Raw genomic sequence first — 115343 nt, forward strand, 5'->3', positions numbered from 1 at the left:
CTTTCGCATCATATAGCTTTCCAGAGAATGGACGAGTTACAGCGATTGCTAGTGCGTTACATAAAAAGAAGAGACTAATATCAGCTATGCCGACTTCTGTAGCAAATAGAGTGATAAAACTTCCGATTCCTCCGTACATTAATGTAATACATAATATTAATAATGAAGGAAGTAAAGCTTTACGCTCAATAAATCCATCGAGAAAAGTACTAGATGATTGTTGTGGAGGCTGTTTCGATTTTTGGATTTGAAGTAGTTTCGTTAATATTAATGAAACAATTGTGCACGATAATGCACATAAAAAAAGAATTGTGAAGTTATATGTTTGCATAAGCCATAGTCCGATAAGTGGACCGAGGGCCATTGCAATTGTTCCAGAAAGGCCAAAATATCCCATGCCTTCTCCGCGGCGAGCTGAGGGAATTAAATCAGAAACGACAGTTCCATATGTAGTCGTTGTAATACCGAAACCAGCTCCGTGTAAAATACGAACAGCAAGCAAGAGAAAGATAGTTGAGGCGAAAAGGTAACTGCCCATAGCGAGTAAACAGATAGCAGTGCCGATCATTAAAATGATTTTTTTATTGAATTTTTGCAAGGCGTTCCCAGTTAGCGGTCTAACAAAAAGTGCCGCAACGGTAAACATGCCGACAACAAATCCGATATTGGAACTTGTGCCACCAATTTCTTTCACATAAACAGGTAAGGTTGGAATTAACATTTGAAACCCTAAAAACATACATAAGTTTGCAAAAATTAAAGCAACAAACTCTTTCGTCCATAACGGTTCTCGTTTTACGAGTATTGCTTCTCCCATATATTCATCCCCTATATAAAATTTTCTCTTTTCTTTCGAGTATATGTATTGGCCAATGCAACAGTCAAGGAAGGTGTCTTGAAAACGGATAACAATTTTTAAGATGAAAAACTGACAAATTTGTGTAAAAGCTACACAACTATGAAAAAAAGATGTAAAGTATAGATGTATAGACTTGTAGGTGTTAAGAATGATAGAAATTGTTTTTTCTTTAAAGAAAGCGGATTTAAAAGAGTAGTGAACAAGAAGGGGATATATACTTTTTCACTACATATATTTGAAAGGGTTTACAATATGATGAAGAAAGAGGCGTGTACATATGAGACGATTAGGTATTTCTATTTATCCAGAACATTCAACAGTAGAGAAAGATAAGGAGTATTTAACATTAGCAAGTAAATATGGATTTACACGTGTGTTCACATGTTTATTATCTGTGGATGGAGAAAAAGAGAAAATTATAGAAGAATTTAAAGAAACGATCTCTCATGCGAATGCATTAGGGTTCCAAGTATTAGTTGATATTAGTCCATCTGTTTTTGAACAATTAGGTATTTCGTATAATGATTTATCATTCTTCCATGAATTAGGTGCGTACGGTATTCGTTTAGATGTTGGTTTCTCAGGATTAGAAGAATCAATTATGACTTATAATCCGTATGGTTTGAAAATTGAGATTAATATGAGTAATGGTACGAAGTATGTAGATAACATTATGAGTCATAGACCAAATCGTGAAAATTTAATTGGTTGTCATAATTTTTATCCGCATCGTTATTCAGGATTATCATACGATCATTTCATTAAATGCTCGAAACAATTTAAAGATTACGGTATGAGAACGGCAGCTTTTATTTCATCATTTGATGCAACATACGGACCTTGGCCAGTAACAGAAGGGTTATGTACATTAGAGCAGCATCGTGAATTACCGATGACAACACAGGCGAAGCATTTATTCGCGACTGAATTAATTGATGATGTTATTATTGCAAACGCATATGCGTCAGAAGAAGAATTACAAGCACTAGGTGCATTAAATAAAGAGAAACAAACATTTGATATAGAAATATATGATACAACGACAGAACTAGAAAGAATTATCGTATTAGACGAACCACATTTTTATCGCGGAGATGTATCTGAATATATGATTCGTTCTACACAAAGTCGTGTGAAATATAAAAAAGAAGAATTTAAACCTCATAATACGCGCGAAATTAAGCGTGGAGATTTATTAATTGATAATGAACAATATGGCCAGTATAAAGGCGAATTACAAATTGCATTAAAAGATATGGTGAATACAGGAAAAACAAATGTAGTTGGTCGAATTGTAGAAGAAGAGATTTTCTTACTAGACTATTTACAAGCATGGGATAAATTCGGATTTACATTAAAGAAATAGAGAGAATATAAAGGGGAAAAACTACTGATTTCAGCAGCTTTTCCCCCTTTATATATAAAGAGCGAGAGGAAGAGCTATGACAAAGGTGCATCAGCGATTAATTTCTATTTTAGAGGAATTTTTAGAAGAGAAATCGATGTTAAATCGAGCTTTTTTAGCGGGCCGTTTACATGTATCAACGAAGACGATTCAAAAGGATATAAAATTATTAAATGATATATTGGAAGAAAACGGAGCGAAAATCGAATCGCAAAGAGGGAATGGGTACGAATTAGAAATTATACAAAAGAAGAAATTTGAAGACTTTTGTGTGAGTCTATTTCAAAAACAGATGGAAAAGATCCCAACTTCTTATGAAGAAAGAATAGCGTACATTCTGCAGCGTGTTTTAATGATAGAGGGATATGTGAAGCTTTCAGAATTAGCGGAAGAGATGTATGTGAGCAAATCAACGGTCAATTTAATTATGAAAGATGTTACAGATATATGTGGTTGCTATGAATTACAAATTGAGAAGAGACCGTATTATGGTATACGTATTGTTGGAGAGGAATTTAATATTCGTTCTTGTTTATCACAATATGGTTTACCGCGTTATGATCATACTCCGTTTCATGAGCAATTTGAGCAGACGGAGACATATTTATCGCTACCTCATATATCACTCATTCGTTCAATTATATTAAAGTATATTGAAGGCGGAACAATATATTTATCTGATATAGAAATTGATAATTTAGTCATTCATATTGCAATCGCATTAAAGCGTTGTCAAAGTCAACATTATATAAAAGGAATGCATGCGGAGCAATCAGAACTTATACTAAAGAAAGAATATACAATTGCGAAGCAGATTTTAGGAGATTTAGAGAAAGAGTTGAAATTTTCATTTCCAGAAGAAGAAGTATTATATGTGACGATGCATTTATTAAGTACTGCTGTTACAACGAGAGATCGCTATGAAAATGTAGAAGAGCTATTAGGAAAAGATATATATGCATTTATGCAACATATTCTTTTTAAAGTAGCGGAAGAACGGAATCTTATTTTTTATTATGATGAAGAATTATTATTTGGATTTGGTATTCATTTAAAAACGTTATTAAATCGTTTGAAGTATAAGTTAAATACGAGAAATCCTCTTTTGGCAGAAGTGAAAAAGAATTATCCGTATGCTTTTGAAATTGCGGTTCTTGTTGGAGATATCATTGGTGAATATACGGGTGAATCGATCCCTGAAAGTGAAATTGGTTATATTGCAATTCACTTCGGCGGAGCGATGAGCCGTTTGCAGGAGCAAAATCAAAAGAAAAGATGCTTATTAGTTTGTGCGACTGGTCAAGGAAGTGCACAACTATTAAAATATAAAATTTTATCACAGTTCCGAGATAAATTAGAGATTGTAGGTATTACAGGCTATTATCAATTGAAAGTAGAAGATCTTTATAAAGAAAAAATAGATTGTATTATTAGTACGATTCATATACCGAGTGGCTTGCCTGTTCCAGTTATAAAAGTGAATTCAATATTTGATGATAAAGAGATTAAATCGATTGGTCAGCGGTTGTTTACGCATGTGAATACTAGTGTGCAGCCTTATATTAAGGAAGATTTAATCTTTTTAAATCATAATGCTTCTACGAAAGAGGATGTTATTCAGTTTTTATGTGAAAAAGCTGCTGAGAAACGCTATGTACCAAAAAACTTTTATGCTTCTGTTATGGAGAGAGAAAATACGTCTCCGACAGCGGTTGGGAATTCAGTTGCAATCCCGCATCCGATGCAGTTATTAAGTGAGGAAACTTTTTTGATGTTTTGCACACTTGAAAAGGCTGTTGATTGGGGAGATAAAAAAGTACAAGTAATTATTTTATTTAGTGTAAAGCGCAATAATAATGAAGATTTGCAAAGGCTTTATGATTTTTTATATGATATTATGTCTAGTCAAACTACGATAGAGAAACTTACTCAGACTGAGGTAATTGAAGATTTTCAAGAAATTTTATTATCATTTTGAAAAAGTATATAAAAACTTCCGTTACATAACGGAAGTTTTTTATGTTTAATTGTATGCGTTTTCATAATAAGATAAAAATATAGAAACATATAGCTTGGGGGAATTTAAAATGGCTGATATGCAAACTCCATTTGCGTTAATTTTACATGGTGGCAATGCGAGAAGCGCGGCGCTTGAAGCAATTGCTTTTGCAAGACAAGGAGATTTCGGGAATGCCGGTGAAAAGATGAAACTTGCTAGTGAGGAAATTTCAGCAGCGCACCGTATTCAAACGGATTTAATTCAAGAAGAGGCAAGAGGAAATCATGCAGAAATTAGTTTACTGTTAGTGCACGCACAAGATCATTTAATGAATGCAATTACAGTGAAAGAACTGGCTGAAGAGTTTATTGCTCTTCATAAACGAGTAGAAGAGAAAGTGACCGTATAAGATGTACATTTTATTATGTTGTGCAGCAGGTATGTCAACGAGTATGGTCGTAAGAAAAATGCAAGAAGAGGCAAAGAAACAGGGGAAGAATTATAAAATTAAGGCGGTTGATTCAGAACTAGTGAAGCTTGAAATTAAGGAAGCCGATGTCGTTTTAATTGGCCCACAGGTGAAATATTTATTTCCAGCTGTAGAGTTTCTTGCAAATTCATACAACATACCAGTTGCGATTATAGACCAACGAGATTATGGTATGTGTGATGGTTTGAAAGTGCTTAAGCAAGCAGAACAATTAGTTTTAGCATAATTATATCTTTTTAAATATAAACATTATAATGTTATAAAGTTTATTTCGTTCTTTTATAGTAGAGAGAAAGAGGAGGGCTATTGATGAATGGGTTTATGAGTTTTATGGAACAAAAGATTATGCCAACAACGCAAAAAATTGCAGGACAACGACATTTATTAGCAATTCGAAACGGAGTTATTTCTACATTACCGTTAACGATCGTCGGATCATTTTTCGTTATCTTTTTAAATTTACCAATTGATGCATATATGGAATGGATTGCACCGTTTCGCCATATTTTAGATATTCCATTTCGATTTACAGTAGGACTAATGGCATTATACGCAGCATTTGGAGTAGGGGCTTCGCTCGCGAACTTTTATCAGCTCAATCAGTTAAGTGCAGGGTTATTATCTGTACTCGCCTTTTTACTAGCATCAGTTGAACCAATTCAAATTACGAAAGCTGTACCAGGTGTTATTGATGCAGGGAGATATATTTCAGTAGGAACATTAAGTGCAACGTCTTTATTCGGCGCAATTGTTACAGCATTAATTGCAGTAGAAATTTATCATTTTATGATTAAGTATAATATCTCGATTAAATTACCAGATAGTGTACCACCAGCAGTTTCAAATTCGTTTGCAGCATTAATTCCAACGTTAGCAGTTATTCTTTTATTCTGGGGCATTCGCTACGGTTTGAAATTCGATGTAAATACAACAATTACATATTTAATCGCACCACTAAAATCAGTATTAGTAGGAAATAATTTATTCGGTGGTTTATTAACAGTATTCTTAATCGTGTTTTTCTGGTCATTCGGTATACATGGACCAGCGATTTTAGGACCAATTATTCGTCCGATGTGGGATTCAGCAATTCTTGAAAATATGGAAGTGTTCACGGCTACAGGAAATGCACATCAGTTACCAAACTTATTTACAGAGCAATTCATTCAATGGTTTGTATGGATTGGCGGATCAGGTTCAACGTTAGCTTTAGTAATTATGTTTATGTTCTCTAAATCTAAGTTCCTAAAAGAGTTAGGTAGATTATCATTCGTACCAGGTTTATTCAATATTAACGAACCAATTATTTTCGGTGCACCAATTGTAATGAACCCAATCTTAATTATTCCGTTCGTTATTACACCGTTAGTGACAACGACGGTATCATATTTCGCAGTTGTTTCAGGTATGATTCCACTTATGATGGCGAAACTGCCATTTACGATGTTAGCACCAATTGCAGCGGTGATTAGTACGGACTGGACAATTATGGCTGGTGTACTTGTACTTGTTAACTTTGTTATCTCGTTCGTTATTTACTATCCATTCTTCAAAATGTATGAGAAACAACAATTAGCAGGAGAGGAGAAAACAGAATGCTCGGAGCAATTATCATCTTAATTACATTCGTGGTCGGACAGTGTATTGCTCATTATTCGAAATGGGTACAAAGTAAATCTTTATTAGTGTTACTATTAGTATCAGTTTTATTTATCGGTTGTTCAATGGGTGCATATGTAATGTTAGGATTGCAATCACCGTACGTAATTATTGTACCGACAATTTTATGTGCAACGTGTTTATCTGCAAAATATAGATTTACGAGCATGGCATTAATACAACGTGTGAAGGAGATGCAAAAGCATGGAGCGTAAATTAGGAATTTCACTTTATCCAGAACATTCAACGAAAGAAAAAGATATGGCTTATATTTCCGCAGCGGCACGACACGGTTTTTCAAGAATATTTACTTGTTTGTTATCTGTGAATCGTCCGAAAGAAGAAATTGTAGCTGAATTTAAAGAGATTATCAATCACGCAAAAGATAACGATATGGAAGTTATTTTAGATGTAGCTCCGGCTGTGTTTGATCAGCTTGGTATTAGTTATAGCGATCTATCATTTTTCGCAGAGTTAGGCGCAGACGGTATTCGTTTAGATGTAGGTTTTGACGGATTGACGGAAGCGAAAATGACGAATAATCCGTACGGTTTAAAAATTGAGTTAAATGTAAGTAACGATATTGCGTACTTAGAAAATATTCTTTCGCATCAAGCGAATAAATCAGCTTTAATTGGTTGCCATAATTTTTATCCGCAAAAATTCACTGGTCTTCCGTACGATTATTTCATTCGCTGTAGTGAACGCTTTAAAAAGCATGGTATTCGCAGTGCAGCTTTTATTACATCACATGCCGCAAACATCGGTCCATGGGATATTAACGACGGATTATGTACGTTAGAAGAGCATCGTAATTTACCAATTGAAGTACAAGCGAAGCATTTATGGGCAACAGGGCTAATCGATGATGTCATTATCGGAAATGCTTATGCGAGTGAGGAAGAGTTAGAGAAACTAGGAAACTTAAATCGCTACATGTTACAGCTAAAGGTACACTTTGTAGACGAAGCGACTGAAGTAGAAAAGAGAGCCACGCTGCAAGAATTACATGTAAGGCGCGGTGACATAACAGAATATATGGTACGTTCTACAGAAGTGCGTAAAAAGTACAAAGACTATGACTTCCCAGTGCGCGAAAGTGTGCTACAGGAAAGAGGGCAAGTTGTAATTGGTAATAACTCATTCGGAAAGTATAAAGGTGAACTGCAAATCATCTTGAAAGAAATGCCGATAGATGAACGGAAAAATATCGTCGGTACAATTGCGGAAGAGGAGTTATTCTTACTAGATTATGTAGGAGCTTGGACGCAGTTTACTTGTGTGGAATAGAGAAGAGAAGGAGAGGATGCTGGGGCATTCTCTTTTTTCTGTTGATATAGTAGTCTATCGTATATAGAATGCAAAGAGATAGACTTAATTTGGACGGGAGAGAATGAGATGGAAGGGTATATAGATAGTTTATTAAGGCGGATGGCTGATGAAGATACAGAGGTTAGGCATCGTGCTTATGATGAAGCAAAAGAGCTAGATGACCTATTAACGTTTCCTTATTTACAGCAGAAGGTAACCAAAGCAAAAAAAATAGCAATGAAGAAAGATATGTATTATGTAATGACGAAACTTGCTATTAATACGAAAGAGATCAGTATTGCTGATTATCTTATAGATTGTTTGGAATGTGAACAAAACCCGACTTTGTTAAGTGAACTGCTTAGTAATATTTATACATTGCCAGAAGTAAGTGATACAAATAAAATTATTCCGTATATTTACCATAAAAACGATAGTGTTCGTTTTTGGGCAGTTTCTTCCTTAAAGTTATGTAAATCATTAGAAGCGGAGAGTGCTTTACTAAAGTTGCTGGATACTCAAGAAAATAAAGATGAGATTACAAATATTTGTTATACCTTGCTTGAGATTGGAACAAATCAATCGATTCTGCCGTTAACAAAGCTTTTATATAGTAATAGTGCCTATGTTCGTTCAACTGTTATTGAGGTGTTAGCAAAAATAGGGGGATCGGACTTGCAAATAGTTTATATTGAAGCTTTACAGGATAGAAATGTGATGGTGAAATATGAAGCTGTTCGAGCTATTTATACGTATGGCGACGAAATGGCAATGAGACCAATTTGCGAACGTGTGAATAAAATTGTTGCTAGAAGACGTAAAAATGAAGTAGAGCCTACGGATGAAGCAGAGATTATCATTGCTCTTCGTTTCTTACATAAGTTTGCTAATCATGAAGAAGTTTTAAAGATATTTGATAAAGTGTACAAAAAACGTGGAAACTTGTTTATGTCGGAGAGGAAGTGGCTTCGAGATAACATTACTTACTTTCAAGAGAAAGAAAGAATGTAAGAATCATAAAAAAGAGCCAGCCTCAAGGATGAGACTGACTCTTTTTTACTAACTAGTTTAATACTTTAACTGTAACTGTTTTACGTCCCCAGCTACTTGATGTACCTTTATCTGGCATTAAAACGTCGATTTTATTACCTTTAATAGCTCCACCAGTATCACCAGCGATTGCTACTCCGTAACCTTCAACCCATACTTTTGAACCTAATGGAATTACACTTGGATCAACTGCAATAAGTTTCATGTTTGGATTAGCTGTTAAGTTATGACCTAAAGCTGATTTTACTTGGTCGCCTGCTTTATAACCATTTTCAAGTGGATCTGCTGTGTAAGCTGTTGCTACAACTTGGAATTCACGAGAAGAAGATTGTGTGTTTTTCTCAGTTTCTTTTGCAACAGGTTGTTGTGTAGCTGGTTTTTGAACTTTATTAGCTGCTTCACGATCAGCTGCCTCTTGAGCCTTAGCTGCTTTACGAGCTTCAGCTGCTGCCTCTTGAGCTTTAGCTGCTTCACGAGCTTCAGCATCTGCCTGAGCTTTAGCTTCTGCTTGAGCCTTAGCTTCTGCTTGAGCTTTAGCCGCTGCTTGAGCTTTAGCCGCTGCTTGAGCTTCAGCTGCTTCCTGAGCTTTAGCTGCTTCACGAGCTTTAGCCGCTTCTTGAGCTTTAGTTTCTGCTTGAGCTTCAGCGTCTGCCTGAGCTTTAGCTTCTGCTTGAGCCTTAGCTGCTTCACGAGCTTTAGCTGCTTCTTGAGCTTTAACTTCTGCTTGAGCTTCAGCTGCTTCGCGAGCTTTAGTTGCTTCTTGAGCTTTAGCTTGAGTTTTAGCTTGAGTTTTAGCTACTTCCTGAGCTTTAGCCGCTTCACGAACTTTAGCTGTATCTTGAACTGTAGTCGTTTTTTCAACTTTAGCTACTGGTTGAACTTTAACTGGTGCTTTACCTGTTAAGTAAGGAACATGAACATAAGCTGTTTTTCCGTTATATTCAAATTGAATCCAATCATTTTGTACTTGGTGTGTTGTTTCAATTACATCATCTTTTTTCAACTTACCAAGAATCTCTGAGTCTGTGTTTGCTCCAGCACGTACGTTTAATACGTTTGCTGTTACGTAGTAAGTGTCTTTTGTATAGTCAGCGCTTATGAAAGCTTCTTTACCGCTATTCAATTGAACTTTTGACCAACCATTTTCTGTATGTAAAACATTTACTTTATATCCATCTAATAATTTTCCTACAACTTTTGATTCAGTAGTTGGGTTTTCTCGTACGTTTAGTACGTCAGTCGTTACGATTGTTTCTGCTTTAGCAGATGTTGTGAAAATCCCAAGACCAAAAACCGCTGCTGTTGCTATACCCATAAATTTTTTCATAATAGCCTCCATTGCATTTGTTTTCGTTGACCTCATTATAGCAACCATTATTTTCTTATTTGCGAAAAACATAAAATTACAAAGCTTTCGTAACGGGGCATTAATATTCTGTAACAATTCCATAAATATCCTGATAGCGCTTCCTTGTTGTTTTTTGGCGTATCAGGGCATATGAAACACAAAATGAGTAGTATTTCAATTACTTTAACGTTTATAATGTTACAGTAATATTTCTGAGTGATATCTATAGCGTTACGAAAGTAGCGTATTTTACTGTTTGAATGGAAATTTAGTTATAAAACGATAATATTTTTAGGCGTGAAGATATATAAATGAGGTGAAATTTAATAAAATATCGATATAATTGTTACAAAATCAGTCGAAGTATGGAAAAAATTACGCCTTGATTTTCGTCTATTACATAGTATTTTTGCAATAATAGAATTAGATAATAGCCTTAGTACCTATAAATAATGAAGAGTATTAGAATGATAGTTGTAACGTGAAACATATATAATAGAAGAAACTCAATTTAGTAGATAAATAAAAAACGTAGGAGTGTAAACTCCTACGTTTTTGTTTATTCATATCGTAAACATTCAATTGGATCCAGTTTGGCAGCTTTGTTAGCTGGTAGTAAACCGAATATAATACCGATTAACATTGAGATACCTACTGCAAGAAGTCCAAGTTCTTTTGAGACAACGAGTGGCCATCCAGCAAAGATTGAGACAATCCAAGCGAAGAAAATACCCAGCATGAATCCGATGAAACCACCAAGTCCTGTTAAAATACAAGATTCGATTAAGAATTGTGTTAATACTTTACCACGTGTTGCACCAAGTGCTTTACGAATACCAATCTCCCGTGTACGTTCTGTTACAGATACGAGCATGATGTTCATTACACCGATACCACCAACAAGTAAGGAGATAGCAGCAATACCACCAAATACCATTTTCATCATACCAATTGATTCGTCTAGTTGTTTCGTAAATTCACCTAAGTCTTGTGCTTCGAATTTGTGCTCAAATTTAGGAGCTTTCATTTCGTTTAAGACAGAAACGGCTTGTTTTTCTACACTTTTACGTTCTGTCGGAGAGGTCATTGTTAATCTTACAGAGTCATACTCATTTACTCCTGAAATGACAGGCGCATTTTCAAGTGATGTATAACCTTCAGGCATAGGCATTCCAAAGTCGTTTTTCGTTTCGTATACACCAACTATTTTATACGGCTTTCCTTTTATATCTGTGTATTGATTTGATTCCCAACCACTACTAAATAATTTGTTGAAAGCTTCTTCATTTAATATAACAGCAGGGATTGCTTGGTTTAGTTCACTGTCATTTAATTCACGACCGTGAACTAATTTTATTTTCGAATCTGTCATAAAGGCGCCTGTTCCACCTTTTAAATCAAGATTTACATCTTTTGAACCAGCAGATGCTTTTACTTTCATACTTACGTCTGGATACACATCTTTAACGCCTGGTACAGTTTGCAGACGGTTTAGCATATCAGGTGTGATTTTGGCACTATCTGTTCCGTAATCAGGATTGTTGTAGTAAATCGTTACTTCGTTATCTTTTCCTTGGCCTAATTCTTTTTTAAACTTTGCATTTGTACCATCACCCATTGAAATGATAGTAATAATGGCACTAATACCGATAATAATACCTAACATCGTTAAAATAGAACGCATTTTATGAGCAAAGATAGAGGAAAGGGCCATGCGTATATTTTCACTCGTATTCAAAATTAACCTCTCCAATCTTGGACGATATTTCCGTCACGAATTACAATTTGACGTGCTGCAGCTTCCCCGATTTCACGGTCATGGGTAATCATAATAATTGTTGAGCCTTGTTTATTTAATTCGTAAAAGAGGTCCATAATTTGTGTGCTTGTTTTTGTATCAAGTGCTCCCGTCGGTTCATCGGCTAAAATGAATTTTGGGTTATTTACGATTGCACGTGCAACAGCGACACGCTGCTTTTGTCCACCTGATAATTCGTTCGGTAAGTGAGTAGCGCGATCAGCTAAACCGACTTTTGTTAAAGCAGCTAATGAGCGCTCGCGTCTTTCTTTTTTATCGACTCCAGCGTAAATAAGAGGTAGTTCTACATTTTGAAGCGCTGTAAGTCTCGGTAATAACATGAAGTTTTGGAATACGAATCCGATCTCTTTATTACGTACGTGTGCAAGTTCTGTTTCAGTCATGTTTGAAATATTTTGACCGGCTAGTTCGTACGTACCTGTCGTCGGTTTATCTAAGCAACCGATAATGTTCATTAATGTTGATTTACCAGAACCAGAAGGTCCCATAATAGAAGTGAATTCTCCTTGGTTCAGTGTTACGTCAATTCCGTGTAATATTTGAACGGATTCTGCACCATTTTGGAAGGATTTCGTGATGCCTTTTAAGTTAATCACTGGGCGACAACCTCCATACCATCTTTTAAGTCTTTTTCAGGTTTAGAGATAATTTCCTCTCCTTTTTTCACTCCAGAAACTTTTGCTTCGCTATCAGTCTCGAATTCAACAGTAACTGCTTGTTCTTTCGCCTTACCGTCTTTTACAACGAAGACAACATTTTTATCACCTTTTTTCACGATACTGCTTTTCGGAACAATTGTACCAGTTGCTTCGCCAGATTTACTTGTTACGTAAACGTGGAAGCCGTTTTGTAATTCGTCACTATTATCTAATGTGACAGTGAATTGATAGTTAGAAACAGTTTTATTTTCATCCATGCTCTTTAATGGTGTAGAACCGATTTCTGTTACTTTTCCTGTCCAAGTCTTACCAGCGACAGTTTTTGATGAAACAGTTACTTCTTGCCCAACTTTCATACTAGCAAGCTCATATTCAGAAAGTTGACCTTTTACTTTAAATTGACCAGCGTGACGAAGAGTAATTCCGCTCATACCTGTTTTTTCGTCAGCAGTTTTTACGATATCATCAATTACGCCATCAGCAGGACTTGTTACAGAAAGAGTGTTTACTTTCTCTTTTGCTGCTTTAATCATTTCATCAGCTTTTTCAACTTCAAACTTTTTCATTTCAAGTTGTGATTCTAATTGCCCAACTTCAGCTTCTGATGCTTTTAATGCTTCAGCGGGAAGGCCTGCATTTTTATCTTTTTGTAATTTTTGTTTCGCCGCATCAATTTGTTTTTGGAACAACGTTACTTCTTTTTGTGCGATTTTCTTTTGCATTTCTGCTTCTGTTACACCTTGTTTAGCAGTCGGATCATTGTATTTAAATAGAAGCTGACCTTTTTTCACTTCATCGCCTTTTTTTACAGCTAATTCATATGTTCCTTTTGTTGGATCGAATGAAATAGTTTCAATTCCATTTGGAATAACTTCGCCACCAAATTTTTGCGCGTTTTGGATTTGTTTTTCAGTTACTTTATATCCGCTATATGCCATTGCTACTTCTGAACCGCCCCCAGCAAATGCAAAGTATGATCCAGCTGCAATTCCGATTGCTACTACACTAGTAATTAACACCTTATTTTTCTTTTTCATCTATTTATCACCTTTTCGTTCGTTTTAGTATCTACATTAAGTATAGAAGAGGTGAAGAATCTGACAAATCGTTTTAGCTTACAATAACCTTACAGTTTTGTAAGGTATGAATATGTAAATGTAAGGTAGAGGTTGTCCTATTGTAAGCAAATGAATTGACTCGTTGTTTCTTTCTTACAATAATATTGTATGAAGGAGAGGAGGAAGGAAGATGGAAGCTTATTTTAGTGCGCATCCATTAAAACCGTTTATTCCATACTCAAGGCAACATGCCATTATATTATTTATTATGTTGGTGGGGATATTTTTTCTGTATCAATACCAAGATTTATTACGTCAAAATGAGTGGAATATAACGGTTCGATATGCGATTGCATTTTTATTTATAGGTAGTGAAATTGGGCTTCATATGTGGGAGTGGAAAGCGGGGATTTTTGAGCTAGCTACTTCATTACCGTTTGAGTTATGTACAATTAGTTTGTTGTTAGCGTCGATTATGATTGTAACGAAAAGTTATCGAATATATGAGATTGTATTTTTTACGGGAATTATTGGTGCATCACAAGCCATTTTAACACCAAATTTGCAATATGCTTTTCCGCATTTTCGTTTCATTGAATATTTTATCGCGCATGTATTGCTCATTTGGGCACCACTCTTTATGACTTGGGTGGAAGGCTATAGACCGACCTTGCAATCTATTAAGCGTACGATGATATTTTTAAACATATTGATTCCGCTTGTTTCGTTTGTGAATTATAAAACAGGTGGTAATTATATGTTTTTAGCTCATAAGCCAGAAACAGCTTCATTACTCGATATGTTAGGACCGCATCCTTACTATATTATTTCATTAGAACTCGCAGCACTTATTGGATGTTTTATTTTATATATGCCGTTTGCGAAAAGAGAAAGGCATGCGCATAAAGAATCACTAGGATCATAACCTAGTGATTTTTTACGTTTAAAATATTTACAATTCAGAAAATTAAGAATAAAATTAGAGAGTAAAATATAAAGAGAGAGAAGGGAAAACGTGGTCAAAAAAGTTTTTCTGAATGGGATGGAAGTGACAATTCAATTTATTATTTCGATTTTGGGGATTATTATGTTAGGGGCTCTGCCGAAATTGTTTTATGGATTTAAGCTGGATGTATCAAAGTACATACAGAGTTTAAAAGAAGTGTTTGTGAACTTAATGGATATTTCCAATTTGCAATATGTGAGAGGTAAATTTTTATTTCCGCAGCTGTTCGTCCATTATAAAGAAACGATTATTATTTTTTTAGCTGCTTTTTTTATTTCATTATTTGTAGCATTTTGTATTGTTTATGTAATTATGAGTAGTTCACCGCGTATACAACATCGAATTAAATCATTTCTCATCTTCCTAGAATCCATTCCAGATATCCTTCTTATTTTAGTATCACAAATTTTAGTTGTATGGTTTTTTAAACAAACAGGTTTTTTACCTTTTCAAATTGCTTCAATTGGAGGCGAGTCGATTAGAGGGTTGCCAATATTGTGCTTGAGCATCCCGACTACGATTATGTTTGTAAAAATGGTCGTGCTTCGTTTTGAAAATGAACTAGAAAAAGATTATGTACTATTTGCTAAGGCGAAAGGGCTGGGGCGCTTTCATATTTTAAATCGTCATATTTTACGAAATGTGTTGCTTAGTACATTATTCTTTGCGAAAACGAATATCTTTTTTATGTTATCTAATTTATATATTATAGAATGGATTTTTAATACGGGTGGTATTTTTATGTTTTTGAAATCGTATTTCGGTATTAGAGTTGAGGTTTTCATCGTTAGTGTGCTTCTTATATATATTCCGATTTTTATTTTATTTAAATTGTTTCATTATCTCATTCCGGCTGCGATGAAGGAGAGATTATAATATGTGGACGTATATAAAACGTGATAAAAGATTTTGGATAAGCATTGGGTTTCTTCTCCTATTAGTTCTTTTGAGCATCGGAAATACGTTATGGAATGATGGACATATTAGACAAGTTACATTGCAATATGATGTGGATGAAAATCCACAAGTGCCACCGTTTCCACCTTCATTACAATTTTTACTCGGGACAGACCGGAAAGGGTATGACCTGTTACATTTAGTCATTGAAGGCGCGAAGTGGACGATTGGTATATCTATTTTAATTGCGGCACTTAGAATGGTGATAGGTGTGTTTTTCGGTGTCGTACTCGGAACGTATATAAAAAGAGGATTTTCAAAAATTGAGGCTTTCTTTGATAGTTTTACAGTTATTCCGACAGTTATGATTGCGTATTTTTTTCTTCAATCTGCAAATGCATTTGGAAGCGGAGAGGAGACAACAACCTTTTTTGAAAGGGCTTCGTTTCAAGTGGTATTACTTGTACTGCTTGTAATGCCAGTTATTGCACTGTATGTTGCGAAGGAAGTTCGTAAATTGCGAACGGAAGAATTTGTTGATGCCGCGCGCATATTAGGCGGATCGAGAAGACGTATTGTTATAAAACATCTTTTTCCGCATCTCTATATGACTTTTATACTCGTATTTCTTCAACAGTTTACGCAGAGTCTTACTATTTTACTGCACTTAGGATTACTTGAAGTGTTCTTTGGTGGGACTGTTACGTTTGGTGGACCTATAAAAGAGGTGGAATCTTATACGCATGAATGGTCAGGTTTAATTGGAGTATACTTTAGATCATTAACAGTGCATCCATGGATTCCTCTCGTCCCGATTACATTTTTCGGGCTAACTATTTTTTCAGGAAATATGATTGTGAAAAGTATAGAAGAGGCAATGTTGAAAGTAAGGTTAGGAGGGGAGAGAAAGAGGAAAGATGTAGAAGAGGAACAATCTGCTTTGCAGTCAAAAGAAGAGTTATTTACTTTTAAACATACGATGTGAAGAGAAAGAAGAAGCAAGCATGGATTTCATGCTTGCTTCTTTTCTTTATTTTGTAGAAACTTCACCTGCAGCTTCTGTTTGCGGAATAAAGTATCCAATTATACCACCGATTATTGCTGGAATGATCCAGCCAATTCCTAAGTTATAAAAAGGAATGGTGTGTACGATATTAGCGATAAAATCTGGTATCATTTCCACATTATCAAGTGCATGAATACAGCTAATAATAAACGCTGCGATCATCGCTCCAATGTAGACAGAAGGTTTACGTTTCGTATATTTATCGATAAATGATACGAAAACTAAAATGATCGTAATTGGGTACAAAATAATTAATACAGGTAAAGTAATTTTAATTAATAAGCTTAATCCTAAGTTTGAAATAACGAAACTAAAGATACAAACGTATAGTACAAGCTTTTTGTATGAAACATTTGTTAGCACTGTTGTGAAGTAATTTGCAAATGCACTTACAACACCAATTGCCGTTGTTAAACAAGCGAAGATAATGGCGATACTTAATAAAATATTACCGCTTGTCCCAAAAAATTGATACATAACAGTAGCTAATAGCTGCCCACCGTTTTCGAATTGTCCTAAGTTTCCGTTTGAAGCTCCAATATAACCGAGTAAGAAGTAAACAATTGTTAAGAATAGAGCAGCGATACTTCCGCAAATGATTGTATATTTTGCGATAGATTTCTTCTCTTGTATACCATTTTGACGAATTGCATTTACAACAATTGTTGATAGTACGAGAGCGCCAATTGCATCTAACGTTAAAAATCCTTCAAGAAATCCTTTGAAAAACGGGATGTCTTTATAGTCACCGATAGGCTCTGCAAACGTCCCTGGTGAAAGAATCGCTTTTGTTGCCATAATTGCAATAATTACAAGTAAAATTGGCGTTAATATTTTACCGATATGATCTACTAGCTTGGATGGATTTAATGATAAGAAGTAAACGACTGTAAAGAAAATCGCACTAAAAACTAACATAGAATACCATTGATCTGGGAAAAGTGGTGCAATCCCGATTTCATAAGATACAGATCCAGTTCGTGGAATAACAAATAGTGGGCCGATTGAAAGATAAATAATGATAGCGAATACTGCTGCGAATTTTGGATGAACACGGCTCGCTAAAGTGTTAAAACTACCACCAGCAAGGGCAACAGCAACGATAGCAAGTAAAGATAAACCGACGTCTGTAATAATAAACCCTGTAATGGAAACCCACATATTTTCTCCGGAAGAAAGACCGAGAAGGGGCGGGAAAATCATATTACCAGCACCGAAGAAAACTGCGAATAGTAATAAACTAATCGAAAGTATTTGCGCTGGTTTTAAAGTTGTATGCATATAAAGAAAATCCTCCTAATGAGTGTTTTTGTCGAAAATTCAAACAATTTGTCGAGTAACTGTTATTATTTTAAAGGTCTGATGACTAGAAAGCAATAGGGAATTTTGAAAATATTAAAAAATAATGCATTAAATCGAATAAATATACTATTTATATGTTTAATAGGAAGGATTTAACTTTTAACGTAAAAAAACACATATCGCTAGGATACGTGTATTAAAAATATATTTTTCTATCGCGTTCTTCTTTTAAAATTTCAACCGCTTCTCGGAAACGTTGTGAATGAACGATTTCACGTTCACGTAAGAAGCGTAGACTATCATTTATATCTGGATCATCGGATAAGTTAATGAGCCATTGATATGTTGCTCGTGCTTTTTCTTCAGCTGCAATATCCTCGTATAGATCGGCAATTGGATCACCTTTAGCCTGTATATAGGTTGCAGTAAATGGAACACCAGCAGCGTTATGGTAATGAAGAGCACTGTCATGATCAGCGTAATGAGGGTCAAGACCAGCAGCTTTCATTTGTTCAGGGGTCGCATCTTTCGTCAGCTTATAAACCATCGTAGCAATCATTTCAAGGTGAGCAAATTCTTCTGTACCAATATCAGTAAGTAGGCCAATGACTTTATCAGGAATTGTATAACGTTGATTTAAGTAACGTAGTGCAGCAGCTAATTCTCCATCTGCACCACCGTATTGCTCGATTAATAATTTTGCAAGTGCGGGATTGCAAGTTCCCACTTTAACTGGGTATTGTAATTTCTTTTCATAAATCCACATAGTTTCTCTCCTTTATATTTGCCATGGCCAAGGACCTTTGCTCCATTCCCAAGGGGCATTAGAATAGCTGTTTCCAAACTGTTGGAGTGGTCCGTATTTTTCTTCCATCTTTTGTTTTAATACTCTCCGTTTATAGGAAAAGTCATTAAATTGATTAATCGCAGCGGTGTCATCTGGATGTGTATCTAAATAAAGAGTGAGTTCAACTAGTACAAAGTCCAGTTCTTGAAGCTCCAGTAAAAGTTTATAGTATTCTTCTGGTAGCGATTGATTCACGACAGTAGTCACCGCCCTTTTTTATAAGGATTTTCATAATAGTCATAAAAAACAGGCCATAAAGTCCCTTTTTGTAGTGCTTCTTTTGGTGTGAATTGTGGTAAGTTTGGCGGTTGAAAGCCTAAAAATAAATTAGGAGGAGTAGAATAATATTTTTTTCCAATAGGAGGACAGGGATCGAGAGGACTATGATAGGGCACGAATGATCTCATATATTTATTCACGAATAAACCTCCTTAAGTGTTCATTACTACGTATTGTATTCAGACATAATAGGCATTTATGACACATATAAAAAAGTAATAGGTACGGGGGGAATGAATGTGGAGAATGTGAAACAATTCATTGTATTGGAAGTGAAAAACTTAAAGGAAACTTTGTATTTTTACGAAGGGATTTTAGGAATTAAACCTAGTTTAGAAAGACCTCAATTAGATGTAACAGGGGTTTGGTATGATGCTGACTCAACGAGAATTAGTTTTATTATGAAGCGCAGTTTGGGCGGGCGTGAGAAGAGTGTTACGGACTCAGTTGATGTTCTAACGTTTTCAATTTCTAACATAGAGAATATAAAGAAGAGGTTAGTATTTTATAAAATCGCATACACAGAAAACAAAAGTGAGAAGAGTATTGTGGTACAAGACCCGGATGGATATAAACTTCAAGTGATAGAGAAGGATGAATAGACGGAGGGGATTTAGTGGAGAGAAATTATGAAGAAAGTGCGTTGTTTGAGCATCAATTTTGGTTAAAAGTACTTACTGATCATGCACAATTTTTACTGGATGCATTAGCTCCGAAGGAAAAAGAGGATATAAAAAAAGCTACTTACTTTGTTGAAACATTTACGAATTTGTTAAATAAAGTTCGGAATGTGAATCTGATGGCATTTTCAAAAGAGGCAGAACAAGCCGCTAAGGAGATTCGGGCGTTTAAATTAAATATTATACAGAAGCAGTTGGAAGGGAAAATTACGATTCATTTTACGCCAACTTTTATTAATCATATGGTAAACGAAGTGGAAGAGTATATAGCAGTTTTAGAGTTTTTGAAGAAAGGGGAAGTTCCGCCTGTTTTTCATGAATTACATTATCATCTCGTTTGGTTAACGGATGCGGCTGGTCACGCAGGCTCTGTTTCTGGTGGATTAGATCTTGTTGAAAAAAGATTAAAAGAGAAAAGCGAAGAATTTACGAAGCATTTTGAACAATTTTACTTAAAGGCAGTTGAAATGACAGGGTATTTACGAACGGAGCTTCATCATTTTCCAGCATTAAAGAAGTTTACGAAAGATGTTTCACTTGAATTGAAATTATTTTCGCATTTTTTACATGAAGTGGAAGAGCTCGAGTTATCGAATGAAGTATTAAGTGTATTATCGGCTAGAATGGCAGATCATATGGCAAGAGAGGAATGTTACTACTTATTAAAACTAGCTCAATCGTCTGGACTTGAAATGCCGAAATGTAATCCGCTTTAAAGAAAAAGAGGTCAATTTTATTTGGCCCCTTTTTCTGTTTTATTGTCTCTTTTTATTTTTGCTTGTTCAATGCTTGCCTGTAATGTCTCCATAATATTAATGATGTTCGGAGTTGGAGAGATTGTTTCAGTTTTTTCCTGTTGTTCAATTTTATTCTCGATTAATTCGGTAAGGGCTTCTTTATATTCATCTGTATACATTTCTTGTTCAAAAGGATTTGTAAGGTGGTGGATTAAATTAATTGCTGCGGTGAGTTCTTGTTTTTGTATAGGATAATTTTCGTTACTTGGTAAGTTAGGTGTATTTGTTATAGCGCGAATTTCATTAGGGTAGTGGATGGTTTGTAACATTAGTCCATCTTCAAAGTTACGGATAATAGCTAAATGTTGTTTTTTTCTAATAGAAATATGAATAAGCCCAAGTTTATTTGTACGTTCAAGAGCTTCTTTTAATAATAAATAGGATTTTTCATGTCCTGGGGTAGGTCCTATAAAATAAGAGCGATCATAAAGAACAGAATCAATTTCGTTATTTTGGACAAAAGATATAATACGAATGGATCGTGGTTCATGAGCTTGTTGTAATTCAGCTAATTCTTTTTCATCCATAATAATATATTTATGAGGTGCGTATTCATAGGCTTTTACAATATCGTTATCATCAATTTCTTCATCCGTACAATCGGGAGCGAACTTTTTATATTTAATAGGTGTTAAGCATTCTTTATGGAGACTTAAAAATTTTATGTCGTTTTCTTCTACGGCACTGTATAGTTTAATTCCTATATTTAATAGTCCAAGTGAAAGTGCGCCTTTCCAGACGGTATGCAAATGAAACATCTTCCTTTGTTCAAAAATGGTTATGTATATTATGAGATAGTAAGAAATTTCCTATACGTTTTTTGTTTTTTACGGAAGGGATTGGAATATAAAATATATTGACAAGCCCTCTGAAATATTTTAATGTGAGTGTATAAAATTGTGTATAAAGGGGAGTAACTTATTACAATAAAGTCGTCATTACAGGGAGAAACCCTCGGCTTTATTGGCAACGTTTCGTTGTTAGTGAGACCTTTACCAGCAATGGTAAAGGCCCCTTTCTGTCTTTTTGAGGACCCTTACCATATTTGGTAGGGTCCTTTTCGTATACAAAGAGAGGAGATATAAAAATGAAAAAACTTATTAGTAGATTAAGAGTTGTATTCCATGTTCGCCGATTTGTTCCATTCCTATTTGACTTTTTTACTTCAAAAGAGGTTTCAATAAAGAAGAAAATTTTATCTGTTGCTTTTTTAGTTGGGTATGTAGCGATGCCGCTCGATTTAATTCCAGACTTCCTACCGTTTATTGGTATTTTAGATGATATTGGAGTTGTGTTATTTATTTTGAACCGAATTGTAAAAATGGCGCCAGTTCAATTACAAGAAAAGCATAACGTAAACGTAGGATAGGAGTTAAAAATATGGAGCAAATTATTTTAGATATAATCGAGTTTTTAAAGCAGTTTTCTTATTTTGGAGTTGTGTTAGCATTAACGTTTGAATTTATTCCGGCAGAAGTAGTGTTGCCTATGGTTGGGTATTGGGTATACGAGGGAGATATGAATTTTTGGTTGGCTGTATTAGCAGGGACACTTGGTGGAACGACAGGACCTTTAACGTTATATGCACTCGGTTATTACGGTGGTCGTCCGCTATTAATAAAATACGGAAAATACTTCTTTATTAAAGAAGAACAAATTCAAAAAGCAGATGATTTCTTTGAGAAATATGGACCAGTTGTAGCATTTGTTGGACGCTTTGTACCTGGAGTGCGAACGCTTATTTCTGTTCCATGTGGTATGGCAAAAATGAACATATGGAAATTTAGTATTTATACATTTGTAGCAATGTTCCCGTTAACGACTTTGTATGTTTATTTTGGAATGAAATTAGGTCCACATTGGGAAAAAGCAGCGGATGTTGTTGGACAATATATGCTACCGATATTAGGAGGCGTTATTCTTATTGTTGCTAGTATCTTTGTCTATAAATATATGAAAAAAAGAAACAAAACGGAATCTATCTAGTCATTTGAATATTTTTTGAAAATAGATGAATAGTACAGGCAAAAGACTCTGGGTGACATACATATATAGGGAATATAAAAGAGAGAGGGGAAACAACTATGTCTTGTGAGTGCTCAGGGTCAGCATTAACTTGTTGTCCAGATAAAAATTATGTGCAAGATAAAGTGTGTAGTCCGTGGTCAGGAACTGTAGTGGCGACTGCTATTACGAATGTACTGTACAACAATAATATTAATCAAAATATGATTGGAACAGGGTTTGTTCGATATGACGTCGGACCGGCTCCGATCACACTGACAGTTTTAGATGCAGCAGGCGCTACAATTGATACACAAACATTAAACCCAGGAACAAGTATAGCTTTTACGTACCGTCGTTTCGTAACAATTGAAGTAACTTTACCTGCTGCAACAGCTGGAACATATCAAGGGGAGTTTTGTATAACTACACGTTATCCACTTTCATAATAGAAAAGGAGAGGGCTAAGATGTACAATTCTAACTTATCATGCTGTTCCAGTAAAACACTTGTTCAAGATCAGGTATGTATAGATTGGGCTGCTACTGGTGCGGTAACTGAAACAGTGTATACGAATAATATTACGCAAGATTTATATGCATCAGGTTATGTGAAATATGATGTAGGTACAGCTCCAATTACGGTGAATTTTTTAGTAGGAGCGACAGTGGTGAATACAATTACTGTACAACCACAAAGCAGTGGATCATTTACAGTAAGATACTTTACTACAATTCAAATTGTAACAACAGGAACGGGAGTAAGCCAAGGACAATTATGTCTGACAGTACGTTATCCAATTTCATAAGCAAAAGCATACCAAGTGGTATGCTTTTTTATATAGTTTGTAAGTTAAGGTGGTGAAGAAATTTATAAGCAAAATGAGAATTGACAACAATATTTTCCTTCCATATATCGGGTTGGGTTATTTGGAATATCAATGATAGCCACAGATTGTAAGGATTGACCTGTATATGACATTGTGTTGCCAGGATAGACTGTAAAAGTATTTGTCACCTTTCCGATAATTTGAACGGTAATTCCTGCAGTACTACTAGTACTATTATACACAGAAATGGTACCAGATATTTTAACTACACCATCTCCTTCCCATAAGATTAATGTAGGATTTTCAGAAGGTGGTGGAATTTCTTTTGTTATAAGAAAATTACCGGCAAATTCATTTGTAATTAATTCACAGCCTGGTGGTTCTGGTGGATTAGGTGGATCATAGGGAGGGCAGATGATAGATAAAGGGGCATAACAGCCGATATTTTTTTTACAAGCCATTAGTAGCTCCTCCCTTCATACTTTCTTTTTATTACTATTAAATGTTGGAAAACGATAGTTGTGTTAATAAAGGGGCGAAAAATTTCAGGACAGTTTGTTTAATAGGCTTCCAAATCATAATAATGAATAAGAGTCTGTTAGACACAAGGTACTTGTATAAGATAATACAAGTAATGTTGGATGTTACAGAAAAATGACTGTATATTTACAAAAGTTAAATAAATTTCATTTTCACTTTAAACGAAGTTAATATGTGTTCGATACAATAACCATTGTAATTAATTCATTATATGAGGAGGATTTACGTGGACAGAACTGATTTACGAAAAGTAAAAGGCCTTATTGGATTATTAATGGTTTTTGTATTAGCATTCGTATCATTTCCGTGGAGTACATCAGTCAAGGCGGAAGAGAAAAAGCAAGAAAAGGCATCAAGTGAGAAGAAGATAGTTTTTCCAGTTGTAAGTGATGTGCATATTAAAAATAGTGGAACGGATGATACGTTTCGCTGGAAAAGAGCGATTGAACAGTTTAATACATTAGCACCGAAACAAGATGCGTTTGTTATTGTAGGTGATTTCACAGATACAGGATCAGTGCAGCAATATGATCGTTTCATGCAAGTGTATAATGAAAATGCAAATAAAGATGCAGTGCGAATGAATTCTCTCGGTAACCATGATTATTGGAACGGTTTATCCGTAGAGGGTGCACAGAAGCGTTTCTTAGAAAAAACAGGTATGGAATCAATTTATTATCATAAAGTGGTAAAAGGTTATCACTTCCTTGTTATGTCTCCAGAGAATGGAACAACACATGGTTATTATTCGGACAAGCAAATTAATTGGTTAAAAGAAGAAATGGCAAAAGCACAAAAAGATGATCCAGAAAAACCGATTTTTGTATTTTTACATCAACATATTAAAGATACAGTGTACGGTAGTCAGGAATGGGGAACACAAGATAGCGCAAAAATTAATGCAGTGTTAAAAGAATATCCACAAGTTATTACGTTTTCAGGTCATTCACATTATCCGTTAGATGATCCGAGATCGATACATCAAAAAGACTTTACATCAGTTGGTACATCTTCAGTAAGTTATATGGAAGTTGAAGGTGGTAAAGTACAAGGGAATATCCCGCCAGGAGCTAGTACGTTAAGCCAAGGTTTATTAGTAGAAGTAGATGAAGAAGAAGTGACGATTAATCGCCGTGATTTCCATACGAATTCTTGGACAGGCGAGCCTTGGAAAATTAAATTACCAGCAAAGAAAGAAACATTTACACATGTAGAAGATCGTGATAAAGAAAAGCCTTACTTTGCTAAAGATGCAAAGCTTGCTGTATCAAATGTAACAGAAAATGCGGCAACAGTAACATTCCCGCAAGCATTGGACAACCTCCTTGTTCACTCTTACCGTGTGCAGGCTAGAGATAAGCAAACGGGTGAAATAAAAAATAAATTGTTAGCATTCTCAGAGTTTTATCGTGATCCAGTGCCGAAAGATCTTACGTTTACGCTTGCAGGGTTAGATGGCGGGAAAGCATATACACTTGAAGTAGTTGCGATTGATTCATTTGGCAATGAAACCGCACAGCCGTTAACTGCGGAAATTACTACGAAAAAAGATAATATTGACCCGAATGTGAAAGTACCAAAAGCTGATGTTTTCGATGTAAACTTTGCAGATGGTACATTTAAAGACAATTCACCATTTGGTACAAAAGGTGATGTGAAGGGCAATGTGACTATTGAATATGATAAAGCATTGAAGAAGAATGTTATGAAGTTAAACGGAAAAGCAAATACATTTGGATACCTTCCATTTTCAGCAGCACAAAAAGAGAAAATAGTAAATACGTTTACATTAGAAACTGTATTTTCAATGAATGAAATTCGCGGACAAGGTATTTTGCAAAATACAGAGAGCGGCGGAATTGGATTTGAGTCTACAGGAAGTGGATATGTTGAATTATGGGCTCACATTGGAGGTAGCTATAAACGTGTTGGCGTTCAATTAGAAGCGAACAAAACGTATCATTTAACAGGAACGTATAACGGAAGCGAAGTGGCAATTTACGTAGATGGTAAAAAAGTAAATAGTCAGCCAGCTCAAGGAAAAGTTTATAACCCGAACGTACCATTTGCATTTGGAGCGGATCCTGATAGTAACGGAAATGGTGGTATTCCGTTAAATGGACAAATCGCGTTAGCAAAATTATATAGTAAAGCTTTAAGTTCTTCAGAAGTATTAGCATCATACAATGAGTTTTCTAACCGTACGAAGTTAGAGCAAGTAAATGCGTTATTTGAAGAGCTTGGAAAAGTAAAAGAAGTGTTAGTTAGTACGTATGAATTTGGTAATAAGCCAGGTCAATATTCAAAGGAAGCATTTCAAGAACTAGAGAAAAGCTATAACATTGCAAAGCAAGCATTTGAAAATGTAGGAAGTACTGGGGAACAAATTATTCAAACATATAACGAATTAAAATCAGCTAATGTAACATTCGTACAATCAAAAGTGGCAGAAGAACAACCAAAAACAACGAAAGAAAAATTACAAATCAATATTGAATCTGCAAAAGCAGTAGTGAAGAAAGCGCAAGCTGTAAATGTAACAGATGGTTCAGTGAAATCATTACAACAAAAAATTACAGTGGCCGAAGCTGTAGTGAAAGATGTAAAAGTAAAAGATGTACAGGTAGAAACGATGAATCGTACATTAGAGTATGCGATTTCACTTGTTGAAAAAAGTATGAACAAATAAGAGAGAAGAAAAGAAGCTTATCATGATAGGCTTCTTTTTTGTTATACTAAAAGTAGCATAGAAAGAGGGAGCGAATAAGTTGGAACAGAAAAAGCTAAAAAGAATTCTTGAATATGTATGGATCGCGGTTGTGCTCCTTGTAGGATATTATTTATTAAAAGATAAAAGTATTTGGGTTTTATTCTTAATGACGTTTTTATTAGCAGGATTAGGAACGTTATTTATTAACTTCTTCTTTGATAGTTTGAATGCCTGGAAGAAGAAAAAGAAGGGGACGAAGTAAAGGAGGGAATATATGCAAAAGTGGAAGCTCATATATCAGGTGATTATTTTCTTAGTGCTTGTGGGTATTGGAATGATCAAATACTCGACACCAATAGGAAATTGGGCATGGTTTACAGCTTGCATCGGCATATTTTTCATTTTACAATCGTTAACGAAAAAATATAATAGTACAGAAAGATAGCTCGCCATTTTATCGGCGAGCTATTTTGTTATGCTTTTTTCTGTTCATCATTTGTTTTTTCAATAGCTAAATGACTATGCTTTCTAGAGTAGAAGAAATAGAAGCATAAGCCGACTATAAGCCAAACTGCAAAGCTAATCCATGTTGTTTTAGACAAATTGATCATTAAATATAAGCAGCAAAGAATCGCGACAACTGGTAGTACAGGTACGAAAGGTGTGCGGAATCCGCGTTTTAAGTCAGGGTGTGTTTTTCGTAAAATAAGTACTGCGCAGCAAACGAATGTAAAGGCTGTTAACGTGCCGATGTTTACTAAATTCGCTAGCAAATGTAAGTCTAAAAGGCCTGCTAATAAAGCAGCAACAACGCCAGTAATCCACGTATTTAATAAAGGGATTTTTACTCTTTTATTTACACGTGCTAACGCTTTTGGAAGTAGACCGTCACGGCTCATTGCATACGAAACGCGAACTTGTCCATACATAACGACTAAGAGGACGGTTGTCATTCCAGTCATCGCTCCAACAGCGAGTAGTCCTGCAATTGTATCCTCACCAACGAAATGCAATGCAAATGCAACTGGATCAGAAACGTCTAATTGCGTATAAGGAACCATACCTGTTAAAACGAAAGATACAATCATATATAAAACAGTACAAATAAGAAGAGAACCGATAATACCAATTGGTAAATCACGCTGCGGTTTTTTCGTTTCTTCTGCAGCGGTTGCGATTGCATCAAATCCTAAGAAGGCGAAGAACACAGTGGCAGCCCCGGTAATAATACCGTCGTATCCGAATGGAATGAACGGTGTCCAGTTTTCAGGTTTTACATATTTTGCGCCTGCTACGATAAAAGCGATAATAACTGCTAGCTTGATAAGAACCATAATATTATTAATGCGAGCGCTTTCGCGTATACCGAAACTTAAAAGACCAGTAATAAGAAGTAAAATACAGACAGCAGGTAAATCGATGAGACCACCTTTTCCTACGCCGGGGGCCGAGGCGATTATGGCGGGCAGGTGTATATTGAACCCTTGTAGTAATGATTGCAAATAACCAGACCAACCGACAGCTACTGCTGCAACGGCAAGTAAATATTCGAGCATTAAACACCATCCGACGATGAAGGCGACGACTTCTCCGACTGTCATGTATGCGTAAGTATACACACTTCCTGAGACAGGAATAGAAGAAGCAAATTCAGCGTAACAAAAGGCTACACAAGCACAAGTAAATGCAGCAATAAGGAATGATAGCATAATACCAGGACCAGAATGTTTTGCTGCAACAATACCTGTTAATACAAAGATCCCTGTCCCAATTACGGCGCCGATTCCTAAAAACGTTAAATCGAGTGCAGTTAATGTTCTAGCTAGCTGCTTTGGTGATTCAGTACTAAGCGCTTTTTTTCGTAATAATGACTTCACTTTGGACTCTCCCCCCGTTTTTTCATTTCCATAACTGCGACTATAGTATGAGCCCATTAAAAAAGAGTAAGTAAGGAAGTGGAGGTGCAGTTATGGTATATAGTTTTTAAAATTGCTGGATTAATCTTAATATAATTCAGAATATTTTGTCAAATAAAAATATGACAAATAAAATGCGGATCAATAGGGGAAACTACTTGCAGAAATGGACGGGGGTTAACGACCCACTGATTAAAGTTAAAGTAGGAGCAGATGCTATGTTATTTTATTTTGAACTTGTCGTCATTTTACTTTGTACGAAATTAGCTGGTGACATTAGTGTAAGACTTGGTCAGCCTTCTGTACTTGGTAAGTTAATTGTCGGTATTATTATCGGTCCGGCTGTACTCGGTATTATTAATAGTTCTGAACTGATTGATGAACTGAGTGAGATTGGTGTTTTGTTGCTTATGTTTATGGCGGGACTTGAAACGGATTTAGAAGAGTTAAATCGGAATTTGAAATCGTCATTTGCAGTAGCGGCTGGTGGAATTATTTTTCCTTTCATCGGTGGTTATGTAACAGGATTGCTGTTTGGATTAATACAGTCCCATGCCATTTTTTTAGGGTTATTACTTTGCGCAACATCGGTTAGTATTACGGTCCAGACGCTACGTGATCTAGGAAAAATGAATACGAGAGAAAGTACAACAATTTTAGGTGCTGCCGTATTTGATGATGTCATTGTCGTTATTTTATTGGCATTTGTAATGAGTTTTTTAGGAACACAAGATGTGAATATAACACTTGTCATTGTAAAGAAAATTATTTTCTTTGTAAGTATTGTTTTTATTGCTTGGAAAGTCGTTCCTTGGATTATGAAAATGCTTGTACCGCTTCGTGTAACAGAAGCGTTAATTAGCGCGGCTCTTATTATTTGCTTCTCTTTTTCTTATTACAGTGAAATGATGGGAATTGCAGGCATTATTGGAGCATTTGCAGCAGGAATTGCTATTTCTCAAACAGAGTATAAGCATGAGGTGGAACATAAAATTGAACCGATTGCTTATGCAATATTTGTTCCAGTATTCTTCGTAAGTATCGGAATGGAAATTACATTTCAAGGCATTGGAAGCCAGCTTTGGTTCATTATTATTATGACTCTCATTGCAATTTTCACAAAGTTAATCGGATCAGGTTTAGGAGCGAGACTGACAGGATTTAATCTCCAATCTTCTATTAGTATTGGCGCGGGGATGGTATCACGTGGTGAAGTAGCGCTTATCATCGCTGCAAATGGACTTACGGCGAATTTATTAGCGAAAGAAAATTTCACAGCGATTGTTATTGTTGTTATATTGACGACGATTATTACACCGCCACTTTTGAAGAAATATTTTGTATAGAGAGGAAGGGCTTATCTGATGTAGGTAAGCTCTTTTTTTATTCCCAAAAGCAATGATCATATAGCATGAAGGGTTTGTAATTATGGTAAAATCTATGTATGTGATATGACAAGGAGAGGGAAGTGTGAAGATTACGAAGGAGAAGGTTATTGGTGTAATCGTACTTATTGCAGTATGTATACCATTTACTGCATGGAAAGAATCAAAAGTGAAAGATTTTCCGGTTTCTATTTTTTCGGAAGAAGCAGATGGTGAGTACGGTCAGAAGCTGAAATATACTGCTTTTTTACCTGATGTTGCGATTTGGATGAACGGTTGGGAAAAGAAGTGGACAGAAGGGGAAAGAACTGTTTATCAAAAAGGGAATCGCATTGTAAATGTGTTTCATCCTCCTGGCGATGATGGTTTTTACCTTATTGAAGCAAGAGAAAATAAGTGAACGCAACCGTAAGAAGTGGAGGTTAAATAGTGAAAGCTTCAACATTACTATTTAAAATTGAAAGTAATATGGATCAATTTTCACCAGCTGAGAAGAAGGTTGCCATGTACATAATGGAGAATGCAGAGATTGTACCGAATTTAACGACGAAAGAAGTGTCAACGAATGCAGGCGCAAGTGAAGCGAGTGTCGTTCGCTTTTGTAAATCGATTGGAATCGGAAGTTTTAAAGCATTTAAGATAGCACTCGTTCGTGAATTAACGATTGCTGATTATAATATTAACGATTTTTCAGTGATGAATACAGAAGATGGACCGTATGATTTATTTAATAAAGTTACTTATGTGAATAAAGCTGCAATTGAGGCGAGCGTGACGGCGATAGATAAAAAAGAACTTGAAAAAGCTGCAGATCGTATTGTAAATGCCGATAAAATTATCTTTTATGGAGTAGGCGGATCAGCTACTCCGGCGATGGACGGAGCTTATAAATTTACAAGGCTCGGATTTACAGCGATGATGCTATCTGATTTTCATATGATGTTGCCGCTTGTGACGAATTTAAAAGAAGGCGATATATTTGTTGCGATTTCAACATCTGGTCGAACGAAAGATGTGCTTGAAATGGCGCAGTATGCAAAGAGACAAGGTGCAACTGTTATTGGAATTACGAAACTAGATCAATCATCACCGTTATATAAAGAAGCGGATATTCGCCTTTGTATGCCAGATGTAGAACAAGATCATCGTATTGCGAGTATTGCTTCGAGAATGACGCAATTGAATATGATCGATGCTTTATATGTGATTACTTTCAATCGAATTGGTAATAAAGTATTGAATCAATTTATGGAGACACGAGAAGAAGCGTTGCGGTTACGGAAGTTAAAGTAGAAGAAAAGATGAGGAGACTCATCTTTTTTTATCCCCCTATTTGCCGTGCAGTAAGACCCTCACTTCAAAATTTAGCGGAAGCAAAGAAAGTTAGGTGGGGATCAACTGCCCGTAAATGCCCGATTGGTGCGGGCTAATAATCAGTGGGGATGAACAAAACCCACACTGATTAAAGTTTCACTTTATGATCTTTGACAAAAATATGTCATGTCGTGAAATTTTATTTCATAAAATAAGAAAGAGTAATTGATTTTTAGTTTCTTAAAGTTATAATAAAAGTGTGAAATATAATTTCAAAGAGGGTGGCAATATGTTAGAAAATTTATCGACAGAACATCGTAATGAGAAAACAATGAATTTGGATGAGATGAGCATAAAAGAAGTGTTACAAAGTATGAATGAAGAAGATCGAACTGTTGCGTTAGCAGTTGAAAAAGAGATAGAACAAATTGAAAAGGTTGTACAGACTGTTATTAAATCTTTTGAAGAAGAGGGACGTTTAATTTACATTGGTGCTGGTACGAGTGGTCGTTTAGGTATTCTAGATGCAGTGGAATGTCCGCCGACATTTGGCACGGATGATAAAATGGTGCAAGGATTTATAGCAGGTGGATTGAAAGCGTTTACTAAAGCGGTGGAAGGTGCCGAAGATCGCGAAGAGTTAGCAGAAGAAGATTTAAAAAGTATTGGATTAAATGAGAAAGATACAGTGATTGGAATTGCTGCAAGTGGCAGAACTCCTTACGTAATTGGCGGCTTGAAATACGCACAGAGCGTAGGAGCGAGTACAGCGAGTATTTCTTGTAATAAAAATGCTGAAATAAGTAAATATGCAAAGTTAAATGTGGAAGTAGAGACAGGTGCAGAAATATTAACAGGATCAACGCGTTTAAAAGCTGGTACAGCACAAAAATTAGTGTTGAATATGATTTCAACAGCTTCGATGATTGGTGTAGGAAAAGTATATAAAAACTTAATGGTAGATGTTCAATCCACAAATGAAAAGTTAGTAGAACGATCAAAACGAATTATTGTGGAAGCAACAGGCGCTAGTTATGAAGTAGCGGCAGAGTATTATGAAAAGGCAGAACGTAACGTAAAAGCTGCCATTGTTATGGTGTTGTTGCAGTGCGAATATGGGGAAGCACTGGAGAAACTAAAATGCGCAAAAGGGTTTGTGAAGAAAGCACTATAAAATAATAGGGAGGGGGATTCTATTATGAAGAAAGAAGAGAGAATGGCCAAGGAAATTTCGGAGCAACTTGGAGGAATAAAAAATATTCGTAGTATTGCTCATTGTATGACGAGACTACGATTAACGCTTCATGATGAAAGTAAAGTAAATATGGACCTTTTAAAAAAAGTTGAAGGCGTTATGGGTGTTATAGAAGATGAGACGCTTCAAGTTGTCGTTGGTCCAGGAACAGTAAATAAAGTAGCAGCTGAAATGGAAGGCTTAACAGGACTACGAATTGGTGAGATAGCAGATCATCACCTTGAAGATATTGGGCAAGAGATGAAATCAGAGATTAAGAAGAAAAATAATACACCGGTGAAAAACTTTTTACGAAAAATAGGAAGTATTTTCATCCCATTAATTCCAGGTCTTGTTGCGTCAGGAATTATAAACGGGGTTGCTAACTTTGCGAAAAACGCTGGTGCTGATCCAAATGCAACGTGGTTACAAATGTTACTACTCATTGGCGGCGGTATCTTTACATTCTTAGGAATTTTAGTTGGTTGGAATACAGCGAAAGAGTTCGGCGGGACACCGGTTCTTGGGGCAATTGCTGGTATTTTAATTTTCAATCCGGCGATGGCAAACGTAAAATTGTTTGGTGAAGCATTAGTGCCCGGACGGGGCGGATTGTTCGCAGTTATTTTTGCAGCATGGCTTATGGTTGTAGTGGAAAGACAAGTTCGAAAAGCAGTGCCGAATGCAGTTGATATTATCGTGACACCACTCATTACTGTATTAGTTGTAAGTATCGTAACGATGTTAGCAATTCAGCCATTAGCAGGTTTCTTATCAGATGGTATTACGAGCGGAATTAATGCGATTTTAAATATTGGCGGAGCATTTGCTGGCGCAGTACTTGCGGGAACATTTTTACCTCTCGTTATGGTCGGATTGCATCACGGTTTAACACCAATTCATATGGAATTTATTAATCAAACACACGTAACACCTTTATTACCAGTACTAGCAATGGCTGGTGCTGGCCAAGTGGGCGCAGCAATTGCGATTTATGTGAAAACAAAAAACAAACGACTTCGAAATGTAATTAAAGGTGGATTGCCAGTTGGCTTTTTAGGAATTGGTGAGCCGTTATTATACGGGGTTACATTACCACTTGGGAAACCGTTTATTACTGCTTGTTTAGGAGCGGCTGTCGGTGGTGCATTCCAAGCAGTTATGCAAACGGCTTCACTTGGAATTGGCGTATCAGGGCTATCTTTAATTCCGTTAATTGCTGACAATAAATATTTACTATATTTCTTAGGTTTAGTAATTGCATATGCTTTCGGATTTATCTTTACGTACTTCTTCGGATTTAAAGAAGAAATGGCAGAAAACATATAGAGAAAGGGATTCCTTTCTCTTTTTCTATTAATAGAAAGGGAGATTTATATGATCGGAGTTTCCATTTATCTTTCAAAAGAACGAGTAGAGAAACAAGAAGAGTGGCTAAAAGTAGCGAAGGAAAATGGGTTTACATCTATTTTTACATCACTGCACATTCCAGAAGATGATCCAAATACGTATAAAGAGTTAATTCAAATATTAGGGAAACAAGCTCTTGCACATGAAATGGAGCTAATGGTTGATGTTTCTCCAAAATCGTTACACCATTTAGGGCTAACATATGAAAATGTGGAAGAGCTATTGGACTGGGGCATTACCGGTTTAAGAATGGATTACGGCATTGCGCCAAAAGAAATTGCAAGCGTATCTCATAAGATGAAAGTAGCTTTAAATGCGAGTACGATTACAAATTCATTTTGGAAAGAATTACTTGCAGAACATATAAGAGTAGAGAATGTAGAAGCATGGCATAATTTTTACCCGCGCCCAGAGACAGGACTAGCAAAGTCCTTCTTACAAAAACAAAATCAATATTTACAGAAGTGCGGAATAAAGACGATGGCATTTATTCCAGGAGATGCGGAAAAACGAGGTCCGTTATATGAAGGGTTACCAACGTTAGAAAAACATCGCAATATGCGCCCGCTTGAAGCGTACTTAGAACTTGTACAAGATTGTGGTGTTGATAAAGTATTGATTGGAGATATAAGCGCAAGTTTAGAAAGTATGCAAGAAGTAGCTAGTGCAAGTAGAGGGATTATTCCATTGCATTACAAATCATTTATAACTGATAAAGAAGTATTAAAAGTGGTAGAGCAAGTGCATACAAATAGACTAGATCCGTCTCGTGATGTTATTCGATCTGTAGAATCAAGGGAAGGAAATAGAGTGGTGATAAAGCCGATGCATACAATTGTAAGAAAGAAAGGGAGCATTACAATTGATAATGAATTGTACGGTAGATATGCAGGGGAGATGCAAGTTGCCACATATGATTTACCTGTAGATGAGAAAGTGAATGTTGTTGGAATGGTTGTGGAAGAGGACGTTTCTTTGCTGCCTTATATTGGCGCTGGAAAAATGTTTCAACTTTTTCTATGCGATAGAATAAAAGCTTGAATTAGCGCTATTTTGTAAGAAAACATTATCCGTAAAACGGATAATGTTTTTTGTTTTCTTTAAAAAAGTATTTGACGAATGAAATAAAATACCGTATTGTTTTGACTTGTGAATAAAAGTTCACCATAACAAAACAAAAAGGAGAGTTCAAAATGAATCAATATATTGGGAATTTAATTATTCGTATCGTGTTAGGAGTTACGTTTTTTGCACACGGTTTAGCAAAGTTTCAATCAGGTATCGATAATGTAGCAGGGTGGTTTACAAGCATCGGTTTACCAGGTGGCCTTGCATACGGCGTAGCAACTGTAGAATTAGTTGGTGGTATATTATTAATTATCGGTTTAGGTGTACGATATGTAGGATTGTTATTCGCTCTTATTTTAGCTGGAGCTATCGTAAAGGTAAATGGAGCAGCAGGTTTATTAGGAGATGGAAAGAATCCAGGATATGAATTAGATCTTGCATTATTATCAATGGGTGCGTATTTATTCGTAGTAAAAGCAGAAGGATATGTAGATCGTTTCTTAAAAGAGAAAGTAATGAAAACGAAGTAAATTTTATTTATAAATGTTGACTTGAAGAAATATTGTAACTATAATGATTACAACTAATAGATTAAGAGTAAAACAATTTAAATATTTTTTTACACAAGATGTAACTATATAAGTTACATCTTGTGTAAAAATAAATAAACGGGAGGAAGTAATATGCCTAAATCAAATTTAGAAATTATTAAAAGCACGTATGAAGGATCAGCTTCTTCAAATGCAAAGCATTTAGCAGAAGCCCTCTCTGAAAAAGTGGAATGGACAGAGGCAGAAGGTTTCCCGTACGGCGGAACATATAAAGGCGTAGAAGCTATAATGAAAAATGTATTTAGCCGTTTAGGATCAGAATGGGATGATTATAAAGCAAGTGTAAATATGTATCATGAAGTAAGCGGAAAAGATGTAATTATTGCTGAAGGTATGTATTCTGGAGTTTATAAAGAAACAGGAAAATCATTTGAAGCAGAATTTGTTCATGTATGGCAACTGGAGAACGGAAAAATCGTGAAGTTTAAGCAGTATGTAGATAGTTATATTGTTAAGGAAGCAATGAAGAGCTAATGCTTTTTAAATGGATCGTAGGTATATGCATTACAATTATAGTAATTTTCTCGTCTATAGTTGGCGGAAAGAAATTGCTTGCATATGTGGAAAAAGAAAATAAAAATATTCAAACTGAGCGAGCGGCAAACGAAAAAGAGAAAAAAGCTGCAGAAGAAGCTCCGCAAATTAGTGAAGGTGAAATTATTTCTACTATGCATAAAATGGTGCACCAAAAGGTAAAATCCTCTGAAAAATGGGGATTTGTAGAGATGACAAAAAAGGAAATTTCTAATGTAAAAAGAGATATTGAAAATAGTACAGGTTTTCAATATAAAATGAAGTTATTTTCTATTATAAATAGATGGGAAAAAGGAGATTTTTCTCAAACTGTTGAGGAGCATAACTTTTTATGGAGCCTTCAAGGTGGAGATACTGGCAAGGCGACGGAACGTTTATCGCCAGAAGAGGAAAAGCAGTATATAAGAGAAATGAAGAGTAAATAAAAACATCGCCAACCTAGATGACGATGTTTTTTCATTAAGAATGTTTTCGTATTAAAGGTCTAGTTGGCTGAACGGCAACAGTTTTGAAATGAGAAAATAAATAACATCCTGTTACAACGACAATTGTCCCTAAAATTTGTATCCACGTTAATTCTTCTCCGAGAAATATGAATGCTAAAATGGCTGTGAAAATTGGATTGAAGTTTAGAAAAATACCTGATGTAGTTGCGCCTAATTTTTGTACGCCAATATTCCAAAATACCATACAAAGAACTGTCGAAATAAGCCCAGTATATAAAAGTGATGTGATGAAAGAAGTATTTATATTTAAAACAGTGAAGCTACCTATGTTAAACGGTAGTAATAAAATAACGCCGAAAATACCAGAGTACAACGTTGCCATAAGTGGTGTAGTTGTTTTTGTTGCCCATTTACTACAAACAGAATAGATTCCCCAAATACAAACCGCTGCAATCATCCATAAATCACCGCTATTAAAATGTAGTGAAAATAAAAGCGAGAAATCACCTTTTAATAGGACGAGGATGACCCCGAAGAATGAAAGAATCATGGATAGGATTTGAAGTGTATTTACTTTTTCTTTTAGAAATAATACTGAAAATAATGCGATTGAAATTGCATTCAATGTAGAAATAAGCCCTACATTCGTAGCGGATGTTTTTTCTAATGCTAAAAATTGAAAGATGTTAAAAAGAGCGACTCCTGAAATTCCCATTAATATTAACGGAATTATTGCGGTACGTGGTGGAAGGATTTTCTTTTCTTTAAGCCATACCATTGGTAATAAACAAACAATCGCAATCATCCATCTTAAATTTGTCAATGTCATCGGTGATGCATGATCGACGAGTGATTTTCCAACGACGAAATTTCCTCCCCATAATAAGCTCGTTAGTAATAGTAAAAAGACGTAAAAATAAGGCATGATAAAATCCCCTTTTTTGTAATCAATACGAATTGTAAATAATTTTAGCATTTTTCTTTATTGTGTAATATATTATTTTGTATAATGGTGAAAACTCGATAAAATCTTTAGTTTAAAATGATATTTACAGAAAGATATTCAGTTTTATATAAATTATAAGTTGTTTTTTCGAATAATCATCGGTAAGAAAAAAGGAGGAATTGTAATGGAGTCGTCTGTTATTAAAGTGTTGGATGATTTGGATGTACAAATTTTAGATATATTGCAGAAGGATTCACAAGTAAGTAATGCAGAGCTGGCACGTCGCGTTAATTTATCACCGGCTGCGATGCATGCAAGAATAAAAAGGTTAGATGGGGAAGGTTTCATCGATAAGCAAGTTGCGATTTTAAATCAAGAAAAGCTTGGGTTTGATTTATTATGCTTTATTTTTATGAGTACGAATATTCATCAATTTGACAAGTTGGAAGTGTTGGAGAAAGAATTAGAATCGATGCCGGAAGTGTTAGAATGTCACTGTTTAACAGGAGAGTACGATTATTTATTAAAGGTTGCAAATCGTGATCGTAAAGAACTGGAGCAGTTTATTAGAAAGCTGAATAAGCTTGGTATTACAAGGATACAGACAAGTTTAGCACTTCGTGAAATTAAATATTCGACGATATTGCCGATACGAAATGAGGAACCGAGCATCGATTAGATTGCTTGGTTTTTTGTTTGTATAAAGTGATTGACGAGGAGAAAAGAGAGCTGTATTATTATATGAAATTATGAATTAAAATTCATTTAAAGTTATAAATATTAATATTGAGGGGCAAGGGGATGTAATATGAAAATCTGTAATGCGGTGACGAGTGATGTGAAAGAAATTTATAGTCTTATTGAGGTTTATGCAAAAGAGGGAGTTGTTTTACCACGTTCTCTTTTGTCTCTTTATCAATATTTGCAATGTTTATATGTTATGAAAGAAGACGAGAGAATTGTTGGAGTTGCTGGATTGCATGTGTTAGGAGAAGATCTTGCAGAAATACGATCGTTAGTAGTTTCGCATACATATGCAGGGAAAGGGATAGGACGTATGCTCGTAAATCATGTAATGGAGGAAGCTACGAAAATAAATGTAAGAAGAGTAATTTCCTTAACATATGAAACAGTATTTTTTCAAAAGTGTGGATTTGATTTTATAAATAAAGAAGCGTTGCCAGAGAAAGTATGGATTGATTGTAGACATTGTCCAAAGATGGATTATTGTGATGAAGCGGCGATGGTTCGGTATGTTGGATAAAAAATTTATAGAGAAAAAGTTCCCACTATTATTTACAGATATAGTGGGAACATATATTTACATAAGAAATGGACAGGTTATTAAGAATTTGAATTCGTTTGTCTTACGGCAAAATTATAAAGTGGATCTTTAAGTTCATAGTTATACGTTAAACCGTCGACAATTCCTACAACTTTATCATTATCATAAAGGTCGAGCATAAATTGTGCCATTTGTTTTGCAGTGTGGAATTTCGGTACAACATTATCGTATTCGAACTCATCAATACCAAATGAACGTTTTGCAAATTCTGTTTCAGTTGCCCCAGGTGCTAAAACCTTTGCTTGCAGTTTTGCGCCTTGTTCTTTCAGTTCGTGAGACAGCCCTTCTGTAAAGGCACTTACATAAAATTTTGTAGCGCAATACGTAACAGCATCAGCAACAATCGTGTATCCGCCGCCCGATGAAACGTTAATAAGCTGTGTTCCGTCAACCATTGAATAATCTCGAACGAAAAGAGAAGAGAGTATTGTTAGTGCTTCTATATTGACATGCAACATCGTCTCGATTTTATTTAAATTTTGTTCGGCAATTGAGGCGAAATTACCAAAACCTGCGTTATTAATCCACGTTTCAATTTGAAAAGCTTGTAGGCTTTCATAAAGTTTATAAACATCTTCAGTAACAGATAAATCAGTTCGTCGAATGACAACATCTAACTCTGGATGCATTTCGTTAATTTTCAATTTTAATCCATCTAATTCTTCTTGTCTTCGAGCTACAAGTACTAAATTTTTCCCGCGAGGTGCAAATGCTAAAGCTGCTTCATAACCAATTCCGGAACTTGCACCAGTAATAACAGTGTATTTCATATAAAATCCCCCTAAATTCAAATTTATTTATGGTTAGATTGTATTTGTTAGAGTATACTCTAAGTCAAATGTTTTTTATAAATTTGATACGTTCATAAAATATATAAGGATAAGCATGTGGAGGGAGTTTAGTATGTATACAATTAGTGAGGTAGCAAAATTATTAGGATTGAGCACACATACACTACGTTATTATGAAAAGGAAAATATATTGATTGCAAATCGTGATACAAATGGAAATCGACTTTACGAAGAGTCACATATAAAGTGGTTGCAGTTTGTAATGAAATTAAAACAAACGCAAATGCCAATAGCAAAAATAAGAGAATACGCTAGATTATATACAGAAGGGGAGCATACAACAGAAGCTCGTTTACAGCTCCTAGAAGATCATAGGAAATCTATTCAGATTCAAAGAGAAAACTTAGAGGTTACAGAGAAGATGCTTGAGAATAAAATTCGTACATACAAAAGCTCATTGGAAAATAAATAGATGTTGTTATGTGATGAAAAATGGATTTGATCTATGAGTATTTCATCATAGTGTGCGGATAAATAAAAAAGAGCAGCTAGCAAAAGCTAACTGCTCCATTCAAGGGATCTCTCCAAGGGGGAGTGGAGAAAATATTATGTTACTAGCATTATTGACAGATTATTAGGAAATATACAAATCGGATGAAAGAAATTTTAAATAAAATTTCGGTATTGACAGTTTTTAAAATGTTCATGTACAATACACATGAATGACATTCAGTCATTTTTTATGGCAGGATGCAGTTAGCTTAGAAATGGAACAAATACAATGATAAATGAGGATGATAGTTGTTTTTATATAGTATTGATGAAAGAGTATATTTTTTTAAAACAAAATGACTGATAGTCAGTCATAAGAGGTGAGAGGTATGAAAAATAGAGCTTGGTTATATGTCATATTAACATGTATCTTTGAAATTTTTTGGGTGTTTGGTTTTAATACGGCTAATACTTGGTGGCATTGGATTATTATTTTAGGAGTTATCGCTGTTGATTTTCACTTCCTTTCTAAAGCGTGTGAACATCTTGCAACAGGAACTGTATATGCTGTTTTCGCTGGAGCTGGTACGGTAGGTACTTTCTTAATGGATGTATTTCTTTTCGGTGGAAGTTTCAGCGCAGGCAAACTATTCTTCATTCTTATGGTAGTAGCCGGCGTTATCGGTTTAAAGTTAGCTGACAATAAAGAAGAAACTGTGGAAGGAGCTGCTTAAAAAATGGGTTGGTTTTTCGTATGTTGTGCTGCAATTAGTGAAATAGTCGGTGTGATAGGACTTAAAATGTATAGTAAAGATAAGACATTAGCCAATGGTGCGATTTATATAGGTGGGTTTGCTACATCCTTCGTATTTTTGTATACTTCCTTCTTATTTTTACAAGTAAGTGTCGCGTATGCGGTTTGGATTGGTATCGGAACAGCAGGTGCAGTTTTGTTAAACATGTTCTTGTTTGGTGAGTCGAAAAGTAAAGCGCGTATCATTAGTGTGTTTCTTATTGTATGTGGAGTGACAGGATTAAAGGCACTTTCTTAAAGATATATTGTATTTTTATCTCCTAATTGTTTATTAGGAGATTTTATTATAAAAAAATGATTTCCTCTTAGAGTTCACTATCATTGACAGTACAATCGATTATCTTATAAAATGAGTGACAGTCATTCAATATGCGTGTGAAAGGGTTTAGATGATGAATAAAAAAGAGAAAATTGTCTATGCAGCTATTGAAGTGTTTCAGGAAAAGGGCGTCGAAAAAACGAAGATTTCTGATATCGTGAAATTAGCTGGCATTGCGCAAGGAACTTTCTATTTATATTTTCCTTCTAAGTTATCTGTTATGCCTGCAATAGCAGAAGTGATGGTTGAAAAGATGATACTTGCAGTGAAAGAAAAAGTGCAAAACGATGCGCCTTTCTCAAGTAAAGTGACGCAAGTAATAGATGCGGTGTTTCACTTTATAGCTGAATATCGTGAAATACAAGCTTTAATGTATGCTGGTCTTGCATCTACAGAACATATAAAAGAATGGGAAGCTGTGTATGAGCCTCTTTATATGTGGCTAAGTGAATTTTTAAATGAGGCAAAAGAAGCCGGTGAAATTCGTGATTCGGTTCACGCAGAGCGAACAGCCAAGTTATTTATCGCTCTAGTTGAATCAGCAGCGGAACAAGTGTATTTATATGATCATAAAGATGATGAGCAAGTCGATTTGCAAAAGGCAGAAGTACTAGATTTTTTAACACATGCACTACATATAAAGAAATAGTGAGATGAACCTGTCTGAAAAGGTAGGTTCATTTTTGAGGAAAACTGAATGATAGTCATTCACCTAATGCGTATGTATGTGTGGAAGGATAGTGTGAAATTCTAACGAGTAGGGGGCATCTCTACTCATGACTAGCCCACAAATAGAAGGATAGAGAAAAAGCTTCTTGGGCATTATTTTTTGAGAGGAACTTACGGGAAGAGGTGTTAAAAAGTGAAGAAACCGATAAAAGAACAAAAGATGGTATTGGTCATTCTTTTGAGTAATATATTTATCGCTTTTCTAGGGATTGGATTAATCATTCCAGTTATGCCGTCCTTTATGAATGATATGCATTTGACAGGGAAGACGATGGGATATCTCGTTGCAGTGTTTGCAATGGCACAGCTCATTACTTCACCTATTACAGGCCGGTGGGTTGATCTTTACGGTAGAAAGAAAATGATAATCATTGGATTATTTATTTTTGGTGTTTCAGAGCTTCTTTTTGGATTAGGAAAAGATGTATGGATGCTTTATGTAGCAAGGGTATTAGGCGGAATTAGTGCTGCTTTTATTATGCCTGGTGTTACGGCATATGTTGCGGATATTACATCTATTCAGGAACGTCCAAAGGCGATGGGATACTTATCTGCGGCTATTAGTACTGGATTCATTATAGGTCCTGGAATCGGCGGATTTATTGCAGAATACGGTATACGTGTGCCGTTTTTCGTTGCAGCAGCAATTGCCTTTATAGCATGTGTGATTTCAATCTTTATTTTAAAAGAACCGTTAACGAAAGAAGAACTTGCAGAGATTTCTTCTAATACGAAGGAATCAAGTTTTATTGGTGATTTAAAGAAATCATTACATCCAATGTATGCAATTGCATTTATTATCGTATTTGTACTCGCATTCGGATTATCAGCGTATGAAACAGTGTTTAGCTTGTTCTCTGATCATAAATTTGGCTTCTCGCCGAAAGATATCGCAGCAATTATTACAATTAGTTCAATCTTTGGGGTAGTTGTGCAAGTATTTATGTTTGGCAAATTGGTAGACATGTTCGGTGAGAAAGTGTTAATTCAAATATGTTTAATTGTAGGTGCAGTATTAGCATTCGTCTCAACTGTAGTCTTTAATTATTGGATTGTACTTCTCGTTACTTGCTTCATTTTCTTAGCATTTGATTTACTTCGTCCAGCTTTAACGACATTTTTATCAAAAGCAGCCGGAAAAGAGCAAGGATTCGTCGCTGGTATGAACTCGACTTATACGAGTTTAGGAAATATCGCAGGACCAGCGATGGGCGGAATATTATTTGATATGAATATTCATTATCCATATGCATTTTCAGGCGTTGTTTTAATAGTTGGTCTCGGCATTACATTTATGTGGAGAGAGAAACAGTTGGCTGAAAGTTTTGCGAAGTAATAAAACCCCTTACGACGGTAAGGTGGTTTTGTTTTATTCTGATTAAAGTTTCATTTTATAAACTTAACCCAAACCGTTTTAATTCAATAAAAATCCCCTCTAATTGCTTTCCTTTATCCGTTAATGTGTACTCTACACGAGGCGGAACTTCTGGATATACTTTTCTCGTTATAATGCCTTGAGACTCTAATTCTTTTAGTCGAAGCGATAATGTTTTTGGACTAATACCATCCATTGATTTTTGTAAATCACTAAAGCGTAATGTTCCTTCGATAAGAAGATCACGAATGATTAAAAACGTCCATTTTGTACTAATTACATCAAGCGTTTTAGCGATAGGACAAGGTATGCCCGGTAAACCTTTCGTTAATTCAACTGGATTTATATCGTTCATGGAACTAGCCTCCATAAAATTTTTTTGGATGAATTTGCTTTATAGTATCACAAAACTATACTTTTGGTAACTATATGAAAAAAATATCACTACTTCCATAAAGAAAGTTAGTGCATATACAATAGCAATACGAAACAAAAAGGATTTATATAAGGAGGTGGTGATTTCCATGGGGATAAAAAAGTTATTTGGATTTCTTAGTTTGTTTGTTATTTGTATTGTGCTTGTAGCATGTGGTGTGGAACAAAAAACTGAAGTTCAGTTATTAAAAGAAATGCCAAAGCCAAAAGCAATGACAATTGATCCCTCACTAAGTAAAAAAGAAGCGACAGAAATGGTTCATGCGGCGCAGCGTTTTTATGCATTTTGGGATACAGGTAAGGAGGAACTTATTCCGCAGACTGTTACTAAAGATTTCTTCGATAATACATTGCCGAAAGGGCGACCACAAGGCATTGAAGGATTAAAGTTTGCAGCGCAAAATTTTCGTAAAGTTGTGCCTGATATACATTGCGAGATTGAAGACTTATTAGTTGTTGGTGATAAAGTAACGGCCCGTCTTTCTTTTACAGGAACGCATAATGGTAAGAAAATTAATTTTTTTGCAATTGATATTTTACATGTGAAAGACGGAAAGATAACAGAAGATTGGCATTTAGAAGATAATCTTACACTACAGCAGCAACTCGGCTTAATAGCTGAAGAGTAGATCATATAGGGGAGAGAAAAACGATGAAAAATATATTTATTATAAATGGACATGAAAAATACGGTACAAAGGAAGGACGATTAAATAAAACGTTAGTAGATTATATGGTTACTGTATTAGGCGAGAATCATCATGTGAAAACAACAACGATTCAAGATGGTTACAATATTAAAGAAGAACAAGATAAGTTTTTATGGGCTGATGTTGTGATTTATCAAACACCAATTTACTGGTTTAATGTTCCAGGCTTATTTAAAACGTATATGGATGAAGTATATGAATACGGTTTGTTCTTTAAAGGTGCAGATGAATATGGAACAGGTGGTTTATTAAAAGAGAAAGAGTATATGTTCTCTACAACTTGGAATGCACCTGAAAAAGCATTTGGAGATAAGACAAAGTTCTTTGAAGGAGAAAGTTTAGAATCAGCGCTTAGTCATTTACATCGCGTGCAAAAGTTTCTCGGTATGAGTCCGTTAAAGAGTTTTGCTTGTTATGATGTGGTGAAGAATCCGAATATAGAGAAGTATTTATTGAACTTGAAAGATCACTTAGATGGAGTAATTAAATAATAGTATGTGAAGAAGGTACTACTAAGGATGTAGTACCTTCTCCTTTTATAATGACTCATATTTTAAGACATGGATGGCTGTATCCATAACTTCGCAAAATTTGCCCAACCGAATGAATCAATTGTTACGTTTTTTAAAGAAGAAGGGTATGTTTTTCTTTTTAGAACGTGATAGTTAAATAAAATGATGTGTTCTGCTTGTAAAAACTCTTCAATCTCATACATGAGTTCATAACGCTTTTCTTTATTTTCTTCTAGTAAAAATGTATCTAGTAAACAGTTAATTTGTTTTTCGTAGTGCGGGTCCATGAACCGATTTACGAAGCAACTTTTATTTTTAAATACATTTAAGAATGCAATTTCATGATTGGCAGCAAATACTTCTCCCATGAAAATAATATCAGCATGTTTATCAATAGAGCGATTCATATAATCTGAAACGGGAAATGGGTGAAGCTCTACTTGTATACCTAAACTTTCACATCGTTCTTTTAAGAAATATGCATCATTTGCACTATCTTTAAATGCGAAGAAGTAAATATGTATCGTTTCTCCATTATATGTACTCTTTTTCAAATACTCTTTTGCCTTTTCTAAAGAGTAGGATCTTCTTGTTGCAAGGCGGCTTCTATCAGGGAAAAAGCTTGATGCAGCAATTGTTCGTCTCCCCTCTATGTTACGAAGTATCATTTCAACATCATATAGTTCTCTCCAAGCTTTTCGAAAGTAAATGTCGTGATGAGGACCAGGTTTTGTAAAGTTGAAGCTAGCATAAATACAACCTATTTCTTCTATTTGTATATCATGCCTTTCATTTTCCTCTTCGTTTGGTAGTTCATAATCAGCATCTATTTGCACATGGTCAGGAATACCCCAAAATTTAATACGGTCTAATAACGCGCGCTCTTTAAAATAATGGGTGAACGCTTCGAGTACGATATTATCTTCAGAGTAATGAGCAAGTTTGAAAGGTCCAGTACCTATATAATGATGATTTTGAATACTCGTATCACGCGGTAAAATTGCGAGCTGCATTGAACTTACATAGTGTAAGAAAAATAAATTTGGTTTTGCTAAATGGAATCGAATTTGCAGTGGTGATGGTGTTTCAATTTGAACAATTTCTTCTGTTAACCATTCGAAAGGGGATTGAACTTGCTTTAGTCTTTCAAATGAAAACTGTACATCTTTAGAAGTTAAAATTGATTCATTGTGAAAATATATATCTTTTCGTAAATAAAAGGTCCAAGTAAGTCCATCTTCACTTAATTCCCACGTATGCGCAATGTGAGGCTCCATTTTTTCAGTAACATCGTTATAGACAACTAACGTATCAAAAATTTGACTCGTAAGATGACTCTCTGTAGTTACAGCCACAAAAGCCGGATCTAATGGGAATATCTTTCTCGATATAGGAATCTTTAATACGTCGTACATATCATTTGAAGGTTCGTATCCAAAATGATGATGTAGTTTATTTTCTATCTTTTTTTGAAGTGCAAGGGGTAGGGGTTCTTTTAAAAGAAGAAAGATATCTTTTAATTTTTCTTGTGCTAACAGTTCATCTGTATAGGACTCAATCGCTTCTACGAAATTATGTATAAATAGAATTTCCGTTTTATTTCCGCGGCCTCGCCCTGGAGTCCAGCTAATTAATTGCTCCTCGCTCATTTTCTTTAATAAAATCTTTACGTTTTTCGTACTGCAATATAAAACATCCGCTAATTCTTGTAAGCTATTTCGCATATGTTGTTGATCTTGTGCATGTAGTCTTAGTCTAATGTAATAGTCCATAATTTTCATATATACACTTCCTTCTATCATAAAAGGGGAAACTCTTTAGAATATTCTAACCTTTTTCTTCCTTTTTTTCAAAGTAAAATAAGTAAGCATAAGGAGGGGAAACAATGGGATTTTGGAGTATGCATCGAAATATAAAAATTAGAATTATAACATCGTTTTTAACACGTACTGTGTCTACGATGATTTTTCCATTTATGGCGATTTATTTTTCCATAAAGTTAGGTAGTGCGATTGCTGGTGCGTTACTACTTATTAATGTCATAGCTTCATTAGTAATTGGTTTATACGGTGGATATGTTGGAGACCGGCTTGGGCGTAAAAAGGTTATGATTATCGGTCAAAGTATACAAGTCATTTCCATTGCTTGTATGGGAGTTGCGAATTCGGATTACGTTGACTCACCGTGGTTAACATTTGTGTTTATGTTAGTGAATAGTTTAGGATCGGGACTTATGAATCCTGCGACAGAAGCGATGTTAATTGATGTGAGTACACCTGAAAATCGAAAAGTGATGTACAGCATTAATTACTGGGCTATTAATTTATCGATTGCGATTGGAGCGATATTTGGAGGATTACTATTTGAAAACTATAGACTACAATTGTTTATCGTATTAACGCTTGTTGCCATTATGACTTTATATGTGATGGCTGTGTATATGGAAGAAGTGTATGTAGCACGAAAAACGATGGAGAAGAAAAATGTATTAAAAGATATGGCAGATAGTTATAAAGTCGTGATGAAAGATAAAGCATTTTTAATTTTTTGTGCAGCGAGTATATGTACATTATCGTTAGAGTTTCAAATTAATAATTATTTAGGGGTACGTTTGCAGAAGGAATTTGAAACGGTGCACTTTTTATTCGGGAATGGTTTTACGTTTGATTTAACAGGTATTCGCATGCTGAGCTGGATTTCTGCAGAGAATACAATTTTAGTTGTGTTATGTTCAGCACTTCTTATTAAAATGCTGAAAAGCTTCAACGATTTGAAAATCTTATATGTAGGCTTATTTATTTACACGATTGGATTTACAATACTCGGAACGAGCAATAGCTTATGGATTTTATTAATTGCAGGGCTTTTCCAAACAGTAGGCGAGATGATGTATGTGCCAGTGCGTCAATCTATTATGGCAGATATGGTGCCAAATGAGGCAAGAGGTTCTTATATGGCGATTAACGGAATGGTCTTTCAAGTGGCAAAAATGAACGGGGCATTAGGTGTTATGCTAGGTTCATTTATTGCATCTTGGGGTATGAGTGCTCTGTACTTTATCGTTGGTATGAGCAGTATTTTATTATTTATGAAGGCGATAGGGAAAGAGAAGTATGAGGGGGAGGTTTCTCAGATTGGATAAAACGATATGAAAAGCGATGCTAGAAATCGCTTTTCATATGGCTTTTAAAACGGATCAACTTCAGCTAAATCAGGATTGCTATTTGGGTTTGTTAATAAGACTTTCAGCTCACCTACTTCAGAGAGCGCAACGAGGATATAACCACTAATAAGGACGACGAGTCCGATGACCCTTAATGTTTGCAGTGTGATATCACGGCTATTGTTTTCGGAGTTGTCTTGGGGCGTTGAAGGTGGATTGTTATTCATAAATAGGGCTCCCATCTTTTGTATTTATATATGTGCGAAATCATTATTTAACTTATGGATAGGAATTATATAGTCATTTTCACTATATGAGAACTGCCTATGAAAAGTGATAAGGAATTTTTGGGCGAGAAAAGAGGGGAATCCAAAAGATTATTAAAACTGAACTTTTGGATTCCCCTCTTTTTATTTATCTTGCTATTTGTGGTGGTCGGATTTCCTGTAAACGACCAGTTGGTGAGGGCTAATGAATCAGTGGGGGGATGAATAAAACCCCACTGATTCATTATTTTCATGTAAATAAAAGGAGGTTAGTTAACCAAAGTAGTTATCCTAATATACGCAACGATTCTTCAATAAACGCTGGGATGTCCTCTGGCTGTCTACTTGTTACTAGCTGATTTTGACATACGACAACCTCTTTGTCATGAAAGTTCCCGCCGGCATTTTTTAAATCGACTTCAATAGATTTATATCCAGTTACATCACGTCCTTCAAGTGTTTGTGCAGTGATGAGTAGCTGAGGTCCGTGACAAATAGCGAAAACAGGTTTTTCCGCATCCATAAATGCTTTACTAAAGCGAACAAAACGTTCATCTGCACGAAGTATATCTGGAGAAAATCCACCCGGTATGAAGAGGGCATCAAAGTTCTCTGGAGAAACATCGTCAATACTTTTATCAATCACGACTTCACTTTTCCCTTGCTTACCGTGTACCGTTTTCCCTTTTTCCATTTCAATAGTTGTGAATTCATATCCCTTTTGTTTAAAAGCTTCTACTGGCTCTGTGTATTCTGTATCCTCGAAATAATCCGTTATTAAAATAGCAATTTTTTTACTCATTCTAATCCGCTCCTTATATTATATTATCGGCTCCAGAATCTTCCTTGGGCAATGCCTTCTATAAATGATTCAATTGAAGCATTTGTTAAGTTGTAAACTCCTGCTCCATCCAGTTTAATCTTACTATGGTCCAAAGCATGAGGATTACTAAGGACATGAGCTATCGGTTTAAAATGTTTAAAAGTAGTTTCTGCAAATTCTAAAACAGGGGGTTGAATGACAGACTCACTACTAAACACTAATACTGCATCAAAAAGGAAGGAGTCTGTTGTTGTATAAGTATCAGTTACTTTAATGGAATCATTGAACTGATAAATTTTATTATCTATGATACTATAGTTAATTCGGTGTTGTACAAAAGCTTGAATCCATTCGGACAGAAGTGAGACGCTTGGGTCACCATTTAATAGAATTGCAACATTTTTGGAATCAGATTTAAAAATAGTATTGGATATACTTAGTGCAGGTGATTTTGCATCTGAATTTACTTCGTGATTTTCCTTAGGTAAAGGAGCTCCAATAATGTTAGCGACTTCTTGTGCTAATTGACGATCGACGTGGTTTAAGAGAGCAATTACATTTGCCTTCACCATGTCTGATTTACACTTCCCAACTTCAAAGCAAAAAGCTTCTTTTATGTGCTGCTTTTCAATAGGGCTCATACTATTGTAGAAAAGTTTAGCCTGAGAATAAAAGTTAAGAAAGCTTTTACTGCGACCTCTAATTTTATGCCCATCAATCTTTTCTTGATAATGTTCATATCCTCCTTGTTCGGCTTGGACGGTTGCAGGTTGATTGTTATTTAATCCATTAGGATGATAGCTTGTTTGACCGCGATGAATCTGCATTTGATGCATACCATCACGTTGATTATTATGAAAAGGACATACGGGTTGATTGATAGGGATTTGATGGAAATTAGGGCCCCCTAAACGAGATAATTGTGTATCTGTATAGGAGAATAATCTTCCTTGCAGAAGAGGGTCATTTGAAAAATCAATACCTGGTACGACATGACCAGGGTGAAAAGCTACCTGCTCTGTTTCAGCAAAGAAGTTATCAACATTTTTGTTCAGTGTCATTTTACCAACTAATTTTACGGGAACTTCTTCTTCTGGCCATAATTTCGTTGGATCTAAAATATCAAAATCAAATTTATGTTCATCTTCTTCTGGAATTAGCTGTAATCCAAGCTCCCATTCAGGATAATCCCCTTTTTCAATTGCTTCGTATAAATCTTGACGATGAAAATCAGGATTTTTCCCGGCAATCTTTTGAGCTTCATCCCATACTAATGAATGAACCCCGAGGGTAGGTTTCCAGTGAAACTTTACGAAATGGGCTTTTCCTTCTGCGTTAATGAGTCGAAATGTGTGAACTCCAAAACCTTCCATCATTCGTAAACTACGCGGAATAGCTCGGTCGCTCATTTGCCACATGACCATATGAGTGGACTCAGGATTATGCGCAACAAAGTCCCAAAAGGTATCATGAGCGCTAGCTCCTTGAGGAATATCATTATGTGGTTCTGGTTTAACTGCATGGACAAAATCAGGAAATTTAATAGCATCTTGGATAAAGAATACTGGCATATTATTACCCACTAAATCATAGTTTCCTTCATCTGTATAAAATTTTGTGGCGAATCCGCGTACATCTCTTACTGTGTCATTGGATCCTTTAGAACCTTGAACGGTTGAGAACCGTACAAATACAGGTGTTTTCTTTGAAGGATTAGTAAGAAAATCTGCTTTCGTATATGTTTCTAAAGATTCATAAAGCTGAAAATAACCATGAGCGCCAACCCCGCGTGCATGAACAATCCTTTCGGGAATTCGTTCGTGATCAAAATGGGTCATTTTCTCGCGAAAGTGGAAATCCTCCATTAAGGTTGGGCCTCTTAAGCCCATCTTTAAAGAAAATTCATCTTCAGCTATTTTTACCCCTTGATTTGTTGTTAAAGCATGTTTGCATTGATTGTCAGTAACGTGGTGCTTCAATTGTTCCGTTTTTTTATTCACAATATAGGCCCCTCCTTTACTCTGTTAATTAATAGATACCCTTTTTATTAGGTCGTAAACATGTATTATCGTTTTTGTATGTAAAAATCATAAAATATCGGTTGTTTCAGTGATTCTTGTTTGAGGAAGCAAAATAAAAAAGCCAAGGATAATTTATTTTCTCCTTGGCTTTTAAGATATTTCTTTTCGTTAAAACGAAGAAACGCGTTGCTTCGTTTTTGGTACAATAATAAATTTAATCCAGAGTAACCCGACAATCATAATGATAAGGCTATGTAAAAATTGACCTGTAGCAATGAGTATAACACTCGAAAATACAATGAGTTGAATGGTTAGCAATATAAAGGTTAAGCGAAGAAATTGCTTCATTCTTTCTTCAGTACTAATCGGATATAATGCTACAATAATATTTCCCGAAAAATATTTCCACAGTGAACGGAGCTGCATAGAAATCATATATAGGACGATATAAGTGATAGCGCCTTTTACGTATATATTTGGTATGAAATATAATGCGAAAGCACCGATTAATCCTAAGCGAATATATATACCGAAATAATCATTCCCACGTAAAAATGCGAGTGTATGTAAATAGAAGAAAGTTGCTCGTTTTTTATGTAATAAAGGTTCAATCCAATTTGTAAGCCATTTTCTTTTATTTACTTGTTTATTCAGTTGTGGAACATCTGTGAAAATGCTAGCAAATTGATAAAAACGAACGTTCATTTTTTCTTCTTGCTCGATTATGTAATCCCACGGTATTCGTTTTGTAGGCTGTTTTTTCGTATATAGAAGTAGGAAAGCAAGTAGTAAGAGTAGTCCGCCCAATATGAGAACATTTGCGGAATAAAACAGCATGTAAATGATTAGGGCGTTACAAGTAATACGAATGATCAGCCATATATTTTTTTCGTGACTATCACGCCACATCCAATGTATGTACATGTTCCAGGCTTTCGTAATCATTAACACGATAAAGATTGTACATAAAAAAGGTACAGTTAATTGTAATGATTGCATAGCAAGTGGTACGAGAATAAGGAATGTAAATAATAATGGGAAAAGCTGCATGATGTAATTGTATAGAAGAGATTTTTTGAAATAGGATGTTAGTTTCTCTTCTAATGCAAGCAAATAGACAGCATCAGGTTTTTGAATAAATGTACGGATAGGGCATCTCGTTATAATGAACGTAAGTACAATCGTTATAATTATTAAAGATATTCCTTTAGAAGGAGATGCTTTTAGAAACTGAGCATAATAATATGCACCAACGCATGAAATAAAGATAAAGCTATATAGTAAACCGTTAATCATACGTGCAAAGTATGTAATGATATTTTGAATATGTTGTTGGAAGCGACTGCTCCATAGCGATTCGATTGACATGTTTTTCACCTCTTTGTTCTATTATATATGTTTTACAAAAGAAAAAACGAGCAAATTGCGTTATGCAACTTGCCCGTTTTTCTTTTCGTTATTTTTTTTCTGATCACGATTCATTAATGGATAGAAAGCAAATCCAATTACAAATAAACCAATTCCGAGAAGGAACGTTTTTATATCGGATGCGCCGGTTTTAATAACCCACAGTGCGTAGCAAAGTGCGATAACTGCGACTATGCCATCTGTAATTCTTGCCCGCATTTCATTTTTATATGTTTCACCAGTTGTGACTAGTTTTAACTGGAAGATTGGTGAAACGAGATATGGAATGAGGTAGGCCAGTGTCGATACGGTAATAACGAATGTATAAGCTTCCGCAATGGTTCCTGATAATGTTGAGAATAGGAACACTTGCGACATAATGTTTGTTAATCGTAATGAGTAAATTGGACTTCCTTTTTTATTTGTTTTCGTGAAGAAGGAAGGGAAGAAACCTTCTTTTGCTGCTTGATAAGGTACTTCTGAGCTTAATAAAATCCAGCCTAAGATAGAACCGAACAGGGAAGTAAGAGCAAGTAATGCCATCAGTTTCCCGCCGCCATGACCCATTGCAGCATTTAGTGCATCTGCTAATGGACGTTCAGAAGCTTGTAATTTATCAACGTGAAGTACACCCATTGTTAAAATTGTAATTCCTAAGTAAATCGCAACTGTAATAAGTAATCCCGCAACTGTTGCACGTTTTACCGTTTTTGGAGAAACAGCACGGTTTGATAAAAGAACGGCTGATTCAATTCCGATAAACGCCCAAAGCGTTGTAAGAGCAGCTAAATTTACTTGTGAAAGAAGACCGTGTGATGCACCTGATTTATCAATCATCGGTGTGTACCATTGTCCAAACTTAGAAGCTTCGAATGCAAATAACGTAACGACGATGAATAAAAGGAATCCAGTTACTTTCGTTGTTGTTGCTAAGAAGTTTAGTTTTCCAGCTCCGCTTACACCGTTTGTTAATATAATATGAGTTCCCCAAAGTAAGATGGAACAAATCGTAAATGTAATTAGTTTTCCGACTTCTACGTTAAACGAGCCGATTGAAAATAGTAGTCGCGTATCTTTCATAATGGGGAAGAAGAGTGATAAATATCCCGCAAATGATGTAATGATGGCAACGTTACTTGCCCAGTTTGCAACCCAATATCCCCATACCATACTGAAGCCAGCCATTTTTTTCTTTTTTGGTGTTGAGAATAAAGCATATGCATGACTTTGTGGTCCTGTCGTTAAATCAGGACGACGAATTGCTAAATTACCGAAAACAAGAGCTAGCATTAAAACACCAAACCCTGTAGTTAACCAAGCTAAAGTGACACCGAGTGGGCTTGCTGTTTGTGCCAACGTACTTGGCACCATGAAAATACCAGCGCCAACCATGTTACCGACAACGAAAGCTGTTAGTACCCAAAAGCCCCATTTTTTTTGTTGCATAGAAAAATACCTCCAAAGTTAGTATAACCAAGTCAAGCGAGGAGATATGTATGTCTTCCTGAGTCAGGAAGAGAAGTCCCAAACAAAACAAAAAAAGCACGTAATCTGCCGCTACATGCTTTCTATCTTATAAGAAACCCACGACATACCTCTCGATAGCTCTCCACAAACGAAACGTTTGTGACAGTTCTGCACTTATTAAATGCAGACCCAGCAAGCGTGCATGGTGGACACGACTTACTTCGGCAACCATTCCTTTCTCATTCCTTCATCAATGCCACTACATCTCCTGAAATGATACTCTTAATGATTGCAACCTCTACCTCACCGAGATACGAATGAGGATTTAAATATTAAATTAACGTCTTTAAGAGTAACAAATGAATTTTTATACGTCAATGGATATAGTAATAATCAGATTATAGAGAAGAGTTTGTGATTAAAAGTAAGAGGGATTGTTATGTGATATTTGAATTTTCGTAATATAATACATGTTATTAGCGCTAGATGATTGAAAAGGGGATGAAGTAAATGTCTGTATGTCATAAACATTCAGTAATAGGTGTGCTAGATTCGGGTGTTGGGGGATTAACAGTTGCGAGCGAAATTATAAGACAATTGCCTAAAGAAAGCATTTATTATATTGGTGATAATAAGCGTTGTCCGTATGGGCCAAGAAGTGTAGAGGAGGTGCAATCTTTCGTATTTGAAATGGTTGAGTTCCTCAAACAGTTTCCATTAAAAGCGCTAGTCGTAGCATGTAATACTGCTGCAGCTGCTGCATTGAATGCGCTGCAAGAAGCACTTTCCATTCCAGTTATTGGCGTTATACATCCAGGAGCAAGAGCGGCAATTAAAGTTACAAAGAAAGGGGAAATCGGGGTAATTGGAACTGTAGGTACGATAAAATCTAATATGTATGAAAAAGCATTACACGAGCTGGATACATATTTGGAAGTGCATAGCTATGCTTGCCCGACTTTAGCCACAGTTGTAGAAAATCAATTAGAAGATACAGCATATGTCACGCAGCAAGTGAAACAAGCTTTACTTCCATTAACGAAAGAAGATATAGATACGTTAATTCTTGGATGTACGCATTATCCACTTTTAGAGTCCTATATAAAAAAGGAACTAGGAGAAGACATAACGATTATTAGTTCTGCAGAAGAAACAGCGATAGAGTTAAGTACCATTTTACAGCACAAAGGAATTTTGTCTGACAATCTGAATCCGAAGCATCGCTTTTTTACAACGGGATCTGTTTTATCATTTGAACATATCGCTGAGCGATGGCTAGGGTATCAAATTTCTGTAGAATGTGTACATTTGCCTATGAAAAATGCGTGTATACATAATTAAGATTTAGTAAATTACTTTTTTTAATAAATGAGGTTCGTTTCATAAGAAGGAAAGAATAAGCTTTTAATTGAAGTGTTTAAGGGCAGTTCAATTAAAGGGGAGATTGGATTATGGAATTATTAAGATCTCAATTATTTGCTTTAGAGTATATTTCAAAATATGCAGAGAACGAAAAACGTGGGGCTAAAGCAACGATTAATCATATACTTAAAATGTCTAATATTACAGATGAAATATTTGAAGAAGCTGTCGCTAATTTAAAATCTCATGCAAGGATTGCTTTACACTTTCATCCAGACAGACTAGATTCGAATATGAAAAGTGTTGCTGAAGCACTGTTTGAGGCAAGGAGTATATAAAAGTCAGTTTGAAACATTGCTATCTAATGGAAGCGTATCTGCTTACCCTGGTGGTGAACGTGACCTTTGGGAAAAGAGAATATTTGGAGGAGCATATCAATTAGAAGGCGTAACAAATGATCAACGGCCAAAATATGGAGCGCTAAATTTAATGTTACATCCAGATGGGCCGGCTCCGCGTTTTGGTTCATGTTATTTTCTCTTATCTCCAAAAGTTTCTTCGCGCTCTACATATACGTATTTAGATTCGCATCAAGATCCGAAAGAAAAGGGGACTTATGAGGAGTTTGATATGATTTTAGCTGCTCTTTTGGAAGAGACATTTGTAAGAGATTTTGCAATTGGTGAAGGAAATTTGACTCCAACAATATTAATTAATCATTTACTGGCTAACCTGAAAAGGCCGTTTATAGATTTAGTAAGCAAAGAGCCAGCCCGTAATCTTAATCATTATATCGAAGCGCAAATTCATGGAGAGATTTCTCTTAAAGAAGACGTAGAGGTGCTTGTTGCAGATCCTTCATTTAAGGGTACGGATGTAGGAAGAGTTTTAGAAGAAATTTGCCTGAAGTATGCGATTGATTTGTATTGGCACATCGGTTTTGTACTTGCGGTAGACGAAGTTCCGATGGATTTTAGAGGTTCAAAAATGCCATCTTTAGCAAGGCGCATTGCACGGAATCATTGCATCGATGCAAATATAATTGGCTCTGCTGTAGTGGATTTGAAACGCAATCCATTATCTTGGAGTGATCGTGGAACTTATGAAGAAGTGCTTCAGGAATTAAAATTATTATGGCATGTTTTAGTTCGATTTGGAAAACCAAATCGGAAGTAGAACGAAATACTCCGTTTTTCGGAAGTATTTATATAGAAAAGAAGCTGATCTAAAAATAGATCAGCTTCTTTTTATAAGATTAAACTAAGTTTAATACAGTTACTTTTTCACGTGTCATAGACTCAAGGCTCTTACGAATACCTTGTGCGCCCATACCTGAACCTTTTACACCGATGAATGGGAAGTGGTCAGGGCCGCGCTCTGTGCGTCCGTTAATTTGTACAGAACCAGTTTCGATTTTGTTAGCAATTGCAAATGCTTTGTTAATGTCTTTAGTGAAGACACTTGCTTGCAGACCGAACTCTGATTTGTTAGCAATTTCAATTGCTTGTTCATCTGAAGAAACACGGATGATTGGAAGGATTGGGCCGAATGGCTCTTCCCAAGCAACTTTCATCTCTTCTGTTACGTGATCGATTAATGTTGGGTAAATTAAGTTACGCTCACGTTTGTTACCGATAACGATTGTAGCACCTTTTTCTACAGCGTCGTCAACTAAACCTTGAACGAAGTCAGCAGACTTGTCGTCAATTAATGGAACGATTGTGCTGTCTTGTTCTGGAGATCCAACTGATAGTTCAGCTACTTGCGCTTTTAATAAGCTAACAAGCTCGTCCGCTACGTTTTCGTGTACAAGTACACGTTTAATAGCTGTACAACGTTGACCAGAGTAAGAGAATGCACCGCTTACGATATGGTTTGCAGCATCTTGTAAGTCAGCATCTTCACGAACGATACCAGGATCTTTACCACCAAGTTCTAATACAAGTGGAATCATTGAAGCTTTTTTCGCTAAATGTTTACCTGTGTTTGTACCACCTGTGAACGATACCATATTGATGCCTTCGTGCTCTACTAAGTAGTCACCAATTACAGAACCGCGTCCTGTAGCTACGTTTACAAGACCTTTTGGAAGGCCAGCTTTGTGAAGTGCTTCAACCATTTTAATACCACTAATTGCACCTTGAGTTGCTGGTTTGAAAATAACAGCGTTACCCATAATTAATGCTGGTGCAAGTTTTGCAGCAGATAAGTTTACTGGGTAGTTAAATGGTGCGATTGCTAATACAACACCAAGTGGTGCGCGTTGGATAATCGCAAGTTTAGATTTTGTACCGCCCGGGAAGCTATCGCCCATCATGCTTTCTCCGTGCATATGTAAAGCTTCTTCGATCGTGTAACGAATGAAGTCAGCTGTACGAACAACTTCTTTCTTCGCATCTTTATATCCTTTACCGACTTCTTTCATAATGATATCGGCAATTTCATCCTGCATATTTACGAGCTCATCAGCCCATTTATATAAGTATTTTGCGCGATCTTGTAGGGAAGCTTCAGCCCATGATTTTTGAGCTTCTTTTGCAGATGCAATTGCTTCATCCACTTCTCCGCGAGTAATTGCTTGTACTTGTCCAATTACTTCGTGTAAGTATGGAGATGGAATTTCGATTGTTTCTCCTGAAGAGCTTTCTCTCCATTCTCCGTTTAAATAAAATTTGTACGTATTGCTAGTTGTCATGATTAGTCCTCCTAAAATAGCAACTTGTAAGAGTGAGTATAAGGTGATTGTAGGGGGTTTGATAACATTTTTCAAATGAAATGTTTGTGAAAACGATTTCTTATTCTTTTTTTATTTTGTATGCCCTTTCTTACAGAACATTCCCTTATTTCAAAATGGTGTATCATATATTTTTATTTGAAGTGTGAAAAAATAATTGACAGAATACTCAATAAAGTTGTAAGATTATAAATGGAAAATAAATGAAGGGGGTGTGCGTAATGATTGTAATCGTAAATGTAATGGGCTTAGCTCTGTTAAATGGCAGAAAACATTCATATCATTACGCAACCCGTACGGATATATAGGGCATCTTTGTGTTATAAAAAGCGTACGTTGCGTATATCGTAACGTACGCTTTTTATGCATTCCTGTGCATATCGTCAAGCGGCGGTATGCTTTTTTTTGTTTATTTTCCCTTGTTTAGTTCCGATAAAAAACTTTGGAAGGTGGAAAAATGTGATGAGATTGTATGGGTTACGAAATGTAAATGTGATGGGTCTGGATAGTGGATAAAGAAATGAGAGGTAAACGAGAACGAGAAGGGAGAGGTTACATTGTTATCAGTATTACTAAAGTTAAAATGGTTTTTTAGGGAGCACTGGAAGAGATATAGTATTGCCATTGGAGCTCTTTTAATTGTGAATATAGTTGAAGTTATTCCCCCGAAAGTGTTAGGGGTTACGATAGATAATATAAAAACAGGAACGTTATCGAACGAAGCAATTATGCAATCTATTCTTATTTTAATAGGGGTTACAATCGTTGGGTATGGTCTTACTTTCGTATGGCAACATCAATTGTTTGGAGGTGCATTTGTACTTGAGAAAACGATGCGCTCTAAATTTATGGGGCATTTACTTAAGATGACGCCGACTTTTTATCAAAAAAATCGTACTGGCGACTTAATGGCGAGGGCAACGAATGATTTAAAAGCAATCGCTATGACAGCTGGTTTTGGTATATTAACGCTTGTGGATTCTAGTTTATACATGCTTACGATCGTTTTTATGATGGGATTTACAATTAGTTGGGAGCTTACATTTGCAGCGCTTATTCCGCTTCCAATTATGGCGTATGCGATGAATATATATGGAAAGAAATTGCATGAAAGATTTACCGTTGCGCAAGATGCGTTTGGTGATATGAACGATAAAGTGCTTGAATCAATCGCTGGTGTGCGTGTTATTCGTGCATACGTACAAGAGAATGCAGACGAGGAAAGATTTCATCACTTAGGAGATGACGTCTACGAAAAAAATATGAAAGTAGCGAGAATTGACGCATTATTCCAACCAACTGTGAAAATGCTTGTTGGCCTTAGTTATTTAATCGGTTTAGTGTACGGGGCATATCTTGTATTTCAATCAAAGGTAACACTTGGTGAACTTGTTTCATTTAACGTGTATTTAGGGATGATGATTTGGCCGATGTTTGCAATTGGTGAATTAATTAATGTTATGCAAAGAGGAAATGCTTCGCTTGACCGTGTGAATGAAACGTTAGCGTATGAGCCAGATGTAAAGAATCCGAAACATCCAAAGCTTGTACAAGAGCCGGATTATATTCAGTTTGATGATGTTACCTTTTCATATCCTTCATCAACTGAAGAAAATTTAAAAAAGGTTTCTTTCACATTAAAGCAAGGAGAAACGCTAGGGGTTGTCGGAAAAACAGGAAGCGGGAAAACGACGCTTGTACGTCAGCTTCTTCGTCAATATCCACTTGGAGATGGAGATATTGCAGTTTCTGATGTGACATTAGATAAAATGACGAATGAAAATGTACTCGGCTGGATTGGTTATGTACCGCAGGAGCATATTTTGTTCTCAAAAACAGCGCGAGAAAATATTTTATTCGGAAATAGGGAAGCGACTGAAGAAGAACTAGAGAAAGCAATTGAAATTGCTGCGTTTAAAAAGGATTTAGAGTTTTTACCAGAAGGGTTAGAAACGCTCGTTGGAGAGAAAGGTGTTTCTTTATCAGGAGGGCAAAAACAAAGGATCTCGATTGCAAGAGCTGTTATTCAAAATCCAGAAATTTTAATTTTGGATGATTCTTTATCAGCTGTAGATGCTCGTACGGAAGCAGCGATCATTGAAAATATAAGAACGGAAAGAAGCGGAAAGACGACGATTATTACGACGCATCGTTTATCTGCAGTGCAACATGCGGATTGGATTCTCGTTATGGATGAAGGCGCAGTTATAGAAGAAGGTACGCATGCTCAGCTTATCCAGAGCGGAGGCTGGTATGCTGAACAGTTTGAAAGACAACAAGGTGAAAGTGAAAGTGCGGATAGTGGGGTGAAAATATGAGCGTTTCAAAACGATTGTTTCAATACGCGATGAAAGTGAAAGGGACGATTTTTGCTGCGATGTTAATGTTATTTATTTTCGTCATCGCAGAGCTTGCTGGTCCTTTCGTCGCTAAAACGATGATTGACGATCATATCGTCGGGATAGAGAAACCTTGGTATGAAACAGTACAGAGTGAAGATGCTGTTTCGTATAATGGGGCTTTTTATAAGCGAAGTGATCGCTTTGCACAAGGCGAGACAAAAGGTAAAGAAGTACGCGTGATGCAAGTCGGTTTTCAATATTATTTTGTGCCGAATAAAGTAAATGTGGAAGGGTCACGTACTGTAAAAGGGGATATGATTACCGTTCAAAATGGTAAGGCGGTGCAAGTGTATAAAGCGAAAGCATTAACGAAAGAAGAAGTGTTTGCGTTTTATAAACCAGAAATAAACCGTCTATTATTACTTGGTGGCGGCTATTTTGCTTTATTAGTAGTCGTTTCATTATTTGCATACGGAAAGCAATTTTTCTTACAGAAGGCAGCGAACAAAATTATTCAAATTATGAGGGAAGATGTCTTTTCTCATATTCAAACGTTGCCAATTCGTTATTTCGATCATTTACCAGCAGGGAAAATTGTGTCGCGTGTAACGAATGATACGGAAGCCATTCGTGATCTATACGTAACGGTACTTGCGACATTCGTTTCAAGTATCATCTATATTATTGGGATATTCGCTGCGCTATTTTTACTTGATGTAAAATTGGCGACGTTATGTTTACTCATTATCCCGATTTTAATCGTTTGGGCAATTCTTTATAGAAAGTACGCGTCTGTATACAATCATAAAATGCGTTCGCGTTTATCTGATATTAACGGAACAGTAAATGAATCCATTCAAGGGATGCCAATTATTCAAGCGTTCCGTCAAGAGCGTGAAACGAAAAAAGAGTTTGAAGAATTAAATGGCGATTATTTTAAGTATCAAAATAAAATTTTGAATTTAAATGCAGCAACTTCTCATAATTTAGTATCCGTATTAAGAAATATCGCTTTCACAGGTGTGATTTGGTATTTCGGTGGAGCTTCATTAAGTGCTACAGGCGTCATTTCTCTAGGGATACTGTATGCGTTCGTTGATTATTTAACACGATTGTTCTCACCGATTACAAATATGGTGAATCAGCTTGCTAACTTAGAACAATCGCGTGTTGCATCAGAGCGTGTTTTTGAATTGTTAGAGGAAAAAGGAGAAGCAGTAGAAGAAGAGCGTATGCCTCGCTTACAAGGAAATGTGAAGTTTGATAATGTATCGTTTTCTTATAATGGGAAAGATGAAGTGCTAAAAAATATTTCTTTTGAAGCGAAACAAGGCGAGACCGTGGCACTTGTCGGTCATACTGGATCAGGAAAAAGTTCTATTATGAACGTACTCTTTCAGTTTTACGAGTTTGAAAAAGGAAAGCTTACGATTGATGGTCATGATGTAAAAGAGATGCCGAAACAAGCAACTCGTGAACATATGGGAATTGTACTGCAAGATCCGTTTTTATTTAGCGGAACAGTAGCATCTAATGTAAGTTTAGAAAATGAAAAAATTTCAAAAGAGCGCATCGTAAAAGCATTGCGTGATGTTGGTGCTGAAAGATTTGCGAACAATATAAATGAAGAAATTACGGAGAAAGGAAGTACTCTTTCAACCGGAGAACGTCAGCTTATATCGTTTGCTAGGGCGCTCGCTTTTGACCCAGCCATTTTAATTTTAGATGAAGCGACATCTAGTATCGATACAGAAACAGAGGCGATGATTCAACAAGCGCTAGAAGTTGTGAAAAAAGGAAGAACGACATTTATTATCGCTCACCGACTTTCAACAATTAAAAGCGCAGATCAAATTATTGTGCTTGATAGAGGAACCATTTTAGAAAAAGGGTCTCATGATGAGCTAATGAAAAAGCGCGGGCGTTATTACGATATGTACAAAACGCAAATGGAAGGGAACCAGAGCGCTTAATAGGTAAGGTGGAGAACTTGTGATTTTCACAAGTTCTTTTTTTAGTGAATCAGGGCAGTTAAATAAGAAGTATTATTTTACCTTTCCTACAATTAATGCTATATTAAAAAATGTTACTTATTTTTTGTGGGTAGCGTTATTTTTCCCTTTTGTTTGATTATGAAGAAAAAGGATAAACTAAATAAGAACATTTTCATTGAAAAATTGTTCAAGATTGCATACAATCAATATAGTTTTTAAATTCCTATCAGAATACTTGGAGGATTACTATCATGAAGAAATTATTTTCAGTGCTTGCAGTAACTACATTAGCGATCGGGATTGTAGCCGGCTGCGGTAAAGAAGAGAAAAAAGATACAGCTAGTCAAGACGCGTTACAAAAGATAAAACAAAGCGGTGAACTTGTAATTGGAACAGAAGGTACATACGCACCGTTCACATTCCATGATTCAAGCAATAAATTAACTGGATTTGACGTTGAACTATCAGAAGAAGTTGCAAAACGTTTAGGTGTAAAACCTGTATTTAAAGAAACACAATGGGATAGCTTACTTGCTGGTTTAGATGCAAAACGTTTCGATATGGTTGCAAACGAAGTTGGTATTCGTGAAGACCGTCAAAAGAAATATGATTTCTCTAAACCGTACGTTTCATCTTCAGCGGCATTAGTTATTGCAAAAGATAAAGATAAGCCTGCTACATTTGCTGATGTAAAAGGTTTAAAAGGAGCACAATCTTTAACGAGTAACTATGCAGATATTGCTAAGAAAAACGGTGCGGAAATTATTGGTGTAGAAGGATTTAGCCAAGCGGCAGAATTATTAGCTTCAGGACGCGTTGATTTTACAATTAATGATAAGTTATCAGTATTAAATTATTTAGAAACGAAAAAAGATGCAAAAATTAAAATTGTAGATACTGAAAAAGAAGCTTCAGAAAGTGGATTCTTATTCCGTAAAGGTAGCACTAAGCTTGTACAAGAAGTAGATAAAGCGTTAGAAGATATGAAAAAAGACGGTACGTATGACAAAATAACGAAAAAATGGTTCGGTGAAAATGTATCTAAGTAGTGCATTAGTTTCAGATCGATTGTCTACTTGGATAGATATTATGCAGACTTCCTTCATGCCTATGCTGAAGGAAGCTGTTTTTACAACAATTCCATTAACGCTTATTACATTTATTATCGGGATTATACTTGCGACGTTAACAGCGCTCGCACGTATTTCTGGTAGTCGTATTTTACAATGGATTGCTCGTATCTATGTATCTATCATTCGCGGAACGCCACTTCTTGTACAATTATTTATTATTTTCTATGGACTTCCAACTCTTAATATTGAAGTTGAGCCATATACAGCAGCAGTTGTTGGATTTTCATTAAATGTCGGTGCATATGCATCTGAAATTATTCGTGCTTCTATCCTTTCCATTCCGAAAGGGCAGTGGGAAGCAGCTTATACAATTGGGATGACATATCCACAAGCATTAAAACGTGTTATTTTACCACAAGCAACGCGCGTATCAATCCCGCCGCTTTCGAATACATTTATTAGCTTAGTGAAGGATACTTCGTTAGCATCGTTAATTTTAGTAACAGAAATGTTCCGAAAAGCGCAGGAAATTGCGGCGATGAACTACGAGTTTTTAATTGTTTATTTTGAAGCAGGTCTTATTTATTGGGTTATTTGTTTCTTATTATCAATCGTACAACAGATGTTAGAAAAGCGTTCAGAACGCTACACATTAAAATAATCCTTTTACAAAAGGAGTTTTTGTTTTTATGATTTCAATTCAGCACTTACAAAAAAGTTTCGGAGATAATACCGTACTAAAGCATATAGATTTAACAGTTGAGAAGGGCGAGGTTGTTGTTATTATTGGGCCGTCTGGATCTGGTAAAACGACATTCTTACGTTGTCTCAATGTATTAGAAACACCAAACGCTGGTAATATTCGTATCGGTAATAAAGAGCTTAACTTCTCTCAAAAAGTAACGAAGAAAGATATTGTTAATCTTCGTACGCAAACAGGTATGGTATTCCAGCACCATAATTTATTCCCGCATTTAACAGCACTTCAAAATGTAATGGAAGGGCTCGTTACAGTGAAAAAGATGGGGAAAGAAGAAGCAAAGAAAAAAGCACACTATTTCCTTGAAAAAGTTGGTTTAGCAGATAAAGTGGATTTATATCCGTTCCAATTATCAGGCGGACAACAACAGCGCGTTGGAATTGCGCGTGCGCTTGCGATGGAGCCGGAAGTGTTACTATTTGATGAACCGACATCAGCGCTTGATCCTGAACTCGTTCAAGAAGTTCTGAAAGTAATGAAAGAACTTGCTAAAGAAGGCATGACGATGGTTATTGTAACGCACGAAATGCGTTTTGCACATCAAATTGCGAACCGTGTTATTTTCATGGATGGTGGTGTCGTTGTCGAACAAGGTACACCAGAAGAAGTATTTACAAATCCAAAAGAAGAACGTACGAAGAAGTTTTTACAAATGTTGCAATAAATTAAGGAAGGTCTCAAGGCATATGCCTTGAGACCTTTTTGCCATATATATTTATTTGTGGAATCCGCCAAGGCTTTGCTCAGCCATTGCAACTAGACGTTTTGTGATTTCTCCACCAACTGAACCGTTAGCGCGAGCCGTAGAATCTGCTCCTAATTGTACACCAAATTCTTGAGCGATTTCGTACTTCATTTGATCGATTGCAGCTGTTGCACCTGGTACTACTAATTGATTTGAAGAATTTTGGTTTGCCATAGGAATATATCCTCCTTAGAGTTATAAAAGTTTTTTTGGTTGGACTAGCTGGAGTTGAACCAGATTATCGCCCCGATTGGCGCTAATCCATCGGTAATTAAGTTTGTACTCATAGTATGGATGTTACCTAGAAAGATATACAAAATAATAATTTGTAAATTTTGTAAAAAAACTTATTGATTTCGTAAATTATGAAATAAGAGTAATCGTTGTATTTTTAAGAAAACAGGCCAAACTAAGGAGGATATTAAATATAATTTTCTCATTGTAGCCTGCTACTTGTAGGCTAATTATTAGCTTCTTATTTATGATTTATTGAAATAAAAATGAAATCGGTAGCAACTTTATAGTTCTATTTTTAAGTAGGGATGGAGTGGGCACTCCTATGTCTGGATAGGTTGCTCTCTTCACTCTAAAAAAGAGAGGCTTTAAACGATAAAGTATGGAGGAATCATGATGGGGATTTGCCCGCTTTGCAACGCATTAGAATCACAAACATATTCTTGTCAAAATTGCCAAAGTATACTCCAAGATTATGGGAAGTCTGTAGATTACATAGACGATTATAGTGCCTATATGGATCAAGAATTATTAAGTGCAGTAGATGGTTTAACGCATAATAATTCAAATGAATATTGCAATCATATTTTTTATTGCGGAGTATGTAATGTGGAAACTGAGGTTGTAGTAAAACTTGTGTAAATAGAAAACTTCCACCTTATTATCTAGGTGGAAGTTTTTGTTTTTGCATTTGTGAGTGAATCATAGGAGAAGGGATACATTCGGTGTTTGATGAAGTCCCGGATTTTATTTGGGACATTTTTTCCTTTGCATCACGTAAAGAATGTTCAGTTAAGTAGATGGCATATTCGTAAAATAACTGGCGTGTCAGTTCACTTTGTTCTTTTAATTTGGCATCTTGGAATACAGTTCGCCCAGGTTTAGAGTTGGCTTCAAATAACCACGGATTTTCCTTTGTGTCTAAACCGATATCGAAACCAATCTCACCGATGTTTCCAGTTACTTGCTCGTCGAGTGCATAACTTATTTGCAGAGCTGTTTGTTTTAATTTATTTTCAATTTGAACTTGCTTCGTTGAATCTGGAAAAAGCTCTTGTAGCAATTTTGTATTACCGCCGCTATTTACATGCGTTGTTAAACTGCCTTTGCCGGCGATTTTGGCGACGATTGCACTAACTATCCAATTACCGAAATGATTTTTATTTGTATGAATGCGGAAATCAACAGGTTGACCATCAAAGCGAAGTAACGAAATACCTTGCTGTACGATAAACTTTTTTAAATCATGCCCTTTTAGTACATGGTTTAGAAGAGTTTCTAATGATTGATACTTTCTCAGTTTGTTTTCTTCATTTTCGCGATAACGACAGTAGTAGCAATTCTCTGTTTGAGAATAAAATATTTGATGAATATTTCTACCAAAGCTCCCGTGTATTGGTTTCATGTACACTGATTTATATGTGCCAAGAAACCGTTCTACTTGTTCGAAATGCTGAAATGCTTCTGTATTTGGTAATAAGGGTTTAATTGATTCGTCTTTCATAAGAAGTTGATGAACTTCCCATTTATTGAAAAACCCTGGGTTAAACCATGGAATGGAGTAGTCTTGTTCTAATTTTCTTTTTGCTCTGACAATTGGTTTGTAATTTTCCGCTTGTCGATTCGGTAGTCGATCGTAAATGACGTTTGGTAAAGGAACCTTTTTCTTTATCCATTGTTTCTCTCGAAAGAAATATCCTTCAATTGTTTCTTCTTCCCAGTTTATATGTTGAACGCCAAAGACGAATACGAACGGTCGTAATGAGAATGGTGGTGTTAACAACTCACTGAGAGCAATTGAACGATTTCCTAAAGGATTAGAAGAATCATCGTTAAAGCCAGTTGTGAAAATGCCGATCAATGGTCCGAAAATAATCGTTTGGTTTTGTGTGAATGCATGAATAGTAGTTGATTGAGGCAGTAAAAGTTTTTCGGCAATATGCTTTCCGATAATAATTTCGCGAGTAAAGGAATAATGAATTTTTACTTCTTCACTTGCTATATGACGTATGCCGAAGGAGAGGGATGTAATAGGTGGTGTAATAGAAAAAACGTAAGGTAAAGTAATGCTATTTGGATGTTCATCTGAAATATTTAATGTATATATATGTTCTTTCAAAATAGGTTTACCTCCTTTCATTATGGTGTAAAGCGACTGAATTTAAGTGGTCCGTGAAATATCTTTTCAGCTAATGAATCACTATGACGAATGTATTGTTCGTAAGGAGGGATCGTGTTGACATACATAAGCCAGATTGCACCTTTTTGATCCATAATTGTGGAAAGTTCTAGTTCAAATAACGAAGAATAAGACTGATCTAGTGTTTGGAATACTTCATTTATAATGTCGTGTAAAGCGTCGTGCAATAGTTGCACACCTGTACTAGATAGTACGTATTTAATTTTTGAAAATGAATGTAATGAATCATCGTCCGTTGTTGAGGGTAAAAGCTGATTAGGAAATGAGCTTTTTTGTATAAATTGACCGATAACATTCCAAGTTTGTTCTTTGTTTTTTTGCAAAATGGTTCGAATGTGCAGTGGATATGTTAATTGATTTGGTGGTTGTAGCATAGTGTGCGCTATGTAACGTGATGAACGTATGTTAGATTTACACCAAGATATAAATTCGTCTGTGCGTTTGATTGGAATAGAAGTATGGTATTTTTCATTTACTGTATCGATCTGAAACGTTTTATTTTTGTAAGCGACTCGATATAAGTTATCTTTAGAATGTATATTAGTGGGGCGTATAATAATATCTTTAGTTTTTAACAACAGTTTGAAAATGTTTTGTATCGTCGCAATTTCAAATTTTGGTATATAAGGAGACAGTTTTTTATTAGTGAGAAATAAATCATGTAGTTCACTTGAATTAATAAGTGTGTTATTTAAAAAGGTAGTGGAAGGACGATTGTGCAAAGAGTGAATAATTGATTTTACTTTTTCAAAGTCTGTTTCCTCTTGAAAAGAATAACGATCATATATATAAGAAGGAATAGGGAATGTTTGCTTTTTCCATTTTCCTGTATCTGTATCGTAAATAAGACCAGAAACAAGGTCTGTTTTAGGATCAATACAAAATGGCGTAAACTGGGCAACGACATTATGATAAAGCCGAGCGCGTTTAGCGATTTCGGTGTAATACGTTTGCTCATAATGAAGTTTAGAAGTTAAAAGGCCGAGAACCAACGAAATCACTCCTTTACTACTATTTGCATAATAGGCGAAGCTATATATTGCAAATACGTTTTTATACCATTATACTTTTGTCCGTATGATGATATGCTATAGTTTTGGAGAAGTGAAAGGTTGATTGTAATGAATATATGGTTAAATATGCTAACGACGACAGGACTCGGAGCAATTATTGGGGGATATACGAATCATTTAGCGATAAAAATGTTATTTCGTCCTCATCGTCCTATTTATATCGGAAAGTTTCAAGTTCCATTTACACCAGGGTTAATTCCGAAGCGGCGTGATGAACTTGCTGTTCAATTAGGAAAAATGGTTGTAGAACATTTGTTAACACCAGAAGGAATCGGAAAAAAGCTAACAAATGAAGAGTTTCAAAAAGGTTTAATTCACTGGGCGCAAGTGGAAGTGGATAAAGTAATTACGAATGAACAATCACTGCGATATATGTTAGAGAAATGGAATGTAGCGCATGTAGAAGAAGAAGCGACTCGAAAAATCGAACATGTGATTACAGAAAAAATTCATGCATTTTTAGCAGAGTATTATACATATACATGGGAACAGGCTTTACCTCATTCTGTACATGAAAAGATAGAGAATGCGATTCCGAATGCCTCGGCGTTTATTTTAGAGCGAGGAATTAGCTTTTTTGAAAGTGAAGAAGGGAAAGCGCGTCTTTCAAAAATGATTGATGATTTCTTTGCTTCTCGTGGAACGCTACTTAACTTAGTTGGGATGTTTTTAGGAAATGTAAGTGTTGTGGATCGTGTGCAGCCAGAAGTTATTAAGTTTTTAGGGCAAGATGCTACAAAGCAGCTTTTAACTGACGTACTGCAAAAAGAGTGGGAAAAGTTAAAAGGAAGAGATGTAAAAGAATTAGAAGCATTTGTAGAGAAAGAAATGATTGTAAGCTCCGTGCTGTCAGCAGTTAAAGTAGAGGAAACAGTGAGTAAGTTTTTAAATCAATCTGTTCAGCAAGTATGTGAACCAGTTCGAGAAACAATTATTGAAAAAGTGGTTCCAAGTGCAGTAACGAAAGGCTTAAAGTGGGGAACAGAAAACGTAGAGAGTATACTAAACAATCTACACCTTGCGGAAATTGTCCAGCAAGAAGTGTCTACATTCTCAACAGAAAGATTAGAAGACTTAGTTCTGTCTATTACGAAAAACGAATTAAAAATGATTACGTATTTAGGAGCGTTATTAGGCGGAATGATCGGGCTCGTACAAGGATTGTTACTATTGTTTCTTAGATAATAAGGTGAGTACATAGAAATAAAAGTGAAATTTCTTCACATCTCTTGCATAGTTTGATATGGTAAGAAGAGGTGCGTATGTAAATGCACTGAAAAGGCAGTGCGTATGAAAAGCGCTAGCCTTCTAAAGGAGGAAAAATAAAATGACAAAGAACATTCATGATGTTGCATATGAATTACAAAAAGCAATCGCTGAAAACGATGACTTCAAAACTTTAAAAGAGAGCTACGCAGCAGTTCAAGCTGACACAGCTTCAAAGAACTTATTCGATGAGTTCCGTACAATGCAACTTAGCCTACAACAAAAAATGATGCAAGGCCAAGAAATCACTGAAGAAGACAATCAACAAGCACAAGAAGTTGTAGCTCGCATTCAACAAGATGCTAAAATTACAAAATTAATGGAAACTGAGCAACGCCTAAACGTTGTAATCGGTGACGTTAACAAAATTATCATGAAGCCACTTGAAGAATTATATAGCGCGCAACAACAAGCGTAATAGTGGAAGACGCTCCTAGTTTAGGAGCGTCTTTTTTGTTTAGGGAATTTAATAGTTATATCACAAAAACTCCCTTTCAAAATAGCCATTTCTTATTGATTATTTTGAAAGGGATATGTAACACATCGGTTAATTTTTTTTATTGCTGTTAATTGAAGTTTTAATATTTTTTTCGTTCAAAAACTTTTCAATCTCTTTTTGTTTCCTCCCATTTATTTTCTCAAAGCGCTTTGTAAAAGAAAAATTGGCCTTGAATAAGTTACCATCTTGGGCGAGTTTGTCTAATTCTTGATCTAGCTCTACGAAAATATCCGTAGATGATGACATAAATTCATAGATTTCTTTTGAAGGTTTTTTATAATCATTAGGTAAATTATTATTACTAATAAACTCATGGAAATTCATATCGTTTTGCTTCGCTAAATCAATTAGTTTTTGTAATTTTTCTCGGTCAGATTCTGTGAAACTCTTATCAGAATTTGTTGAAGCGAGAGGGATAATATTTTCAGATAACTCCCAACTATAATCTATATAATTTTTTATATTTTGTTTCATTTCGTCTTCATTAATAGTTTCATTTTTCTTTGAGGAACTAAATATATTTTCTGGAACTTTAATAGCAACATCTTTGATAGATTGTACATCATTTTTTTCCTTAGGCTGTACACTGTTTGAACAAGCTGATAGAAATAACATTGTAAGTAACATGAGTGGATATAAAATATATTTTTTCATAGTAATCTCCTTTTACATTCATTAGTATCTTTGTAAAATAGCTAAATTCCATTTTAAATACTTAACTAAAAGTGAGTATATATGTTTTATCATTTGATAAGATATGACGGATATTAGTAAGCCGATGCAAAAAGCTATGAATACATTGTAAACATCAGAATAACTGATTTGATGAAACCCTTTAAAGAATCCTAACCCTATTAATAATATAGGTGAAATAATTAATAACGGTGTAGCAATTATAAGTGCTAGAAGAAGTGGTAATAGAAAGAGTAATACGAAAAAGGCGATAATGATACAGATAAAGTTTAAAACACTTAAGCTCATAACAGAAAACAGTGCTGTCATAATGTTTTTTAGGCTGCGCCTATTGTCAGCGTTGCTTATTGCATATGAAACGTTAAGTTCTTTAGCGATAGTTTTAGGGTTTCCTAGTTTTTTAGAAATTTCCTCTTCAGATATTCCATCTTGTTTACCACTAATAAAATGAGTTTCGTACTCCGAGATAATATCCTTCTTTTCTGAATTAGGCATATTCTGCAGAGAGGAACTAAGTTGTTCCAAAAATCCACTTTTGTTCATAACAATCACTTTCCTTTATAAAATGATAAATTACAGCTGAGAGTCCTATCTTCTTTCTAAACAGCACAATCTGTATCTACCTTTTGAAGGGTGTATATTAATCGTAAATGGAATTACAAATAATGGTTATTCCATTATTTACAAATATATCATTTGCTATTGTTCTTTGCAAGGTACTATAAATTTGTTAATAATGTGAATAGGTGGAAGTATTTTTGTACATTTTTAGAAGAGATATAAAAATGTTATTTTAAGATAAACAAAAGGTTGTAAGCGCATTCTTTAAATCTTGTCAAAATAATATCGAATTCATATTGTTGGAAAAATAATGCATTTGTAATATAATGATAAATGATACTTCACCACATTAATTAACTAGGTGAAATTAAAAATCTTTATTACACAAATTATGAAACAAAGGAATGATTAGTTTGAGTACAGGTGTAAAAGTAAACGACGTGAAGACAAAAACAAAAGGAGCAGATCTTGTTGTTGATTGTTTAATTAAACAAGGTGTTACACATGTTTTCGGTATTCCAGGAGCAAAGATTGACTCTGTATTTGATGTATTGCAAGAAAGAGGACCAGAGTTAATCGTTTGTCGTCATGAACAAAATGCAGCATTTATGGCAGCTGCTATTGGTAGATTAACAGGGAAACCGGGCGTATGTCTTGTAACTTCAGGGCCAGGGACATCAAATTTAGCGACAGGTCTTGTTACTGCGAATGCGGAGAGTGATCCCGTTGTTGCTTTAGCTGGTGCAGTACCGCGTACGGATCGATTAAAACGTACGCATCAATCTATGGATAATGCTGCACTATTCGAACCAATCACAAAATATAGCGTAGAAGTAGAGCATCCTGATAATGTGCCAGAAGCACTTAGTAATGCATTTCGAAGTGCGACTTCCACAAATCCGGGAGCTACTTTAGTAAGTCTTCCGCAAGACGTTATGACTGCGGAAACAACTGTAGAGTCTATCGGTGCGCTTTCTAAGCCACAGCTTGGAATCGCTCCCACAAATGATATTACATATGTAGTAGAAAAAATAAAATCAGCGAAATTACCAGTTATTTTACTCGGTATGAGAGCGAGCACAAATGAAGTGACGAAAGCTGTTCGTAAATTAATTGCGGATACAGAACTTCCTGTCGTTGAAACATATCAAGCAGCTGGTGCGATTTCACGTGAGTTAGAAGATCATTTCTTCGGCCGCGTTGGATTATTCCGTAACCAACCAGGTGATATTTTACTAGAAGAAGCAGACCTTGTTATTTCTATCGGTTATGATCCAATCGAGTATGATCCAAAGTTCTGGAATAAACTTGGCGACAGAACGATTATTCATCTTGACGACCATCAAGCAGATATCGACCATGATTACCAGCCAGAGCGTGAATTAATTGGTGATATTGCCTTAACGGTAAATAGCATCGCGGAGAAATTACCGAAACTTGTATTAAGTACGAAATCAGAAGCGGTATTAGAACGATTACGCGCAAAATTATCAGAACAAGCAGAAGTTCCAAATCGTCCTTCAGAAGGTGTTACGCATCCACTTCAAGTGATTCGTACACTTCGTTCTTTAATTAGTGACGATACAACCGTTACATGTGACATCGGTTCCCATTCTATTTGGATGGCGAGATGTTTCCGTTCTTATGAACCACGTAGATTATTATTTAGTAACGGTATGCAAACGTTAGGTGTTGCACTTCCTTGGGCAATCGCAGCGACTTTAGTAGAACCAGGTAAAAAAGTAGTTTCCGTATCAGGTGACGGTGGTTTCTTATTCTCAGCGATGGAGTTAGAAACGGCAGTACGTTTAAATTCTCCAATCGTCCATCTTGTTTGGAGAGACGGCACATATGATATGGTTGCATTCCAACAAATGATGAAATACGGCAGAACATCCGCTACAGAGTTTGGCGATGTTGATCTTGTGAAATATGCGGAAAGTTTCGGGGCGTTAGGTCTTCGTGTTAACACGCCTGATGAATTAGAAGGGGTATTAAAAGAAGCATTAGCAGCAGACGGCCCTGTCATTATTGATATTCCAATTGACTATCGTGACAACATTAAATTAAGCGAAAAATTATTACCAAACCAATTAAACTAATGGAGGTAGATTTGAGATGACTGTTGCGCAATTAATTGATATTGATGCAAAAAAAACGAAAACGAGTAATGAAGTATATCAAACATCTACAATGCTTGCGCTATTAGATGGTATATATGATGGTGTAATTAGCTTTGAAGATTTGAAAAAACATGGTGACTTCGGCATCGGCACATTTGATCAATTAGATGGTGAAATGATTGCATTTGATAATGAATTTTATCATTTACGTTCAGACGGTTCAGCGGAAAAAGTAGAGCCAGAAGAAACAACACCGTTTGCGACTGTAACGTTTTTTGAAAAAGAAATGAGTTATACGGTAGAGCGTCCGATGAATCGTGAAGAAGTTGAAGCGTTATTACATGAATTAATGCCAAGTAAAAACTTATTTTACGCTATTCGAATGGACGGTACGTTCCGTGAAGTAAGAACGAGAACTGTTCCAAGACAAGAAAAACCGTATACACCACTCGTTGAAGTGACGAAATCGCAACCAATCTTTTCGTTTGAAAATACAGAAGGTACGCTTGCTGGATTTTGGACACCAGATTACGCACAAGGTATTGGGGTAGCTGGATTCCACTTACATTACATTGATGATGAAAGAAGCGGAGGCGGACATGTTTTCGACTATGTTGTAGAAAACTGCACGATCCAAATTTGTCAAAAAGCTCATATGCATTTAGCACTTCCAGAAACAGCAGATTTTATGGCGGCTGAATTATCAAGAGAAAATTTAGAGGATAATATTGCAACTGCGGAAGGTGCAGAGTAAGAGGGAAAGACTGTTCCATTTTGGAACAGTCTTCTTTTATTCGTAATGTTATTATTTGTCGATAAATCGATATTTCTTGTCGAACCGTTGATATATTGTAAGTTACGATAGATATATTTGAAAAATCGTTGATATCGCTTATTTCTTTGAAACAAACGGATGCCCCTCATAATAAAAACGCCACGGATAATGTACAGCTTCTTCTGCATAGTCGATATTAATACGAGGTCCTGCTGTTATTTTATATTGTGATGATATGTGTTCTTCTTTTGGAACTAATTCAATATGTAACGTATCACTTTGTAACGATACGCCGCGTTCTTTTAAAGTGATGCCAAGTGCACGGCATAGTTTGCCAGGACCGTTCGTTAAATTTTTGTACTGCGCTTTTGTAATTTCGGTCTTATTGTAGCGCGCTAGTTTTATTTCTTCTATTCCATCTACTGGCTCAAGAGCTCGAATGAGAACACCTTGCGGGGTGCCCACTGGCGCTGTAATAACGTTAAAGCAATGATACATACCGTAAATTAAATATACGTAAGCATGCCCTGGTGCACCAAACATAACTTCTGTGCGATCTGTTCGTCTGCCTCCGTAACTATGTGCGGCCTTATCATCTGGGCCTTTATATGCTTCTACTTCTACAATGATTCCGCTTCGCTTTATTCCGTCTACAATATGAACAAGTTTTTGCCCGAGTAATTTTTTTGCGACTTCTAACGTATCGCCTTCATAAAAGGAAGGAGGTGCCTGCATTGTACTATCTCCTTTACTAAGTGTATATGTATATAGTAAACCAAATTTTCAGTAGTAATTCTAACTCGTTCTATTTATCGGGTTTATTTCATAAATTATGGATAGAGTACAACAGCGAAGAGGGGGAGTGCGACATGATTTATCGCTTACTAGCTCTTAATATAGATGGGACACTACTATACAACAATGGAAAAATTGCAAAAGGATTAAGAGAAACAATTGAATTTGTAAAAAGAAAAGATGTATACGTTACGTTATTTACGAGTCGTAATTTTCAATCCGCTCATAAAGTAGCAAAGGCGTTAAAATTAGATTCTATATTAGTGACACATGGTGGTGCTTTCGTTTCAGCAACGTTAGATAAGCCGTACGTTCAAAGAAGATTGTCTGAAGAGAAGACTTTTAACATTGTGCAAGTGTTAGAGCACTTTGATTGTAACGTACGTATTTCTCATGAACGGTTTTCGATAGGAAATCGTGAGAGAAATACACCAAACTTAATTGCGCGCACTGTATTATCAAGCGCAGATCCGTTATTTTATCCAGTTCAATTTGTAGATTCGTTAGGTGATGCGCTTCGGGACCATCCGGTAGCGGCGCCAAAAATTGATGTTCTTTTCCAAAGTAAAGGTGAAAAAGAAAGAGGACTGAACACATTAAGAAAAGCATTCCAAGATGTAGAGTATGTTGAATGTGATTCAAAACGAATAGAAATTTTACCGCAAAATGTATCAAAGTTACGTGGATTACAATTGCTTGGAGAGCATTTAAATATTTCGCTAAATGAAATGGTTGCGATTGGAGATAGTATGGAAGATTTAGAGGTTATTGAAAACGTGGGACTTGGGGTAGCGATGGGGAACGCGCCTGTAGAATTAAAGCAAGCAGCAGATTGGATCACACGTTCAAATAGTGAAAACGGTGTAGAGTATATGATTAAAGAGCATTTCCGTAAGCAATTCCCGCTTCCGTTTTTGAAGAATCATAAAAATACACCGAAACGATGAAAGAAAAACGTAGCTTTTTGGCTACGTTTTTTTGTTTATCTTATTAAAAACAGTGAAAGCGTTTTAAAATATGAATTGTGTATGAAATCTATACAATTCACTTGAATCCTTTAGAAAACTAATGTAAAGTGGATGATGTTGCCAAAACAGTTACACCACATGAAATATTCTTCAGATTAATTTTATTGGGCTCCCATACGTAAAAGTATTTCCGCATGACAGTTTAGTTCACGTATTATTTCAAAAATGAATTGTAGCAATCTTATTAAGTAGTTGTAGTGTTTCTTTGTTTTATTTAAATGGATTATTTTAAGTTAATGTGAGTAAGGCTTGGTGCATATGATATGTACTTCTTTTTTGGGTTTTAGGAAGTTTAAAAGGGGGAATGAATTTCTTGAGGAAATCATTTAATCAAAAAATTAAAAAGTTAAGTAGTAGTTTAATAGTTGTATTACTAATATGTATGAATTTTTTAATCCATTTACCATTTAAAGCAGAGGCAGCTACAACAGAATTAAAAGGTTTAGGTGATGTATCTTATTACAACGCCATCATTTTTGGAGATCATAGTGCAACGAGTGCGGATATTGAAGGTGCGATGGCTGTTCAGAAAAATATGAACGCATCAAGTTATACAGTCGTAGCGGCTGCAACTGGAGCAAATAACTTAGCTGGAGCAACTTGGGTAGATGAAGGATATCCATCATTATTACTAGGCGGTCAATTTACGAAAGCGGGAGCAGGACAAGTAATTATTCAAGATGGAACAGTGGCGATGACAAAAGACGGTGACCCAGATGGCGCAATGAAAACATCATATGACCGTATCTCTTATAAAGAGCAAGCGGAGATTGATGCTAAGTTTAAAGAATTTAGAAAAGACGTTGATAGCGTAATTGAGGATGCGGGCCAATTACATACTGATAAACCAAAATCGGGTATGACCTTTGGAATCGGTGAAGATGTAAAGAATCCTAATATTTATGTCTCTTCAGGATTAGAAGGGCAAGAACCATTCAATGTAAAGGATGTTTATCTTCCAAATGTAAGTAACAAAGATTTTATTGTTATTCATTCAGATGCAGAAGAAGTTAATTTTGGTGGCGGTGCAATCCTGTATGATACGACAGATAAGGGCGGGTTCACATTAGTTAATACATCTCAAGCATATGACCCTAATTCCTTCTTCACTGAGTTAGCTAGTAAAGTCATTTGGGTGTTCCCTAATGCTAAAAAGATAACAACTAAAGGATATGGTGTAGTAGGTAGTGTGTTTGCACCTAATGCAGTTGTAGAAACAAAAGGTGGTTCTATTAATGGACAAGCCTATGTTGGAGGATTACACCAAAGAGATGGTTTTGAGGTTCATAACTTTAAATTTAACTGGCCAAAGTGGAATAAACCAGCAGCTGAAAAAGGACATTTACAAATTAAAAAAGTTGATGAAAACGATGAAAACATTGTTTTAAAAGACGCAAAATTTGATGTTATAGACAAAGATAATAACGTTGTGGCTACTGTTACAACAAACGAAAAGGGTATTGCGGAAGTTAAAGATTTACCACTTGGTGACTATTTTGTAAAAGAAATAAATGCACCAGAAGGATATATAAAAGTTGATACACCAGTCAAAGTAACAATTGATAATACAAACGTAATTGAACTTGTTATGAAGAATACGAGAAAAGTAGAGAATGGCCAATTTAAATTATTGAAAAAAGATAGTGAATCTGGTCAACTTCTACCAGGTGCAAAATTTGATGTTATCGATAAAGATGGGAAAGTTGTGGAAACAATTGTTACAGATGATAAAGGTGAAGCCTTATCGAAACAACTTCCAGTTGGAAGCTATACATTAAAAGAAGTAGAAGCACCGAAAGGATATGAATTATCATCTAGTTCAGTTTCTGTTGATGTAGAGGCTAATAAAGTAGTGACTGTAGATGTGGTGAATAAAAAGATCCCCGAAAAAGTAACAGGTCAATTTGAAATCGTGAAAGTAGATGCGGAAGATAAAACGAAAGTATTATCAGATGCAGAATTCGAAGTGTATAAAGATGGTAAAAAAGTAGATACGTTACGAACAGATAAAACAGGTAAAGTAATTTCTCAGAAATTAGAGCCAGGAAAGTACACATTAAAAGAAACGAAAGCACCACAAGGATATAAGTTGTTAAAAGAAGAAATTGAAGTCGTTGTGGAAGCAAACAAAGTAGTAGAAGTACAAGTAGAAAACGCAAAAGAACTAGGAAGCTTACAAGTAACCAAAAAGGATTCGGAGAGTGGAAAAGTTCTAGCAGGTGCAGAATTTAAATTAAAGAACGAAGCTGGTCAAGTAGTTGGAGAAGCGAAAACAACGAATAAAGACGGTGTTGTGAAATTCGAAAACTTAGTGCCAGGAAAGTACACGTTAGAGGAAACGAAAGCGCCGGAAGGTTATAAGGCGTTAGAAGTAACAGTAGAAGTAAACGTTGTAGCAAATGAAGTAGTAAAACAAGAAGTTATGAATGAAAAAGTGAAAGAAGAAATTACAGGTCAATTAGAAATTACAAAGGTAGATGCTAATAATACAAATAAAACTTTAGCAGGCGCAGTGTTTGAAATTTGGAAAGACGGAACAAAAATCGACACATTAACAACAAACAAGAGCGGTAAAGCGACTTCTAAGAAGTTAGAACCAGGAGATTACACTTTAAAAGAAATCCAAGCGCCAGAAGGATATACTTTATCCGATAAGGAAATGAAATTTACGATTTCTAATGAAAAAATTGAAGTTGTAAAGCTTCAAATTACAAATGAAAAAGATACAGAAAAAGGTCCGGAAAAACCAGGTGAAGGAACAGAAAAGCCGGGTGAAGGAACAGAAAAACCAGGTGAAGGAACAGAGAAGCCAGGTGAAGGAACAGAGAAGCCGGGTGAAGGAACAGAAAAGCCAGGTGAAGGAACAGAGAAGCCAGGTGAAGGAACAGAAAAGCCAGGTGAAGGAACAGAAAAGCCAGGTGAAGGAACAGAAAAACCAGGTGAAGGAACAGAGAAGCCAGGTGAAGGAACAGAAAAGCCAGGTGAAGGAACAGAAAAGCCGGGTGAAGGAACAGAAAAACCAGGTGAAGGAACAGAGAAGCCAGGTGAAGGAACAGAAAAGCCGGGTGAAGGAACAGAGAAGCCGGGTGAAGGAACAGAAAAACCAGGTGAGGGAGTAGAAAAACCTAATTTACCAGAAAAAGGACAAGGTTCTTCTAATAATCAACAACTTCCAGCTACAGGACACAATACGAATTACGTTCCATTCATCGGTTTTATGCTTCTGCTATTAGGAATACGTTTAAGATTCATGGCTAAAAATAGCTAAAAGATGTATAAAAGGCATCAGAGATATATAATCTCTGATGCCTTTTAAGTGAATACAGATAAAATGAAAATATCTATATGGAATGATAAATATGTTAAGCTTCAATTACGCTAAGCATTCTGTTTATAAATGCAGCTGCGTGTGCACGTTGTGATGGTCCTTTTGGTACGAATTGATTAAATTCATTACCTTTTACAATTCCATATCCATACACTCTTTGTACTTCTTCTTTAGCGTAAATTAAGTTTTGGTCTACGAATGGTAGTTCAACTTGTTTTGCAAAAATACCAGCGTGTTTTAGAGAACGATCGATCATAATAACAGCTTCTTCGCGTGTAATTGTAGTATTTGGATCAAATGTATTATCACCACGTCCGCGGATTATACCTGCGCTTGCTGCACGATTAATACCGTCTCTTAACGATGGGTGTACTTGTTCTAAGTCTGTGAAATTAGCATTTCCACTTGGTAATTGTAAAGCACGAGTAATTAGTGTAGCAAATTCAGCACGCGTTACAAGACGTTCTGGGAAGTACTTGCCGTTCCCTTCTCCTTGCATAATGCCTCTAGCTGCTAATTGACGAATGTCTTGTTCATACCATCCACCTGTAATGTCATCAGTTACGGGATTTTTTTGATTTTCCTTATAGTATGTTTCAGTTCCTTTTAAGAAAGCATCCCATTGTCCGCGTTGAATCATAAACGCAGGGCAGTTTTTTCCTGACCAAAATTGGTGTTTTTGGACCTTATCTAGAGAAATATTTAAGTCGTTCATTAAATAAGCTGCCAATTTACGGGCATTTTCTACCGCTTTTTCATAGTTTCCATCTTGATTAACGGCAATTTCAATTCCGATAGATTCATAGTTTCCAGTTTTATTTCCAGCATGCCATCCAACTTCATTTACTGGAAGATGTTGGTAAATTTCTTTATCATCTACTGTGAAATGCCAAGATGCGGCGCGATCAGCTGTTCCGCGTGCTTGATTATCTAAGAATTTTGCATGATTTAGAGCATTGGCACCCTTCGCTGTATTAGCTGTTTCGTGAATCGTAATATATTTAGGGACCATCGGGTAGCCAGGGCGAATATCGTCATTTCCTTTTGGGACAATCATTTCTTTAAATGTAACGCCATAAATATTGTTTGTTTGTAGAGCTTCTGGCGATCTCAATAAACTATTTTTAGCAGTACGACTGTTTTTTAATAATGAAGCTTTTGTACCTTCAAATGTAGCAGAAGGTGCATAAATCCATTTTGCTGTTTCATTTATTTGGACTTTAAACCAATTTCCAGCTTGTTCAGTAGGAGTTATGACTTGTGGCTGTAGTTTCCCTTCTTCTTTAAATGATTGGAACGGAAGGGCATGTATGGAAGCTTCTTCTTTTACGATTAATTTTTGATTAGATAGTTTATGAATCTCTTGAACTTCTAAGCTATTATCATTGTTATCTATCCATCCAGCGCCAGTTGGCGTCGTTATGTAATAAGCATTTCCTTTTTTCTTTGTCGCCGTTACGACTTGTTCTGTAATCTCGATATTCGATTTGTTTTTTAAATCATTCGCGGTATATAATGAATGTTTTTTTGAAGTGTATAGTAGGAATTGGCTAGTAACCTCGATATCTTCTTCATGAGTACTATGCTCATTAACATGCTCTTTAATACTTTTAAAAACTTGATCTTCCGTATATACTTCAGCGGATTTTTCAGCACTCTCTGCAAATGAATAAGTAGGTGCAAGAACAGTTTGTAATGCAAGAGAGAGAGTTAAAACACTATAAAATTTCTTTTTCATATTTTTTTTAACACATTAGATTATGGAATCTAGTGTTAACATTCCTCCTTTTTATATTGTATTTTCACTATGTATCGATTTTAGTACTAATAAATTTTAACAAGAGAAAATCATGATGTCTATATACATGAGCGATATTCATAAAAAGAATTATTTGAAAAAATGTAAGAGAAACAGGTAAAACCTTCTGTATTGACCTGTAAACGCCCTTCAAGTAAACTAAAGAGAGTTTGCAAATGAAAAGGTGATAATGTTGTTAATTTCAATTAAAACGTTACAAGATGATCGTTTTTTACGTCCGCTACAAAATATTGGCGGCTTATTTTTTGAAGATAGTACGATTGGATTTGAACAAGAGGAAGCGAATCTTATCGTTGATATACACATTGAGGATAATGTGAAAGCATCCGCTCGATTAACGGATGTTAGCACAGGAAATGTGTATGAAGAAACATTCTCGAAAGATTTATCTGCTTTCACAGATGAAAAAGAGCGTATGAAGCAAGTGAAACACGTTGTTTCTTATGTATATCTTTCTGTTCTTCAGCAGTTAACTGGTATTGAACAAAGCTGGGGTATTTTAACGGGAGTACGTCCGACGAAACTTCTTCATAAAATGCTTCAAAATGGTATGTCAAAAGAAGAAGCGCATCAAGAGCTTCGTGAAAGTTATTTAATTCATGAAGAGAAAATTGAACTTCTTCAGCGCATTGTTGATTGCCAATTAGCAGTTGTTCCAGATTTATACCGTTTGAAAGAAGAAGTAAGTATTTATATCGGTATTCCGTTCTGCCCAACGAAATGTGCATATTGTACATTCCCGGCTTATGCGATTAATGGACGCCAAGGGTCTGTTGATTCGTTCTTAGGTGGTTTACATTATGAAGTTCGTGAAATTGGTAAGTTTTTAAAAGAAAAAGGTGTAAAAGTTACGACGATTTATTACGGCGGAGGTACACCTACAAGTATTACAGCAGAAGAGATGGATATGCTGTATGAAGAAATGTATGAAGCGTTCCCAGATGTGAAAAATGTGCGTGAAGTAACAGTTGAGGCAGGTCGCCCAGATACAATTACGCCAGCAAAGCTAGAAGTGTTAAATAAATGGAACATTGACCGTATTAGTATTAATCCACAGTCATACCATCAAGAGACACTAAAAGCAATTGGACGTCATCATACTGTAGAAGAAACAATTGAGAAATACCATTTAGCTCGTGAAATGGGAATGAACAATATTAATATGGACTTAATTATTGGTCTTCCTGGTGAAGGGTTAGATATCTTCAAGCATACGTTAGATGAAACAGAAAAGTTAATGCCAGAATCATTAACAGTTCATACGTTATCATTTAAACGTGCTTCTGAAATGACGCAAAACAAACGTAAATATAAAGTAGCAGGTCGCGAAGAAATTACAGCGATGATGCACGAAGCAGAAGAGTGGACGCAAAAGCATAATTACGTACCATATTACCTATATCGTCAAAAGAATATTTTAGGTAACTTAGAGAACGTTGGTTATGCAATGCCGACGCAAGAAAGTATTTACAACATTGTCATTATGGAAGAAGTACAATCAATTATCGGACTTGGTTGTGGTGCATCAAGTAAATTTGTTCATCCGAAGACGGGAGCAATTACGCACTTCGCAAATCCGAAAGATCCAAAATCATATAACGATGGCTTCGTAAAATATACAGAAGATAAACTGAAAATTTTAGAAGAGCTATTTGCATAAGAAGAAAGAGGTTGTTCCGAGTCGGAACAACCTCTTTTTTATCCTGCAGTAACGGGCGGTCCGATTATATCTTGTCAGTTTTTGTCGGTAAGTCGATATATTCGAAAAATCGCTGATATAATTCGAGTTGCGCTGATATATTTTGAAAATCGCTGATATATTTCAAGTTACGGTCGATATATCTGGAAAATCGCTGATATAATTTCATTTACCGTTTAGCGGCCCTGTATGTAAAACTATGTCGATAATAATCAGAAAAATTAGTCAAATCATTAAAGGACAATGTCTACTTATGGACGAAATGATAGATTTATGAAAGAGAAAAGGGGGAAATTGTTGGCATGTACATGACGATAGGGAGAATTTTTGATTTATCAGTTGGTAAGTATCCGAATAAAGAGGCGTTAGTGGAACCTGAAAAGAATATTCGCTGGACGTATAAACAGTGGGATGAACAAATAAATAAAACAGCGCACGCTCTATTAGAAGACGGAGTAAGAAAGGGAGATACGGTATCTGTTTACTTATATAATTGCCGTGAATTTGTAAACGTTTACTTAGCCTGTGCGAAAATCGGAGCGATCTTTAACCCGATTAATTTCCGCTTAAAGGCGAAAGAAGTATCTTATATTCTTCAGGACGCATCCTCGAAAGTCGTTGTCTTTGAAAAAGCAGTTGAGTCAACTGTTGCTATAATTGAAAGAGATTTTCCAAATACATCTTTTTGGTCTATAGAAAACGATAAACCTTCCTATGCAAGTTCCTACCATGAAAAAGTGAATGCAGCATCTTCTGAGAAAGTAAATATCGAAATTGATGAAATGGATTATTGTTCAATGCTTTATACGAGCGGTACGACAGGTCATCCGAAAGGCGTATTACATCGTCATCGCGAAATGACTGAGCATAGTATGATTTGTACGTATTTCCTTAAATATAATAGAGATAGTGTAGGGCTTGTCGTTGCGCCTTTATATCACTGTGGTGAATTAAACGCTGGAATCATACCACGCATTCAAGTTGGCGGAAAGAATGTTATTTTGCATCATTTTGATACAGAAACAGTATTACATACGATTCAAGAAGAAAAGATTACGACGTTCTTTGCAGCGCCGACAATGTGGAATATGTTGTTGCAAAAAGATTTAGCTCAGTATGATTTAACTTCGATGAAGATTGGTATATACGGCGGAGCAGCAATGGCACCGGCGTTAGTAAAAGAATGTAAAGAACGTCTTTATATTGATCTTGTTCAAATATACGGAATGACAGAAATGGGGCCAGTTGTTGCGTTTCTCGTAGAGGAGGATCAAATTACGAAAGCTGGTTCAGCAGGCACGCCATGCTTTAGCCATGAAGTTCGTATTGTGAAACCGAACGAGGATGCACCGGCAGAACCAGAAGATGTATTACCTCCTTATGAAGTGGGAGAAATTATTTTGCGCGGCCCAACTATGATGGCTGGCTATCATAATCGTGAAGAAGCGAATAAAAAATCGATGTATAAAGGATGGTATCATTCGGGTGATCTAGGCTATTTTGATAAAGACGGTTATTTATTCGTTGCTGATCGCGTTGATGATATGGTAATTAGCGGTGGCGTAAATATTTATCCTCGTGAAATTGAAGATTTCCTTTATAGTCATCCTGGTATATTAGATGTGGCGGTACTTGGTGAGCCAGACGAATTATGGGGAGAGCGTGTTGTGGCAGTTATTGTGAAGAAAGATGAAACAATAACAGAAGCTGATTTAGAAACGTATTGCAAAGAAAGTGATGAACTAGCAGATTATAAACGTCCGCGTCATTATTTATTTGTAGATGAACTCCCTCGTAATGCGAGCGGGAAGTTGCAGAAATTTGTGCTGAGGGAGTCATTGAAAGGTGCGAAAAATAAAAAATGAAGGATACCCCATATCTATCGGGTACCCTTCATTTTTCTATATTAAACAGAAGAAACAATATCTTTGTTAATTCTCATTTCTTCTTGTTGAAGGTTAATTAGCGCATTTGAAATAAGGTGGAAAAACAAAATGGATGTAATGTCCAAAAAGAAAAGACACCTTAAGGTGCCTCTCTCCGACTTGAACCATTTCATTTCATACGAATCTATCCGTATTACCATTACCCCTTTGTTATGAGTGTAAACACATACTATAAAGCAGAATCGTCTATATACACTAGATTGTTAGTTCACAAAAGACAAGAGATTTGAGATCAATATTGAAGTGACGCCACATCCCCTATAATAATTGATATGTTACGCCTTTTAAAAGAATCTGCTTTATAGAACGTGCCCACAAGTTATATTTTACTACATGTAATATTCATTTAGTGTATTTTTTGATGAATATGTATAATTACATAAACTGTATGAAAAAAAGAGAGTATACTCTGATGTTGTGTAATAAAGATAAAGCCCGCCTACGGAATAGGGGGCTTTTCTTACTTTTTATAAATATTTATTCCAATTATATTATCAGATGAGTCTAAACGAATATAAACGTCAGCTGATAAAAGGTGTGCATTATATATTCTTTGTTTATATGTTGATATCTCGAAGCGTTTTCCATTTAATTCACATTCTAGAATAATCATATCGCCATGTTCTTTCCAATTTATTAATTTAGCAGTTGTATTCATATAAACCTCCTCTGAATCATTTTATGAAAATTAGTAGAGATAGTGTGAGAAAGGAGTTTATATAACAAAAAAAGACACCTTAAGTGTCTTCTTTGATTACTATAAAAGTCGTTGAATGAAATAGGTTTCTATTTTTATTTGCGTGAAAAGCCTTCTTCATCAAGGTATTCCGCAGCTTCTGGATAAGAGTTGAATGTACCGTCTAAGTTTACACCAGCGTACACGTTCCACATGTCATCCTCTGAAATAAGAGTAAGAATATGACCATCTTCGTTCTGCCATTCTTCTTCTTTCGCAGGTTCTACAGGTGCTACTACCTCTTCTTGTGATAGAAGGTCAATTGATTTCTCAATTACTGAACGTAACTCCTCTGCTGAAAACTCACGGATGTTAACCATGCCTTTATCATCTGTTTTATAACCTTTAATACCGCTTGCATATACAAATCCATTTCCATTTGGGTGTAAATGAAATACAACGTTCTTTTTATCTAAACGACTTTCTTCAAAGTGGAAGTTTACACGTTTTAATGATACGTTCTTTCTTTCTAGTTCTGGGAAAGATTCAATAATCGATAATTTTTCTTCAAAAGTTAGCATAGTGCCTCCAAGTATATAGTAAAAGATTTAATTTGTTCATTATAGCATAGTTGCAATTGTTTCCAAAGATAAGGGGAAAACTTTTCGTTGAATACGTTTACGTCACGAGAATGTAAAAAGTGAGCTAACGAATGTATCTTTTTAGGTGTACAATGGAACATGGACTTTATACAAAGGTGGTTTTTTTATGTTTCAAAAAATAGCAAAGGAATGTTTAGCAGGATTTACTGTTGCGATTGTTGCGTTACCACTTGCGATTGCATTTGGTATTGCCGCGACAGGAACGTCTGAGGGAGCGCTTGTTGGATTGTATGGTGCGATTTTTGCAGGTTTATTCGCAGCGTTATTTGGCGGGACACCTGGGCAAGTAACAGGGCCAACTGGACCAATTACCGTTATTGCAACAGGAGTTATTGCGACGCACGGGTTAGAGGCAAGTTTTATTGCCTTTATGATGGCAGGGTTATTTCAAATTTTATTCGGTGTATGTAAGCTCGGTTCTTACGTTCGATATATTCCGTATCCTGTCGTTTCAGGATTTATGAATGGTATTGCATTAATCATTATTTTAGGCGAAATAAAGCACGTACAAAATAGTTTTTTACTTGTTGTGTTAACGATTATTGTAATGATTGTTTCTGGCAAATGGATTAAGGCGATTCCGTCTAGTTTAGTAGCACTAGTCGGTGTGACAGCTTTGCTTCCTTTATTTTCTTCTCTACTCGAAGGACTTACAGTAAAGTTACCGATTATCGGAAATCTTTCACTAAATAAAGTAATTGAAAAGATTGGAACCATTCCAGAAGCGATACCTACGCTTCATATTCCATCTTTAAGTGGAACAGGAATAGCAGCACTTATTTTACCAGCGCTTAGTATTGCTTTATTAGGATCGATTGACTCGTTGTTAACATCGGTCGTAATGGATAATGTGACAGGTACACGTCATAAAAGTAATAAAGAGCTCGTTGGACAAGGTATCGGTAATATGATGAGCGGATTGTTTGGCGGATTAGCAGGTGCAGGTGCGACTGTAAGGTCTATCGTGAATATAAGAAGTGGCGGTAAAACGGCACTTTCGGCATGTATGCATAGTGTTATCTTATTTATTTTTATTATGGGTCTTGGTTCGGTCGTACAATATATTCCACTTGCTGTATTATCAGGTATTTTAATTTTAACTGGTATTGGAATGTTCGATTGGGGAAGCATGAAAAAGATGCATGTCGCTCCTAAAGGTGATGTCGTTGTTATGCTCGTAACGATGATTGTAACGGTGAAGTTCGATTTAATGATTGCTGTTGCCTTCGGTATTATTCTTTCGTTCATCATATATATGGTGAAATGTAAAGAACGTAAAACTTCTATCGTAAAAGAAAAAGAAGAAACGTACACAATTCAAGGGCCGCTCTCTTTCCTATCAGTAGATCGTATTTTCTCTACTTTACAAGATGTGAAGTCACCGGTTGTTTTACGTATGAAAGATGTGCGTTATATGGATGTATCAGGAGCTATGGCATTATTAAATTTTGTTGAGCAATCAAATAAAGTAGGAGCAAGTGTAAAGCTTGAGCAAGTACATCCGAGTATTGAAAAAACAATCGCAGTAATGGCAAGCGATGAACAGAAAGAGCAATTGAAAATCTTAAGTGTTTAGATAGTAATTAGAATATCTCACAATTTTACATAAATTATAATGTAGAGTTGTGGGATGTTTTTATAATGTTTTTAGTAATATGTATCGCAGTGACAGAGAGGAAGGGCTCTTTTGGCGTAACAGAAACGCTTATAGTGTGTACATATATAATGGAAGGAATTAGAAAAATATTGTGAAGAGACAGGCTTAAATGGGTTCGCTTTTCTATTTTGAAAAAAAAACCAAGTATTCAACCTATAATAAATTTGTTATGATAACCAATGGGATAAAATGAATCCCTATCGCTTAAAACAATATGTTTGAGAGTATATGTATAAAAGAAAAGAGAAAAAATATGAATAAAACATTTGTAAAAGGAGCAGCAATTTTAACCATTACAACTTTTTTGTCAAAATTGCTTGGTAGTTTTTTTCAAATTCCATTACAAAATATTGCAGGAGATGAAGTGCTCGGTATTTTTCGCCTTGTTTTTCCTGTATATATGATTGCTCTTACATTATCGGTAGCCGGAGTTCCACTTGCAATTTCGAAACTAATTGCAGAGTTGAACGAAAAAAATAAGCAAAAGGAAATTGCGAAATTATTTAAATCAGCGTCAATTATTGGGATAGCATTTGGCGTTTTCGGCTGTTTAGTCATTGTATTATTTTCTATTGAAATTGCGAATATGCTCGGTGGACAAGAAACTAGAATGCCGTTGCTTATTACTTCATTAGCATTACTCATTGCGCCATACATGGCGGTGTATAGAGGGTATTTTCAAGGTTTCGGTGATATGAAACCAACAGGGGTATCACAGGTCATTGAGCAATTTGTACGTGTGTTTTTTATGTTAATAATTGCTTACATACTAGTATCATGGGATAAGAGTAATACTGTTATTACTAGTGGTGCGATGGTTGGCTCTTTTCTTGGAGTCATTAGTTCGCTTATATATTTGCGTATAAAATATAATAGAAGTCCATACTACAATAAAAGCAATTCCTATTCGCTCCGAGATTTAAGAGAACACGGCAAAAAGATATTGCGGGTATCGATCCCAATCGCTATCGGAGCTTTATCAATGCCACTTTTAAATTTAGTAGACTCGCTTACAATACCACATGTATTACAAGGATCATCAGCAGAAATTCAAGAACAATTTGGAATATACAGTCGCGGTTTTGCATTCACGCAAATAATTGTTATTTTTGCAAGTGCAATTGTATTTCCGTTAATACCACTCTTAACTTCCGCATTGGCCAAAAGAGATATAAATTTGGCGAAAATAACAATTCAAAATACAAATCGACTAGCGCATGTTTTGACAGCACCGTTAACAATATGGTTGATGGCATTAACCGTACCGTTAAATGTCGGATTGTTCACAGACGTAAAAGGCAGTAGTATGTTAACAGTTATGATTGGCAGTTCGTATTTTACTGCGGTTATGGTATTATCAATAGGTGTTTTACAGGGCATTAACCGTTCTGCACAAGCTGCATGGATTGTTATTGGTGCGAGTTGTGTGAAAGTCATGTTAAACATGATGTTCGTGCAGAAGTTTGGCATAGATGGAGCGGCGTATAGTACATTAATTACTTACGTATTGATTTGTATTGTAAATCATTTGTATATTCGAAGCTATATTGCCTATTCTATTCATTTAAAAAGCTTTTTCGGTGTGCTAGCAATAGCATGTATTTTGGGACTAGGATTGTATGAATTATGTAATGTGATAGATGTTACAACTTCAAGAATTATGACGTTATTATTCAGTGGTATAGCATTAAGTATTACAACCATTTTGTATGGTGTATGTGCTTTGAAATTAAAATGGATATCAATAAACAAAATACCATTTTTGAAAAGATAAATATAGAAATTTAATTTTTTATTATAATTCATATGAACTGATAAAGAGGAAACTATGTAGGGTATCAAGTGTTTAGGTAAGGAATGGGTACTAGTTTATGTTAGATGAAATAAACGGTTACCTAGTTTTGGAGGAGATTTAGGGTGCGTTTAGTCTTATCAGGATATTATGGTTTTTATAATGTTGGAGACGAGGCGATTCTACAATCAATTATTGAATCGTTAAGTAAAGAGAACCCGGATATAGAACTAGTAGTACTATCAAATGATTCTAAATATACAAAGGAAATGTATGGTGTAGAATCGGTAGATCGCTGGGATATAAAAGCTGTTTATCATGCGATAAAAAACAGTGATGGAGTTATTAGCGGTGGCGGGAGCCTTCTTCAAGATCAGACAAGTACGAAGAGTATTCTATATTATACGGGTATTATGGGACTCGCTCGATTATTAAAAAAGCCGTATTATATTTATTCACAAGGAATAGGTCCAATTACAAAAGGATATAATCGTCTATTAGTAAAATGGAACTTGTCAAAAGCTTCCTATGTATCAGTTCGAGATGAGGATTCGTTTTTATATTTAAAAGAACTTGGCATAAAAAACGATATTGAAATTGTTCCAGACCCTGTTTTAACATGGAAACGGACAAAACAATCGGATTGGTTGCAAAAGCATTCGATACATGGAAAAGTAATCGCGGTTAGTGTGCGTTATTGGAATGCAAAAGAAGATTATATAAAAAAATTAGCTGCGGCATTAAAAAAATTAAAGCAAGAAGGATACCAAATTCTATTTGTTCCAATGCATGAGCCATTTGATCAAAAAGCTTCGCGTGAAGTAGTAGACTTAATGGGAGAAGAGACGTATATGCTTCCATATAAAATGGATATCGACGAGAAAATATTCATTTTATCACAATGTTCATTACTAATTGGTATGCGTCTTCATGCACTAGTTTTTTCTGCTGTAGCCAAAACTCCAATGGTCGGGATTTCATACGATCCGAAAATTGATTCGTTTTTAAGTCAAGTGAATCAGCCAGTTATAGGAAGTGTGGATGGCGAATGGAGTGCTGAGTATTTATATGAAATTGCGAAAAAGCAATTAATGCAACAAGGAACTGTGCAGCAAGAGTTACAATTGACAATAGATGAGCTTCGGTTGCAAGGCAAACAGGCAACAAAGAAACTCATTGATCATATGGAAAAAGGCACTTTATTAAAAAAGTAAAGTGTCTTTTATTTTTGTTTTGAATTTAATGAAAATTCTAATTAAAAAACGTTTTATTTTAATTCCTATTTATTATGCTAAAATGATTGTGATTATTATATAATCAAATTTGTGATAATAAATTCGTAGATTACGAGGAGGATAACCTTGAAGACTTTTTCAAAAGGTATAACAGCAGTGGCATTAACGGGATCATTACTTTTAACTCCTATTTCAAGTTATGCGGCAAATGATGATATTACAGGACATATGTTTGAGACGAATATGCGCTCACTTATTACTAAAGGAGTTTTAATGGGGTATGGAGACAATGTATATGCGCCTGATAAATTAGTAACAAGAGCAGAGTTTGCTACATTCATAGCAAGGGCTTTAAATTTACCGAAAGCTGATTCGAATTTCGAGGATGTGCCGAAGACTTACGGTTTATATGATGGTGTAAGTAGAGCATATGGAGCGAAAATTATTAATGGTCGTACGAACGAGACATTCTCACCAAATGATGTGATTACACGTGAAGAAATGTCGATAATGGTAAAGCGAGCGTTAGACTATAAAAATATTAAAGTAGCTGTAAGTCCGCTTACCTTTACTGATAAAGATAGTATTAACTATAAAGAGCATGTACAAGTTATGGTGGCTACTCAAATTATTAAAGGGTATCCAGAAGATAATACATTTAGACCACATTTATCAGCTACAAGAGGGATGGCTTCAGCTATGTTGGATCGCATGCTTCAGACGATTGAAAAAAACGGAAATAGCAATCCTGTAGAAACTAAGAAATATGTTGTGACAAATGTAAGAGAAAACGGAACAGAGCAAGAAGTAGAGCGCTATAATACGTATAAAGAAGCGGTTACGGCTGCTCAAAATAAAGGTATGAATGCGGTAAAATACGAGAACGAATTTTTATGGATTAAAGATGGTTTTGCAAGTGCGAAAAGAATAACTGGGCAAAACATCATTAATATTTATGATGAGAATTTGTCAACAGTATATACGTATATTCAGTATGGAACAGAATTGAAAGTGTTAGAAGTTGGCGAAGATCGTGTGAAAGTTCAACTTTCTGGTTTGACAGGTTATGTGAAGAAGAATGAAATCACTTTAATTCCTACAAATGAAATGAAACAGTCGTCTTATTATGTGAAATCAGATGGATATTTATACCATAAATATTATACATATAACACAAGTTCACCTGGATATACAGAATTTAGATATGGTGTGGCACCTTCTTTCATGAAGCAAGGACAGCAAATGTATAGTGTAGATGGAAAGACATTTGGAGACGAAACTTTCTATCAATATTTCAATTATTTATCATTACGTTCGAAAACAGATTATACAGCTGAACAACTAGATAGTTATGTGAAATCGATTAAACCAGACTCTCCATTAATTGGTTTAGGAAAGAAATTTAAAGAAGTAGAAAGCAAGTATAATGTAAATGCACTATTCTTATATTCATTAGCAATCCATGAAAGTTATTATGGAACAAGCGCTCTTGCAAAAGACAAAAATAATTTATTTGGTTTAAAAGCAACAGACGATAGTCCATATGGTAACGGAGAAGCATTCAATTCAAAAGAAGATTGTATTGAACATGCAGCAAAATTATACATGAATGAAGGATATTTAAATCCAGGACATTGGCGTTATACAGCAACATATACAGGTGATAAAGCTGCTGGTTTAAATGCGAAATATGCATCTGATGCGAACTGGGGTAAAAAAGTAGCGGGGCATATGAACCGTTTTGATTCTTATTTAGGTAAAAAAGAATACAACAAGTACAAACTTGCACGTGTGATGAATAACGTGGAAGTGAAAAAGAATCCTAGTATATCAAATGAGCGACTGTATCGTTTAAATACAAATGTAGTTGTCACAGTTACTGGTGAAGAGATAATAAATGGAAAAGCGTGGGTTAAAGTTATTTCAGATAATCCTACTGTAACAGAAGCGTATATTGCAAAAGAAAGTTTAGAATACGTAAAACATTAATTAAATAAAAAAGAAGGTGCTACTAATATTTCGTAGCACCTTCTTTTTATTCAATTTCAAAATCAACAATGATATAAGCGAGTATAACAACGAAGAAAATACTAACGGCTGGTGCTGTTAATACGTGGCCAGACATAAAGCCAATGCCAAGTGATAGAACGAGTGTGCTCGCTAATAGCATATACTTTACGCTCATGATTTTCTTAAAGTTTGTGATCATGCGGATGAATAATTTAATACCAAAGTATAGAAGAGGTATTAAGTAAATAAGGAAACCGACAATTCCAAAGGCGAAAAATAGGTCATGGAAGTCCATTTCAATTAATTTAATTTTATCTGTGTAGTTACCAGCGTAACCCATTCCGAATAGTTTTTGTGAAAGCGGTGCGTCTTTATAGTATTGTTTGTATGTTTTTAAGAATTTGTCGCGATCACTGTAAATTAAACTTTTTACTTCAGAATCTGTAAGTTCACCTTTTGCATGTTTTTTTGCATCTTCTGGATCTGCTTTAATTACTTTTCCTTCTTTTCGATCTTTCTCTTCTTGTACTGATTTTTTGTATTCGTATATTTGCATGTGAATGCCCATATTTTTTGCGATAGGAGTATGCGGTGTAAGAGCAATTAAACCTCCTAGTATAACTGCGACAACAACGGTATTTACAATATGTGTGAATCCTTTTCCATCTTTTTTACGATTTATCATATATTCAATGAATGAGAAGAAAAGTGCTACGCCTAATGTAATAACAATTGCGCCATATCCGACTTTCGTTCCGACCATAATACTTGCATACATCGCAAGTATTGTTGGAATCCAGTAATATATTTTCGAGAAAGAAGTTGTTTTATGAATCGAATATAAGACAATGATTGGGAACATAATGGCGAAAAGAGAACTTAAATCATTTCCAGCGAAGAACCAACCTCTTGAGCCGATTTTTGAGTGAGGATAGCTTGGGAAATCCGTTCCAGTTTGCATTGCGACAATCATTGTAATGCTTAAAATTAAAGTTGCATATAAGAAATATGTAATGATTTTATGGAATACATACTCTTTATTTTTTAGCTCTTTAAAGGCGATAATATATCCAAACAGTAGCACAATTGGATATACGCTCTTTAAGATGAATTTAACTTCTTCTCCAAATGAAACTGGAGATTTAACCATCATATTATTTACAAGACCGATTGCGAGTGCGATCCCGAGTAAGCACAAATAGAGGATGTACTTTTTCGCATCTTGTTGTTTGTGATGAAGAAGTAGGTACCCTAATGCAAGAAGCATAAAGGCGAAACGGACTACAACTCCAACTGTTGCGCTCATGTGTAGTATATAGATTGAAAAAGATGTTAATAAATCTAAAATTGGTTGAAACACAATGAATAGCAATAGGAAATGTGGGAAGTAGTTATCCGTTTGTTTCAACTTATTAACCATATGTTCCTCCAGTTCTTCATTCCTTTATTACAACACCCAAAAGATGGGTATAAAGCCTTTTTTACATAGTAAGGCGAATGAATTTCAATATTTGTTTTTTTATCAAACTTAAGAATACACCATTTCATTGTAATGGTAAATAGATGAAAAGCATGGATAAACCGACTTTAATTTCTATATTTTTCAACGGAATTGTATGTTTTATACGGTAAATGTACAAATTGTGAGATTATTAGACAGAAAATTGAGAAAAAAGAAGGATTTTTCAGTGGTTTTCTATAATTATATAAGTATAATCTTTATGGAGAAAGAGGGGTATATATAATGGAAATAACAAGTAAAACAGAATCTGTCGTTGTGAAATATGAAGGCCACGTTGCAACGGTTATGGTCAATCGCCCAGAGGTGTTAAATGCGTTGGATGAGCCGACCTTAAAAGAGTTATTACAAAAGTTGAAAGAAGTAGCGGAAAGTTCTGCGCATATCGTTGTGTTATGCGGGAACGGCCGTGGTTTTTCTGCGGGTGGGGATATTAAATCGATGCTTTCAAGTAATGATGAAAGTAAGTTTGATGGCATTATGAATACCATTTCTGAAGTTGTCGTGACATTATATACGATGCCAAAGCTTGTTATTAGTGCAATTCATGGACCGACTGCAGGTCTTGGGTTAAGTATTGCGTTAACAGCTGATTATGTAATGGCGGATATATCATCTGTTATTGCAATGAACTTTATTGGAATTGCTTTAATTCCAGATGGAGGCGGTCATTTCTTCCTTCAAAAGCGTGTCGGTGAAAATATGACGAAGCAAATTATTTGGGAAGGTAAGAAGTTATCAGCGACAGAGGCGCTTGATATCGGCTTAATTGATGAAGTAATCGGCGAAGATTTCCAAACGGCTGTGAAACAAAAAATTAATGAATGGTCACAAAAACCGATTAAAGCAATGATTCAAACGAAGCAAATTTTATGTGAAGTAAATCGCTCTAATTTAGAGCAAACATTGCAATTAGAAAAGCGTGGTCAATATGCAATGAGACAAACAGCGGATCATAAAGAAGGAATTGCTGCGTTTTTAGAGAAACGTTTACCAGCATTTAAAGGGGAATAAAGTGAAGTGAGGATTTTGTCCATTCCTCACTGATTATTAGCTCGTTAATTCGGGATAAAGGGGAGAAAGTGCTAACACATTTTAGTATAATTGTGTTAGCACTTTTTTTAAGGAGTAATACATGAAGAAAATGATCGGTGTTATTACTATTATTTTGCTTACATATTCTGCTTTGCATAGTACACCATCTTTGGCAGTTCGGACTGCGTTGTTTTTTGAGGGACATCCAAGTGTTGCATTTTCTGACGGGGTGACGAAAGAAAAAGATGTGAAAAAAGAAGCGATTCCAGATGAGTATCAAACTCTATATGGTAAGGACGAAGACTTAGAGCACTATTTCTTTCCACATGTAAGAGCACATGGATCAGGAATTGATATGTTAAGTGCGTGCGTGAAGAAAAAATGGTTTTTCTATAAAGCAGAGCTCGGATGTTATTAAATATAGGAGGATGAATGATGTCAGCATATAACAAGTTAGTAAGAGATCGTGTTCCAGAGAAGATTTTAATGTCTGGAAAAACGTATACAGCACAAAAATTAACAGGGCAAGCATACATACAGGCTTTAGCGAAAATTGGAACGGAAGAAATTCGTGAATTTGCTTCTATGAAAGAACGCGAACATGCGCTAGATTCTCTTGCGGATGCGCTAGAAGTTATCATTTCATTAGCACGTGCAGAAGGTGCATCGATTGAAGATGTAGAACGCCTTCGTAAGAAAAAAGAAGTAGAGCGCGGTGGATTTGAAAGAGGTATTTATTTATTAGACGTTTCAGAAGAATAGTTTTATAGGAAAAGCATAGCGTTAATGAGTAACGCTATGCTTTTTTGTTGCAATGAAGCTAATAATGAAGAAGATAGCTGTTAATATCCAGCCGATTGTAATAGAAGTAGTAGTGTGAATGGCATAAGAGATTTGTAAACAAAATAATGATGCTAAAAACCAAATGAGTGCAATGTGTATATATTTTTTTGATATATTCATATTTTATAACTCCTTTTATATACTAAAAAGAATTTTACTACAATTTAGAAAATTAAGCTATATAAGTAGAGGTTTTCTGGTGAATTTTGTATACTGAATAGTAGAGAAAAAGAGGAGGAAACGACAATGGCACATCATGCGAAAGAAACGATGGAACTGATTAAGGAGCTTGTCTCTATTCCAAGTCCATCTGGAAATACAGCAAAAATTATTAATTTCATTGAAAACTATGTCAGTGAGTGGAACGTAGAAACGAAACGTAATAATAAGGGAGCTCTTATTTTAACGGTAAAAGGGAAAAATGATGCACAGCACCGCTTATTAACGGCACACGTTGATACGTTAGGTGCGATGGTAAAAGAAATTAAGCCTGACGGTCGCCTGAGTCTTTCTATGATTGGTGGATTTCGCTGGAACTCCGTAGAAGGGGAATATTGCGAAATTGAAACATCAAGTGGCAAGACGTATACAGGAACAATTTTAATGCATCAAACATCTGTACATGTATATAAAGATGCAGGTGAAGCAAAACGCGATGAGAAAAATATTGAAGTTCGTATTGATGAGCGCGTATTTTCAGCTGATGAAGTACGCGAATTAGGAATTGAAGTAGGAGACTTCGTTTCATTTGATCCGCGCGTTCAAATTACAGAGAGTGGATACATAAAATCACGTCATTTAGATGACAAAGTAAGTGTTGCAATTTTATTAAAATTAATTAAAAGATTACAAGATGAAAACATAACATTACCATATACGACGCATTTCTTAATTTCTAATAATGAAGAGATTGGATACGGTGGTAACTCTAACATTCCAGAAGAAACTGTTGAATACTTAGCAGTTGATATGGGAGCGTTAGGTGATGGACAAGCATCTGATGAATATACAGTATCTATTTGTGCAAAAGACTCTAGCGGCCCGTATCATTATGCACTGCGCAAACATTTAGTAGAGCTTGCGAAAACGAATCATATTGAATATAAAGTAGATATTTATCCGTACTACGGATCTGATGCATCAGCTGCGATTCGCGCGGGATTTGATGTGAAACATGCGTTAATTGGAGCGGGTATTGATTCTTCCCACGCATTTGAACGTACGCATGAAAGTTCTATTGCGCATACAGAAGCATTAGTGTATGCATATGTAATGTCTAATTTAATTGAAGAATAATTTCATAGATAATAGAGAGCTGATTAAAGATATTATTTTTAATCAGCTTTTTATTTGGCAAAGCGATTGGGAGACATGTCCTAATCGCTTTTTTATCCCGCTATTTGCCGGGCAGTAAGACTCCTACCTCAAAATTCAGCGAAAGCAAAAAAGTTAGATTGGTGAGGGCTGATTAAAGTTTTTTATATACATTCATTATAAGTTATATATATGCGATTTTTGTTATACGGCCGGAAACGTATTTACTATAGATATATAATGTTATACACTATGAAAGGAATTAATTAATAGTTAATATTTTTTAGTTAGCTTGATTAAAAAAATGAATGAATATGAAGTTTTGAGAGGAGATTTATTTTTCATGAAGTACAAAGCAATAGCCGCAGGTTTATTAGCAGCAAATTTACTAGCACATCCAATTAGTAGTTTAGCAGAAACGAAGAAATTTCCTGATGTTTCAGATAGTGCGTGGTCAAAAGACGCAATTTATTATTTAGTAGAGAGAAATGTAATTAACGGTATGCCAGATGGTAACTTTATGCCATACGGAAATTTAACACGTGCTCAGGCAGCAAAGATTATCGCAACAGCAATTGGTGCTAAAATAGATCCAAATGCAAAGCCGTCTTATAATGATGCAAAAAATAGTTGGGCAGCTTCATTTATTGCAGCCATGGAAAAAGAGAATATTATTAAAGGGCGAGAACCAGGAGTATTTGATCCTGAAGGAAAAGTAACTCGTGCTGAAATGGCGGCTATGCTTGTAAGAGCATATAATCTGAAAAGCAAAGTAACAGGACCAGTTCCTACAAAATTTGCTGATTTAGAGAATCATTGGGGTAAAGAAGAAGTTAATATTTTAGTAGAATTAAAACTTTCGTTAGGTACAGAGGATGGCTGGAAACCGAATGATTCTATTACGCGTGAACAAGCAGCTCAACTTACTGCGCAAACAGATAAATTTAGCAAGAATAGTGATCGTCCAGTAGAAACAAAGAAAGTGTACATAGATAGAAAATTCATTACATATCACGCACCATCATTAAGTTCTGGGATTAGTGCAAATCAGCATAATCCACAAATGGTTGAAATTAAAGAAGAACGAGATGGATGGATCAAAATTGCAACAAGTAAAGGTGATAAATGGACACCTTTAGTAGAGAAAACAGAAGTTATTAATGAAGGATTCACTACTTATGCAGAAGCTTCTTCTTCTTCAAAAGTAATGGGAACACATAACGCACAACAAGTAACTGTTATTGAAGAGAACGGCAGCTGGATTCGTATCCGCATGGGCGCTGGTTTCCAATGGGTTAATAAAAATCAATTAAATCCAGTGAAGCAAGGTAACTTCTTAGAAGGAAAAGCGATTATCATTGATCCAGGTCATGGTGGAGCGGATTCAGGTAATCCAGGTTATTATGAGAAAGAAAGTGAAACTGTATTAGATGTATCACTACGATTACAGAAAATATTTGAGAAAAAGACACCATTTACTGTGTTATTCACTCGTACAGATGATACACGTCCAGGAACAAGTGCTTCTGATTCTTTAAAGAAACGTGTAGAATTTGCTCAAAAAAATAATGGGGATATTTTTGTAAGTATTCATGGTAATGGCACGGAAGAGAAAAATGGACAAGGTACAGAAACGTTCTACTATGAATCAGCGACAGCAAGAGGAACAAATCCTAACGTATCAGAAAGTCGTTTACTAGCAGAAAAAATTCAAGAGCGTCTTGTAGATGCACTGGGAACAAAAGATCGTGGTGTGAAAAAAGGCGATTTATACGTAATTAGAGAAAATACAATGCCAGCTGTATTAGCAGAATTAGCATTTGTAGATAATAAAAGTGATGCAGATAAAATAGCTACACCAGCGCAGAGACAAAGTGCAGCGGAAGCTATTTATCAAGGTATTTTAGATTACTATGAAGAAATGGGTAACAACGTGTCTTCTTTCCGTTAATAAATAATAAGAGATTGCCATTGGCAGTCTCTTTTATTTATTAACGTTTCTCTTTATTTCCGGCATATGATATCATTTAATTTTATATACAAAAGAAAAGTATTTGAGTAATTGTAATCATAACAATTTTAAACGATAGAGGATGATAATAGATTGAATAATCATAGTAAAACACCTGCCTGTATATATACGTATGCATTTCGTGAGGAGGAGCGTGCTTTATGTTACTTGGAAATGCGCTCGTTCTTTGGAATGGAGTCCCACGTTAATATTTTAAAAAGTGATGTCAAAATTGACCCGAGTAGAAGTGCGTTTATTAAAGAGCGAATTGAAGTTATGTATGAAGGGGACGACTTAGAAAGCATTTTAAAACAAGTGGAACAAATTGATTTGGCGGGAGCGACGTTCAAAGTCATCTTCGTTAAAATTAATGACCTCGTTGGAGAGAATAAAATTGAATATGGAGAAAGACGTCTTATTGAAAGAGACCTCGGCATGCATATTGAAGGAGAAGCGGATGTTCGTAATCCAGAGCGTGTATTCGGGATTGTTCCTCTTGGAGGACGCTGGTACTTCGGGCACTATGTAGAAAGCGAACCAGTTTGGTATCATCACATAAAAAAACCGCATAGTTATTCGACATCTCTTAGCACACGTGTTGCGAGATCAGTTGCAAATATCGCTGTACCAAATCCAGAGGGAGTACGAGCAATTGACCCGTGCTGCGGTATTGGAACAGTAGTAGTAGAAGCACTTTCTATGGGGATTAACATCGTTGGTAGAGATATAAATCCACTTGTAGTTCTTGGAACGAGAAAAAACATCGCACATTTCGGATTTGAAGGAACAGTAACAAAAGGGTCGATCGAGGAAATTACTGAGAACTACGACGTTGCTATTATCGATATGCCGTACGACTTATTTACGCATGCCACACCAGAAGATCAACTATCAATTCTCTCAAGTGCACGCCGCATCGCGAAAAAAGTAGTCGTTGTCACGATGGAAACAATGGACGACATGATCCATGAAGCAGGATTCGAAATTACAGATCGCTGTATTACAAGAAAAGGATCATTTACTAGACAGATTCTTGTTTGTGAATAAGAAAGAAAGGTCACCCGTTTGGGTGACCTTTTTTGTTTGTATTGATGTGTAATTGGTTGGTGGTTTAGGTAGATGAATTAGCGAAATTTGTCGGTAAGTCGATATTGCATGTCGAATCGCCGATATCGTTACATTAGAATGTTACTGTTCTTTTAATTTCTCTTGTTGTGCAAGTAGTAAATTGCGCAAGATGTGCCCGCGGTAACTTTCTAGTTTTCGTCCTTCATGATAGCGTACGCCTAATTTTTTTAGTTCAGCTACGTACCAGCCCTTTGTTCCGTAATACATGGGATCACTTCCTTTTTGCTTTTGAACAGTATATGTTTGGGAGCGAAGTAACTTTACATTGAAAATAATAATGATAAAAGGAATTTTGCATGTGTATACCAGTGAAATTGCAAAGTTATCGAGGTGTTTTATAACGTAACGTCCAAGCCGTGTATAAAAAAGTAGACAGTTGTATATGAATTTGTTGAAAAAAGAATACACATTACTGAGGGGATTTGAAAAAAGTAATGCTATACGCTTTGGCATGATACTTGCGTTGGAAATAGTATCAACATATAGGGGAGAGATCGAAATGAAGGTTAGTAAAATATATACAACGATTGATGCACACGTAGCTGGGGAACCACTTCGAATTATTACGGGCAGAGTGCCAGAAATAAAAGGGGAAACGCAGCTGGAAAGACGCGCGTACTGCATAAAACATTTGGACCATCTTCGTGAAGTTCTGATGTATGAACCGAGAGGGCATCACGGAATGTACGGTTGTATCATTACACCGCCAGCAAGTGCTCACGCTGATTTTGGCGTATTATTTATGCACAATGAAGGCTGGAGTACGATGTGTGGTCACGGTATTATCGCTGTTATTACAGTTGGAATTGAAACAGGCATGTTTGAAGTAAAGGGGGAAAAACAAAAGTTCATTATTGATAGCCCAGCTGGGGAAGTCATTGCGTATGCAACATATAACGGGAGTGAAGTAGAATCTGTATCATTTGAAAATGTTCCTTCATTTGTATACAAAAAAGACGTTCCTATTAAAATAGATGACTATGAATTTCAAGTAGATATCGCGTTTGGCGGAGCTTTTTATGCGGTAGTAGACTGTAAAGAATTTGGTTTGAAAGTTGATTTCAAGGATTTATCTGCTATTCAAGCGTGGGGCGGTAAAATTAAGCACTACATCGAGAGCAAAATGGAAGTGAAGCATCCACTTGAAGAAGGATTAAAAGGGATATACGGCGTTATTTTCTCAGATGAACCGAAAGGAGAAGACGCAACTTTACGAAATGTAACAATCTTTGCTGATGGGCAAGTAGATCGTTCTCCTTGCGGTACAGGAACTTCCGCAAGAATCGCAACTCTTTTTGGAAAAGATGCTTTACAAAAGGGAGAAATTTTCGTCCATGAATGCATTACTGACGGGAAATTCGAGGGGGAAGTATTGTCGGTAACCGCAGTAGATACATATGAAGCTGTCGTTCCGAAAGTAACGGGGAATGCCTTTATTACAGGATTTCATCAGTTCGTTGTAGACCCGAGAGATGATTTGAATCGAGGATTTTTGTTAGGATAAGAGGAGGGGGTGGAAAGATATGCTAGTCATAAGCGCGAACGAACAAAGAAACTTAGTAAATATGAATGAAGTTATTGAATACGCGGCGCTTGCTTTAAAAGAATTTTCCGCAGAAAGAACGATTACACCAATAAGGGGCTCATTACCATTTGCGAACGAGCAAAATACGGCATTAATTATGCCTTCAGTAGCGGAAGGGCTTGAGGCGCTTGGAGTAAAAATAGTAACGGTAGTCCCGCAAAATAAACAGATAGGAAAGAAAACGATCAACGGGATTGTGATGCTATCAGACTTTCAAACGGGAGAACCGCTCGCACTTTTAGAAGGATCGTACTTAACGATGATCCGAACAGGCGCCCTATCAGGAGTAGCGACAAAATATTTAGCTCGTCATAACGCAAAAACTTTATGCATTATTGGCACGGGTGAACAAGCGAAAGGAATTGCTGAAGCTGTATTTGCGGTAAGAGCTATCGAAAAAGTCATTTTATACAATCGAACAGAAGAAAAGGCGTATGCATTTGCGGAGTATATACAAGAGAGATTCAACAAACCTGCATATGTTCACACCAATGCGAATGAAGCAATAAGCGAAGCAGACATCATCGTCACAACTACGAATGCATCCACACCAGTCTTCTCAGAAACACTACAAAAAGGCGTCCACGTAAACGCCGTCGGCTCATTCAGACCGAGCATGCAAGAACTACCCTCACATGCCATAGCTAAAGCAAACAAAGTAGTAGTTGAATCAAAAGAAGCAGCACTAGACGAAACAGGAGACCTTCAAGTTCCGATAAAAGAAGGTCTATTCAAAGCAAACGCCATTCACGCTGAACTTGGTCAAATTATAAGCAAAGAAAAAGCTGGACGCGAAAATAATGAAGAGATTACTATTTTCAAATCAGTTGGTTTGGCGGTAGTGGATATTATCGTTGCGAAGTATTTGTATGAGAAAGCGGTGGAGCAAGGAGTAGGGAATAAGATTGAGTTTTGAGACTGCCTTTTGGTGGTCTTTTTTGTTGATGTGGGTGTGCTAGTATTTATAATTGAATCCTTTTAATATTATGTTGCAATGTATGAATTCTGTGCGGACATCAAATCATTCATTCAATTGGTATATGAAAAAAGTTGCCCCTCTAATTATTAGAGGGGCAACTTTTTACCATTCTCGCCATTCTTCTGTTATATCTTCCTCGGATTCTAAGCCAGCTATTCGTGCTGCTGTATCGATAAATTCATAGAGATCTTCTCTTTCCATTGTTTCAATAAAATAGTCATGTTCGTCATTTAATTCATTTATGTTAAGAACAATCTCTTTAACAACATGCATTATTTCGATTTCAGTTGGATTTTCTCCCAATTGCTCTAAATTATTTATGTAAGTATCAAGAACTTTATTTGTTGCACTTATATTTTCTTCAGTGAAAAACTCTCCATCTTCATCATTCTCAATCCATTGGGTTGTTGGTTTGTTTATTTTCAGTTCATTAAACGTCATGATAACCTCCTAAATGTGTTTTTTGTCTTTAATCCCATTCTACATTTTCGGTCATATATAACAATCATTTTAGAGTTTTTTTGTAAGCTACTAGTTTTTTAACTCATTTTACGAGGTAACCTATTCGTGGTCTTCTTTTTTAATCCTCCTTATAAATATATTTTATGGCAAGAATGTATTAGTAGATTTCAAACTTTCCACATTTACAAAAAAGTTTGACTTTACATACAGGTAGTGGTAATTTAAAACTTATAAGAAAACTCGGGATTAATTCCGAGTTTTCTTATGGGTATAACTAGTTTGAGGGGGCCGAAAGATGAAACAGAAGTTATTTGCATTACCATTTGTTCTAATACTACTTATTGCATTAGCGGCTTGTTCTGGGGAAAAAGATTCTTCGAAGCAAGCGGGCACTAGTAAATCAGGGACTCCGAAAGATGGAGGAACGTTAACGATTGGTGTTAGCGATAATCCAGATACGATGAATCCGCTTTATGCGAATGATCGTGTGTCATTAACTGTGCAGCAGGCTTTATATGCGCCGCTATATCATATGGAAGACGGTAAGAAAAAGTTTGTTCTTGCTGAGAGCTTTACGCCTTCAGAAGATCAATTAACGTGGACATTGAAATTAAAAGATAATTTGAAATGGCATGATGGTAAGAAAATTACATCAGACGATATAGCATTTACATTCCAATCTATTTTGGATGAGAAGCAAAATAGCTCAAGTCGTGAAAACTTTATTTTTAAAGGAAAGCCGCTTGAGGTGAAAAAGGTAGATGAGTTAACAACTCAATTCGTTTTACCACAAGTAAGCGCATCTTTCGAAGGTGTAATGAATGATTTCTTCCCAATTCCGAAACATGTATTTGAAGGGGAAGCAGATTTAGCGAAGAGTAAGAAAAACTTACAGCCTGTAGGATCAGGGCCGTTTAAGTTTAAAGAGTATAAATCAGATGAGTATGTTGCATTAGATCGATTTGATGATTATGTAGGTGGGAAAGCTAAATTAGACTCTATCGTATACCGCGTTGTAAAAGACCGTAATACAGCAAATGTTTCACTGCAAAATGGTCAAATCAACATGAAAATGATTGAGCCGCAAGACTTTAAAAAACTAGATAGTACTGGGAACTTCTCAATGGTGACATTCCCTGAAGGTAGATTATTCTACTTATCTTATAACATGAATACAGATTTGATGAAGAAAAAAGAAGTGCGCCAAGCAATTGCGCATGCGTTAGATAAAAAAGAAATGATTAACTCAGCATTCGTTTCGGGTGAATTTGCAGAACCAGCAAATTCAATCTTAACGCCAGACGCTATGTATTATGCGAAAGATATTAAAGACTATAAGTATGATAAAAAAGAAGCGAAAGATTTATTAGCAAAAGCTGGCGTGAAAGATAAAGAAAAAGTACGTGTGATGTATGTAACGAATAATAAAATCATGGAAAGCTTAGCGCTTTATACACAACAAAAATTAAAAGAAGTTGGCTTAGAAGTTGAACTAAATGCATTAGATGCTAGTGCGGCAAGTGAAAAAGGCTTAGATAAAGAGAATAAAGAATATGACATTACATTTGGTGGTTACATAATGGGACCTGAGCCAGATTCATATAAGAGCTTATTCTTAAGTAATGCTGAATACAATTATGCACGATATAAAAACGCTGATTTCGATAAGTTATGGGAAGAAGCTGCAGTTGAAACGGATAAAACAAAACGTGCAGAGCTATACCATAAAATTCAAGAAACAGCTAGAGAAGACGTACCTTATCTACCAATTGCGTATCCGAAAGCAGTTATTGCAGTAGATAAAAAGTTTGATGGATTGAAAGAAGCAAAAGCAATTCCTGTCACAATGTTTGAAGATTTATCTAAGATTTATGAAGTGAAATAAGAAACTGTAAAGAAGCTGGTGGAAATCAGCTTCTTTATCAAGTTAAAGCCTAATTGATGTAGGCTAATGAAAGTTTCACTTTACCTTGAGGGGGGAAGTTTGTGTATAAAGTAATTGCGAAGAGGCTGTTAAATGCAATTCCGCTTTTATTTGTTATTTCTATTATTTCTTTTTTATTAATAAAACTAGCACCGGGAGATCCCGTACGAAACTTTGTTACGCCGAATATGAGTCCAATTGATGTCGAGCGTATTCGCACAAGTTTAGGACTCGATCAACCCATTTATATGCAGTATATTTTATGGCTAAAAAATATTTTAACAGGGAACTTTGGTTATTCACTTCAAAACCATCGTCCTGTTTTAGACCTTATTGTGGAACGGTTACCTGCGACAATCGGCTTAATGGGATCGTCTTTACTCGTCTCATTTGTAATCGCAATACCACTAGGACTACTTACAGGTGTGAAAAAGAATTCTATTTTTGATCGCATTGTAAACTTTATCTCTTATGTGGGAATTTCCATGCCAGTCTTTTGGTTCGCTTTACTATTAATCTACTTATTCTCTTTAAAGTTGAACCTTCTTCCGAGTATGGGTATGCGTACAGTCGGTCAAGATTCCGTCTGGGATATTGTCCAGCATGGTATTTTACCTTGCATGGTGCTAGCGTTCCAAAACGTCTCTGTTTATATGAGATATATTCGCTCAAGTACAATCCAGCAATTAGAGGAAGATTACGTACAAATTCAATATGCGTACGGTGCTTCGAAGAAAACCGTTTTATTTAATCACGTACTTCGAAACGTATTAATACCGATCATTACAATTTTCGGATTATCCATTCCAAGTTTAGTAGGCGGAGCGTTCATTACGGAAACAGTTTTCTCATGGCCGGGACTTGGTTCGCTCGGGGTGAATGCTATTTTTAGATTTGATTATCCAATTATTATGGCAATCACATTGTTATCATCGTTCATGTTAATTCTCGGTAATTTAATTGCTGATATTTTATATGGCGTAGTAGATCCGCGCATTCGAATGAGGGGGTGATTTGGAATGAATAATAGGAGATTTCAAACGTTAAAAAGTAGTTTTACGAAAAATAAGTTTGTACTAATAGGAGTTATTATACTTGCGGTTTTAACAATTGCATCGATATTCGCATTCGTATCACCGTACGATCCTAGTAAAATGTCGATTCCAGATCGTTTACAAGAACCGAGTATGAGTCATCCTTTCGGAACGGATGATTACGGAAGGGATTACTTAACGAGGGCATTATATGGCGGAAGAGTTTCACTTGCGGTCGGTTTCCTTGCGATGGTTGTTTCCATTACAATCGGAACCGCAGTCGGAACAATTAGCGGATATTTTGGTGGAAAGTTAGACAACTTCTTAATGCGAATTGTTGAAGTACTTATGTCAATTCCATCATTCTTTTTAATGCTACTATTAAATGCGTATTTAAAACCAGGAATTACGACGTTAGTTCTTATTATCGGATTACTAACATGGATGGACACCGCCCGTATTGTAAGGGCAGAAACGTTATCTGTAAAAGAGCGTGAGTACGTTTTATACGCAAAAGTATCAGGACAGAAATCACTCACAATTATTGTAAGACATATCATTCCTAACATTTTATCAACCATTATTATCGCTGCGACATTAACAATTGCGACATCGATTTTAATGGAATCATCACTTAGCTTTTTAGGTTTAGGTATTAGAGAGCCAGATTCTTCTTGGGGTAGCATGCTAAACAATGCGCAAGGATATATTGGCGAAGCTTGGTATTTAACACTCTTCCCAGGATTCCTTATCCTTTTAACGGTACTTAGTTTTAACGTAATTGGTGAAGCATTGAAGAAAGCTTTCGCGCCAAAAGGAGCTGGAAATGAAAACTAAAGTGTTACGTGAAAGGAGTGAGAAGCGTGTCTGAAAAACTATTAGAAGTGAAGAATTTAAAGACTTCTTTTTTCATAGAAAGCGGAGAAGTAGAAGCAGTTCGCGGCGTTACATTTCGTTTAAATAAAGGAGAAGTAGTTGGTATCGTTGGGGAGTCTGGAAGCGGAAAGAGTGTGATGGCGAAGTCTGTTATGTCTCTCGTTACATCACCAGGGAAAGTGAAAGAAGGGGAAATTCTTTTTCATAATGAAAATATCCTTTCTAAATCTGAGAAAGAATTACGTTCTATTAGAGGAAATCAAATTTCACTTATCTCTCAAGACCCAATGTCAGCGCTAAATCCGGTCGTGAAAATTGGGAAACAAATGATGGAAGTAATTATACGTCATCAAAAAGTGAAAAAGAAAGAAGCAGAGCAAATCGCGGTCAACTTGTTAAAACAAGTCGGTCTTTCTTCACCAGAAGAAAGGGTGAAACAATATCCGCATGAACTAAGCGGAGGTATGAAGCAGCGAGTTATGATCGCAATGGCGATGTCTTGTAACCCTGACCTTCTCATTGCGGACGAACCGACGACAGCACTTGATGTAACGATACAAGCACAAATACTAGATTTAATGAAAAACTTAAAAAACGAAACGAACATGGCGTTACTTCTTATTACGCATGACTTAGGAATAGTCGCACAAAACTGTACACGCGTTATCGTTATGTATGGCGGACTTATTATGGAAGAAGGACCTGTACTTGATATTTTCCAATCGCCGAATCATCCATATACGAAAGGGTTATTAAACTCTCTGCCGAAAATATCGAACGGCGTAAAAGAGAGACTCGCGCCAATTCAAGGTGTAACGCCAAACTTATTAAACCCGCCACAAGGTTGCCCATTCGCAGAGCGTTGCCCGCATGCGATGGACATTTGTGAAAAAGAACGTCCGCCATATTTTGAAATTGGAAACGAAAGACGTTCCATGTGCTGGTTAAACGATAAGACAGTAGGTGAATCACATGCATGAAGAAAACTTAATTGAAATTCGGAACTTAAAAAAATACTTTCCTATTAAAAAGGGACTATTCGGCAGAAAAACGGAGCAATTAAAAGCAGTCGATGACTTAAGTTTCACAATTAAAAAGGGTGAAACATTCGGATTAGTAGGAGAATCTGGCTGCGGAAAGTCAACGACAGGAAGAAGCATCATTCGTTTACACGATGTCACTTCAGGTAACGTTTTATTCGACGGAAAAGACATCGCAAGTTTAAAGGAAAGTGAACTAAAAGAATATCGAAAACGAATGCAAATCATTTTCCAAGATCCATACGCATCATTAAACCCGGCAATGAATGTATTCCAAATTATTAGCGAACCGATGAACATTCACGGTTCTTACGAAAAAGAAGAACAAAAAGAAATCATATTAGACCTGCTCAAAAAGGTAGGCTTAAAAGAAGAACATTTATATCGCTACCCGCACGAATTTAGCGGGGGCCAGCGCCAGCGCATTAGCATCGCGCGCGCACTATCTGTAAAACCAGACTTTATCCTATGTGACGAACCAATCTCAGCACTCGATGTCTCAGTCCAAGCACAAGTCGTAAACATGCTGCAAGACATCCAAGAAGAAACAGGAGTCACATACTTATTCATCGCACATGACCTATCGATGGTAAGGCACATATCAGACCGCATCGGAGTCATGTACTTAGGAAACATAGTAGAAATTGCCGACAGTGAAGACCTATACACAAAACCGGCACATCCATACACACAAGCACTACTCTCATCTATGCCAGAACCAGATCCAACAAACATTGGCAAAGAACGGATTATCCTAGAGGGAGAAGTACCGAGCCCACTAAACACACCATCCGGCTGCAAATTCAGAACGCGCTGCAAATTTGCTACTGAAAAATGTGCCCAAGAAGTACCGAAGATGGTTGAGATTGCGAAGGGGCATCAGGTGGCTTGTCATTTGTTTTAGAGTGGGGGAAGCATCGGGGGGACCTGGTGCTTTTTTCTTTGCAGGGGTATTACGATTTACAAACGCTTAAAGCTGAAAAAGGAAATGTGGAAATTCCTTATGAGGCAGCAGTTGAAGAAGGTACGATTTTATTGCAAGTCACAAAAGATGATAAGGTCATTTATGAAGAAGAAGTCACTTCTCAAAAAGAAGGTTTGATTTCTTTTGAAGCGCCAAAACCCAGGTCATATGATTTAATTGTACGCGTGAAGGGTGAAGAAGAGAAAGCGAAAGGGATTCAAATACATACGAAGCTATGAAAAAACGGCAAGCGGAGTATACTCGCTTGCCGTTTCCATTTCCAGTTGGTTCTGGCATAACAAATGCTCATCAATTTTAAAAAGTAAACGTAAAGTAATTCTAAAATATACAATATTTCACTTTCGGCGATGTAATCTCTAATAAAAGATTCAATAAATTTCATAATATAAATAATTAATTCTAATCATTAAAAATCCTACTTTTTCTTACTTTAATTGTTTCTAAAATATAAAGAAGAATACCTAAACCAAATATTTTCTCAGCATTAGAAATATTATTACCTAATTTAATAATCGGTACATTTAAGCCAAATCTTTCACTCCATTCTAAAGGCATATATCCCCTCTTGCAGTTTATTAATATACGATCATCCATTGTACGAAAAGACGTTTCGAAAAAATCAAATTCCACTTCTATCTCAGAAATTTTTATCTCTTTTTCATTCATCAAAGAACCACGTACCATTCCAAATCCTTGTATCATATTTTCTTTAAACATACCTACACAATTATAATTCGAATCATAAATAGCCCAATCATAATTTTCAACTTCACTATGAAAATATGCAAGAATTTCTCCATCACTTGCTTCTAATCCAAAAACTTTTTTGTTTTTTACAATAGGTAATGTTGAAGAAATCATCTTTGTTCCTGCTACATATCTTCCATCAGGAGTATATAAACCTAAATGTTTATTATTGCTGGGTAATTCTAACAAAACATAAGTATCAATATCCCAAAATGTTAAATCATTTTTAACTATATTTTTTTCTAGTAAATTTCCTTTTCTTAATTGCCAAAATCCAATACTAAAAAATACAAGAGAAGCTATAATAATTAAGATTACTGGTCCCCAATTAATATTACCCCAAGTATTATACATACCAATTAATCCATAAAGAAAAAGCCCAGTTCCAATTAAACACTTCAACTTCCCCCTTTTTTTATAATACTCAAATAATTCCACGCAAACACCTCTATCAGTTGGTCTTAATATTTCAATTATCCTTCAAATGGGGGGCACATTACCGAAAGTAAAAAATTGTATGCTAAGGGTGTAAAAACCTATTATAGCAGGTTTTATAGACGTTATATTTACCTTTATAATAAAAGAGGATGTGGAGTAACTTGATTATTCTTAATCATTCGACAAGATGCAACAATTTAAGATCATATTTTTTGTTATGATAAGTAAGGAATTTACATATCGTGTTATTGGGGGATAAAAAGAGATGTTGAAAAAATTTACTACATGTATTTTAGGTGGCGCTTTAGTATTCAATTTATCTGGTTGTGGCAATACATCCGACAAAACTTCTTCAGAATCTAAAGAAACCAATTCTAAACAAGAAGAAAAGAAAGTGCAAACGACTGATGAGACGAAAACGAAAGAGAATACAAAGCAGAAAAATACAGAACAAACAAAAGAGAAATCAAAAATAAAAGAAAAAGAGTATGCTGTAAACAAGGATTTTCATACACCTAAATTTGATGTAACTGTAAAAAGAGTTGTAGAAAGAGATAAGGTGGGTAAAGAGAGTATAGGATTCCAAAAACCTGAAGATGGACATGTCTTTATTGTTGTAGAAGCAGAAGGGAAAAATATCACAAACGAACCGATGAAATTAGCCGTTTTACCATCAGTGGATTTAGTGGATGAAAATGATAATGCTTACCAAAGTGATGTGTTGGCAGCTAGTAGTTATGCGGTTGAAAAAGGCGAGACCTCTAGTATTACTAAGGGATTAAAACCAGGGGAGGTAATGAGAGAAAGTAAAGTTTACGTGATTAATAAAGAAAAATTTGATACAGGAAAGTGGTATGTAGTTGTTAACCATGAGTATAAGGAACAAATTAAATAGTGTTTATTTATGAAGAGGAGATGGCTCCTCTTTTTTTTACAAGTTAACACAGAATTTCGTTATAATGTAGAAATTTAATGTTTTCAAAAAAAAGAATTGACTTCTATATTAGTTGTAACTAAAATGGTTACATAAATATGTAATTAATTTAGTTACAACTAATATCTGCTAAAAATATGATTTATATATTTAATTAAGGATGGTGGTCCATACGTTGCCACCCGGTGTAGAAAGTTACTAACACATTCAAATCAATGCATACTCCAAGCTTTAGTATTTTCTGTTACGGGGCAATAAGGTGCAATGTTATCTTTTGTTAAAAACCTTGGTGGATCTTTCTTTGGAAATATTAGTTTTGGGGAAATATAGTAAGGTAGCTAAAAAAGAACAAAGTATAAAAAGATGTACTTATATAAACCAAAAATTTAGTTGAGCTGGATAATAAAAAAAAGGTAGGAGATTTAAATGGAGACGAAACAAGATAACCTTATTTACGTATGGGATGCATATTGTGGATGGTGCTATGGTTTTTCAGAAAGTATTAAAGGATTTTACAAAAACCACACTGAAGTGCCATTAACGGTTTTATGTGGAGGGTTATTTTTAGATAATTTACCAATGAAAAACTTCTCATATATAGAAGAAGGAAATAAAAGAATTAATCAACTTACAGGTGCTGAATTTGGTCCTTCCTATCAAAAATTGGTGGAGGAAGGGACTTTTAAAATGAATTCGAAAGATGCTGCAATTGGTTTTTCAGCTTTACGCTCATTAGCGCCAGACCGTTTATTAGAATTCACTTCGGCTATGCAAAAAGCGTTTTATTATGAGGGCCAAAGTCTGAGTGATCCTGAAACATATCGCAAGATTGCAATCGAGCATGGTTTGGACCCTGAACAAGTATTAGAACGTTTAAACGCTCAAGAAACAATAATAGATGTCCAAAATGATTTCAATAAAGTTCGACAGCTTGGTGTTAATAGCTATCCTTCATTACTTTTACAAAAGGATAATCAAATTATTCCTATTGGTGGTGGCGTAATGACACCGGATAAAATTGAAGCGCGTTTTAAAAATTTATATTAAGAAAATTTAGGATACAGTAGCAAACATGTTATCTTAGACCACCTGACGTTGATCTCCGGAATATTCGCCAGTACTATTACACTTTCAGATAAATGGGAGTGGGAGATTTTATCGGAACAAGATAAAAATATGATAATTAGTTAATAACTTTAACAAAAGGAGAATAACATACTATGTTTAAAACAATCGATACAAATCAAAAAGATGTGAAATTAACGGTGTTTATTTCGGACGAAAAAAGCTTTATGGTCACAGCAACATTAGTTGAGAAAGCAGGACATGCATTTTTAATAAACTCAAAATTTACTCAATCTGATTCGAAAGAAATTGTTGAGTATCTGAAAAAAAACAACTTATCTCTAGATAAAATCTTTATTATTCATGGGGATCCAGACTACTACTTTGGATTAGAGAGCATTAAAGCCGTTTACCCAGAAGCTATAGCGTATGCAACAGAGTCTACTGTTGAACATATCGTTCATTCTGTCTTAGGGAAATTAAAAGTTTGGAAAGACGCCCTTGGAGAAAATGCACCAAGTAACGTGGTATTACCTCAAGTGTTTAAAGAAAAAGCGATTGATTTTCAGGGGTTAACATTTGAACTAGTAGGCTTAGATCATTACAGAACTAGCCTATTTAATAAAGAACTAAAAGTATTAATTGGTGGTATTGATGTATTTAACGAAATACATGTATTCTTAGCGGATACTAACTCAAAAGCGGCTATGGAGGCATGGATTGAGAACTTGAAAGTATTACAAGCGTTACATGCTGACATAATTGTGCCTAGCCATGGATCAATCGAAAAATCCCTAAATAATCAAGCACTTACTGCGACAATGGATTATCTAAGAACGGCGGTTCAAGCTTCTGAGGAAAGTGGAACTTCAAAAGATTTTGTGGCAAAACTTGAAGCAGCATATCCAGGCTATGCAAATAAAGGTGTATTAGAATTAAGTGCAAAAGTTGTAACAAAAGAAATACCTTGGGGTTAATGATATGCATAAATATCAAAAACTATTACATGAAACGTATGTGTTAACTGGCGAAGGGAAATTGGATGCGTTCAAAGCGTATTTAAGTGAAAATGTATCTTGGACAGAAGCTGCTGGGTTTCCATATGCAGGTACTTATATAGGTCCAGATGAAGTAGTGAAAAACGTACATGAACGTCTTGGCACGGAATGGGATGACTATAGTGCTAAAGATGAAATTTATACTTTTAATAACGATACTGTTATCGTGTATGGAAAATATAGTGGAACATATAAAGCTACAGGGAAGTCATTTGTAGCAGATTTTTGTCACCTTTATAAGCTTGATGAGAACGATAAGGTTAAGAAGTTTATTCAAATTGTGGACAGTGCAACTGTTAATGAGGTATTAAGTTAGAATTAATCGTTTCTAATATGCCTTGTATAGGGGGAAGTTAGGATAAATGAAATTCCTAACATTACCCCTGACATTACATTTTGAGGAAGGTTTCTCCTTCTTCAAGCTTTTTATAGAAGAAAACTTATTTAAGTAGAAGAGGTAGGTATATATGAAATTAGAGAAAAGTTTAATCATAACAATTATTTCTGTATTTATTTTAGGAGTAGTTTCGACTTTGGTATATCAAGCTTCCACCGGTAATAATAAAGGGAACTCAATTAAGAGCGAGAATGTCGCTTCTGTATCAAAAGAAGTAAAAGAAAATGAAAAGAATAAAAAGATGGTAGTTGATTTCTATAATGAAGTTTTTAACAAACATAATATCGATATTATCCCTAAATATGTTAGCGAAGATTATAAGCAACATAATCCTTTTGTTGCTGATGGACGAAAAGCCTTCATGGATTTCTTTAAGGAGGATTTTGTTAAAAATCCTAATTCCTCTGCAGAGATTAAACGTGTAGTAGCTGAAGGGGATACAGTTGCTCTTCATGTACATTCTCGTACTAATTCTCAAGATAAGGGAGTTGCTATAGTGGATATATTTCGTATCAAGGATGGAAAGATTGTCGAACACTGGGATGTAATTCAAGAGATTCCAAGTGAAGCAGCTAATGATAATACGATGTTTTAGATAGAAGATATATTTAATAATTGTTTAATTGATAGTGCTGTATAGAGTTTAGAAATTTAGATAATTAGTCATCAAATTTGGAAATCATTTAAAAATAGCATATTAAATGATGGCACAAATTAATACGAAATAGCTCTTTAATAAAA

113 protein-coding genes, 2 pseudogenes and 1 riboswitch (1 of these 116 cut by a window edge) are annotated in these 115343 nt (G+C 35.6%); of the genes and pseudogenes, 79 read left to right on the forward strand and 36 right to left on the reverse strand.

The window, feature by feature from the left end:
• Positions 1 to 817, reverse strand: partial view of an MFS transporter gene (locus tag DN407_RS04090; protein ID WP_000503237.1) — the 5' portion only. The gene continues 386 nt to the left of window position 1, outside the view; only the first 817 of its 1203 coding nucleotides appear in the window; it begins with the start codon at positions 815 to 817; its stop codon lies beyond the left edge, outside the window.
• A gap of 319 nt (positions 818 to 1136) precedes the next feature.
• Here DN407_RS04090 and DN407_RS04100 point away from each other — a divergent pair, with 319 nt between their 5' ends.
• From DN407_RS04100 to DN407_RS04135, 8 genes are all read left to right on the forward strand, one after another.
• On the forward strand, positions 1137 to 2225 hold the full coding sequence (locus DN407_RS04100; protein WP_001253348.1) for a DUF871 domain-containing protein: 1089 nt from the start codon (positions 1137 to 1139) through the stop codon (positions 2223 to 2225).
• A gap of 76 nt (positions 2226 to 2301) precedes the next feature.
• Positions 2302 to 4242, forward strand: coding sequence for a BglG family transcription antiterminator (locus tag DN407_RS04105; protein ID WP_098280061.1), 1941 nt, complete (start codon positions 2302 to 2304; stop codon positions 4240 to 4242).
• Positions 4243 to 4351: 109 nt separating this feature from the next.
• Positions 4352 to 4672: a PTS lactose/cellobiose transporter subunit IIA gene (locus tag DN407_RS04110; RefSeq protein WP_000774631.1), complete on the forward strand. Its 321-nt coding sequence runs from the start codon at positions 4352 to 4354 to the stop codon at positions 4670 to 4672.
• A gap of 1 nt (position 4673) precedes the next feature.
• Positions 4674 to 4979, forward strand: a complete 306-nt coding sequence (locus tag DN407_RS04115; protein ID WP_000275642.1) for a PTS sugar transporter subunit IIB — start codon at positions 4674 to 4676, stop codon at positions 4977 to 4979.
• Between the two features lie 83 nt (positions 4980 to 5062).
• On the forward strand, positions 5063 to 6373 hold the full coding sequence (locus DN407_RS04120) for a PTS sugar transporter subunit IIC (RefSeq protein ID WP_149216034.1): 1311 nt from the start codon (positions 5063 to 5065) through the stop codon (positions 6371 to 6373).
• On the forward strand, positions 6349 to 6627 hold the full coding sequence (locus tag DN407_RS04125) for a hypothetical protein (RefSeq protein WP_000900048.1): 279 nt from the start codon (positions 6349 to 6351) through the stop codon (positions 6625 to 6627). Before DN407_RS04120 ends, DN407_RS04125 begins: the two co-directional genes overlap by 25 nt.
• Positions 6617 to 7702: a DUF871 domain-containing protein gene (locus DN407_RS04130; protein WP_061654740.1), complete on the forward strand. Its 1086-nt coding sequence runs from the start codon at positions 6617 to 6619 to the stop codon at positions 7700 to 7702. The genes DN407_RS04125 and DN407_RS04130 overlap by 11 nt, the downstream gene beginning before the upstream one ends.
• Before the next feature lie 108 nt (positions 7703 to 7810).
• Complete coding sequence (locus tag DN407_RS04135) at positions 7811 to 8734, forward strand: HEAT repeat domain-containing protein (protein WP_061654739.1); 924 nt, start codon at positions 7811 to 7813, stop codon at positions 8732 to 8734.
• A 52-nt stretch (positions 8735 to 8786) separates the two neighbouring features.
• Here DN407_RS04135 and entC read toward each other — a convergent pair whose 3' ends face one another.
• From entC to DN407_RS04155, 4 genes are all read right to left on the reverse strand, one after another.
• Positions 8787 to 10223, reverse strand: coding sequence for a cell wall-binding protein EntC (gene entC / locus DN407_RS04140; RefSeq protein WP_149216035.1), 1437 nt, complete (start codon positions 10221 to 10223; stop codon positions 8787 to 8789).
• Between the two features lie 457 nt (positions 10224 to 10680).
• Complete coding sequence (locus DN407_RS04145) at positions 10681 to 11835, reverse strand: ABC transporter permease (protein WP_001986269.1); 1155 nt, start codon at positions 11833 to 11835, stop codon at positions 10681 to 10683.
• Positions 11836 to 11861: 26 nt separating this feature from the next.
• A complete protein-coding gene (locus DN407_RS04150; protein WP_000609104.1) occupies positions 11862 to 12536 on the reverse strand; it encodes an ABC transporter ATP-binding protein in 675 nt (224 codons plus the stop codon).
• Positions 12533 to 13636 (reverse strand): efflux RND transporter periplasmic adaptor subunit, encoded by a 1104-nt coding sequence (locus DN407_RS04155; protein ID WP_000728828.1) that lies wholly within the window; start codon positions 13634 to 13636, stop codon positions 12533 to 12535. The genes DN407_RS04150 and DN407_RS04155 overlap by 4 nt, the downstream gene beginning before the upstream one ends.
• Positions 13637 to 13847: 211 nt before the next feature.
• On the opposite strand from DN407_RS04155, the gene DN407_RS04160 reads away from it, so the two are divergent.
• The 3 genes from DN407_RS04160 to DN407_RS04170 all read left to right on the forward strand — a co-directional run bounded on the left by DN407_RS04160 (position 13848) and on the right by DN407_RS04170 (position 16545).
• Positions 13848 to 14582 (forward strand): YwaF family protein, encoded by a 735-nt coding sequence (locus DN407_RS04160; protein ID WP_016109278.1) that lies wholly within the window; start codon positions 13848 to 13850, stop codon positions 14580 to 14582.
• Positions 14583 to 14672: 90 nt separating this feature from the next.
• A complete protein-coding gene (locus DN407_RS04165) occupies positions 14673 to 15539 on the forward strand; it encodes an ABC transporter permease subunit (protein ID WP_118043412.1) in 867 nt (288 codons plus the stop codon).
• A 1-nt stretch (position 15540) separates the two neighbouring features.
• Positions 15541 to 16545: an ABC transporter permease gene (locus DN407_RS04170; protein ID WP_000269984.1), complete on the forward strand. Its 1005-nt coding sequence runs from the start codon at positions 15541 to 15543 to the stop codon at positions 16543 to 16545.
• A gap of 45 nt (positions 16546 to 16590) precedes the next feature.
• On the opposite strand, the gene brnQ2 is transcribed toward DN407_RS04170, so the two are convergent.
• The 4 genes from brnQ2 to DN407_RS04190 all read right to left on the reverse strand — a co-directional run bounded on the left by brnQ2 (position 16591) and on the right by DN407_RS04190 (position 19194).
• Positions 16591 to 17907 (reverse strand): branched-chain amino acid transport system II carrier protein BrnQ2, encoded by a 1317-nt coding sequence (gene brnQ2 / locus DN407_RS04175; RefSeq protein WP_000557553.1) that lies wholly within the window; start codon positions 17905 to 17907, stop codon positions 16591 to 16593.
• A 217-nt stretch (positions 17908 to 18124) separates the two neighbouring features.
• Positions 18125 to 18694: a spore coat protein CotJC gene (cotJC, locus tag DN407_RS04180; protein WP_000265274.1), complete on the reverse strand. Its 570-nt coding sequence runs from the start codon at positions 18692 to 18694 to the stop codon at positions 18125 to 18127.
• A 12-nt stretch (positions 18695 to 18706) separates the two neighbouring features.
• On the reverse strand, positions 18707 to 18970 hold the full coding sequence (locus DN407_RS04185; protein WP_001076509.1) for a spore coat protein CotJB: 264 nt from the start codon (positions 18968 to 18970) through the stop codon (positions 18707 to 18709).
• A gap of 8 nt (positions 18971 to 18978) precedes the next feature.
• A complete protein-coding gene (locus tag DN407_RS04190; RefSeq protein WP_001046257.1) occupies positions 18979 to 19194 on the reverse strand; it encodes a spore coat associated protein CotJA in 216 nt (71 codons plus the stop codon).
• A 93-nt stretch (positions 19195 to 19287) separates the two neighbouring features.
• Between DN407_RS04190 and DN407_RS04195 the strand changes: the two genes are divergently transcribed.
• On the forward strand, positions 19288 to 19656 hold the full coding sequence (locus DN407_RS04195) for a VOC family protein (RefSeq protein WP_098023156.1): 369 nt from the start codon (positions 19288 to 19290) through the stop codon (positions 19654 to 19656).
• Positions 19657 to 19670: 14 nt separating this feature from the next.
• Positions 19671 to 20450 carry a DUF2935 domain-containing protein gene (locus DN407_RS04200; RefSeq protein ID WP_149216036.1) on the forward strand — a complete coding sequence of 260 codons (780 nt, stop codon included), beginning with the start codon at positions 19671 to 19673 and terminating at the stop codon, positions 20448 to 20450.
• A 17-nt stretch (positions 20451 to 20467) separates the two neighbouring features.
• On the opposite strand, the gene ku is transcribed toward DN407_RS04200, so the two are convergent.
• Positions 20468 to 21280, reverse strand: a complete 813-nt coding sequence (gene ku, locus DN407_RS04205) for a non-homologous end joining protein Ku (RefSeq protein ID WP_149216037.1) — start codon at positions 21278 to 21280, stop codon at positions 20468 to 20470.
• 338 nt (positions 21281 to 21618) lie between these two features.
• Here ku and DN407_RS04210 point away from each other — a divergent pair, with 338 nt between their 5' ends.
• The 4 genes from DN407_RS04210 to DN407_RS04225 all read left to right on the forward strand — a co-directional run bounded on the left by DN407_RS04210 (position 21619) and on the right by DN407_RS04225 (position 23343).
• Entirely contained in the window at positions 21619 to 21900 is a 282-nt protein-coding gene (locus DN407_RS04210) for a YkvA family protein (protein WP_000733854.1), read from the forward strand.
• A gap of 11 nt (positions 21901 to 21911) precedes the next feature.
• The gene (locus DN407_RS04215) at positions 21912 to 22517 is read left to right on the forward strand and encodes a DedA family protein (protein WP_000435017.1); all 606 of its coding nucleotides are present in this window, start codon (positions 21912 to 21914) and stop codon (positions 22515 to 22517) included.
• Positions 22518 to 22615: 98 nt separating this feature from the next.
• Positions 22616 to 22984, forward strand: coding sequence for a DUF3992 domain-containing protein (locus DN407_RS04220; RefSeq protein WP_001277547.1), 369 nt, complete (start codon positions 22616 to 22618; stop codon positions 22982 to 22984).
• A gap of 20 nt (positions 22985 to 23004) precedes the next feature.
• Positions 23005 to 23343, forward strand: a complete 339-nt coding sequence (locus DN407_RS04225; RefSeq protein ID WP_000282809.1) for a DUF3992 domain-containing protein — start codon at positions 23005 to 23007, stop codon at positions 23341 to 23343.
• A 62-nt stretch (positions 23344 to 23405) separates the two neighbouring features.
• On the opposite strand, the gene DN407_RS04230 is transcribed toward DN407_RS04225, so the two are convergent.
• A complete protein-coding gene (locus tag DN407_RS04230) occupies positions 23406 to 23825 on the reverse strand; it encodes an S-Ena type endospore appendage (RefSeq protein ID WP_000752308.1) in 420 nt (139 codons plus the stop codon).
• 305 nt (positions 23826 to 24130) lie between these two features.
• Between DN407_RS04230 and DN407_RS04235 the strand changes: the two genes are divergently transcribed.
• The 3 genes from DN407_RS04235 (at position 24131) to DN407_RS31490 (ending at position 27059) form a co-directional block, all read left to right on the forward strand.
• Positions 24131 to 26593 (forward strand): LamG-like jellyroll fold domain-containing protein, encoded by a 2463-nt coding sequence (locus DN407_RS04235; protein WP_118043413.1) that lies wholly within the window; start codon positions 24131 to 24133, stop codon positions 26591 to 26593.
• A gap of 79 nt (positions 26594 to 26672) precedes the next feature.
• Positions 26673 to 26876 (forward strand): hypothetical protein, encoded by a 204-nt coding sequence (locus tag DN407_RS04240; RefSeq protein ID WP_000435800.1) that lies wholly within the window; start codon positions 26673 to 26675, stop codon positions 26874 to 26876.
• A gap of 12 nt (positions 26877 to 26888) precedes the next feature.
• Positions 26889 to 27059, forward strand: coding sequence for a hypothetical protein (locus tag DN407_RS31490; RefSeq protein WP_001174850.1), 171 nt, complete (start codon positions 26889 to 26891; stop codon positions 27057 to 27059).
• A 28-nt stretch (positions 27060 to 27087) separates the two neighbouring features.
• On the opposite strand, the gene bcaP is transcribed toward DN407_RS31490, so the two are convergent.
• Positions 27088 to 28491: a branched-chain amino acid transporter BcaP gene (gene bcaP, locus DN407_RS04245; RefSeq protein WP_084065439.1), complete on the reverse strand. Its 1404-nt coding sequence runs from the start codon at positions 28489 to 28491 to the stop codon at positions 27088 to 27090.
• Positions 28492 to 28652: 161 nt separating this feature from the next.
• On the opposite strand from bcaP, the gene DN407_RS04250 reads away from it, so the two are divergent.
• The 9 genes from DN407_RS04250 (at position 28653) to DN407_RS04290 (ending at position 36511) form a co-directional block, all read left to right on the forward strand.
• Positions 28653 to 29876: a cation:proton antiporter gene (locus DN407_RS04250; protein ID WP_061113410.1), complete on the forward strand. Its 1224-nt coding sequence runs from the start codon at positions 28653 to 28655 to the stop codon at positions 29874 to 29876.
• A gap of 124 nt (positions 29877 to 30000) precedes the next feature.
• Positions 30001 to 30315 (forward strand): hypothetical protein, encoded by a 315-nt coding sequence (locus DN407_RS04255; RefSeq protein ID WP_000704957.1) that lies wholly within the window; start codon positions 30001 to 30003, stop codon positions 30313 to 30315.
• Positions 30316 to 30344: 29 nt separating this feature from the next.
• Positions 30345 to 31208 carry a MurR/RpiR family transcriptional regulator gene (locus DN407_RS04260; RefSeq protein ID WP_000648164.1) on the forward strand — a complete coding sequence of 288 codons (864 nt, stop codon included), beginning with the start codon at positions 30345 to 30347 and terminating at the stop codon, positions 31206 to 31208.
• A gap of 310 nt (positions 31209 to 31518) precedes the next feature.
• Positions 31519 to 32403, forward strand: coding sequence for an N-acetylmuramic acid 6-phosphate etherase (gene murQ / locus DN407_RS04265; protein WP_000892344.1), 885 nt, complete (start codon positions 31519 to 31521; stop codon positions 32401 to 32403).
• 24 nt (positions 32404 to 32427) lie between these two features.
• The gene (locus DN407_RS04270) at positions 32428 to 33792 is read left to right on the forward strand and encodes a PTS transporter subunit EIIC (RefSeq protein WP_000711291.1); all 1365 of its coding nucleotides are present in this window, start codon (positions 32428 to 32430) and stop codon (positions 33790 to 33792) included.
• Positions 33793 to 33840: 48 nt separating this feature from the next.
• On the forward strand, positions 33841 to 34914 hold the full coding sequence (locus tag DN407_RS04275) for a DUF871 domain-containing protein (RefSeq protein ID WP_098280067.1): 1074 nt from the start codon (positions 33841 to 33843) through the stop codon (positions 34912 to 34914).
• Positions 34915 to 35066: 152 nt separating this feature from the next.
• Positions 35067 to 35471, forward strand: coding sequence for a DoxX family protein (locus tag DN407_RS04280; RefSeq protein ID WP_001077751.1), 405 nt, complete (start codon positions 35067 to 35069; stop codon positions 35469 to 35471).
• Positions 35472 to 35624: 153 nt separating this feature from the next.
• Positions 35625 to 36026 carry a nuclear transport factor 2 family protein gene (locus DN407_RS04285; RefSeq protein WP_001126691.1) on the forward strand — a complete coding sequence of 134 codons (402 nt, stop codon included), beginning with the start codon at positions 35625 to 35627 and terminating at the stop codon, positions 36024 to 36026.
• A complete protein-coding gene (locus DN407_RS04290; RefSeq protein ID WP_000897980.1) occupies positions 36026 to 36511 on the forward strand; it encodes a PRK06770 family protein in 486 nt (161 codons plus the stop codon). Before DN407_RS04285 ends, DN407_RS04290 begins: the two co-directional genes overlap by 1 nt.
• Before the next feature lie 34 nt (positions 36512 to 36545).
• Here DN407_RS04290 and DN407_RS04295 read toward each other — a convergent pair whose 3' ends face one another.
• The gene (locus DN407_RS04295) at positions 36546 to 37457 is read right to left on the reverse strand and encodes a DMT family transporter (RefSeq protein WP_098280069.1); all 912 of its coding nucleotides are present in this window, start codon (positions 37455 to 37457) and stop codon (positions 36546 to 36548) included.
• Between the two features lie 205 nt (positions 37458 to 37662).
• Between DN407_RS04295 and DN407_RS04300 the strand changes: the two genes are divergently transcribed.
• Positions 37663 to 38157 (forward strand): Lrp/AsnC family transcriptional regulator, encoded by a 495-nt coding sequence (locus tag DN407_RS04300; RefSeq protein ID WP_149216038.1) that lies wholly within the window; start codon positions 37663 to 37665, stop codon positions 38155 to 38157.
• 129 nt (positions 38158 to 38286) lie between these two features.
• Entirely contained in the window at positions 38287 to 38742 is a 456-nt protein-coding gene (locus tag DN407_RS04305; RefSeq protein ID WP_149216039.1) for an N-acetyltransferase, read from the forward strand.
• An 80-nt stretch (positions 38743 to 38822) separates the two neighbouring features.
• Here the strand turns inward: DN407_RS04305 and DN407_RS04310 are convergent, their stop codons facing one another.
• Positions 38823 to 39593: an SDR family NAD(P)-dependent oxidoreductase gene (locus DN407_RS04310; RefSeq protein WP_149216040.1), complete on the reverse strand. Its 771-nt coding sequence runs from the start codon at positions 39591 to 39593 to the stop codon at positions 38823 to 38825.
• A 133-nt stretch (positions 39594 to 39726) separates the two neighbouring features.
• On the opposite strand from DN407_RS04310, the gene DN407_RS04315 reads away from it, so the two are divergent.
• From DN407_RS04315 to DN407_RS04335, 5 genes are all read left to right on the forward strand, one after another.
• On the forward strand, positions 39727 to 40086 hold the full coding sequence (locus tag DN407_RS04315; RefSeq protein WP_000288060.1) for a MerR family transcriptional regulator: 360 nt from the start codon (positions 39727 to 39729) through the stop codon (positions 40084 to 40086).
• A gap of 409 nt (positions 40087 to 40495) precedes the next feature.
• A complete protein-coding gene (locus tag DN407_RS04320) occupies positions 40496 to 40840 on the forward strand; it encodes a DMT family transporter (RefSeq protein ID WP_000796020.1) in 345 nt (114 codons plus the stop codon).
• A gap of 3 nt (positions 40841 to 40843) precedes the next feature.
• Positions 40844 to 41158 carry a DMT family transporter gene (locus tag DN407_RS04325; RefSeq protein ID WP_098023160.1) on the forward strand — a complete coding sequence of 105 codons (315 nt, stop codon included), beginning with the start codon at positions 40844 to 40846 and terminating at the stop codon, positions 41156 to 41158.
• Positions 41159 to 41309: 151 nt separating this feature from the next.
• Positions 41310 to 41888: a TetR/AcrR family transcriptional regulator gene (locus DN407_RS04330; RefSeq protein WP_001999151.1), complete on the forward strand. Its 579-nt coding sequence runs from the start codon at positions 41310 to 41312 to the stop codon at positions 41886 to 41888.
• A gap of 213 nt (positions 41889 to 42101) precedes the next feature.
• A complete protein-coding gene (locus tag DN407_RS04335) occupies positions 42102 to 43304 on the forward strand; it encodes an MFS transporter (protein ID WP_000742953.1) in 1203 nt (400 codons plus the stop codon).
• Between the two features lie 55 nt (positions 43305 to 43359).
• On the opposite strand, the gene DN407_RS04340 is transcribed toward DN407_RS04335, so the two are convergent.
• Positions 43360 to 43698 carry a winged helix-turn-helix transcriptional regulator gene (locus DN407_RS04340; RefSeq protein ID WP_000997917.1) on the reverse strand — a complete coding sequence of 113 codons (339 nt, stop codon included), beginning with the start codon at positions 43696 to 43698 and terminating at the stop codon, positions 43360 to 43362.
• 169 nt (positions 43699 to 43867) lie between these two features.
• Here DN407_RS04340 and DN407_RS04345 point away from each other — a divergent pair, with 169 nt between their 5' ends.
• Positions 43868 to 44407, forward strand: coding sequence for an ester cyclase (locus DN407_RS04345; RefSeq protein WP_000511560.1), 540 nt, complete (start codon positions 43868 to 43870; stop codon positions 44405 to 44407).
• A 23-nt stretch (positions 44408 to 44430) separates the two neighbouring features.
• A complete protein-coding gene (locus DN407_RS04350; protein WP_149216041.1) occupies positions 44431 to 44979 on the forward strand; it encodes an NAD(P)H-dependent oxidoreductase in 549 nt (182 codons plus the stop codon).
• Positions 44980 to 45041: 62 nt separating this feature from the next.
• On the opposite strand, the gene DN407_RS04355 is transcribed toward DN407_RS04350, so the two are convergent.
• Positions 45042 to 46802, reverse strand: coding sequence for an SgrR family transcriptional regulator (locus DN407_RS04355; protein ID WP_142407738.1), 1761 nt, complete (start codon positions 46800 to 46802; stop codon positions 45042 to 45044).
• A gap of 83 nt (positions 46803 to 46885) precedes the next feature.
• On the opposite strand from DN407_RS04355, the gene DN407_RS04360 reads away from it, so the two are divergent.
• Complete coding sequence (locus DN407_RS04360) at positions 46886 to 48142, forward strand: MDR family MFS transporter (RefSeq protein WP_069605434.1); 1257 nt, start codon at positions 46886 to 46888, stop codon at positions 48140 to 48142.
• 44 nt (positions 48143 to 48186) lie between these two features.
• Here the strand turns inward: DN407_RS04360 and DN407_RS04365 are convergent, their stop codons facing one another.
• On the reverse strand, positions 48187 to 48390 hold the full coding sequence (locus DN407_RS04365) for a hypothetical protein (RefSeq protein ID WP_001063872.1): 204 nt from the start codon (positions 48388 to 48390) through the stop codon (positions 48187 to 48189).
• Between the two features lie 99 nt (positions 48391 to 48489).
• Here DN407_RS04365 and DN407_RS31495 point away from each other — a divergent pair, with 99 nt between their 5' ends.
• On the forward strand, positions 48490 to 48654 hold the full coding sequence (locus tag DN407_RS31495; RefSeq protein ID WP_163115714.1) for a hypothetical protein: 165 nt from the start codon (positions 48490 to 48492) through the stop codon (positions 48652 to 48654).
• Between the two features lie 61 nt (positions 48655 to 48715).
• Here the strand turns inward: DN407_RS31495 and DN407_RS04370 are convergent, their stop codons facing one another.
• The 4 genes from DN407_RS04370 to DN407_RS04385 all read right to left on the reverse strand — a co-directional run bounded on the left by DN407_RS04370 (position 48716) and on the right by DN407_RS04385 (position 54126).
• Positions 48716 to 49231 carry a type 1 glutamine amidotransferase domain-containing protein gene (locus tag DN407_RS04370; protein WP_000037532.1) on the reverse strand — a complete coding sequence of 172 codons (516 nt, stop codon included), beginning with the start codon at positions 49229 to 49231 and terminating at the stop codon, positions 48716 to 48718.
• 23 nt (positions 49232 to 49254) lie between these two features.
• Positions 49255 to 51252 carry a catalase gene (locus DN407_RS04375; RefSeq protein ID WP_098508817.1) on the reverse strand — a complete coding sequence of 666 codons (1998 nt, stop codon included), beginning with the start codon at positions 51250 to 51252 and terminating at the stop codon, positions 49255 to 49257.
• Between the two features lie 189 nt (positions 51253 to 51441).
• On the reverse strand, positions 51442 to 52641 hold the full coding sequence (locus tag DN407_RS04380; RefSeq protein ID WP_098508819.1) for an ABC transporter permease: 1200 nt from the start codon (positions 52639 to 52641) through the stop codon (positions 51442 to 51444).
• Between the two features lie 60 nt (positions 52642 to 52701).
• On the reverse strand, positions 52702 to 54126 hold the full coding sequence (locus DN407_RS04385) for an amino acid permease (protein WP_098508820.1): 1425 nt from the start codon (positions 54124 to 54126) through the stop codon (positions 52702 to 52704).
• Between the two features lie 148 nt (positions 54127 to 54274).
• Positions 54275 to 54456: riboswitch (Lysine riboswitch) on the reverse strand.
• Between the two features lie 201 nt (positions 54457 to 54657).
• Here DN407_RS04385 and racE point away from each other — a divergent pair.
• Both racE and DN407_RS04395 read left to right on the forward strand, forming a co-directional pair.
• Complete coding sequence (gene racE / locus DN407_RS04390; protein ID WP_000109669.1) at positions 54658 to 55488, forward strand: glutamate racemase; 831 nt, start codon at positions 54658 to 54660, stop codon at positions 55486 to 55488.
• Positions 55489 to 55598: 110 nt separating this feature from the next.
• Positions 55599 to 56685, forward strand: a pseudogene (locus tag DN407_RS04395) (DUF3626 domain-containing protein).
• A gap of 79 nt (positions 56686 to 56764) precedes the next feature.
• Here the strand turns inward: DN407_RS04395 and gapN are convergent.
• On the reverse strand, positions 56765 to 58204 hold the full coding sequence (gene gapN, locus DN407_RS04400; protein WP_000213634.1) for an NADP-dependent glyceraldehyde-3-phosphate dehydrogenase: 1440 nt from the start codon (positions 58202 to 58204) through the stop codon (positions 56765 to 56767).
• A 596-nt stretch (positions 58205 to 58800) separates the two neighbouring features.
• Between gapN and DN407_RS04415 the strand changes: the two genes are divergently transcribed.
• The 5 genes from DN407_RS04415 to DN407_RS04440 all read left to right on the forward strand — a co-directional run bounded on the left by DN407_RS04415 (position 58801) and on the right by DN407_RS04440 (position 65076).
• The gene (locus tag DN407_RS04415) at positions 58801 to 60561 is read left to right on the forward strand and encodes an ABC transporter ATP-binding protein (RefSeq protein WP_061654726.1); all 1761 of its coding nucleotides are present in this window, start codon (positions 58801 to 58803) and stop codon (positions 60559 to 60561) included.
• Positions 60558 to 62558, forward strand: a complete 2001-nt coding sequence (locus DN407_RS04420; RefSeq protein ID WP_098430585.1) for an ABC transporter ATP-binding protein — start codon at positions 60558 to 60560, stop codon at positions 62556 to 62558. Before DN407_RS04415 ends, DN407_RS04420 begins: the two co-directional genes overlap by 4 nt.
• A gap of 272 nt (positions 62559 to 62830) precedes the next feature.
• A complete protein-coding gene (locus DN407_RS04430) occupies positions 62831 to 63628 on the forward strand; it encodes an amino acid ABC transporter substrate-binding protein (protein WP_000732836.1) in 798 nt (265 codons plus the stop codon).
• Positions 63615 to 64313 (forward strand): amino acid ABC transporter permease, encoded by a 699-nt coding sequence (locus DN407_RS04435; protein WP_000281499.1) that lies wholly within the window; start codon positions 63615 to 63617, stop codon positions 64311 to 64313. Before DN407_RS04430 ends, DN407_RS04435 begins: the two co-directional genes overlap by 14 nt.
• Before the next feature lie 28 nt (positions 64314 to 64341).
• Complete coding sequence (locus DN407_RS04440) at positions 64342 to 65076, forward strand: amino acid ABC transporter ATP-binding protein (protein ID WP_000623608.1); 735 nt, start codon at positions 64342 to 64344, stop codon at positions 65074 to 65076.
• A 51-nt stretch (positions 65077 to 65127) separates the two neighbouring features.
• Here the strand turns inward: DN407_RS04440 and sasP are convergent, their stop codons facing one another.
• Entirely contained in the window at positions 65128 to 65331 is a 204-nt protein-coding gene (gene sasP, locus DN407_RS04445) for a small acid-soluble spore protein, SasP family (RefSeq protein ID WP_000013338.1), read from the reverse strand.
• Between the two features lie 456 nt (positions 65332 to 65787).
• Here sasP and DN407_RS04450 point away from each other — a divergent pair, with 456 nt between their 5' ends.
• Positions 65788 to 66033, forward strand: a complete 246-nt coding sequence (locus tag DN407_RS04450) for a hypothetical protein (RefSeq protein ID WP_000510474.1) — start codon at positions 65788 to 65790, stop codon at positions 66031 to 66033.
• 19 nt (positions 66034 to 66052) lie between these two features.
• Here the strand turns inward: DN407_RS04450 and DN407_RS04455 are convergent, their stop codons facing one another.
• Both DN407_RS04455 and DN407_RS04460 read right to left on the reverse strand, forming a co-directional pair.
• Positions 66053 to 67510 (reverse strand): YheC/YheD family endospore coat-associated protein, encoded by a 1458-nt coding sequence (locus tag DN407_RS04455; RefSeq protein ID WP_053512543.1) that lies wholly within the window; start codon positions 67508 to 67510, stop codon positions 66053 to 66055.
• A gap of 20 nt (positions 67511 to 67530) precedes the next feature.
• Entirely contained in the window at positions 67531 to 68583 is a 1053-nt protein-coding gene (locus DN407_RS04460; RefSeq protein ID WP_000242813.1) for a YheC/YheD family endospore coat-associated protein, read from the reverse strand.
• Between the two features lie 129 nt (positions 68584 to 68712).
• Between DN407_RS04460 and DN407_RS04465 the strand changes: the two genes are divergently transcribed.
• Together DN407_RS04465 and DN407_RS04470 are read left to right on the forward strand one after the other, a co-directional pair.
• Entirely contained in the window at positions 68713 to 69849 is a 1137-nt protein-coding gene (locus tag DN407_RS04465; protein ID WP_001985918.1) for a DUF445 domain-containing protein, read from the forward strand.
• A gap of 142 nt (positions 69850 to 69991) precedes the next feature.
• Positions 69992 to 70348 carry a YlbF/YmcA family competence regulator gene (locus DN407_RS04470; RefSeq protein WP_000164610.1) on the forward strand — a complete coding sequence of 119 codons (357 nt, stop codon included), beginning with the start codon at positions 69992 to 69994 and terminating at the stop codon, positions 70346 to 70348.
• Between the two features lie 129 nt (positions 70349 to 70477).
• Here the strand turns inward: DN407_RS04470 and DN407_RS04475 are convergent, their stop codons facing one another.
• Both DN407_RS04475 and DN407_RS04480 read right to left on the reverse strand, forming a co-directional pair.
• On the reverse strand, positions 70478 to 71083 hold the full coding sequence (locus DN407_RS04475) for an NDxxF motif lipoprotein (RefSeq protein WP_000760033.1): 606 nt from the start codon (positions 71081 to 71083) through the stop codon (positions 70478 to 70480).
• A gap of 21 nt (positions 71084 to 71104) precedes the next feature.
• Positions 71105 to 71665, reverse strand: coding sequence for an HAAS signaling domain-containing protein (locus DN407_RS04480; protein ID WP_001043093.1), 561 nt, complete (start codon positions 71663 to 71665; stop codon positions 71105 to 71107).
• A gap of 431 nt (positions 71666 to 72096) precedes the next feature.
• On the opposite strand from DN407_RS04480, the gene alsS reads away from it, so the two are divergent.
• The gene (alsS, locus tag DN407_RS04485) at positions 72097 to 73785 is read left to right on the forward strand and encodes an acetolactate synthase AlsS (RefSeq protein ID WP_097856508.1); all 1689 of its coding nucleotides are present in this window, start codon (positions 72097 to 72099) and stop codon (positions 73783 to 73785) included.
• A 16-nt stretch (positions 73786 to 73801) separates the two neighbouring features.
• On the forward strand, positions 73802 to 74560 hold the full coding sequence (gene alsD / locus DN407_RS04490; RefSeq protein ID WP_000215020.1) for an alpha-acetolactate decarboxylase: 759 nt from the start codon (positions 73802 to 73804) through the stop codon (positions 74558 to 74560).
• A gap of 138 nt (positions 74561 to 74698) precedes the next feature.
• On the opposite strand, the gene DN407_RS04500 is transcribed toward alsD, so the two are convergent.
• Positions 74699 to 75316: a DNA-3-methyladenine glycosylase gene (locus DN407_RS04500; RefSeq protein ID WP_001148797.1), complete on the reverse strand. Its 618-nt coding sequence runs from the start codon at positions 75314 to 75316 to the stop codon at positions 74699 to 74701.
• Between the two features lie 134 nt (positions 75317 to 75450).
• On the opposite strand from DN407_RS04500, the gene DN407_RS04505 reads away from it, so the two are divergent.
• Together DN407_RS04505 and DN407_RS04510 are read left to right on the forward strand one after the other, a co-directional pair.
• Positions 75451 to 76323: a Cof-type HAD-IIB family hydrolase gene (locus DN407_RS04505; protein ID WP_000640419.1), complete on the forward strand. Its 873-nt coding sequence runs from the start codon at positions 75451 to 75453 to the stop codon at positions 76321 to 76323.
• Between the two features lie 394 nt (positions 76324 to 76717).
• Entirely contained in the window at positions 76718 to 79672 is a 2955-nt protein-coding gene (locus DN407_RS04510; protein ID WP_149216042.1) for a SpaA isopeptide-forming pilin-related protein, read from the forward strand.
• A gap of 94 nt (positions 79673 to 79766) precedes the next feature.
• Here the strand turns inward: DN407_RS04510 and DN407_RS04515 are convergent, their stop codons facing one another.
• Positions 79767 to 81470: an S-layer homology domain-containing protein gene (locus DN407_RS04515; RefSeq protein WP_000726535.1), complete on the reverse strand. Its 1704-nt coding sequence runs from the start codon at positions 81468 to 81470 to the stop codon at positions 79767 to 79769.
• A 250-nt stretch (positions 81471 to 81720) separates the two neighbouring features.
• Here DN407_RS04515 and DN407_RS04520 point away from each other — a divergent pair, with 250 nt between their 5' ends.
• Both DN407_RS04520 and DN407_RS04525 read left to right on the forward strand, forming a co-directional pair.
• A complete protein-coding gene (locus DN407_RS04520; RefSeq protein WP_001999181.1) occupies positions 81721 to 83211 on the forward strand; it encodes a coproporphyrinogen III oxidase in 1491 nt (496 codons plus the stop codon).
• A 341-nt stretch (positions 83212 to 83552) separates the two neighbouring features.
• Entirely contained in the window at positions 83553 to 85115 is a 1563-nt protein-coding gene (locus DN407_RS04525) for a fatty acid--CoA ligase (RefSeq protein WP_149216043.1), read from the forward strand.
• A 541-nt stretch (positions 85116 to 85656) separates the two neighbouring features.
• On the opposite strand, the gene DN407_RS04530 is transcribed toward DN407_RS04525, so the two are convergent.
• Positions 85657 to 85854, reverse strand: coding sequence for a hypothetical protein (locus DN407_RS04530; RefSeq protein WP_001098258.1), 198 nt, complete (start codon positions 85852 to 85854; stop codon positions 85657 to 85659).
• A 134-nt stretch (positions 85855 to 85988) separates the two neighbouring features.
• Positions 85989 to 86453 carry a hypothetical protein gene (locus DN407_RS04535; protein ID WP_000954998.1) on the reverse strand — a complete coding sequence of 155 codons (465 nt, stop codon included), beginning with the start codon at positions 86451 to 86453 and terminating at the stop codon, positions 85989 to 85991.
• Between the two features lie 187 nt (positions 86454 to 86640).
• On the opposite strand from DN407_RS04535, the gene DN407_RS04540 reads away from it, so the two are divergent.
• The 4 genes from DN407_RS04540 (at position 86641) to DN407_RS04555 (ending at position 93207) form a co-directional block, all read left to right on the forward strand.
• The gene (locus DN407_RS04540; protein WP_000486650.1) at positions 86641 to 88110 is read left to right on the forward strand and encodes a SulP family inorganic anion transporter; all 1470 of its coding nucleotides are present in this window, start codon (positions 86641 to 86643) and stop codon (positions 88108 to 88110) included.
• Between the two features lie 334 nt (positions 88111 to 88444).
• Entirely contained in the window at positions 88445 to 89965 is a 1521-nt protein-coding gene (locus DN407_RS04545) for a putative polysaccharide biosynthesis protein (RefSeq protein WP_001043994.1), read from the forward strand.
• Between the two features lie 143 nt (positions 89966 to 90108).
• Positions 90109 to 91197, forward strand: a complete 1089-nt coding sequence (gene csaB / locus DN407_RS04550) for a polysaccharide pyruvyl transferase CsaB (RefSeq protein ID WP_001241591.1) — start codon at positions 90109 to 90111, stop codon at positions 91195 to 91197.
• A gap of 147 nt (positions 91198 to 91344) precedes the next feature.
• On the forward strand, positions 91345 to 93207 hold the full coding sequence (locus DN407_RS04555) for an S-layer homology domain-containing protein (protein WP_000847506.1): 1863 nt from the start codon (positions 91345 to 91347) through the stop codon (positions 93205 to 93207).
• A 46-nt stretch (positions 93208 to 93253) separates the two neighbouring features.
• Here DN407_RS04555 and DN407_RS04560 read toward each other — a convergent pair whose 3' ends face one another.
• Positions 93254 to 94648, reverse strand: coding sequence for an O-antigen ligase family protein (locus DN407_RS04560; protein ID WP_065704782.1), 1395 nt, complete (start codon positions 94646 to 94648; stop codon positions 93254 to 93256).
• A gap of 324 nt (positions 94649 to 94972) precedes the next feature.
• Here DN407_RS04560 and DN407_RS04570 point away from each other — a divergent pair, with 324 nt between their 5' ends.
• The 3 genes from DN407_RS04570 to DN407_RS04580 all read left to right on the forward strand — a co-directional run bounded on the left by DN407_RS04570 (position 94973) and on the right by DN407_RS04580 (position 96544).
• Complete coding sequence (locus DN407_RS04570) at positions 94973 to 95761, forward strand: enoyl-CoA hydratase (RefSeq protein WP_000406892.1); 789 nt, start codon at positions 94973 to 94975, stop codon at positions 95759 to 95761.
• Positions 95762 to 95882: 121 nt separating this feature from the next.
• Positions 95883 to 96200, forward strand: coding sequence for a hypothetical protein (locus DN407_RS04575; protein ID WP_000738198.1), 318 nt, complete (start codon positions 95883 to 95885; stop codon positions 96198 to 96200).
• 17 nt (positions 96201 to 96217) lie between these two features.
• Positions 96218 to 96544, forward strand: a complete 327-nt coding sequence (locus DN407_RS04580) for a nucleoside triphosphate pyrophosphohydrolase (RefSeq protein ID WP_001277348.1) — start codon at positions 96218 to 96220, stop codon at positions 96542 to 96544.
• 21 nt (positions 96545 to 96565) lie between these two features.
• Here the strand turns inward: DN407_RS04580 and DN407_RS04585 are convergent, their stop codons facing one another.
• A complete protein-coding gene (locus DN407_RS04585) occupies positions 96566 to 96745 on the reverse strand; it encodes a hypothetical protein (RefSeq protein ID WP_001027083.1) in 180 nt (59 codons plus the stop codon).
• A gap of 126 nt (positions 96746 to 96871) precedes the next feature.
• Here DN407_RS04585 and DN407_RS04590 point away from each other — a divergent pair, with 126 nt between their 5' ends.
• From DN407_RS04590 to DN407_RS04600, 3 genes are all read left to right on the forward strand, one after another.
• A complete protein-coding gene (locus DN407_RS04590; RefSeq protein WP_000930027.1) occupies positions 96872 to 97921 on the forward strand; it encodes a M42 family metallopeptidase in 1050 nt (349 codons plus the stop codon).
• Positions 97922 to 98282: 361 nt separating this feature from the next.
• Positions 98283 to 99890, forward strand: a complete 1608-nt coding sequence (locus tag DN407_RS04595) for an N-acetylmuramoyl-L-alanine amidase (protein WP_149216044.1) — start codon at positions 98283 to 98285, stop codon at positions 99888 to 99890.
• Between the two features lie 153 nt (positions 99891 to 100043).
• Positions 100044 to 100997, forward strand: coding sequence for a TRM11 family SAM-dependent methyltransferase (locus DN407_RS04600; RefSeq protein WP_149216045.1), 954 nt, complete (start codon positions 100044 to 100046; stop codon positions 100995 to 100997).
• A gap of 141 nt (positions 100998 to 101138) precedes the next feature.
• Here the strand turns inward: DN407_RS04600 and DN407_RS04605 are convergent, their stop codons facing one another.
• Positions 101139 to 101369, reverse strand: coding sequence for a YflJ family protein (locus DN407_RS04605; RefSeq protein ID WP_100240272.1), 231 nt, complete (start codon positions 101367 to 101369; stop codon positions 101139 to 101141).
• 208 nt (positions 101370 to 101577) lie between these two features.
• Between DN407_RS04605 and DN407_RS04610 the strand changes: the two genes are divergently transcribed.
• Positions 101578 to 102582, forward strand: a complete 1005-nt coding sequence (locus DN407_RS04610) for a proline racemase family protein (RefSeq protein ID WP_149216046.1) — start codon at positions 101578 to 101580, stop codon at positions 102580 to 102582.
• A gap of 19 nt (positions 102583 to 102601) precedes the next feature.
• On the forward strand, positions 102602 to 103579 hold the full coding sequence (locus DN407_RS04615) for an ornithine cyclodeaminase family protein (RefSeq protein ID WP_044584179.1): 978 nt from the start codon (positions 102602 to 102604) through the stop codon (positions 103577 to 103579).
• 165 nt (positions 103580 to 103744) lie between these two features.
• On the opposite strand, the gene DN407_RS04620 is transcribed toward DN407_RS04615, so the two are convergent.
• Positions 103745 to 104083, reverse strand: coding sequence for a hypothetical protein (locus tag DN407_RS04620; protein ID WP_149216047.1), 339 nt, complete (start codon positions 104081 to 104083; stop codon positions 103745 to 103747).
• Between the two features lie 316 nt (positions 104084 to 104399).
• Between DN407_RS04620 and DN407_RS04625 the strand changes: the two genes are divergently transcribed.
• From DN407_RS04625 to DN407_RS04650, 6 genes and pseudogenes are all read left to right on the forward strand, one after another.
• On the forward strand, positions 104400 to 105989 hold the full coding sequence (locus DN407_RS04625) for an ABC transporter substrate-binding protein (RefSeq protein ID WP_000810663.1): 1590 nt from the start codon (positions 104400 to 104402) through the stop codon (positions 105987 to 105989).
• 101 nt (positions 105990 to 106090) lie between these two features.
• Complete coding sequence (locus DN407_RS04630; protein ID WP_098098320.1) at positions 106091 to 107041, forward strand: ABC transporter permease; 951 nt, start codon at positions 106091 to 106093, stop codon at positions 107039 to 107041.
• 6 nt (positions 107042 to 107047) lie between these two features.
• On the forward strand, positions 107048 to 107899 hold the full coding sequence (locus tag DN407_RS04635; RefSeq protein ID WP_001065317.1) for an ABC transporter permease: 852 nt from the start codon (positions 107048 to 107050) through the stop codon (positions 107897 to 107899).
• A gap of 26 nt (positions 107900 to 107925) precedes the next feature.
• Positions 107926 to 108918, forward strand: coding sequence for an ABC transporter ATP-binding protein (locus DN407_RS04640; protein ID WP_061113389.1), 993 nt, complete (start codon positions 107926 to 107928; stop codon positions 108916 to 108918).
• Entirely contained in the window at positions 108911 to 109882 is a 972-nt protein-coding gene (locus DN407_RS04645; RefSeq protein WP_139894327.1) for an ABC transporter ATP-binding protein, read from the forward strand. Before DN407_RS04640 ends, DN407_RS04645 begins: the two co-directional genes overlap by 8 nt.
• A gap of 23 nt (positions 109883 to 109905) precedes the next feature.
• A pseudogene (locus DN407_RS04650) lies at positions 109906 to 110181 on the forward strand (BA_1872 family lipoprotein); the annotation flags it as partial.
• Positions 110182 to 110362: 181 nt separating this feature from the next.
• Here DN407_RS04650 and DN407_RS04655 read toward each other — a convergent pair.
• Positions 110363 to 111148 carry an ABC transporter ATP-binding protein gene (locus tag DN407_RS04655; RefSeq protein ID WP_065704760.1) on the reverse strand — a complete coding sequence of 262 codons (786 nt, stop codon included), beginning with the start codon at positions 111146 to 111148 and terminating at the stop codon, positions 110363 to 110365.
• Positions 111149 to 111413: 265 nt separating this feature from the next.
• On the opposite strand from DN407_RS04655, the gene DN407_RS04660 reads away from it, so the two are divergent.
• From DN407_RS04660 to DN407_RS04680, 5 genes are all read left to right on the forward strand, one after another.
• Positions 111414 to 112043, forward strand: coding sequence for a hypothetical protein (locus tag DN407_RS04660; protein WP_065704758.1), 630 nt, complete (start codon positions 111414 to 111416; stop codon positions 112041 to 112043).
• A 465-nt stretch (positions 112044 to 112508) separates the two neighbouring features.
• Positions 112509 to 113129 (forward strand): DsbA family protein, encoded by a 621-nt coding sequence (locus tag DN407_RS04665; protein WP_000448622.1) that lies wholly within the window; start codon positions 112509 to 112511, stop codon positions 113127 to 113129.
• A 173-nt stretch (positions 113130 to 113302) separates the two neighbouring features.
• Positions 113303 to 114124, forward strand: a complete 822-nt coding sequence (locus DN407_RS04670) for an MBL fold metallo-hydrolase (RefSeq protein WP_149216048.1) — start codon at positions 113303 to 113305, stop codon at positions 114122 to 114124.
• Positions 114125 to 114128: 4 nt separating this feature from the next.
• Complete coding sequence (locus tag DN407_RS04675) at positions 114129 to 114521, forward strand: nuclear transport factor 2 family protein (protein ID WP_149216049.1); 393 nt, start codon at positions 114129 to 114131, stop codon at positions 114519 to 114521.
• Between the two features lie 151 nt (positions 114522 to 114672).
• Positions 114673 to 115197 carry a nuclear transport factor 2 family protein gene (locus tag DN407_RS04680; RefSeq protein ID WP_000764214.1) on the forward strand — a complete coding sequence of 175 codons (525 nt, stop codon included), beginning with the start codon at positions 114673 to 114675 and terminating at the stop codon, positions 115195 to 115197.
• Positions 115198 to 115343 lie beyond the last annotated feature (146 nt).

It is taken from the genome of Bacillus sp. JAS24-2 (genome assembly GCF_008274905.1).
In the GTDB taxonomy this organism is placed as follows: Bacteria; Bacillota; Bacilli; order Bacillales; family Bacillaceae_G; genus Bacillus_A; species Bacillus_A cereus.

Coding starts and splice junctions, on each gene's coding strand:
- DN407_RS04100 (WP_001253348.1), top strand. CDS start 1,137: ATGAGACGATTAGGTATTTCTATTTATCCAGAACATTCAACAGTAGAG.
- DN407_RS04105 (WP_098280061.1), top strand. CDS start 2,302: ATGACAAAGGTGCATCAGCGATTAATTTCTATTTTAGAGGAATTTTTA.
- DN407_RS04110 (WP_000774631.1), top strand. CDS start 4,352: ATGGCTGATATGCAAACTCCATTTGCGTTAATTTTACATGGTGGCAAT.
- DN407_RS04115 (WP_000275642.1), top strand. CDS start 4,674: ATGTACATTTTATTATGTTGTGCAGCAGGTATGTCAACGAGTATGGTC.
- DN407_RS04120 (WP_149216034.1), top strand. CDS start 5,063: ATGAATGGGTTTATGAGTTTTATGGAACAAAAGATTATGCCAACAACG.
- DN407_RS04125 (WP_000900048.1), top strand. CDS start 6,349: ATGCTCGGAGCAATTATCATCTTAATTACATTCGTGGTCGGACAGTGT.
- DN407_RS04130 (WP_061654740.1), top strand. CDS start 6,617: ATGGAGCGTAAATTAGGAATTTCACTTTATCCAGAACATTCAACGAAA.
- DN407_RS04135 (WP_061654739.1), top strand. CDS start 7,811: ATGGAAGGGTATATAGATAGTTTATTAAGGCGGATGGCTGATGAAGAT.
- entC (WP_149216035.1), bottom strand. CDS start 10,223: ATGGAATTGTTACAGAATATTAATGCCCCGTTACGAAAGCTTTGTAAT.
- DN407_RS04145 (WP_001986269.1), bottom strand. CDS start 11,835: ATGGCCCTTTCCTCTATCTTTGCTCATAAAATGCGTTCTATTTTAACG.
- DN407_RS04155 (WP_000728828.1), bottom strand. CDS start 13,636: ATGAAAAAGAAAAATAAGGTGTTAATTACTAGTGTAGTAGCAATCGGA.
- DN407_RS04160 (WP_016109278.1), top strand. CDS start 13,848: ATGGAAGCTTATTTTAGTGCGCATCCATTAAAACCGTTTATTCCATAC.
- DN407_RS04170 (WP_000269984.1), top strand. CDS start 15,541: ATGTGGACGTATATAAAACGTGATAAAAGATTTTGGATAAGCATTGGG.
- brnQ2 (WP_000557553.1), bottom strand. CDS start 17,907: ATGCATACAACTTTAAAACCAGCGCAAATACTTTCGATTAGTTTATTA.
- cotJC (WP_000265274.1), bottom strand. CDS start 18,694: ATGTGGATTTATGAAAAGAAATTACAATACCCAGTTAAAGTGGGAACT.
- DN407_RS04195 (WP_098023156.1), top strand. CDS start 19,288: ATGAATGTGGAGAATGTGAAACAATTCATTGTATTGGAAGTGAAAAAC.
- DN407_RS04210 (WP_000733854.1), top strand. CDS start 21,619: ATGAAAAAACTTATTAGTAGATTAAGAGTTGTATTCCATGTTCGCCGA.
- DN407_RS04215 (WP_000435017.1), top strand. CDS start 21,912: ATGGAGCAAATTATTTTAGATATAATCGAGTTTTTAAAGCAGTTTTCT.
- DN407_RS04220 (WP_001277547.1), top strand. CDS start 22,616: ATGTCTTGTGAGTGCTCAGGGTCAGCATTAACTTGTTGTCCAGATAAA.
- DN407_RS04225 (WP_000282809.1), top strand. CDS start 23,005: ATGTACAATTCTAACTTATCATGCTGTTCCAGTAAAACACTTGTTCAA.
- DN407_RS04230 (WP_000752308.1), bottom strand. CDS start 23,825: ATGGCTTGTAAAAAAAATATCGGCTGTTATGCCCCTTTATCTATCATC.
- DN407_RS31490 (WP_001174850.1), top strand. CDS start 26,889: ATGCAAAAGTGGAAGCTCATATATCAGGTGATTATTTTCTTAGTGCTT.
- DN407_RS04250 (WP_061113410.1), top strand. CDS start 28,653: ATGACAAATAAAATGCGGATCAATAGGGGAAACTACTTGCAGAAATGG.
- murQ (WP_000892344.1), top strand. CDS start 31,519: ATGTTAGAAAATTTATCGACAGAACATCGTAATGAGAAAACAATGAAT.
- DN407_RS04270 (WP_000711291.1), top strand. CDS start 32,428: ATGAAGAAAGAAGAGAGAATGGCCAAGGAAATTTCGGAGCAACTTGGA.
- DN407_RS04275 (WP_098280067.1), top strand. CDS start 33,841: ATGATCGGAGTTTCCATTTATCTTTCAAAAGAACGAGTAGAGAAACAA.
- DN407_RS04280 (WP_001077751.1), top strand. CDS start 35,067: ATGAATCAATATATTGGGAATTTAATTATTCGTATCGTGTTAGGAGTT.
- DN407_RS04285 (WP_001126691.1), top strand. CDS start 35,625: ATGCCTAAATCAAATTTAGAAATTATTAAAAGCACGTATGAAGGATCA.
- DN407_RS04290 (WP_000897980.1), top strand. CDS start 36,026: ATGCTTTTTAAATGGATCGTAGGTATATGCATTACAATTATAGTAATT.
- DN407_RS04295 (WP_098280069.1), bottom strand. CDS start 37,457: ATGCCTTATTTTTACGTCTTTTTACTATTACTAACGAGCTTATTATGG.
- DN407_RS04300 (WP_149216038.1), top strand. CDS start 37,663: ATGGAGTCGTCTGTTATTAAAGTGTTGGATGATTTGGATGTACAAATT.
- DN407_RS04305 (WP_149216039.1), top strand. CDS start 38,287: ATGAAAATCTGTAATGCGGTGACGAGTGATGTGAAAGAAATTTATAGT.
- DN407_RS04310 (WP_149216040.1), bottom strand. CDS start 39,593: ATGAAATACACTGTTATTACTGGTGCAAGTTCCGGAATTGGTTATGAA.
- DN407_RS04315 (WP_000288060.1), top strand. CDS start 39,727: ATGTATACAATTAGTGAGGTAGCAAAATTATTAGGATTGAGCACACAT.
- DN407_RS04320 (WP_000796020.1), top strand. CDS start 40,496: ATGAAAAATAGAGCTTGGTTATATGTCATATTAACATGTATCTTTGAA.
- DN407_RS04325 (WP_098023160.1), top strand. CDS start 40,844: ATGGGTTGGTTTTTCGTATGTTGTGCTGCAATTAGTGAAATAGTCGGT.
- DN407_RS04330 (WP_001999151.1), top strand. CDS start 41,310: ATGATGAATAAAAAAGAGAAAATTGTCTATGCAGCTATTGAAGTGTTT.
- DN407_RS04340 (WP_000997917.1), bottom strand. CDS start 43,698: ATGAACGATATAAATCCAGTTGAATTAACGAAAGGTTTACCGGGCATA.
- DN407_RS04345 (WP_000511560.1), top strand. CDS start 43,868: ATGGGGATAAAAAAGTTATTTGGATTTCTTAGTTTGTTTGTTATTTGT.
- DN407_RS04350 (WP_149216041.1), top strand. CDS start 44,431: ATGAAAAATATATTTATTATAAATGGACATGAAAAATACGGTACAAAG.
- DN407_RS04355 (WP_142407738.1), bottom strand. CDS start 46,802: ATGATAGAAGGAAGTGTATATATGAAAATTATGGACTATTACATTAGA.
- DN407_RS04360 (WP_069605434.1), top strand. CDS start 46,886: ATGGGATTTTGGAGTATGCATCGAAATATAAAAATTAGAATTATAACA.
- DN407_RS04365 (WP_001063872.1), bottom strand. CDS start 48,390: ATGAATAACAATCCACCTTCAACGCCCCAAGACAACTCCGAAAACAAT.
- DN407_RS31495 (WP_163115714.1), top strand. CDS start 48,490: ATGAAAAGTGATAAGGAATTTTTGGGCGAGAAAAGAGGGGAATCCAAA.
- DN407_RS04370 (WP_000037532.1), bottom strand. CDS start 49,231: ATGAGTAAAAAAATTGCTATTTTAATAACGGATTATTTCGAGGATACA.
- DN407_RS04380 (WP_098508819.1), bottom strand. CDS start 52,641: ATGTCAATCGAATCGCTATGGAGCAGTCGCTTCCAACAACATATTCAA.
- DN407_RS04385 (WP_098508820.1), bottom strand. CDS start 54,126: ATGCAACAAAAAAAATGGGGCTTTTGGGTACTAACAGCTTTCGTTGTC.
- racE (WP_000109669.1), top strand. CDS start 54,658: ATGTCTGTATGTCATAAACATTCAGTAATAGGTGTGCTAGATTCGGGT.
- gapN (WP_000213634.1), bottom strand. CDS start 58,204: ATGACAACTAGCAATACGTACAAATTTTATTTAAACGGAGAATGGAGA.
- DN407_RS04420 (WP_098430585.1), top strand. CDS start 60,558: ATGAGCGTTTCAAAACGATTGTTTCAATACGCGATGAAAGTGAAAGGG.
- DN407_RS04430 (WP_000732836.1), top strand. CDS start 62,831: ATGAAGAAATTATTTTCAGTGCTTGCAGTAACTACATTAGCGATCGGG.
- DN407_RS04435 (WP_000281499.1), top strand. CDS start 63,615: ATGTATCTAAGTAGTGCATTAGTTTCAGATCGATTGTCTACTTGGATA.
- DN407_RS04440 (WP_000623608.1), top strand. CDS start 64,342: ATGATTTCAATTCAGCACTTACAAAAAAGTTTCGGAGATAATACCGTA.
- sasP (WP_000013338.1), bottom strand. CDS start 65,331: ATGGCAAACCAAAATTCTTCAAATCAATTAGTAGTACCAGGTGCAACA.
- DN407_RS04450 (WP_000510474.1), top strand. CDS start 65,788: ATGGGGATTTGCCCGCTTTGCAACGCATTAGAATCACAAACATATTCT.
- DN407_RS04465 (WP_001985918.1), top strand. CDS start 68,713: ATGAATATATGGTTAAATATGCTAACGACGACAGGACTCGGAGCAATT.
- DN407_RS04470 (WP_000164610.1), top strand. CDS start 69,992: ATGACAAAGAACATTCATGATGTTGCATATGAATTACAAAAAGCAATC.
- DN407_RS04475 (WP_000760033.1), bottom strand. CDS start 71,083: ATGAAAAAATATATTTTATATCCACTCATGTTACTTACAATGTTATTT.
- DN407_RS04480 (WP_001043093.1), bottom strand. CDS start 71,665: ATGAACAAAAGTGGATTTTTGGAACAACTTAGTTCCTCTCTGCAGAAT.
- alsD (WP_000215020.1), top strand. CDS start 73,802: ATGACTGTTGCGCAATTAATTGATATTGATGCAAAAAAAACGAAAACG.
- DN407_RS04500 (WP_001148797.1), bottom strand. CDS start 75,316: ATGCAGGCACCTCCTTCCTTTTATGAAGGCGATACGTTAGAAGTCGCA.
- DN407_RS04505 (WP_000640419.1), top strand. CDS start 75,451: ATGATTTATCGCTTACTAGCTCTTAATATAGATGGGACACTACTATAC.
- DN407_RS04515 (WP_000726535.1), bottom strand. CDS start 81,470: ATGAAAAAGAAATTTTATAGTGTTTTAACTCTCTCTCTTGCATTACAA.
- DN407_RS04520 (WP_001999181.1), top strand. CDS start 81,721: ATGTTGTTAATTTCAATTAAAACGTTACAAGATGATCGTTTTTTACGT.
- DN407_RS04525 (WP_149216043.1), top strand. CDS start 83,553: ATGTACATGACGATAGGGAGAATTTTTGATTTATCAGTTGGTAAGTAT.
- DN407_RS04530 (WP_001098258.1), bottom strand. CDS start 85,854: ATGAATACAACTGCTAAATTAATAAATTGGAAAGAACATGGCGATATG.
- DN407_RS04535 (WP_000954998.1), bottom strand. CDS start 86,453: ATGCTAACTTTTGAAGAAAAATTATCGATTATTGAATCTTTCCCAGAA.
- DN407_RS04540 (WP_000486650.1), top strand. CDS start 86,641: ATGTTTCAAAAAATAGCAAAGGAATGTTTAGCAGGATTTACTGTTGCG.
- DN407_RS04545 (WP_001043994.1), top strand. CDS start 88,445: ATGAATAAAACATTTGTAAAAGGAGCAGCAATTTTAACCATTACAACT.
- DN407_RS04560 (WP_065704782.1), bottom strand. CDS start 94,648: ATGGTTAATAAGTTGAAACAAACGGATAACTACTTCCCACATTTCCTA.
- DN407_RS04570 (WP_000406892.1), top strand. CDS start 94,973: ATGGAAATAACAAGTAAAACAGAATCTGTCGTTGTGAAATATGAAGGC.
- DN407_RS04575 (WP_000738198.1), top strand. CDS start 95,883: ATGAAGAAAATGATCGGTGTTATTACTATTATTTTGCTTACATATTCT.
- DN407_RS04580 (WP_001277348.1), top strand. CDS start 96,218: ATGTCAGCATATAACAAGTTAGTAAGAGATCGTGTTCCAGAGAAGATT.
- DN407_RS04585 (WP_001027083.1), bottom strand. CDS start 96,745: ATGAATATATCAAAAAAATATATACACATTGCACTCATTTGGTTTTTA.
- DN407_RS04590 (WP_000930027.1), top strand. CDS start 96,872: ATGGCACATCATGCGAAAGAAACGATGGAACTGATTAAGGAGCTTGTC.
- DN407_RS04595 (WP_149216044.1), top strand. CDS start 98,283: ATGAAGTACAAAGCAATAGCCGCAGGTTTATTAGCAGCAAATTTACTA.
- DN407_RS04610 (WP_149216046.1), top strand. CDS start 101,578: ATGAAGGTTAGTAAAATATATACAACGATTGATGCACACGTAGCTGGG.
- DN407_RS04615 (WP_044584179.1), top strand. CDS start 102,602: ATGCTAGTCATAAGCGCGAACGAACAAAGAAACTTAGTAAATATGAAT.
- DN407_RS04620 (WP_149216047.1), bottom strand. CDS start 104,083: ATGACGTTTAATGAACTGAAAATAAACAAACCAACAACCCAATGGATT.
- DN407_RS04625 (WP_000810663.1), top strand. CDS start 104,400: ATGAAACAGAAGTTATTTGCATTACCATTTGTTCTAATACTACTTATT.
- DN407_RS04635 (WP_001065317.1), top strand. CDS start 107,048: ATGAATAATAGGAGATTTCAAACGTTAAAAAGTAGTTTTACGAAAAAT.
- DN407_RS04645 (WP_139894327.1), top strand. CDS start 108,911: ATGCATGAAGAAAACTTAATTGAAATTCGGAACTTAAAAAAATACTTT.
- DN407_RS04660 (WP_065704758.1), top strand. CDS start 111,414: ATGTTGAAAAAATTTACTACATGTATTTTAGGTGGCGCTTTAGTATTC.
- DN407_RS04665 (WP_000448622.1), top strand. CDS start 112,509: ATGGAGACGAAACAAGATAACCTTATTTACGTATGGGATGCATATTGT.
- DN407_RS04670 (WP_149216048.1), top strand. CDS start 113,303: ATGTTTAAAACAATCGATACAAATCAAAAAGATGTGAAATTAACGGTG.
- DN407_RS04675 (WP_149216049.1), top strand. CDS start 114,129: ATGCATAAATATCAAAAACTATTACATGAAACGTATGTGTTAACTGGC.
- DN407_RS04680 (WP_000764214.1), top strand. CDS start 114,673: ATGAAATTAGAGAAAAGTTTAATCATAACAATTATTTCTGTATTTATT.